Genomic DNA, 106,073 nt, shown 5'->3' with positions numbered 1-106,073 from the left:
CGCTTTTCTGTTTTCTGGTACAGAAAAGGAGCTGCTGCTCCAGTAGATTATTCATCTACTTTTGCAACACCCCCTTTCACTATGAATTTTATATTCAGGCATCAGCCGCGCCGCCGTCATCAGCCGCACTTACGCGTCCCTTTTTCGCCTCATACATGGCTTCATCCGCCTTGCGCAGCAGGACTGCTGCCTCTGTCCCATCCTCAGGATAGAGGGAGTATCCGGCTGAAAAACGCACCGGGATAAGGACATGGCTGTCCAGCTCCACCCGGCTTTCCTTCATGGACCCAAGCATCCGGTCCACACATCCAACCAGGCTTTCCCGGGAACTGCCTCCATAGAGGAACAGGGCAAACTCATCGCCGCTGAGCCTGGCCGCAATACCTTTATCCCAACTGCATGACTTTAATATATCTGCAATGGATGCCAGGTACCGGTCTCCGTTCTCATGTCCGTACCGGTCATTTACCTGCTTCAGGTTGTCCGCATCCGCCATGAGCATCATGGCGTGTTCCAGTCCGTGTGGATCAGCAAACAGCCCCTCAAGCTTACTGTAGAATGCACGCCTGCTGTATAATCCGGTGAGAAGGTCGACATCCCTCTCCTGTTTGATTTTCCTCTTCTCCAGGATATCGTTCGTCACATCCACAATCATTCCCAGCGTGCTATGTCCCCTCTCGAAGGCTTCAATCCTAATGAACCGTGTTTCCTTCCCCTGCAGTTCATAAACCCCGCCCTCCTGTTCCAGCGGATGCCTGCGGATCTGCTCCAGCTTCTCTTCAAACAGGATATAGTCGGAAAATAGCATTCCGGCCTCTTTTTCTCCCAGCATGAGGATTTCCGCCAGCCTGCTGGTAGCCATGACGCGCTTCATATCACGGTTATATTCATAAACACCCATGGGGATTTTTGTCATTTCCAGGATATGGGATATCTTATTGGTTGTATCGAGCAGGCTTTCCACCATCTGGTTAATCTGGCTGCTCAGCTGCTTAAATTCCGGCGTACTGTCCACCGCCACCCTTGTATCCAGATTTCCCTTGGTAATCCTGGCCAGTTTATCATGGATGGAGGAAATACCGTCCACAACATAACGGTCAATATAATTGGAGATAAAGGCTATCATGATAAGGGATATCCCGGTAAGATACAGGGCCACCAGGAATGTACTGCGGTTCACCTTCTGGTACAGGGCCGCTTCCGACATGGTAATCCCCAGTATGACCGACTGCCTCCGGGCAAAGACCCCGTAGCTTTCCTCCTGGTTCACCGTCATCCGCGCCACCTTATCCGTAATGCCCAGCTGCTCCGGCCGGATACCTATGTCCTGTATCTGCTTTCCCACCAGTGAGTCATCCGTTGACCCCAGTATAAGATGGCTCTCCGGGTCAATGGCATAGATGGTGGAATCCTTTTCCGATGTCACCAGGGAAAAAACATAGGATAACTCCGTTTTTTTCATGGATTCCAGCACGGTGGTGGGTTCCAGCCCCACCTGGACAATCCCCTTATGGTCCTCCCTCCAGACAGCCGCATACTGCATCAGCTTCCCCTCCGCCGTGTTAGGGGTAATATCCTGGCACATCTGAAGGCTGTAATCCAGCATGGGCAGGAAGAACTGCATCTGCTCACCCGAACTGAAATTCAGTCCAAAATACCTGGGTTCCGAACCAGCGTAAAGATTTCCCTCCGGGTCAAACAGATGGAATTCATCGACCTGGAGCAGTTTTGTTATCTTTGCGATTTCCTCCTGATTCCCCACAACCTCCGGACGGTCCTGGATGATATAGGCAATGGCCTTGGCCCGTATAAAACACCGTTCCTTCAGGTTTTCCTTTTCTTTTTCCGCCTCTCTCCCGTTCTGGTCAAGGATCTGCCCCACCTGCCAGAACTTGTCCTGGGCATCCCGGTACATATCATTCCTGGCATTCAGCGTCTGGACATAATAATTTATGAAAAGGGAGAACAGCATGGCAGTCAAGATTACAATACATAGACGTTTACGGATCATTTTCTTCATAGCCAGCTGTTCCCCCTTTGATTACTCTGTACTATAGAGTATCATATTTTAAGTGGGGGGACAAGAAAATTCTCAGGATTCCTTCATGTTCAAAAGCCCTTTCCCCGGATGGAAATCCCATTACCCGCAGAACTTATCCGCAGGCCAGTACAGTACTCAGGTCAGCCATATATGGGAAACATACGCAGCTTAGGTCAGAAAGGGGCAGCACCTCCTCCGGAAGCTGTATCCCAAGTTCCCGGATGATAAAATCCCTTCTTTTCTGAATCCGTTCCCAGCAGCCCGCAGACAGGGCAGCCACTTCCTTCCTGAGTCCTTCCCCTGCGACTATCAGGCCGTCCTCCACATGGGCGCTCATGAATGGGTCGTGGCACGTAACCGTATAGTCACACTGGAATGCCATACCGGATGCCACCTTAACCTGTCCTCCTCTGACAAAAGGCGAGTTGGTCCATTCATCCGTGTGGGTAAGATGGCCTGGATTCAGTGTACAGCCAAACTTCTCAAGACCTAACTCCCTGTCCGTCATCTCATATATATCCCCGCAGGATGTGCCTATCTTCATCATCTCATGCCAGGAAGCCACATTGTCAAAATAGGGGATTAGGAACCCATCTATATATCCGGACTTCTCCACCGGCAGGTCATTTCTGTCCCTTAGATACATTCCACATTTATGTACCAGGCTTCCCCTAAGCCCATAACCGACTCCGACCGGCATCCCGTACTCAAGCTGTTCCCACTCCGTGGGGCTGTTAAGTCCAAGGGCCACATTCCTTTCCCCAAAATTAATGTTGGGATGCATATTGGCCGGACTTCCATCAAACTGGCAGAAGGAGGAGGCCTCCAGTTCCCTCATCCCTGGCTTCAGATGCCTGAGGCAGTTCAGCACACCTCTGGAAATCCTGGTTCCTGCCGCTTCAAAAATCACGATTTCCTTTGCTGATACACAGTGCTTCAGGCCATACCTGCAGTCCGCCATCAGAAGTGTGGCATTTTCCAGGCTATCCCTTGGCACTACCTGACAAAGTGTCTCAATCATATAATGGGGCACATCGGTAATGAATCCCCCTACCGTATGGTTGGATGCATCGTACGCCTTAAAACCAATCACCCCAATCTTACCGCCATCATATACCACCCTTCTCTCCAATATTTCCTTCAGGCGCGGACTTCTGTCACTTGGCTGCCCCATAAGGCTGAAGGTCTGGAAGAACTCGACTTCAATATCCACGGCCACCTTTTTTACATATCCGATTCCTTCATTGCCCACTAATATGCTGGGACGCCCATGGCGCGGCAGGATCAGCAGGGTTTCTTCCCACCTGGCATCATACCCGGTAAAATAATCCACATTGGAAAAATGCTCCCTGTCCCCATATATCACGATTGTGTCATATCCCTCTGCCTGGGGCATTGCCCAGAGCCTGGCCATCCTGCCCTCATAATCTTCTTTTCCGAGAACGGGTATCTCATCCGGATTTACCGGTACCGGGTTGGTCCACAGCTCCGGCTCTACTTTTTTTTCAATTATATCATGTCTCATATTTATCTCCTGATTTTTCTTGATTTTAAATCATGGTATCCTGCCTGCCGGCAATTTTAAAAGCGCATCCCCGGTTTAACAGGTAAGGCCTCATATAACCTGCGATATCCGACATGGGAAGGACCTCTGGTCCTAATGCAATCCCCAATTCCCTCTCCATGTAGCGCCGCCTTCTCTCAAACCGTTTCCATGTTTCCGGGTAGTCTGCCTGTATTTTCTCCCTCAGGGCCTCATCCGCCAGTACAATGCCGTCCTCTGCGCCAGCTCCTCCATAGCCCGCTTTTCCGGGAATGATATCCATCTGAAGCATCATACCACTCCTAAACTGTATGTCTGACCCGGAATAGATAGGGGAGGACATCCATTCCTCGTCCGCGGTCAGATGACCGGGATTCAGGCTCCAGGCAAATTCATCTCTTGGAAGCACGGAATCAATCCGCTCATACATTTCCCCTCCGGTCATTCCGATTTTTATATTCCCATACCAGCATGCGGCTGCCCTGTAATACGGTTTAGCCATTACATCCACATAATCCTTTACCCCGTCCTCCATGTCCTCCTCTCCAGCCGCCACATAAGCCGCCCTGGATGACAGGCCGCCTCGAAGCCCCATGGTCAGGGAGAATTTATCCCCGACCCTTATCTTCTTATTTCTTGGAAATACCACTGCCCCTTGAAACCGTTCCCCGGTTGCACAGATTGTGGTGACACTGACGGGTTGGCCAAGGCTGCACATATATCCGGCCACCTCCATCTCGGTCATGCCGGGAGCCAGCCTGTCCATAGCCTGGTACACACAGTCTGACGCAAGGGCTGAGCCGAATTCATAATGCGCTGCCTCATTGGCATTCACCGTTGTCCTGGCCCCGTGTCCCGGGTGGATGAACAGATGGGAAGCCGCCTTTAAGGTTCCATGGCCTGCCGCTGTCTTAATCCCATCCACAATAAAACAGGGCACATCAAACAGCTGGCTGTTGTCCTCCAACTGGCTGGTAAACATTTTCCAACCAGCCAATCCCACGGCCATCCCTGCTTCTATGCCGGCATCCGCAAAAAGACCGGCCATGTCCTTATCATTCCCCATGGGCTGGTTAGGCAGGGAAAAATACGGCACATGGACCAGATCCGCCCTGATGGCACTGTGTGCGCACATCTTCCTGTTTTCATTGCCCAGCATCAGCACTGCCTGTCCATCCTGTTTCAGGACCAGGACCGCCTCCTCAAACCTTGGTTCAAATCCAGTCAGGTATGCGAAGTTCCCTCCATGCTCCCTGTCCCCATAAACCGCCAGTGCATCCAGCCCACCTTCTTTCATGCGGGAACATACCTTATGAAGCCGTTCGTTCCAGGTATCCGCTGTCAGGTCAACCGGAACCAGACCAACACTGGTTTCAGGCGGGGCCACTATCCCATATACTACTTCAAAATCCTTAGGATTCATCCGCATCTCCTTTATCCTGTCACTTCCGGCGTAATGTGCAGGGGATAGACAGGGGGTATGATTTTGTGGTATTCCATATTCTCAATTATCTGATGGGTGGCTCCCGGTGTCAGGGCCAGGATTGCCAGTTTTGCCAGCTTCCTAAGTTCTGCAAACAGATATCCCTGCTTCACCACAACCACCTGGTATTCATCCAGGTCAAGCCCGGCCCCCTCCGTAAAATGCCCCACCGAAATAAAGGAACCTGGACGGTCAATCATCACGAAGTCCATATGTTCTGTGGAAATGGTCACCGCATTTCCCACCGCATCGTGCTCACAACCCATATATCCAAACAGCCTGCCAATCTTTTTAATGGTACCTGTCACTTCCACGGCTTTTGTATTTTCATCATAATCATGTCCCACTGAAAGGGTGATCCTGTCCCCCTCCTTGTACTCCAGACACTTTGCCACCGCATTCTCATCCCATATGGAAGTCACCAGAACCTTCCTTCCATTATAATCCTTAAGTTTCAGGAATTCCCTGAGCAGGATGGTATGGTCCCCTACGGCGCCGCCTGTTGTATTATCACCGGAATCAGATATATATACAGGGCTTTCCGGATACTTGACGGAGAATTTCACGCCCTCATGGGGGTCCATCGGAACCTGTTCAAATTCAAACAGTTCCCTGTAGCTGTATACATAGTCTGCCAGTTCCCGGGCTATCTTTGCACATGCCTCGGTATAACGTTCCTCCGATGGGGTGACTATAATATTGGAGGCCATTGTTTCACAGTCGCACCACACCATGCCGATTCCAAGTGTTGCAACAGACACCTCTTCCATTTTTTCTATTTCCCACAGCTTATCATAAATCTCGCACAGGGGCCAGGTTGCCGCTGTGGCTTTCTCCGGATGGATGGCATAAGGCATCCTTACGTACTGGGGAACCGTCTTCTTGTGATGTTTAATGCAGTCCACCATATGCCGCGCCACGGTTTTCTCGGTCACATCCTGGTCCGTATGGGGAACCGTCCGATAGTTGCGGATTACATTAACCAGGGATGCCAGCTTGGGATGGTTGTTGGCATGGGCGTCCAGGGCCAGGCCGATAATCACGTCATCTCCCAGGAGACTGCGGATCCTCTTCACAAGGTCGTATTCGCCGGACCCCAGTCCCTCTACTTCCAGACTGCCATGCAGATGAAGCATGACCCCGTCCACATCCTTGTCCTGACCCAGAAGTTCTATGATCCTGGCTGAATAAAAGTCATATGCTTCCCTGGAGCAGATTCCGTTCGGCAGCGTATTCACATACACCAGAGGAACAATCTCGGCACCCTCCTCCTCAAATACCTGCGTGGCAAACATCCTGTCTATCACATTCTGCCCTTCTTCATATACAAAATCATCCTTATGTACCATTTGCGGATTAAAGGAATTGGCTTCATGATAGAACATACCCTCTGCAATCTTCATAATCATCTACCTCTTTTACATTATTTTTTTAATTTGAATTTAAATTTAGCTTTATTGGTATATAAATCCAGACATACTGCAAACAGAAGGATAATTCCCTTAATGACCATCTGCAGATAAGAAGAAATATTCATAAGGCTCATTACATTGTCTATGGCTGTCAGTATAAGTACGCCACAGATACATCCCACGATACTTCCTGCGCCGCCGCTCATGCTGACGCCGCCTATACAGGCCGCTGCCACCGCATCCAGTTCCAGAAGGTTTCCTCCTGTGGAAGCAGCGCCCCCAAGCCGGGCCGTCAGTACAATCCCCCCTATGCCATACATCAGACCCTCATATAAATATGATTTAAATACAATATCCTCTATATTGATGCCTGCCAGCCGGGAGGCCTCCTTATTGCCGCCGATAAGGAATATCTTCCTTCCGAAGGTGGTCTTTGTGGTTATGATATAGGACATGAATGCAATAAGCCCTGCGATGACCGCTGCCATGGGAATCCCTTTATATCCATAAAATACCCAGATGGCAACCGCTGCAACCATTGCACCAAGCAGCAGGTTCTCCGCCAGATGTCCTTTGGTGCCATACCATTTTCCCATCCTGCGGTAATTGCGAAGATTGATAAATGCAAATGCTGCAAAGATGACAACCACGACCATGACCGATATGACCGGGGGGATGAAGTTCTCACTGATTGCCGTAAACTGTTTCGGCATGGGTCCTATGGTAGCACAGTCGGTCAGGACATAACCCGTCCCACGGAATATCTGCTGTGCTGCCAGGGTTACGATAAAAGCAGGGAGGCCAATCCGGCCAATAAAGAAACCGTTGACAGCCCCCATCAGGATACCCACTGCAATGGTAACTGCAATAGCCGGAAATATGGACCAGCCGCATCTGACCACAAGGAGCGCACAGGTAACGCCGGACAGATACACACCCGCGCCGCCGCTTAAGTCAATGTTTGTCTCAATGAGCAGAAGCATCAGGCTTGAGGTAAGTATCATAAGTACAGAGGCCTGCTTTAACAGCATGGTCAGGTTACGCTGTGAGAAAAAAGCCTGGTTCGTCAGCCGGTTGAACAGGTAAAACATCAGCACCACTGCCACACAGGTCCCTGCCCGCTTTAATATATGTTTTTTTGTCTTATCCATCTTACTCCTCCTTGTTTCCTACCGTGGCCTCCCACAGTATCTGGTCCTTATCCGCCTTTTTACCGTCCGTTATATTGACCACCCTCCCATGTCGCATGGTCAGTATACGGTCCGATATCCCCATAACCTCCGACAGGTCGGAAGAAATAAACAAAATCGACTTTCCCTTCTTTGCAAGTTCATCCATGATATGATAAATCTGCGTCTTGGCCTCCACATCAATGCCCTGGGTTGCCTCATCCAGGATCAGGATCTCCGATTCCGCGGCAATCCATCTTCCCAGCACACATTTCTGTGCATTCCCTCCGCTCATGTTGCGGATTAATGTTTCTGATGAAGGCGTCTTTATGGAAAGCCTGTCAATGACATCACGGATCACATCCCTCTCCCTGTCCTTATTAAGGATTCCATAACAGGCCAGATGGTCCAGGGATGACATGGTGATATTACGTCCGACACTGGCTATATCCACCACTCCCTGCTTTTTCCTGTCCTCAGGCAGATAACCAATCTTGTACCGGTTGGCCTTTCCGGGCGATGTTATGTACACTGTTTTTCCTTTTATTTCCTGTTCACATGTGACTTCCCCATTAAATCCCCCGATAATGGCAAGCGCTGTCTCACTTCTGCCCGCCCCCACCAGACCATACAGGGAAAGGATCTCGCCCCTTCGCAGATCAAAGGACACATGGTCCACAATCTTCTTATCCGGTACCTTCTGGTCCATGATGGTCACATTCTTTACGGACAGGACCACCTCCCCCGGCGTCCTGTCATGGGCAGGGTAGACTTCATCCACCTTGCGCCCCACCATAAGGGAGACAATCCTCTTTTCATCCATATCCACATTCTCGGCCGTCCCCACGATATGGCCGTCCCTCATGACTGTTATGATATCGGATATCTCCTTAACCTCCTCCAGTCTGTGGGAAATATAGATACAGGCAATCCCCCTGTTTTTCAGTTCTTTAATTTTCCCAAAGAGGATTTTACATTCCTTGTCAGACAGCGTGGCCGTAGGCTCATCTAACAGAAGAACCTTCACGTCGTTGTACATTGCCCTTGCTATGACAAGAAGCTGCTTCTGCGCAATCCCGATTTCCTTTACCTTTGTCTGAGGTTCTAAATCCAGTCCAAAATCATCGATGATTTTCTGGGATTCCCCATACATTTTGTGATAATCAATAAAACCAGCATGTACCGGATATTTATTCATAAAGAGATTTTCCGCCACACTCAGTTCTTCCAGCATATTAAGGTCCTGCGGAATCATGACGATTCCTTTGTTCTGGGCATCCAGTATGGTCTTAAACTCACAATTTTCCCCGCCAAGTTCAATTGTGCCGGTAAATGTATGATAGGGATATACGCCCGCCAGCATTTTCATAAGAGTTGATTTTCCAGCTCCGTTGCCTCCCACGATGGAATGCACCTCGCCTCCGAACAGTTCCAGGTCAGCTTCCGATACTGCTTTCACACCTGGAAATTCTTTTGTCAGGCTATGTATCTTAAGTATTGGTTCCCGTTTTTCCATATCCCTTACGCTCCTTTTGTAGTAGCCGTTCAGCGGAATGGACTTCCCACCTGGAAGCCCATCCACCTATTAAACCGCGTTTTTACGCCTGCTGTCGTGTTCGCTAAATTGCATTTCAATGCCTGCTGTTATTACTCACTAAGCTGCGTTTTTACACCCGCTGTTACTACCCGATAAACCGCGTCTCAACGCCTGCCCTTACTGTCCGCTCTCAATCTGCTCCATTGTAATCCAACCCTCCGGCGCAATCTGTGTTGCCCATTCCTCAATATTGTCTTTTGTCACACCTACGATAGGAACGTATTTTTTCGGGACCTTGTAATCCCCATTATCAATCATCTCATCGTAATCCACTTCTTCACCCTTAACCAGTGCTATGGCTGCTTTTGCGGCCTCGGATGCACATACATCGATCTCGGTCCAGATATCCACCCCGATGTAGCCTTTATTGACTGCCTGCATGGCTGCCACCTCACAGTCCATGCCGGTAAGGTATACCTGTCCGGCCAGACCGGCTGATTCCAGTGCCGGCAGGATGCCGAGTGTCAGCACATCTGCCGTGCACACAATTGCCTGGATATCGTCGTTGTTGGCGGAAAGTGCATTTTCCGCATATTTAAGGGCCTTTTCTGCGCTGTATCCCTCACAGTACTGTTCCAGTACCACTTCCACATCCGGATAGGAAGCAAGGACCTCATCATATCCCTTCTTCATGCCCAGAACCACACTGGAGGTAGGTTCGCCGTGGATGATGGCAATCTTGCCTTTTCCGCCCATTGACTCCATGGCTGCCTTCATCTGGATGCGGCCGGCTTCCACGTTATCCCTGTCCAGATATGCATCCAGGGGTGCATTCTCAACAAAATTGTCATAGCAGACAACCGGGATTCCCTCTTCCTTTACCTTCTCCACGGTCGCGGACATATTGGAGGAAACAGCAATCAGTATCAGCGCATCAATCCCCTGGGTAATCAGGTTGTCCACCTGGTTTTCCTGCTTTGTCTGGTCATAATTGGCCCACTGTACCAATGCCTTGCCTCCGGCCGCCTCAATGGTCTCCACCATGAACTTCTCATCATAGTGCCATCTGGCACCATTTTCATTGGCAAAGGCAATTCCTATGGTAAACCCTTCATCCTTGCCGCTGGCCTCCTTGGCCGCCTCTGTGGCCTGGGCGGCTGCTTCTGTGGCCTGGGTATCACCAGCCGGTGAGGCGGCGGTTGTACCGGACGTTCCCCCCGTGGAACAGGCGGTAAGGGATACTACCATGGACATGGTTAATAATAAAGCAGTTAATTTCTTCATACTTTTTCCTCCTGGATTTTATATTCTTTATTTTATTTATTACTCCAATGGTGTAATAAATATGTTTGATTGAAAGCATATCTGTTTCTGTCAATCCGCAGATTCAGATATGCTGTTAAACATGTCAGGTTGTAAGCAACCTGTCTATATACTGTTCCTGGGCAACAAATGCAGCGCCCATAGCCTCATTATTCTTAAACTCCCTCTTTTTAATTATAATATCCAGATTAAAATCCTCATTAATCAGATCTAAAAACTTAATCCTTGCCATCTCATACAGTTCAGGGAAATCCACTACCATGTTGCCTCCTACCAGCAGATACTGGGGATTATAGGTATAAATCATATTGCAGAAAGCCATAGCCATATCCTTTGTCAGATCATCAATGATGGATGCTGTCCACTCCTCCCCCCCATGGTAGGCGTCCATCAGCTCCTTCAGCTCACCTATGGGGTGTCCCTGATTGCTGCATTCCCTTACCACGCCCTGTTCCGATATATAGGCGGACAAACATCCATGCTTGCCGCATGCGCAGAGCCTGCCGTTGAGGGAGAACATGGTATGCCCGATTTCTCCTGCCGCATTATTGATTCCGCGGATCATCTTCCCGCCATACATGACGGCCACGCCCACGCCGGATCCGATGGACAGGTATGTAACATCCGCATGGTTCATCTCCGTGGACTGGAAGGTAGCGCCCACCAAAGCCATCTTAATGTCATTATCAACGCATACCGGCATGCCGAATATCTCCTCTGCCTTCTGCCTGATGTCCAGGTTCTTCCATCCCAGCTGGGGCGAGAAACATGACACCCCATTTTTATAATCCACCAGTCCGCAGCAGGAAATCCCCATACATTTAACCAGCGACGGATTAATCCCTTCTCTTTTACAAAGCTGCCAGAACATGTGCTTTCCCTGGCTCATCAGCTTATCAATATCATAGTCCTCTGTCTCCAGACGTAATATATCTTCCGCTGCCACACAGCGTTCGCAGTCAATGAGACTGATTTTAAGATAATCACAGTCAATGGCAAATCCCAGGCTCAAAAATGCGTCCTTATTGATACAGATATTAATTCCATTTCTTCCAACACCTTTTGAGAAGGCTTCCTCCTGTTTAATCAGGTTAAGCTCCATCAGCGAGGTGATGATCCTTGTGATGGAAGTCGGACTCATCTGGAGCACCTTGGCAATGTCCGCCCTTGATATAGGATTGAACTTATTCGTTTGTATCACCCTGATAACAGCCTTACTATTATTGTACCTGAGTACATTTTGGTGTTGTGCTGCTAAATCCTTCATTTAATTTCTCCTGTGGTGTTATTAATAGTAGTATAATTAGTTGCGTTTTATTTGTCAACTACTTTTTGTGCTATTTGTATATTTTTTTAATTTTCTTTCTTTGTCATCATAAATAATGCACAGTTCAATCCCCCCTCTCTTAATATGATACAACTATTTCCAAATTTAGTCATTACATAATTCATTTTTATACAATGCTGCACTACTCCATCTGTCCGGCAATTATGCATCAGAGAGTCACACGCATCATATAACACAAAGAGGACGGCCAAAGCCGTCCTCCTTGAATCTAAACACTTACATCATCCCAATTACTTCATCAGTTTCTTAAACTCATCTGCAACAAACTGTACCTGCGTGCCCACAATGACCTGCACACTGGTCTTGCTGGGACGGATGACACCGGCGATACCGGCAGATTTAATCTTCTTCTCATCCACCTGGGTGTAATCCTTGATTTCCAGTCTCAGTCTGGTAATACAGTTATCAACACTCGTTACATTCTCTTTGCCGCCAAGACCTTCCATGATGATTTTTGCTGCCTGTGTATAGTCATTATTGGCAAGTTTTACAACTGTCTCATCAAGTTCATCATCATCCTCACGTCCCGGGGTCTTTAAGTTAAACTTCGTAATCATGACGCGGAATACCACATAGAATACGATGAACGCCGCGATTCCCAGCGGGATGATCATCCAGGTTTTCGCAGCAGCCGGAAGGGATGCTGAGAACAGGAGATCCGTTGCGCCTGCTGAGAAGGAGAAACCGGCGCGGAAACCAACCAGCACGGTGATGTAGGTGAAGATGCCGTACAGTACGGCATATACCAGATACAGTACAGGTGCAAGGAACATGAAACCGAATTCAAAAGGTTCTGTAACGCCGCAGATAAAGGCACAGAGGGCTGCGGAAGCAACAAGGCCGATAGCAACCTTCTTCTTATTGTCCTTTGCACAGTGGATCATGGCTAATGCGGCACCAGGAACACCAAACATCATACATGGGAAGAATCCTGACATATACATGCCCAGGCTCCAGCTTACGTTGGCGGATGTATCTCCGGCCCAGAAGTGGGACAGGTCGCCAAGGCCAATGGTGTCAAACCAGAATACGTTATTCAATGCATGGTGTAAGCCGAACGGAATCAGCAGACGGTTTAGGAACGCATAGATACCGGCGCCGATTGCTCCCATTTTGGCAATTGACTCACCTAAAGCAGTCAGACCGCCAAATACGATTGGCCATACAAACAACAGGATTGCAGCCGCAACAACGGAAAACAGGGCCGTGACAATTGCAACGCACCGCTTGCCTGAAAAGAATGCCAGCCAGTCAGGAAGCCTTGTGTTCTTGAACTTATTATAGCAGGTTGAACCGATTACACCGGCGATGATACCAATCAGGGCGTTCTGGATCTTAGCGAAAGCCATACCCTGGATGCTGTCCGGTGCAATACCTGCCAGCGTCTGCACAACGCCTGGTGAGAGCAGATGGGTAATCATCAGCCAGGATACCAGACCGGCCAGACCGGCTGTACCATCGTGGTCATCTGACATACCAACGCCAACGCCAACTGCAAACAGGAGTGCGATAATCGTGCCGTCAATCAAGGCAAGGGCTGCCTGTGTCAGGAAATAACCAATCATCGGGATTGCACCCGTGATATCGCCGCCCTGCATGACAGCCGGGCAGAGCCAATAACCAATACCAGACAGGATACCTGCAACCGGTAAAACGGCAACTGGCAGCATTAAAGATTTACCTAGTTTCTGTAGCCACTTCATCATAACATAAATCCCCTTTCTTAATTTGAGCATTCTTATGGTATTATTCCCATAGGAAAACTCTGATTTACTTGTTCATGATTACTTTATCTAAACCTGGACCCAGGCTTAAATCATTCTTACCACTGTCCCGGCCTTTATCCGGCCAGGACAGATTCCACTGCTTTCATGGCCTCTTCTTCATCCGGTCCGTCAATGCAGAAGACAACCTCATCCCCTGCCACCGTGTTCATGGCCATGATGCTCATCACGTCTTTTGCATCCGCTGTGTTCCCATTACAGGAAATCATCACATCGGATCGGACCTTGAGCATCTTCATCATCAGCAAGGCCGCCGGCCTTGCATGAAGTCCCATCTCATCCTTCAGGATAAAGCTGCGCTCTATCAACCCATCCCCACCTCTGATCATAATTTAATGATTGCTGTCTCCCCGGCCTTTACATCCATTCCGCTGATGCACTCAATCTTCGGGAACTGTGGTGTGTTGCACACAATGACAGGTGTAATCACATCATATCCGGCTGCTTTTATCTTATCCATGTCAAAGTCCAGAAGCAGGTCACCCTTTTTGACCTTATCCCCTGCCTGCACATGGGCTTCAAAATACTGTCCCTTTAACTGTACGGTATCCAGTCCGATATGGATTATCAGCTCCGCACCATTATCCGTCTGTATGCTGAGGGCATGCTTTGTGTCGAACACCATGGTAACCTGGCCGTCTGCCGGTGCGACAATCCTTCCCTCAGAAGGAATGATGGCCGTGCCCTTGCCAAGGATCTCCTGGCTGAATGTAGGGTCATTGACCTGGCTCATGGGAACGGCTTTGCCGCTCACCGGAGCTGCGATGACCTTCCCGTCCTTTTCTTCTCCCCCAAACAGTTTCTTTAATGAACCAAACATCCTTATTACTCCTTTCTCTGTCCCCCTGCCGGGGCCCCTTAACCATAATGCTTTTAATACTACTTTGTTCTGATACGCTTGATGTGCAGGGCTAGGTAAGCCACTTCCTCTTCCGTTACCTGATGCCCGTACTGCAGTTTAATCAGCGCCTGTACTTTCTGGCTGCAGGCATATTCTTCCGGATATAACCTGTCGATGACCTTTTGGAACTCCAGGTTATCCAGTTCCATATGCTCCCCTGTAAATACCCGCTGGGCCAGAAAACGCAGATGTGTGATGAACCGTTCGTAACTCAGGGACTGTTCATCCAGTTTTATATTAAAATACTCCTCTACCACCTCTGATACCTGCTGGATCAGGTTGGTGATTTTTATTGTATCCCCCATGGGCGCATCATATTCCGCGTTGACGATGTGGAGGGCAATGGAGGCGGCCTCATCCACAGGAAGCTTAATCCCCAGGTCCCTGTCAATCATGGCAATGGCATATTCTCCAATCAGGTATTCCGCATGGTAAAAGCTTCGTACCTCCCTGATTAACGGGTTGCTGAACATCATTCTCTGGTTAAAACGCTCCAGCGCAAAATTTATATGATCCGTAAGGGTGATATACACATTCGGGTTAATGGGACGGTTCAGCACTTCTTTTGCATAGCTGATGATCTCAGCGGATATCTGTACATGCTCCATCGGAAGGTTCACAAGCAGTTCCTTGAACTTATCCATGGTGTTCTGGCTGTCCAGGCGGAATACCTTCTCTATCTTCTCCTCATCAATGGTACTGCCTTCCCTGGCCTTGAAGCCAACGCCTCTTCCCATTACAATGACTTCCCTGCCTTCTTCATCGCAGGTGCTTACAACATTATTATTAATTATTTTCGATATTTTCATAATTGCTCCTGATAAAAACAAAAAAACCAACTTTGTTAAAGAGACATACGCCTTTTATGCGAATATCATCCAATCCCCTTAACAAACCTGGTTTTGCCTGCCGAACAGTAACAATCCTTATTAATTATTTAATTATACTTCCAAAGATTTACTTCACTAACTGAATAATAACAAATCTTAAGATAAAAGTCAATAATATTTTAGATATTTTTTATAATTATAATTTTCAGGACTTCACAAATATATAGATTATGCCTGTAACCACCAGATAAAACCAGGTTGCAGGGTTGGAAAACCAGGTTGTGAAAAAGGACAGCATCATGTACATGGCAATCTGTGCGTAAATCACATGGCCTGCCGGACATGTAAGCTTCTTCCTCCCCCGGACCAGGTAATAACAGGCAGCGCCCAGAAGCGCCCCGAAAAGCACCATCCCAATCATCCCAAAGTCATAATAGGCATCATAGAACAGGGTAACCGTGGTCAGCTCCTTCTTTGTCACAAACAGAGGGAAGTCCACCAGTGAGGGCACCAGGAATTTAAGCCCTGTAAATGCCCACAGCGGAAAGAGCATCCTAAGCCCCAATGTATGGGACGGAAGCTGCTCCACCAGACAATTGAAATTATCATAATTGTTGGCAATATACATATAAGGCTGGGTGATGAAAATAGGCATGTTGGCATTCTTCATCTCAAATATGCCGTTCAGGTATTCCACGCTGTGGCTGCGCATCACGGTAAGCAGCAGATAGGCCGGCACCATACAGGCAAACAGGATTCCCACATAAACAGGCTTAATGTTCCCTGCCATGGAAATATAGGTAAAGACCGCCATTCCCACTGCCAGTATTAACTGGAACCTGGATACGCACAGCACAGGGATGGCCAGGGCCAGCACATTAAAGCCCATTGCCAGCCAGAACCCGCCGGACCTTGTCACTCCCCTGCCCCGCCTCATGACCATAAGGCTGTAGACCACGGAAAGGCTGGGCACCAGCACACATGCAACCGTAAAATAATGGACACCGCTCACATGGAAATAAGAATACGCATGGGGCACACCATAGGAAAAAAGCGGTATGAACCCAAGCTTCCAGGCCTCAAAGGCAAATGCCAGCCAGGAAACCGCCACCAGCCCTGCCATGGCCTGCAAAATACGTCTGACCTGGTATGGTGATTCTGCCGATGCATAGAACCGGTACACGGATTCCATATCATCCTCGCTCCAGCCGTCAAAAAGCCTTGAAAGCACCTCAAACACACCCCAGAAGGCCACCACGGCCAGTCCCAGGCACAGCCAGGTCATATTGTCCCAATCCCCCTGCAGGCGGCTCAGCTTAAAACAGGATATCCCCTGACCGCCCACGAAAAAAAGGCAGAACAGCCCCCTCAGATGGATGATGTTCCCGCTGTCCGCATAATCCCTGTAATACAGCCACAGGGCGGCTATAATTAAAACCAGCCCAGACAGCATATAAAAATGCTGCCGGGCCAATATGAAACTGATAATATAACTAACAAGATAAACTGGCATTATACTGTTCCATTCTCCACAAATTCTTTCATATACTGTTCTGTTTCCGCTGCCGTTGCAAAACCCATGGCCTTGTCAGCAACCGCCTGAAGTTCCCTGGTGCTGTAGGACATGACCATCTTCCTGGCCTTTAGCATGGCAGACGCGCTCATGCTGAATTCATTCAGGCCGAATGCAAGAAGTAACGGGATCATCATCGGGTCGCTGGCAGCTTCGCCGCACATGCCCACCATGATGCCTGCTTCCCGTGCACAGGCAATGATGTGCCTGATGCTCCTTAACACGGCAGGATTAAAGGTGGAATACAGGTAGGACACCTTCTTATTGCCCCTGTCCACCGACATGGTATACTGTGTCAGGTCATTGGTACCGATGCTGAAGAAATCAGCCTCCTTTGCAAAAATATCCGCAATCAGGGATGCGGCGGCCGTCTCCACCATGATACCCACCTGGATATCCTTGTTATAGGCAATTCCCTTGCTGTCTAACTCTTTCTTAAGTTCCTCCACCAGTGCCTTTGCCTCACGGTATTCCTCAATACAGGTAACAAGTGGAACCATGATGCGGATGTTTCCAAAGGCGCTGGCGCGCAGCAGGGCGCGCAGCTGCGGCTTATAGACATCCTCCCTGCGGTCCAGGCAGAAACGGATTGCACGGTAGCCAAGGAACGGGTTCTCATCCTTCTCCAGGCCCATGTACGGGATTTCCTTGTCTCCGCCGATGTCCAGGGTACGGATGATGACCGGCTTGCCGTTCATGGCCGCCGCGACCTTCTTATATGCCTCAAACTGCTCTTCCTCCGTAGGCATGGCAGTCCTGTCCATAAACAGGAACTCCGTGCGGAACAGGCCGATTCCCTCCCCGTCATACTCAAGCACCTTATCCACATCCTCAGGCTTGCCGATATTGGCCACGATTTCAACCCTTACCCCGTCCTTTGTGACCGAAGCCTTGCCGATAAACTGCTCCAGTTCCTTCTTCTCTTCCTGGAACCGGACCTTCTTAGCCTCATAATCAGCCTTAACAGCTGCTTCCGGGTTCACATGTACTTCGCCGGTGCTGCCGTCCAGGACAACGTCATCCCCGTCCTTAACGCCTTCAATAAAACCGTTCACAGCCACCACGGCCGGAATCTCAAGGGCCCTTGCAAGGATTGCGCTGTGGCTTGTCCTGCCGCCCAGTTCCGTCACGATACCCGTTACATTGGCAGGATTGATTCCCGCTGTCATGGACGGTGTAAGGTCCTTTGCAACAAGGATGCTTCCCGCCGGAAGGGAGGAAATATCCACGGACTGGATGCCCATCAGCACACGCTGCATCCGCGTCTTGATATCACGCATGTCCGTGGCCCTCTGCTGCATCAGTTCATCTCCCATGGAGGCGAACATATCCGCATACATATTGCATACATTCTCAATGGCAAATTCACTGTTGACCCCATCATTTTTAATGGAATTCTCAATCTCCCCTGTCAGCATGGGGTCAGACAGCAGCATCATATGCCCCTGCATGATTTCCGCTTCTTTTTCCCCTACCCTGGTAGCCAGGTCCTCTGCCAGACGCTCCGTGTCCTTGATGGTCTGCTCCAGCGCTCCCTTAAAACGCTGTACTTCCGCCTCCCCATCACCCACTGCCTGTCTGGTGATTACCAGCTCTGCTTCTTCCACAATTACTGCTTTTCCAATCCCAATCCCTGCAGAAGCGCTAGTTCCCTTGTACATACTCTTGTACCTCCTTATTGCTTTCATTTATACTCACAACCTTTGGTTGCCGTCACTCTCCAGTTAACCCGCCATCCTGGCGGCCGTTACTCCCCTAAACCATCCTCCACAATCTTTACCATGGCGGCTAATGCTGCTTCCTCATCCGGTCCCTCGCAGACAAATGTAATTTCATCCCCAGACTTCACACAGGCGCCAAGAACACTGAGGACACTTTTGGCATTGGCCGTGGTGGTCCGTATCTTGAAGGATATCTTGGATTTATAGAGCAAGGCCTCCTTGCAGAGGATTCCTGCCGGCCTCAGATGAAGGCCGGACGGGTTCTTAATAACGGTTGTTGCACTTACCATGTTACCTCTCTCCTTTGCGCTGCACCTCTTTGTACAGTGCTGCTATATTCTGATGCATCCGTGGCCGGCTGCCCGGATAAACGGCAGCCAGGACCTAGAGCGTGTTTGAAAATTGCTTTCCGTCAGCTGTGCGTCACACTTTGTGGGAGATTTGGTCCCGATGAGGGAGGCGTAGCGGGCTACGTTGACCGAATTGGGACCAAATATGCCGCGAAGTGGGGCGTGCAGATGGCGGGAATGAATTTTCAAACACGCTCTAGAGCCTGCGGATGGAGGGAATGAATTCCCGGACACTATGCCCCGGTTGTTTCCTTCACAGGATCCCCGGATTCATCGGCCACGGAATGACTTTCGCCTTCTTCTGTTGTCTCATCTGCCGCAGACGGCCCTTTCTCAGTGACTGTTACCAGAACGCTGTTGCCGCTTACAAGCTCATAGGCATCGCCCAGCAGAAGCGTTACCGTCCCCATGTTATCCCCTGGTTCCATGCTGCTTACATCCAGCTCAGCCTGGATTGCTGCAGCTGTCAGCTGGTCCAGGTCTTCCTTCAGTCCCTTTACTACTATATTGAGTGATTTCCTGTCATATTCATAATCATACTGGCCGGATGCGCCAACCTGCTTAATCTGGCTCACAGGCATCTCATACGTCCTGCTCTCCAGGGCCTCCACCTTGATGACCACCTTAATCTCATTGGCAGCCGGGTCCGCCAGCTCAACCCCCTCCGGCAGGTACTTGTTCAGGTCAATGGTGACTTCCTTATCCCCTGTTGCACCGTCCATGTTCAGCTCAGACTTTGGGACCGTGACCGAATTCGCCCTGGCCAGGTCGGACTTGAGTCCTTTGACCTCCACGTAATTCCTGCTGCTCTCAATGCCCGTGAACCGGTAACCGTCTGCCACTGTCCCTTCTGTCTCAAAGGTCAGGTTCAGGTTCTTCTCCTTCAGTATGGGGAGGGTATAATCAATCTCAGAGCGGCTGAAGGTCACCCTGTCGCCAATCTGATCCGTAAGGTCATTGTTATTGGCGTCAAAGCACCTCACAGGCAATGTGCCTGACAGGTCGCTGTTGGCTCCCTCAACATTAATCACAATCCCCACGGAACTGATCCGTCCAACCACGGACACGGGTCCGCTTACATATATATACGTGGGTGAAACAGTGGCCACGCCGGGATTATATCCATCCTCGGGCACGCCTTCCGTCTTTGTCTCAAGATTAAAGGGCTTGCGCTGTAAATCCTCTGTCTCAATCCGGATGACGCTGGGCTTTGATACCACGGATTCCAGCTTGTTGCTGTTATTCTTCACTTCCAGTTTAACCGGCACCGCGCCTGTGGGTTCATACACATCCGCCAAATCAATATAGGCCCTGAAATCAGACGCCTTTATATTGGCGGAATCCGATGTGGTTACCTTATAGTACACGCTGACCGTGTCCCTGTCGCCTATGACTTCATATGTCTTTCCGCTGGATTCAAGGATACTCTCATTGAGTATTTCCAGGGGCACCTCCTGGCTGCGCGTAACTTTTGGATTCGCAATGTTCATCACCGCCAGCCATACAAAGAATGCCAGGAAGACGGAAAGTACTTTAAGCCCAAGGTTATTAGACAGCTTTTTTTCCATTCTTCAGCCTTCCCTTCCATATTTTAAAACGGTTTAAAGAAACAGATTCCTCCTTAACAGTGGAAAGGATCTTCTTTAAGCCTTCTGCGTCTGCAATTTTAGTCAGCATCCCTTCCTCTGCCACGGAAACCCTTCCTGTTTCCTCAGAAACCACGATTGTCACACTGTCCGTCACCTCGCTGACGCCTACTGCTGCCCTGTGACGGGTACCCAGGTCCTTGCTGATGGTCATGTTGTCGGACAGCGGCAGATAACAGGTCGCCGCGGTAATGCGGTTTCCACGTATGACAACCGCGCCGTCATGAAGCGGGGTGTTGTGTTCGAATATGTTAATCAGCAGCTGGCTGGTCACCAGGCCGTTAATCTCTATCCCCGTCCTCTCGATTTCCTTCAGGGAGGACCCTCTCTCGATTACCATCAGGGCCCCTGTCTTTACTTTGGCCATCTCAAAGGTGGCCCTGACAAGCTCGTTGATGGTCCTGTCACTGAACGCCTGGCTGTCCTTTCCGTCATCAAAGGAAAGGATGTTGGATATTATGTTGCGGCTTCCCAGCTGTTCCAGGGCTTTGCGCAGTTCAGGCTGGAATATTACCAGCAGGGCTGTCACTGCAATGGTCGTGGTATTTTCCAATATCCATAATATAACGGTCAGGTGGAACACAGCAGCAAATACCACAAACAACAGGATGACCAGCAGGCCCTTTAACAGGTTCCATGCCCTGGTGTTCTTAATCCATACAAGGATTTCATACACCAGGAAGGAGATGATAACCATCTCCAGAATATTCCCAAGTGATATCCTTGGCAGCAGAGTCAGCCATGATGACATCTGTCCTAACATTTCTGCCATGTCGTCACCTCCTTGCATTTAATCTTTTTCATTAATACACGTTTCTCTCCCTTGTGCTGCGTTTTCTGGAACTTATTTTCTGTACTTTTACATCCGGGGTACTCACGTTCATCTTGGGCACTGCCTTGACGTAATAATAATAATCGTCATCTTCAAACTGGACATATTCCGTCCTGGTATAATCCACTGTGATGATAAAGAAATTATATACCACCGCAATGAGGGTTGACAATAGTATGCCCAGAATCAGCTGGCCCACTGCCACGGATACGCCAAAAACAAAATCCCCCACAAAGATAACCAGCAGTTCTGCCACGGAACCGGCTACGATGGCAATGATCCATGAATAATCCATGGACAGCCTGCGTATCAGATACACGATGATGATGCCCACAGCACAGGTTGCAATCATGACCATCATGGTCTGGTTGAATATGACGGACTTAAGGATCTGGCTGTACTTCTGCACAATGTCCACAGAGCCTTCATTGGTGAGGACACCTGCGTTCTGCTTTACATACATCACAAGATAATACAGGAAAACCCCGCAACCCACCGGGATTACGGATGCAAGGCTGCCTCCCAGTCCCACCAAAAGAGGGATTGCGTAGGGAATCTTAAACAGGAATGCCAGGGGTGTAAGTACAATCAGGTAGCTGTCCCCGGGCTTGAAACCATAGTAAAGGATTGCAACGGTCAATATAAGCACCAGCGTAATCAGGGCCATCTCCAGCGACACCGCATAAACATGGGCCACAAGAAGGCAGGCTGCCAAGAATACGATGGCGCCGTAGGGCAAAAGGGAACTTACCAGGCATACCAGGATGATTACCAGCGGGTTCTTAAGCTTGTTCATATAGCCAATATTGGCGTTCAGGCTCAGGAACGTACACAGTGCAAACAGGAAACGGATGACCGGCTGTACGCCATAACTGTACTTATTATAAAATTGCTTTAATTGCTCTTTCCATAGCAGAAGACTTGTCATCTGGCCCTTCCTCCTCTGTTATCCCTCATTCTGTCAGTCCTGTCCTTATCGTAGCGCTTCAGCAGATGCTTAAGCTTGGAAGCGTACATGGTCTGGGAGCGGGACGCGTAATCATACCGCTTGGCATACACAATCCAGGTAATGAACAGGTAAACCACCAGGCCTGCCACATAGATGATCCCCCACTGCTTTGCAGAGTGAAGGATTTCGTCAATACTCATATCATTCAGCAGCTCGTCCAGTTTATAGAGAACCCACATCAGAAGCAGCAGACAATAACAGAAGGTATACCCAAAAAATGAGCGGAACATCTGTCCGCCTACATAATCCTTTTTAAAATAGCGGTTGATAGGGAATATCTTCTTGCCTTCATTCTTTTCAAATATGGCCAATTCCGTCATATATTTGACCTTTTCCTCGTTCAGCATAGGCACTCCTTAGGAATCTCATAACATATCAATTTAGTATACCACAAGTTTTTATGTTTTGCGACACCTTAAATTAATTTTTATGTTTTTGTAAGGAACTGGAAGAATTGTTTCCCTAAAAAGAACAGGTGCCGGGAATTCATTCCGGCGCCCGTCCTATTTTCCGCTTTCACCATTCAGGTATCTGGAAAGCAGCGATTCCAATGCATCCAGGTCAATGGGTTTTGAAAAATGTGCATTCATGCCGGCCCTTATGGCCGCCCTCACATCCTCCTCAAAGGCGTTGGCAGTCATTGCAATGATCGGCATACGGCATACATCCCTCCGTTCCAGGCCCCGGATTGCCCTGGCAGCCTGATATCCATCCATGACCGGCATCTGGATATCCATGAATATCAAATCATAATATCCTTCCTCCGACCTCATCACCTTATCCACGGCCTCTCCGCCATCCACGGCCTCCTCAACCATGATTCCCATCTCCCGGATCAGGGTCCCGGCAATCTCCCGGTTGATTTCATTGTCTTCTACCAGCAGGATCCGTTTCCCTTTATAATCCAGCCTCTTTTCCGTCCTTTTATCCTCTCCCGCGCTTCCGTCCAATCCCCTGAGCAGGTAACACATTTTAGAGCGGTAGAAGGGTTTGGAGATAAAGGCAGTAACCCCTGCCTCCCTGGCCTCACACTCTATCTCCGACCAGTCATAAGCGGTCAGGATGATGACCGGCACCGCCTCCCCCACGTTTTCCCTGATACGGCGCGCTGTTTCAACCCCGTCCATGCCAGGCATCTTCCAATCAATGATTATGAGTTCATATGGGTCTTTTGTGTCCTTTGCATCCGCCACATACCTTACACCTGTTTCGCCGTCCGTGACAAAGCAGGCCCTGAGTCCCATATCCCGAAGCAGTTCCACTGCATTGAGGCATGTCTGCCTGTCGTCATCCACAATCAGGCTGTTTATCCCAAGCCATGCCTCCGGCACCTGCTCCTTAGGCGCATCCTGCAGCTTAAGCGGAATGGATATGGTGAAGACGGAACCCTTGCCGGGACTGCTTTCCACATGTATATCCCCATTCATCAGGTCTATGATGTTTTTTGTTATGGCCATTCCAAGACCGGTACCGGCAACCCTCATGCCGGCATGGTCCCGGGCGCGCTCAAAGGGCTGGAAGATATGTTCCAGGAATGACGGTTCCATTCCCACCCCTGTGTCCGTGCAGCGGAACACATAGTTTGCATAACCCAGGACCGGGCTTTCCTCCTGCCATGCCTCAATCCTGACAAATCCTCCTGGCGGGGTATATTTTACCGCATTGCTCAGGATATTGATACATACCTGGCGCATCCGGAGGGGGTCCCCAACAACATTTTCATGCTTCATGGGTGAAAGACAGACATCCATGGCAAGCCGGCCTGCGTTTGCCTGCGAACGTATAAGCTCGGCCGCATCAGCAACCAGTTCAGGGAAATTAAAAGGTTCGTCCCTCATTGAGAGTTTTCCGTTCTCTATCTTTGACATATCCAGGACATCGTTAATCAGGCTTAAGAGATGTTTTCCTGAAAGATTAATCTTTTTCAGGCATTCCAGAACCCTGTCCCGGTCGTCAATGTGTGCGGCTGCTATTGCCGTCATCCCTATGATGGCATTCATAGGGGTACGTATATCATGGCTCATGTTGGAAAGGAAGCGGCTCTTTGCATTGCTTGCCGCCTTGGCGCTGTCCAGGGCGCTCTCAAGGGCCAGGCGCTGCTGTTCCTCTTCATGGCGCTGTTCGTCAATACGGCGTGAAATAAGGATGGCCAGCATATCATCTGAATAAGGATTATCCACATAGATGATCTGGGTGGATATCCAGTGATACTCCCCGTCCGCCAGCAGATGCTTTGATTCCAGGAATACCTCATTCTTATTATGTACCAGGCTTTCACGCAGGGATTCCAGTGAAAAACGGCTTGCGTATTCCTTCCGGTTATCCGGGTGCACGCCGGATGAAAAATCCTCATAAAGCCGGCTGTATGTTTGCTGGCTTCCCAGGTCCGTCATGAGACCCTGTCTGACATAGATGAAATTCAGGGTATCCCTGGTCAGGTTCAGGCGTATGATTACCGGATAGGCATTGGAGATGGCCCCCACCAATGTGATGCGTTCCTGGAGCTTGTCGCGTTCCGCTGCTTCCTCTTCCAGTTTCTCAGCTGTTATGTCATGAAAGGTTGCAATCAGCACAGGGGTTCCATTTTCATCCATCGTCTTCTCCAGAATACCTGCTCCCCAGAAAACTTCCCCGCTGTTTTTCAGCATGCGCTTTTCAAATCCGGCCTTGCCTCCTTCCCTTGATGCATAGTCAAGGAGCCGGTCCATATCCTCATGGTCATCCGGGAGTATGACTTCCCTGATGCTCCTTCCGGATATGGCCTCATTGGAGGTGCCTTCCGGATATCCAAGCAGTTCCATCCCTTCCCTGTTAAGCTGGATGAACCGGTTGGGTTCTTCCACAGTTATCAGGGCAATGCCTTCCGGCACAGCGTTATACAGATGTCCGATGTAGGCGGCCTGGTCCATGAGCCGCTTATTGGTCCTTCTCACATAGCGGATATAAAAGGCGGCCAGGACAGATATCCCCAATATGATGCTGGCCATCAGGGACAGGGCCCGCATGAGGATTTCATTGGTCTGCTCATTCACGGTATGCTGCGGGATGATTGATACCAGATACCAGTCAGACTGCAGCTTTAGCGGTATGAAGCAGAATACGGTCTTCTCCCCCTGGTATGTGAACACCGCCCAGCCATTTCCCGCGTTTTCCAGGGCCTGGCTGAACTCTTCCAGCTGTTCTGGCGCATTCTGCGGCACATCCAGCATATCAAAAAGGTTCCTCACGGTTTTATTGCTGCCCGGATGGGGGGAACGGATCAGTATATCCCCCTTTGTGTTCACAACATAAGAAAAGCCTGCATTATCATAAAAGGAAAGACTGAAGCTGTCCACAATGGTGTCCACTTCATACTCCTTAACCAGATAAGCCTTTGTGCCGTCAGCCAGGACAACCTGATTGTAGAGGTTGAACACATTCACCCCTGTCACGCTGCTTATATGCGGGTTGATGATGCCGCTTTCCCCCTGCTGTCCGAATATCTGTTTCCCAGCCTCTTCATCCCATCCCCCATGTCCGGGCAGGCAGGTGCCGTCGGGAAGGTAGAGGCTTACCCCATGGCGCGAGCGGGCGGAGTGCTCCAGTATTTCCCCAATCTCCTGCTTCTGCAGCAAAGAATATCCGCCCAGCTCCACTGCCGCGTCCTCCATATCCTCATACGCTTCCTGAAGCTGTATGCGCAGTGTGGTACAGCCCTGCTTCGTGCTTTCCATGATTGTATGGATGGACTGTTCCCAAAGCTGCGTGCTCACATCCTGCACGAAAAGGAAGGTAAGGAAACTAAGGGCCGCGCCAATCAGGACCGCTGCCAGGATGATTTTTGATTTAATGTTTACACCATTGCGGTCCGTCATGGTGTCCCTCCTTCTGTAATGCCCTGTTTGTCCATCCAGTCCATGACAGCTTCAAGCGGCTCCCCTGAAAGAAGCTTCCGGGAAACCTCCGCCGTCAGGTTCCATATTGGAAGTTCGAGAAATCCGTCCGTACCGATCACGGTCCTGCCTTCCTGGTAGCAGGATATCAAAGGTTCAATTTCCTTGACAGATGAAGGCGCCCCGTTTTTCAGCGGGCTTAAGGAAGACTGCTGGTCCGCGAATTTCTGAATATTCTCCGGCCTGGTAAAGTATTCCACAAACCGCGCCGCCGCCTCGGGATATTCACTGTCAGCATTGATGCTCAGACGCGTATCCGCATTAATGACCACAAGATTCCCCTCATCCAGGACCGGGTAAGGGACCACCTGGAACTTAAAATCCGGTTCCATGCCTTTTACCCGGCCGGCCGCCCATGCGCCGGTCAGCATGAAGGGGGACTCACCCCTGACAAATTCCTCCAGGTCATCTGAGGTTTTCATTGTTGTAAGGGATTTCCCTGCATCCACATAACCTCTGGTTATCAGTTCCTCTGCCAGGGAAAAGCCAGGCCCCAGATACCTGCTGATATGTTCCTGTCCTCTGTTCAGGCGTTCAAACACCTCCATCTGACGTTTTTCCTGGTATACGTCATAAAATCCCCTGCCGATTGCCAGTGTTTTTAAGGAAATGTCATTATTGGCAATGACCGGCGTCATGCCCTGTGAAAGAAAATATCCACATGTATCCTCCCACTCCCCAAGGTTTTCCGGTATCTTCTGCTTATGCTCCTTTAACAGGTCCATATTGCAGTAAAGGCCAAACACGGACACGGTTGTAGGCAGCCAGTATATCTTCCCGTCATCCCCCATCTGGCTGAGCATGATATCCGTATAATTAGAAAGCGTACTGACACCGGAAAGGTCCGCCAGCTGTCCCTTATCCCGCAGCTCCAGCACCGTGTCATGGTTCACCATGAAGATATCATCCCCTTTACCAGCCGCCATGCGCCTGCAGAGGGCGTCATAATATTCCGTTCCCTTCAGGCTCTCATAGGATACCCGTACGTCCGGGTTTTCCTTCATGAAACCGGTAATGATTTCCTCAATCACAATCACGTTTTCCGTCTCATATTTATTTCCAAAAAAAGTAATCATCACAGGCTCTTCCTGGGCCTTGCCGTAATTCACCACCCGGTTTCCGGAGCCGCAGCCCGATATCAGGGCCGCAGATAAGGCTACCGTTATGAAAAGTCCTGATTTTATGCCCTTTTTCATTGATATTCCCCTTTAATCTACTTCTCTTAAGACAAACATATATATTATACCACGTTACGGTCAAAGCAAAAAGGACATTTCTAAAATCCCTCTTAGAAATGTCCTCTTACTGCTAATCAGAAATAAATTCCCTGTTCAGGAATGAATCATCAAACAACCTCTTAGTACAGCTTTGCACCAGCCGGGATATGGTCGTCCACCACCAGAAGATGGAGCCCTTCTGCCCCGTCCTCCTCATGTACCGCAGATATCAGCATACCGCAGGAATCAATGCCCATCATCTTGCGCGGAGGCAGGTTTACAATGGCAATGGCCGTCTTCCCAATCAGCTCTTCCGGCTCATAATACTCATGGATCCCGCTTAAGATCGTGCGGTCCGTGCCTGAACCGTCATCTAAGGTAAACTGTAGAAGTTTCTTACTTTTCGGTACTGCGACACAGTCTTTGATTTTCACAGCACGGTAATCAGATTTTGCAAATGTTTCAAAATCAACCATTTCTTCAAACAATGGCTCAATCTTCACGTTAGAAAAATCAATTTCCACTTCTGCTTTTTCTTCAGCATCCACGGATTTCCCTACTGGCTTTTCAGCCTTCTTAGGCGCGTCAGAACCGCCCAGCGTCTTCATGGTCGGGAACAGCAGCACATCCCTGATTGCCGCTGAATCCGTCAGCAGCATGCACATACGGTCGATTCCAAACCCAATGCCGCCTGTGGGAGGCATACCCACTTCCAGGGCATTGATGAAGTCCTCATCCGTGTGGTTTGCTTCCTCATCCCCCTGGGCCAGCAGTTCCTCCTGGGCCTTGAAACGCTCCCTCTGGTCAATTGGGTCATTGAGTTCAGAATAGGCATTGGCCATCTCCCAGCCGTTCATGAAGAACTCGAAACGCTCCACATACTCCGGATCCTCCGGTTTCTTCTTGGTCAGCGGTGAGATTTCAATGGGATGGTCCATGACAAAGGTCGGCTGGACCAGATGCTCTTCCACAAACTCCTCAAAGAAAAGGTTCAGGATGTCGCCCTTCTTATGGCGCCCCTCAAACTCCACATGCTTTTCCCTGGCAGCTGCCCTGGCTTCTTCCAGGGTGTGGATCTGTGAGAAGTCCACGCCGGAATACTTCTTCACCGCATCCACCATGGTAATACGTTCAAATGGCCTGCCTAAATCCATCTGGATCCCGTTATAGGTAATGGTGGTGGTCCCCAACACCTCCTGTGCCACAAAACGGTACAGGTTCTCTGTCAGGTCCATCATGCCATGGTAATCCGTATATGCCTGGTACAGTTCCATCAGGGTGAACTCCGGGTTATGCCTGGTGTCCAGTCCCTCGTTGCGGAACACGCGTCCAATCTCATAAACCCTTTCAAGGCCGCCTACAATCAGCCTCTTTAAGTAAAGCTCCAGTGAAATACGAAGCTTTAAATCCTCATCCAGTGCATTGAAGTGGGTTTCAAAAGGTCTTGCTGCAGCTCCGCCCGCATTGGCAACCAGCATGGGGGTCTCCACTTCCATGAAACCTTCCCCGCCCAGATACTTACGGATGGCGGCAAGGATCCTGGAACGCTTGATGAAGGTATCCTTCACCTCCGCGTTCATGATCAAATCCACGTAACGCTGGCGGTAACGCATATCCGTGTCTGTCAGTCCATGGAACTTCTCAGGAAGCACCTGAAGGCTCTTGGAGAGAAGGGTCACCTCTGTGGCATGGATGGAAATCTCGCCTGTCTTGGTGGTGAACACAGTTCCCCTGATGCCAACCACATCGCCGATGTCCATTTTCTTAAAATCCTTATACGGCTCTTCCCCTACGCTGTCGCGGGCAACATAGACTTGGATATTGCCTTTTAAATCCTGGATATTGCAGAAAGAAGCCTTACCCATGACGCGCTTGAACATCATACGGCCTGCGATGGCTGCTTCCTTCCCTTCCCACTGCCCGTAATTGTCTTTCACATCCATGCTGTGGGCAGTCACATCATATTTTGTAATCTGGAAAGGGTCCTTTCCAGCTGCCTGAAGTTCTGCCAGCTTATCCCGCCTGGCCTTCAGCACATGATTCAAATCCTGTTCTGCCTGGTTAACCTTCTGCTGATCTCCCACGTTTCGCACTCCTCCTGCGTTCATCTATTCTATCAATCGGTTTCCTTATGAAACCCTCTGGATTTCCAGCACCTTGTACTGGATATCCCCGGCCTGTGTCTCCACTTCAACACAGTCACCCACAACCTTGCCGATCAGGGCGCGGCCTACCGGCGACTCATTGCTTATCTTATTCTGCAGGCTGTTGGCCTCGGTGGAACCTACGATATAGAATTCCATCTCTTCATCATATTCAACATCCAGAAGCTTGACCTTACATCCAATGTTAATCTTGTCAAGGTCAATCTCATCCTCCACAACAACCTCTGCGTTCTTAAGCAGCTTTTCCAGCTCCTCGATGCGCAGCTCGATGTCCCTCTGCTCATCCTTGGCAGCGTCATACTCCGCGTTCTCGGACAGGTCCCCCTGCTCCCTGGCTTCCTTGATTTTCTGTGCTACTTCTTTTCTTTTGACAACCTTCAGATTCTGCAGTTCATCCTCATACTGTTTGAGTCCGGCATATGTCAATATGTGTTTCTTATCCGCCATTTTACCTGCTTCCTTCCTTTTGATTCTTTGATTTATGTTTGTTTTCACTTAAGTATCTGTCTTACTACCTACACATTCAGTGTATTATATAAGAAAATATGGCTATTGTCAAGAATGGTTTCCATCTTTTCACCGTGGATCTGACGGCGGGATTGACGGTGCGGTCCGATTCAGAAGTCCTGCCAGTCCTTTCAGGGTTTCCACCTGGTTGATTTCGTTCCTGAGGGCAGCTGAATGGGGCATTCCCTTGGTGTACCAGGCCACATGCCCCCGCATCTCACGCATGGCGGTCTGTTCGCCCTTGTACTCCGCCAGCATATGCCCATGGCGGAGGATCATTGCCTGTATCTCTTCTATAGAAGGACCGGGAAGGATTTCCCCTGTGTCCAGGTAATGGCTGATCCGCCTGAAGATCCACGGATTCCCCTTGGCGCCCCTGGCCACCATGATTCCATCGCAGCCGGTCTCCTCCATCATCCGCCCGGCATCCTGGGGCGTGAAAATGTCCCCGTTCCCAATCACAGGAATCCTCACCGCCTCCTTCACCTGCCGGATGATATCCCAGTCAGCCTTTCCTGAATAGTACTGTTCCCTTGTCCTGCCATGGACAGCCACTGCCGCCACGCCGCTGGCCTCAGCCATTTTTGCAAACTCCACCGCATTGACGCAGGTGTCATTGAATCCCTTGCGGAACTTGACCGTAACCGGCTTCTTCACCGCCTTCACCATGGCTGAAAGGATTTTTCCAGCCAGTTCAGGATTTTTCATAAGGGCGGAGCCTTCTCCGTTATTCACGATCTTAGGCACTGGACACCCCATGTTCACATCAATGAAATCATATGGACCGTCCTCAATCCTGGCAGCAATCTGAGCCATGATATCCGGGTCCGAGCCAAAGAGCTGGATGGCTGCTGGGCGCTCCTGCGGGTGTATCTGCATCAGCTCCTTTGTGTTCCTGTTATTGTACAGGATGGCCTTTGCACTGACCATCTCCGTCACCACACATCCGGCCCCCTGTTCGCGGCAGAGCAGACGAAATGGCAGGTCCGTCACTCCTGCCATGGGTGCCAGTATCACATTATTGTCAAGAATGGTGTTTCCTATCCGCAGTTCCATCTATTCTTCACCGTCCAGGTCCAGGTCTTCCCCCAGGAAAAATGTCCTGTAGTACAGTTCCAGGGATTCAAGCATCTCCCTCTTTTCTTCCTGGTACTGCTTAATCTTAAGGACACTGCCAATCTCATCAAACAGGTAATCCTCCTCAGGAGCCGTGACCTTGAATTCCAGGGCTCCGCTGTCATCAAACTCCAGGGTCAGGATCCCCCCCACATCCTCAGTATAAAGAACGCACATGATGTGCAGCTCATCCTTAATGGACTGGGGCAGTGAACTGAACTCCTGGTTAAAATAATACTTCTGTTCATAGGAATTGGCTCCGCAGAGCACCTTTGTATCCATCATCTCATCTCTCCACAAAAGTCCGCTGCCCCGGAGGAGATAACCTACCGCAGGCGCGGACTTTCCATTCATTCTATATTCGGATGCGGCCAGGGCCTTACATTATTGATACACTGCCGCAGCGCCCCTTACCTTATGAGCAGCTTTGCAACCTCATACTGCTCTTCCGGAATATCCTTTTTCATGTTCAGGGCTTCCTGGATATCATAATCCACGAATTCGCCGTGCTTATAGGCCACCAGACGGTTGCTCTTGCCTTCAGCCAGAAGTTCTGCCGCCTTGGCACCCATGATGGAAGCGTAAACCCTGTCCTTACAGGTCGGCGTGCCGCCCCTCTGCATGTGTCCCAGGATGGTTGCCCTTGTCTCGATTCCGGTGGCTGCCTCAATACGCTTTGCCATGGAGCCGGAATGTCCGATTCCCTCGGCGTTAATGATGATATTGTGCTTCTTGCCCCGTCTGCGGTTATCGATGATCCGGTTGATCAGCGCCTGCTCATCCCCGTCATACCGCTCCGGGAGAAGGATATCCTCTGCCCCGTTGGCAATGCCGCACCACAGCGCAAGATAGCCCGCGTTCCTTCCCATTACCTCCACGATGCTGCAGCGCTCATGGGAGGTGGAGGTGTCACGGATCTTGTCAATGGCTTCCATGGCCGTGTTGACAGCTGTGTCAAAACCGATGGTATAATCCGTACATGCAATATCCAGGTCAATGGTTCCCGGAAGTCCGATTGTATTGATTCCAAGGGCGGAAAGCTTTCCCGCGCCCCGGAAGGAACCGTCGCCGCCAATGACCACCATTCCGTCGATTCCATGCTTGCGGCAGATTTCAGCGCCCTGCTGCTGGCCTTCCGGTGTGGTAAACTCCTTGCATCTGGCTGTGTAAAGTATGGTACCGCCCTTGTTGATGGTGTCCGATACGCTGGTGGACTCCATATCCACAATCTCTTCTTCCAGAAGTCCTGCGTAGCCACGCATGATTCCCTTCACCTTAAGTCCCTTGTTAATTGCTGCACGAACCACTGCGCGGATTGCCGCGTTCATTCCCGGCGCATCGCCGCCGCTTGTAAGTACTCCAATGGTCTTCACTGCCTTTGCCATAGCAATTTACCTCCTTGTATTAAGCGCCTGCGTCCGCCGCCTGCGCAATGTCACTCTTATTCATTCTCTCATTTTATGCCCAACGCTATTCTAATGCATTTTTCCCAGCTTTTCAAGACCTTTTTCTACCACTTTGACATTTTTTTCACCAAGTTCATGCTGCAGCCCTTGTAAAAGCTGGTCCGTGACATGTACATTCCAGGAGGGGGGGAGCATCTTTTTGGCCCGCTCCTTCTGGAGATAGATGACCACCCGGTCCTTCCCTTCGCTGGACTTCAGCAGGGAAAGCAGCTTCTGTTCCCTTTCCTGGTAGGCCTCCTTATCCGCAAACTGGACCCACAGCTCCTTGGGTGTGTCCTCAAAAGGCACCACCTGTTCGCACACCAGCTTCCCCACTGGGTCATCACCTATGGAAACCCGGCCGCGGATAAAGAGCTTGGCATCCTCGGTAAACAGTTCACGGTTGCCTTCATAGTCCTTGGGGAACACAATCACTTCCACCGAACCCATCAGGTCTTCCAGGGTAATGAACGCCATCAGCTGGTTGGTCCTGGTGGTCTTCACCGTCTTTCCGGCAACCATGCCCCCGATGACGACCCTGCTCCCGTCCTGGACACCTGCTTTTTCCGTTTCCTCATCCACCATGAAATCAGCAGATGTTGCGGTTATGTTCCTGCGCCAGGCCTCCTCATAGTCATCCAGGGGATGGCCGCTGATGTATACGCCCAGGATTTCTTTTTCAAAAGCAAGCAGTTCTTCTTTGGAGTATTCCCCCACATCTGGAAACGTAATCTGAAACTCGTTCCTGGCCTCCTCGCCGGCAATGTCAAACAGGCTCAGCTGGCCTTCAAACATGGATTTGCGCTCCCTGGCCTTCTCCTCCAGCATGGTGGGAGCCACCGCCATCTTCTGCCGCCTGGTTCCGGGCAGCGTGTCCAGGGCGCCGGATTTGATAAAGTTTTCCAGCGTCCTCTTGTTGACCTCCTTCATGGACATGCGGCCCACAAAGTCCTCCATGGAACGGAACGGCCCGCCCTTCCCGCGCTCTGCCAGTATCACATCCACAACCGGCTTGCCCACGCTCTTGATGGCGGAAAGCCCGTAGCGGATGGCCTCCCCTGACACGGAAAAACCGCTCTCCCCCTCATTGATATCCGGGGGCAGCACAGGAATCCCCATCATCCGGCGGCAGGTAAGGATATATTCAGAAAACTTGCCCACATTATCCATGACCGACGTCATAAGGGCAGCCATGAACTCACGGGGATAGTAATATTTAAGGTAGGCGGTCTGATAGGATACCACGGCGTACGCAGCTGCATGGGACTTGTTGAACGCATACTTTGCAAAGTCAATCATCTCATCGTAGATGTGGTTGGCCGTCTTCTCATCAATCCCGTTCTTCACGCAGCCCTTAACGCCCTCTTCCTCATTGCCGTACACGAAATTATGGCGTTCCTTTTCCATGACAGAGGTCTTCTTCTTACTCATGGCCCTGCGCACCAGGTCGCTGCGGCCCATGGTGTATCCGGCCAGGTCCCGCACGATCTGCATGACCTGCTCCTGGTATACGATACAGCCATAGGTGGGGCTCAGTATGTGTTCCAGCTGGGGGCACTCGTAGGTAATGGATTCCTTGTCATTCTTGCCTTTCAGGTACCTTGGTATGAAATCCATGGGACCCGGGCGGTACAGGGAGATACCTGCGATGATATCCTCCAGGTTCTCTGCCTTCAGCTCCTTCATGAAGCTTTTCATCCCCGCGCTTTCCAGCTGGAACACGCCTTCCGTCCTTCCGGTCCCAATGGACTCCAGCACCTGCTTATCGTCAAAATCAATATGGTCTATGTCAATGCTTATCCCATAATCCTTCTCAGCAAGCCGCACCGCGTTCTGGATGACGGTAAGGGTACGAAGGCCCAGGAAATCCATTTTCAGGAGTCCCAGTTCCTCTATGGTGGTCATGGTGAACTGGGTGGTGATGGTACCGTCGCTTGCCCTGGAAAGTGGTACGAATTCATCGATGGACCGGCTGCCGATCACCACGCCCGCGGCATGCATGGACGTATGCCTTGGCAGGCCTTCCAGACGCTTTGACATGTCAATCAGGTTACGCACCTGCTGGTCTTCATTATACGCCTTTTTTAAATCCGGATTCATCACCAATGCCTTATCAAGGGTCATTCCCAGGTCATTGGGTATCATCTTGGCAATGGTGTCGCACATGGAATAGGGCAGGCCCAGCACCCTTCCCACATCCCTGACCACGCCCTTGGCTGCCAGGGTACCGAAGGTTACGATCTGGACCACCTGGTCCTTGCCGTACTTGCGTACCACATAGTCTATGACCTCCTGGCGCCGCTCATAACAGAAATCGATATCAATATCAGGCATGGACACCCGCTCCGGGTTTAAGAAACGCTCAAACAAGAGGTTATAGCGGACCGGGTCGATATTGGTGATTCCCAGGGTATAGGATACCACGCTTCCGGCCGCGGAGCCGCGCCCCGGTCCCACCATGATGCCCTGGGAACGGGCATAATTGATGAAGTCCCAGACAATCAGGAAATAGTCCACATATCCCATGGTACGGATGGTATCCAGTTCATAATCCAGGCGGCTGCTTAAGGTGCCGTCATCCTCCGGGTATCTTGTCTTAAACCCCTCCCGGCAGAGATGGTTCAGATAGCTCCAGGAATCAAAGCCTTCCGGCACTTCGTATCTGGGAAGCTTGGTAACGCCGAATTCAATCTCCACATTGCAGCGTCCGGCTATCTTGTGGGTGTTCTCCAGGGCCTGGGGCGCATAGGGGAACAGGGCCTTCATCTCCTCCTCAGACTTGCAGTAATACTGCCCGCCCTCATAGCGCATGCGGTCCTCATCCTCCACCTTCTTGCCGGTCTGGATACACAGCAGGATATCATGGGCCTTCTCATCCTCCGCGAATGTATAGTGGATATCATTGGTTGCCACCAGTTCAAGCCCGGTCTCCCTGCTCATGCGCATCAGGCCCTGGTTGACCAGCTTCTGGTCAGGCAGCCCATGGTCCTGCAGCTCCAGGAAAAAGTTGTCCTTTCCAAATATGTCCACATAACGTCCGGCTGCCCGCACAGCCTCCTCATACATGCCCCTGGTAAGATACCTCTGTACCTCGCCGGCCAGGCAGGCGCTCAGGGCAATCACCCCCTGGTGGTACTTTGCAAGCACCTCATAATCCACCCTGGGTTTATAATAAAAGCCGTCCACAAATCCCTTGGACACAATCTTCATCAGATTCTCATACCCCTGGTTGTTCTCTGCCAGAAGCACCAGATGGTAGTACCTGTCCTCGCCGCTGACCGTCTCCCTGTCAAAGCGGGAGTTGGGCGCCACATAGACCTCGCAGCCAAGGATGGGCTTAATGCCTGCTTCCTTTGCAGCTTTATAAAAATCAATCACACCATACATCACACCGTGGTCCGTAACAGCCATGCTGTCCATCCCAAGCTCTTTGGCCCTGGCTGTCAGCTCTTTAATCTTGCAGGAGCCGTCTAACAGACTGTATTCTGTATGGACATGTAAGTGGGTAAATGCCATTGGTTCTCTTCTCCTTCCATATGAGTTATAGTTTAGCATAGATCCGGTCAAAAGAAAAGAACCAGGTTAAAGAGCTCCCGGTTCTTAAATCTATGATCATACTCTGTATAAGGCGGTTGTTATTCCTGGTTCTTCAGATACTTCTCAATCTCAGAAACTGCCTGTTCCTCATCATCACCTTCAGCCACCACTGTAATGGCTTCACCGGCAGTGAGGCACAGGGTCATCATTCCCATGATGCTCTTGGCATTCACGCGCTTCGCCTCAGCTTCCAGATAAATCTTGCTTTCGTACTGGCTTGCCACCTGTACAAGCATAGCTGCCGGCCTGGCTTCCAGCCCTGATGACAATTCAACTGTGATCAATTTCTTTACCATAATTATCCTCCTCATTCCTTTGAATGGTACGCAGCCATGTCCGCTGCCCAAGCAGCCCTGTCACGGCTTCCATTCCGGTGCCCATACTGAATTGTACTTAATGAAACAATACTAACTGTCCGGCAACTGCTGCCGCAGGTCATCCGCCATCTGGCCCAGTTTCCTCAGACGGTGGTTTACACCTGATTTGCCCACTGGCGGTTCTAAGGCCTCTCCAAGCTCCTTTAAGGTTGCTTCAGGCCGTTCCAGCCGTATGCGGGCCATGTCCTGAAGACTTTCCGGAAGCCCGTCAAGTCCTATGGTCTCCTGGATAAAACGGATATCCTCCATCTGTTTTACCGCCGCAGACACGGTCTTGTTGATATTGGCTGTTTCACAGTTCACCTGACGGTTCACATTGCCCCGCATCCCTCTGAGTATCCGGATGTTCTCCAGCTCCATAAGGGCCACGGGCGCCTCCATCACGTTAAGGATGTCCACAATCTGGTCCCCTTCTTTGATATAGACCACATAGTACTTTTTCCTCAATACTATCTTGGGTTCCATATCAAACGCGGCTATGATGCCTTTAAGCTGCTCAGCCTTTGCCATGGAAGGGCAGACAATCTCAAAATGGTAGAATTTCTCCGGGTCACTGATTGAACCCGCAGCGAGAAACGCCCCTCTGATAAAAGCCCTTCTGCAACAGGCATTCTGAACCACCACATTGCGTACCAGCGACAGATCCTCCCGGATCTCACCCTGGGCGTCAATGAGCTTGGCCGCCTGAAGTACCTTAAGTGCATCATCATGTTCCCTGACTGCTACAATATATGTCCGGTTCCGCGAAACATTCCCGCCTCTGCGAATTGAAACATCAGTACTTATATTAAATGTTTTTTTCAATAATGTAAAGTACTTTCTTGCAACTGCCACATTTTCTGTATGCATTTCAATGGAAAAATGGTCGGACGCCGATATTTTCACCCGGCCGCAAAGGCTTAATATGGCAGACATCTCCGCTATCCGGCAATGTCTTGCAGCGCTTGCCTGCCTGGAAAGTTCATCTTTTACTCTGGAAGAAAATGACATTTTTATGCTACTTCCTTTTATTATCTTTGTCAATATCCCTGTGTTCAATCTTAATGCCGTAGGTCTTGTGGCCGGACAGGTGCCCGTAAAGCGCATTGGCCATGGCAACCGAACGGTGCTTTCCCCCGGTGCACCCCACCGCAACAACCAGCTGGTTCTTGCCCTCACGGATGTAATTGGGGAGAAGGAAATCAATCAGGTCATACAGTTTATCCAGGAATGCCTGTCCGGTCCCGCCCTGCATCACAAAATCCCGGATGACCTGGTCTTCCCCGGTCAACGGGCGCAGGTCCTCCACATAATATGGATTGGGCAGGAAACGCACATCAAAGACCAGGTCCGCGTCCTCGGGAATCCCATATTTGAAGCCGAAGGAAAGGATGGTGATGAACATGTTATTGAAATCCTGGTCCTTAAGGAAAATCTTCTCCAGCTCCTGTCTCAGTTCCCTGGTAAGCAGCTGGCTTGTATCAATGATGAAATCGGCATCCTTCTTAAGGAATGCCAGCTTCAGGCGCTCCTTCTCAATCCCCTTGTCCAGACGGCCGGCCCCGGCAAGAGGATGGCTGCGCCGTGTTTCCTTATACCGCTTGATGAGGGTCCCGTCATTGGCATCCAGGAACAGGACCTGGTAATCCAGGCCCGTGTCCTTCCATCCCTTAAGGATGGCCTCCAGCTGGTTCAGTTCCTCGCCGCTTCTAATATCAATCCCAAGGGCTGCCTGCTTGATCTCACCGCCGACCGCCGCCAGCTGTGAGAATTTATCCACCAGTGAAATGGGGAGGTTATCCACACAGTAAAAGCCCAAATCCTCCAGCATCTTGAGCGCTATCGTCTTGCCTGCCCCGGACATTCCGGTTACAATCACAAGCTTCATCCATCCACCTCTGTCCTGTCTGATAATATGCCAGTACTGCGGCCTGTCAGAACCGGCCCCAGCGTTTCACTTCCATCTCCAGTTCCACACCGGAGGTTTCCATGACCTTTTTCCTGACATGGCCGCAAAGCGCCATCACGTCGGATGCTGTTGCACTGCCGCTGTTGATTACAAACCCACAGTGCTTTTCAGACACCTGGGCTCCCCCAACCTGATATCCCCGAAGGCCCGCGTCCTCAATCAGCTTGCCAGCAAAATACCCCTGGGGGCGTTTGAAGGTGCTGCCTGCGCTGGGATATTCCAGGGGCTGCTTCTCCCGGCGCCGGTCTGACAGCTCCTTCATCCTGGCTTCGATTGCAGCCCTGTCGCCGGGTTCCAGGCCAAATACGGCTTCCAGTACGATATACCCCTTGGATGGGATACAGCTGGTGCGGTACCCCAGATCCAGCCGGTCCGCATCCAGCACAAGGACTTCACCTTCCGGGGTCATGACCCTGGCTTCCCTGAGGATATCCTTCATCTCAAAACCATAGGCGCCTGCGTTCATGACCAGTGCGCCGCCTGCGCTGCCCGGGATCCCTGCGGCAAATTCCATGCCTGTCAGGGAATGCTTAAGGGCCAGATGGGCCGCCCGGCTTAACAGCTGGCCGCCTCCCACGCGAAGGAATCTGCCGCATGCCTCCATATGGCAGATTCCCTCCATGGCAATCACCGCTCCCTCGCAGCCGCTGTCACTGACCAGAAGGTTGCTGCCATTCCCAAGGATCCTCCAGGGCACATGGTACGTCCTTAACACACGCAGCACGGCCGCCAGTTCCTCCTCGCCGGAAGGACTTATAAAGACCTCTGCCGGTCCTCCAATCCGAAAGGACGTATGTCTGCTCATGGGTTCCATGAACCTGCATCCTGGCAGTTCTGATTCAAGGATATCTTTTAATGTGTGTTCCAAATTCAACTTGCAATCCTCACTCAATATTCATTTTCTTAATCATCGCTGGCTTTCCCAAGGTTGGCCTGCACTCTGTTGTACAGCTCCTGGGCAGCATTATAGCCCATCTTCTTCTGGCGGTAATTGACTGCGGCGGATTCCACGATGATGGCCAGGTTACGGCCGGGACGGATGGGTATGGTATGGCATACCACCTGGTTGCCCAGGAATTCCGTGTAGCTGTCTTCCAGTCCAAGCCTGTCGTATTCCTTATCCCTGCTCCAGTCCTCCAGCTTTATGACCATGTCGATGTTCTGGGTATCCTTCACGCTCTCCACGCCGTACAGGGTCTTGACATCAATGATGCCGATTCCCCGCAGCTCAATAAAGTGCTTGGTGATATCCGGCGCACTGCCCACCAGGGTGTCATCACTGACCTTGCGGATTTCCACCACATCATCGGTGATAAGACGGTGTCCCCTCTTAATCAGTTCAAGGGCAGCCTCACTTTTGCCAATCCCGCTCTCTCCCATGATCAGCACGCCTTCACCAAATACATCGATGAGCACTCCATGAATGCTTATGCAGGGGGCCAGCTTGACATTCAGCCAGCGGATTACTTCCGCCATAAGGGCAGACGTGGTCTTATCGGACACAAGGCAGGGCACGCCGTAATAATTACAGAACTCCAGCAGGTCCTCATCCGGTTCCTGGCTGCGGCTGAATACAAGGCAGGGAATCTGGCTGGATGTAAGTTTATCATACATCAGGCGCTTGCGCTCCTGGTCCATGGTATTAATATATGCCTGCTCAACGTATCCGATGATCTGAACCCGTTCCCTGTCAAAATGGTCGAAAAATCCGGTGAGCTGCAGGGCAGGACGGTTCACGTCCGGGTGTGTCAGCACAATCTTGTCCGTGTCAATATCCGGAGTGGTGTTGCGAAGCTTCATTTTCTCAATTAATTCCGATATGGTTACTCCATGCATGGTAATACCCCCTTAAGCTGCTTATGCTTCTATTTTAACTCTTATCATACTATCATACTTTAAACTTCTTGTCATGTGTTTTCTCCCAAGTCAGCTTCCAGAATCTGGAACCCAATCACCGGCTTTCCTGTGCGCTGCCGCCCATGTCATCCTGCGTCTTAACCTGCGGGCCATCCTGGACGCCCTCCGGCCTGTCTTCATGGAAAAACCCATAAACCGCAAGGGCCGCCCGCTTATTCATCTGGGGCGCCTGCTCCAGTTCCTCCACCGAAGCGGCCCGCACTGATTCGATATCCTTAAAGTGGCGCATCAATGCCTTCCTCCTGGCCGGTCCGATTCCCGGTATATCGTCCAGGATGGATTTCACCTGTCCTTTCCCCCTGAGGCTTCTGTGGTACTCGATGGCAAAACGGTGCGCCTCGTCCTGTATCCTTGTAATCAGGCGGAACCCCTCGCTGTGCCTGTCAATGGGCACTTCTATATTATTGTAATACAGCCCCCTGGTCCTGTGGCTGTCATCCTTGACCATGCCGCACACGGGAATGGAAAGTCCCAGCTTATCAAGGACCTCCAGGGCTATGTTCACCTGTCCCCTTCCGCCGTCCATCATGATCAGGTCAGGGAACCGTGTAAAGCTTCCAAGATTTAAATCCCCGCCCTTTTCCTCCAGCTCCCTTACCTCGCGCATGCCATGGGAAAAGCGTCTTGTGAGCACTTCCTCCATGGACGCATAGTCATTGGGACCCTGAACTGTTTTTATCTTGAATTTCCTGTAATCACTGCGCTTGGGCTTGCCGTCCTCGTACACCACCATGGAGCCAACGGACTCAATACCGCTGGTATTGGATATATCAAATGCCTCCATCCGCCGGATACCGCCGATACCGATCAGCTCCCCAATCTGGTTCATGGCCCCGATGGTGCGCAGCTCCTCCTTCTTAATCCGTTCCTTATCCTGGGACAGCACAAGGGCGGCGTTCCTGGCAGCCAGTTCCACCAGACGTTCCTTCTCCCCCTTTTTCGGCACAACGATGCGCACCTTCTGGCCCCGTTTCGCGCTCAGCCACTGGCTGATGACCTCCTCGTCCGCCAGTGGATGCTGAAGCCACAGTTCCCTGGGGATAAAGGGCGTCCCTGCATAAAACTGCTTCACGAAGCTGTCCAGGATTTCACCTTCGTTCTCCGCCATTGCAGCCGACACATGGAAATGGTCCCTGCCGATGAGCTTGCCTTCACGGATAAAGAACACCTGTACCACCGCGTCCTTCTCATCCCTTGCCATGGCCACGATGTCCCTGTCCTCCATACTGCTGCTGGTAATCTTCTGCTTCTGTGCAACCTGCTTCACACTGTTTAACAGTTCCCTGTACTCAATGGCCCGTTCAAAATCCAGGTTTTCCGAAGCATTCTCCATCTTTTCCTGCAGTGTCTTCAGAAGCGGGTCATATCTGCCATTGAGGAAATCCAGGGCCTGGCTGAAATTGGCCTGGTACTCCTGGGCCGTGATGTATCCTTGGCAGGGGGCGTCACACTGCTTGATATGATAGTTAAGGCAGGGCCTGTCCCTGCCGATATCCTTTGGAAGGCTTCTGCTGCAGGTCCGGATACGGTACAGCTTATGGATCAGGTCCAGCGTGTCCTTGACCGCGCCCGCACTTGTATAAGGCCCGAAGTATCTGCTCCTCCCGTCCTTTTTCATATCCCGAGCAAACAGCAGCCTTGGGAACTCCTCGCCCATGGTCGCTTTAATGTAAGGATAGCTTTTATCATCCTTTAACATGGTATTATAGCGGGGCCTGTGCTCCTTGATCAGGTTGCACTCCAGCACAAGGGCTTCCAGCTCCGAATCCGTAAGTATATACTCAAACCATGCGATATGGGAAACCATCTGTTCAATCTTGGCCGTCTTGTTGCGGCTGCTCTGAAAATATTGGCGCACCCTGTTCTTCAAACTGATGGCCTTGCCGATATAGATGATCTCATCCCTGTTGTTATGCATAAGATAAACTCCCGGGCTGGCCGGGAGTTTCTTCAGTTCTTCCTCTAAATCAAACAATGCTGTCATTCCTCCATGTCAATCTGTTCAAACCGCCAGCGCTGTTCCACATCCGGATACTTCCCATGGTCCACCTCGCCCATAAACATACTGAGGGGCCGCACATACGTCTTATAGTCCCCGTAAAGCGCCTGGTAGACCACCATCTTCTCGCCTGTCTCAGAATGTATGGCCACTGTCACTATCTGATACAGCTTATTTTTAAAGTGCCTGTAAAATTCACCAGGCTTTGGTATTCTGTCCATATCTGTCCCTGCCTCCTGTGCGGCAGTGCCCCTGCTCAAGGCACAGCCCCTATTCACGGCCCAGTCCCAGTCCCCGCCGGGGCCTCTGTCTCCGATGGCGGCGCAGCCTCTGTTTCCGGCGGCAATGCAGCCCTGGACTCAGCAATCTCCTGTTCCTCTGCAGCAGCCTCCTCCGGCGTCAGAAGACCGCCATAATGGTAAGATACCCCTGCATCCCACAATATCCACTCATCATATCCCGAATCATAGACAGCCTGGATCTGCTGGCGCACCTGCTCATCCCCATAATCAATATAATCCTTGAGATAAGAAGCTGTAAAATCCTGCAGCCACGGACGCACGACCGCCTGTCCCGCATCTTCCTTCCTGGAAGCCTTCAGCAATGTCGCGGAATCCTTCAAGGCATGCCTGATAGTATCATACGGCTGCGCGTCCGGATTTGCAATACCAAAATTACCCGGGCCGTAATGGGAAGGATAAATCATGGGACAGATATAGTCAAGATGCTCAGCCATATCCCCATATTCCTGGCCCACGGCCGCCGCATCCTCTTCGCTTCTCATGATGGTCCCAAACACATCCGCGGACACCAAAAGCCCTTCCTCTGCCAGTTCATCATATGCATAGCTGACGAATTCCGTAATGGCCTGGGTCTTGTCACGCCCCCCGGTATCAGCCTCATCAAACACCACGTCCTTCATGGTCTTATCCACGGCAAACCGGATATAATCGAACTGGATTTCCTTAAAGCCCATCTCCCCGGCCTTCTTAGACACCTCTACCAGATAATCCCATACTTCCTTCTTATATGGGTTTACCCAGGCCAGTCCCTTATTATCCCGGTAAATGCTGCCATCCGCCACATGCAGGCTCCACTCCGGCTTCTGCTCCGCCAGATACGGATCCCTGAATGCCACCACCCTGGCAATGGGATAAATCCCATGCTCCTCCAGCTTGCGGATCAGCCCCGGCAGATCCCCGATAAATGCCTGGCAGGCCCCAATCTCATTCACAGTAGGTGAATCCATATCAAACGTAATACGGCCCTGGTCATCCTTCACGTCGATAACCACCGCATTCAGTTCCGTCCGGTCAATCTCCTCAATGATTTTATCCATCATATCACCGGTTCCCGCCACATAAGCAGACACATAGATGCCCTTCACCTTCACCCGGTCCCTGGGGGGATACTTGGAAATAGTGATGGCCTCTGCAGGCTCCGCCGCCTCCTGAGCCTGCCCTGTCTCCGGTTCCGTCCGGCTTTCCTCTGCCATCGTCATCTCCTCAGACGGCTCATACCGGGTACATCCGGTTAAAATCAATGCAATGATACCTGCTGCTATCCACCTTTTCATACGTAACCTCTGTCTTCCTCATTCTTATGCTATCTATCCTCAAAAGGCAAATGCCTGTAAGTCCGGTGAATCCGGTAATTTCTTCCATTCGTTCCCACTATAATAGCATAATCCTGTGGATTTGTACATAAAATATGACATTTTTGTTACGATTTCATTAATTTCTCCCACTTTCTGTAAAATACTAAATAGTTCCCCAGGTTCTGGTAGCATAAAAGACGGGGTGGATTCTGCCGTCAAAACCAGAAACATCCCCGTCTTTTATATTGTCAGGCCTTAGAAGCTATCCCTGCAAAGCCCAGGGTCCCGGCCCCGCCGTCCGTCCTGGCCCGCTTCGCAGACGCGGCCCCGCGCAGTCCGCCATCACGCTTCCTGCAGATGTTTCCTAAGCGCCTTCCTGACAGCGCCCTTCCCCGCAATCAGTTCAGCAAAGATATCCTCAGTATATCCGCCCAGCCCTGCTTCATACAGATCCACGCCAAATATGGCGGCGTTGCTCAAAATCGGCTGGAGAACGGCATGGACATCGCAGGGTTCCCCTACTTTGACGCCCTTCAGTTTTTCTGCCAGCTCCCCGTACATCGGGTCAGGGCTGACTGTAAATGAATTGCCTTCATCATCCACGCCCAGAAGATAACGGCACCATCCAGCCTGCACCATGGGAATGAACTTAAGGGACCTGACATCCAGTTCCGGTCTTGCAAGATACTCCTTAATGGTTTCCCCGAAGCGGATGGACAGCTTCTGGGATGTATCGCATGCAATCCTCTGCGGCGTATCCGGCATGAATGGATTGGGGACACGGATTTTAAGCACCTCGTCAATGAATTTCCTGGGTGACAGGATGCCCGGATCGGTCACTACCGGCAGACCTTCCTTATAGCCAATCAGCTCCACCAGTTTAACCAGGTCCCCGTCCTTCATCTCTTCGCTGATCTTCGTGTATCCCAACAGGCATCCATACACTGCCAGCGTTGTGTGAAGGGGGTTCAGGCAGGTGCAGACCTTCATGCGCTCCACTTTCTCCACCGTATCCCTGGTCGTGAACATGACGCCTGCCTGTTCCAGGGCCGGGCGTCCATTGGGGAACGCGTCCTCAATCACCAGGTACTCCGCCTCTTCCGCGTTGACAAAGGGCGCCACGTAAGTATTCCTGCTTGTGACAATGCTTTCTGTGTCGGTAAAACCTGCAGCTTCCAGCATTTCCTTAACACTGTCATCCGGGCGTGGGGTGATTTTATCTATCATGCTCCATGGGAAGGACACACGGGCAGGATCCTCAATGTACTCCAGGAATCCCCGGGCCGCCTTTCCGTTTTCCGTCCAGGCTTTTGCATAGGCATCCACTGCCGCAAACAGCTTATCGCCGTTGTGTGAGCAGTTATCCATGCTTACCAGGGCCAGAGGCGCTGCACCATGGGTATATCTCCAGTGGCACAGGGATACCAGTTTTCCGATATAGCTGTCCGCCATATCCGGGCCAGCCTCAAAATCCCCAGCTACATCCTGACGGTAAGAGCCATCGGGGGATGTGATGCCGTATCCCTTTTCCGTGATGGTGAAGCTGGCCATCTGAAGGGTGCTGCTTGCGAAAATATCCTTCAGGCGGTTCCAGTCAGCCTCATCCTGACGGTCCACGGCCAGCGACTCCGCAAGGCTGCCGATTACTGTTTTCTCAATGGTCCCGTTGGCTTTCAGGGTTACAAGCAGGCTTAAATCATCCTGGGGTCTGTATGCCTTCTTAATGATTTCATAATCATAGCCCTCTGCCACGATGATCCCGGTTTTCTCCACGCCCTCATCTAAAAGCTTCTGCTGAAGCGCCGCCGGAAATGCGCGGAAGATATTGCCCGCACCGAAATGTACCCACCGGGGGCATTCCTTCGTGGCTTCCTTCATGGCATCCCTGTCAAATCCAGGCAGCCTGATTCCTGCCTTTTCCCACTGCTCCCTGTCCTTCAGTTCACTGTCTAATAAATGCATAGCCTTTCCCTCCTGAATGAATGATACTGACCAATATTGTTATTTGCGCGTTCCTGAAACTCATGGTTTTATCTTATCACCCTGAAAAGGAATAAGCCATGTCCCTTTTTGCCGACTATATTGCAAAACTTGCGGTACCATTCCCGCCAGGAAATATAGGGTGGGACCCAGGAGCATACCATGGAAGGAGGTAACAAAAAAAGACCTGGCCGCCCGGTCTTTTCCTGTTATATTGCCTTGCCTTACTTTTACTGAATCATCGAAGTTGATACATTGGTATTTTCTTTCTGGTTAAACATACCGTCCGAACTGGCTGCTGTGGCATTAACCATAATCAGCAGCGCTGCAAGCAGGACCCATGCAAAACTGCCCAGTACCTTCCTGATCTTCATCTTACTCCGCCTCCTGGATTCGATTCATAAGCATATACTTCACCTTTTTGCTGCTTAGTCTAAGTCCGTTATCTTATTATACAAACTTTTTCAAAAAAAGCAAGTCCTATTCCTCTTACACTGTCTTACTTTTTCCTTAAAACACTGGAAAATACATATATTTTTTTAATATAAAGGGGAATAGGAATCAATCCTTCGTTCTTTAAATAGATGTTTGACCTGCAAGATCAGGCCATGGCCTGAAAACGCTGTTTTTATCCCCTCAAGGAAATATCCCTGTGAAAATTTTCACCATTTTGAACGGTAAATTCTGCGTTGTTTCAATACGGGAGCCTGGTTTTAAGTTAAACTTTAAATACTTATATCACAAGAAAAGAGGAAACACCGTGATTACATACGAACCTTTTTGGAACACCCTAAAACAGTCTGAGGAATCTACCTATACTCTGATTTATAATCATAACCTGTCAAGTTCCACCATTGACCGCCTGCGCAAGAATAAACCTCTGAGCACCACCACCATCAATGACCTCTGCCGGATACTGAACTGTGATATTGATGACATCATCACCTACAGACGTTCCGAAACAGATCAGGCGCTGTAATCCCGCGCCCACTTCAGTATTCCATGGGGAATCACGTCCAAAACAGCCCATTGACGGGAAAAAGGCGGGCTGCCTTGTTTGGGATGCTACCCGTCAGACAACTCCGCCTTTTAATCTGTATACTATCCTATCTGCTTCTCCCTGCTATCTCCACAGCCAGTTTTGCCACCGAATCCACTGCAGACACCGCGTCATCTTCCCACAGCGCAAACAGCGTCCCATTGTACCCCCATGTGGCAAGCACACCGGGTATATCGGAATTTTCTATTGTAACCTCCACCGTGATGATAATTTCAGTCCCATCCTCCGACTTGGCTGTCCATGTCCCTTTCCTGCTGTCATCAAACATATAGTAGAATACGGACGGATCCCCGTCCTCTTCCCTGGATGCGCGTAGTATGGCGTCTGAATCCGTTATCCCGTCATGGAACATGACCTGCTCCACAGTTCCTTCCTCCGTACTGTAGACCGGGTCCATGCACCAGTTTTCATTTTGCGGAAGTCCTATTATTATCCCGTCCTCTTTCCCTGCCTCAGATTCCTCTAAATCCTCATGGGATTCTGCCGTTCCATCCGTCCCATCCGTTCCATCCGTTCCATCCTCCCCGTCATCAGCCGCCGCGCCGTGATACCCATCCGTACTTTCTGCTTCTGTCCGGGCAGATGTCACGGCCGTACTGTCCTTTGCCGCACCGCTGCCTGGTCCGCAGGCCGTAACCAGCATGGCAGCTGACAGTGCCACCGGCAGCACCGCCGGCGCCAGGGCTGACCTTATCCAAGATTTCATCCGTTCTCCTCCTTCCGTATGATGCACCGCAGCCATATGTTTTTTGTAAATGCAGTCCATACAGTACCAGTTTAATGCCTGTACTTTCCGGTGTCAAATAAAAGCGGATGACCGATTGAATTCTTTCAGGGGTGTCTGTCATTCATATCTTCCGATATATTCTACTGATATATAAAACCCGACAGGTCATATAGTACCGCCGTCCCTGTACATTCCCCCTCCAGCCGAATCTTGCCCTCAAGGCCGTATACCCTGGTGGTAAAGACTTCCCTGCCTTGATTTACAAATATCTCCAGCGAAGACGTATCAGAGAATATCTGCAGTTCCCGCAGTTCCTCAAGACGGACACAACGTTTTGTCCTGCCGGAGCCTGCATTTCCCATATCCAGGGTCAGAAGGCCGTCCTCATACGTCAGGGTAACCCCCTGGCGGAGTGTCAGGCGCATGTGTCCGCAGGATTCAAAACGGAAGCAGCCCTCGAACACAATCCCATCCTCCCCGGCCGCATTCAACTGTCCCAGGGCAAATGTCCTCTCATTGCAGCGCATCTGCTGCAGTTCCCGGACCGGCTCCTGGACAAGGCGTCCTTCTTTCCAATGCAGGACACGCGGAATGGTCAATGCATGCTGCCATCCGGCCTGCGTGGTCGGGTTTGTATAATCCGCATCCGGGATTCCCATCCAGCCAATGAGTATACGTCTGCCGCTTTCATCCAAAAAGCTTTGGGGCGCATAGAAATCGAATCCCCGGTCAACCATGGCAGCGGCATCCAGAGGGATATTCCGGCATATATCATCATCCAGGCCCATGACCGTGCACTGATGTACATTCCAGTAATCCACGCCGCTGGGTTCAACCCCCTGGGGACAGCAGATGAGGCACAACTGGCCGTCCAGCTCGAACAGGTCCGGGCACTCCCACATATATCCAAATGTTTCCTTGGTGGTAATCCGGCCATGATATTTCCAGGACCTTAAATCCGGGGACTCATATAACAGCACCAGACCCTTACCATGTGCATCCCTGGCTCCCAGCGCCATATAATACATCCGTCCCCTCTTAAATATCTTCGGGTCCCGTATATGGCAGCTCATATCCCCGGGATAATCCTCATTGCCCAGCAATAATTTCTTTTCAGTGAACCGGAAGCCGTCCCTGCTGTCAAAGCTGATTGTATTGCTTTCCCTGCCATCCATAATATAGTCATAATCATCCCGGTCAAACCGTTTCACATTGCCTGTATAGAAATAGTGGATGGTACCGTCCTCCACAAAAGCGGAGCCTGAATACACGCCATGGGCGTCCAAATCCGTATCCGGGAACAGGACAGGTTCCTCGTTGGTATAACGGACAAAATCCGTTGTGGTATAATGCCCCCACAGTTTAATCCCGCCCGTAGGCTCAAAGGGCGTATATTGATAATAGATATGGTACAGCCCGTCCATCTGGCACAGGCCGTTGGGGTCATTAAGCCAGCCCGTTTCCGGCATCAGATGGAATCTCAGCCGTCTTGGGTCGGACGCCACCCGTTCCCTGTATTCCTGATTCTCCTGATACCATTTCTCATAATCTTTCCTGAATACCTTACGATACTTTTCCACCTGCGTCCTCCTGATGTCTTATTTTATCTGCGCACCGCCATTGCCCTGGTCCCTGCATCCGCCCCGGCCAAAGGATATACCTCTGTCTTCAGTCCCCCGCCCTCCGGCAGGATCATCATGGTCTGGGGATTCAGGCCATTTTCTTTTATCAGCTTTAAATCAGCCAGAATCAGCTTATCCCCGCGCTTTACTTTATCTCCCTGGGCCACATATGCCTCAAATCCGGCTCCGTCCAGCTGCACGGTATTGATACCGATATGGATCAGCACCTCAACTCCCGTATCGGATGTAAGCCCCACCGCGTGTTTTGTGGGGAACAGAAGGCTTATGGTCCCATCGCAGGGCGCATGAACCATTCCGTCCTCAGGATTCAGTGCGATTCCATCGCCCAATGCCCTGGAAGCAAATACCTCATCCATGGACTGGTCCACGGGAAGGATTTCGCCCTTCATGGGAGAATACAGGATAGTGGTGGTTTCTGCATCTCCCGTATGTTCCGCACCTCCCGCGCTTTCCACATCTTCCGCTGTTTCTATGCCCTCTGCTCTTTTTACTTCTGCCTTCACCGCTGTTTCTGCCTTCACTGCTTTTTGTCCCTCTGGTTTCTCCAGCCCGAACCTCTTCCAGAACACAATGGTCAGTATAAAGGACACGCCCATGGAAAGCAGGATGCCGATTGCAAAGTTCAGGTAATGGTCAGGTTTCATGGAAATGAATCCCGGAAGCCCCGCTGCCCCCAATGCCTGGGCCAGGGTCCTGGTTCCCGCCAGGTATGCGCTTCCCACCGCGGAACCTGTCATGGCTGCGTAGAATGGATATTTTAATTTAAGTGTGACGCCAAACATGGCTGGTTCGGTAATCCCAAGAAGCGCGGATATACCGGAAGCGGAACAGATGGATTTAATCTTGTCGTTCTTTGTCATCAGAAGCACGGCCAGGACAGCTGCTCCCTGGGCCACATTATTCATGCTTGCAGTGGAAAAGATGAAGCTGCCTCCTGTATGGGCGCTGTCAGCCAGGAGCTGTGTCTCAATTGCAATGAAGCTGTGATGCATACCGGTCATGGTAATAGGCGCATACGCAAAACCGAACAGCGCGCCCCCCACCGGCCCAAGGGTATTATAAAGCCATGTAATGCCTGCCGCCAGAAGGTTTCCCGCCTCCCTTAAAACAGGGCCTACAAATATGAAGGTGAGGAAGGATGTCACAAGGATGGACAGCAGGGGCGTGGTCAGGTTATCCAGCCAGGACGGCGTGATCCTGCGAAGCCTCTTCTCAATATTGGCAAGGATCCATGACACGGCCAGTACCGGAAGCACGGTTCCCTGATAACCAATGGCTGCAATCTGGAATCCGAAAATATTCCACATTGGCGGGTCTGCAATACCGATCTGATATGCATTCAGCAAATCCGGATGGACCATTATCATGCCCATGGCCGCGCCCAGGAACGGATTGCCCCCGAATTTCTTCGTGGCGCTGAATCCAATGAGCACGGGCAGGAATGTAAACGGCGCATTGGCAAAGGTATTCACGGCCGTTGCCAGGCCCTGCCACTGGGGAAACAGTTCAATGACGGCCTGCCCATTAAACAGGGGCGAGGTAAGCAGGTTATTAAGTCCCATCAGCAGACCGCCTGCAACAATGGCCGGGATGATTGGCACGAAAATGTCGCTGAGCATCTTAATGAACCGCTGGATCGGGTTGCCTTTTTCCTCCCCGGCCTCCTTATCCTCCGGTCCCTCCTCCATATTACCCAGCTGCTTCTGTACTTCGGCGCAGACCAGGTTCACGGTACCTGAGCCAAAGATGATCTGGAACTGGGACTGTGTTAAAAATACCCCCTTCACCCCTTCCAGGTCACTGATTGCCTCCTCATCGCGCAGTTCGTTGTCCTTCAGCTGAAAGCGCAGCCTTGTCGCACAATGGGCCACTGATTTAATATTGCTTTTTCCACCAACATACTTGATTACCAGACTTGCGGTTTTTGCATAATCCATAACCTTACCTCTTTCTTCTCCTGTTTTTTGGCATCGGTTCCATAACTAAATATTAATACTTTTACCCATTTATGTCAATACTTTATGGCACCGGTTCCTCTTTTTGAACGTAAAAAAATACTGCGATTTTTTATGCATTTTTCACAAAAACACAAGAAAACCGCAGCCACTATTCTTATTTTCCTATTTTCTTACACTCTTTCCCTCAATCATCCGGTAACCCACAATCTGTTTTTTCGGCACCGGTTCCTCCCTTATCATCTTAAGCAGGGTCTCTGCCCCCAGATACCCCAGACCATAGGAATCGAATTTAAGGGTTGTCAGTTCCGGTTTCAGGAGGGTGCTTTCATCATAACCGCCAAAGCCCGCCACTGACACGTCCTCCGGGATCCTAAGCCCATGCCCTTCCAATACCCGGTACGCCCCAAAGGCCAGACGGTCCGTGGCACATATGAGGGCATCCAGCGGTCCCTGGTCCAGCAGCTCCCTGGCCATGCCGATCCCGCTTTCATAGCTGTAATCCCCGGACACCTCCCTGATGCAGTCCACGCCGCATTCCCTCAGCCCGTCAACCACTCCTCTTTTCCTGGCAATACCCACCGCCTCGTCGGATTCATCCACCCCCATGTACCCGACCCTGTCAGGATGACTCCTGCCAATGCAGGCCCCCATGGCCTTTCCCGCCCCGTAATCATCATATACGACGCATATCCCTTCGTCATAATCCTGGGCAAGCACCACCACGGGAACCGGACTGTTCCTGATGAGTTCCCTGTGTTCATCCGTGATATTGATGGCGCTCAGCAGGATTCCGTCCACCTTCAAGGTAATCAGCCTCTGTATATTCTTAAGTTCCAAATCAATGCTGTGGTCCGAATCCTTGATAATGGCCTCATACCCCTGCTCCCGCAGATAGCGCCCGATACTGGTGACCACCCGGCTGGTAATCTTGGAATTCAGGGTAGGGAGGACCACTCCGACCACGTTGCTCTCCCTTGCCTTCAGCCTTGCAAATGCATTGGGCTGGTAGTTATACTCCCTGGTAATCTCCTGAATCCTCTGCTTTGTGGATTCCTTAACGCTTCCCCCGTTAAAATACCTGGACACCGTGCTCTTGGTAACGCCCGCCATGGCGGCAATATCATCCATCGTAATGTTTCTGGGCATATACACATCCTTCTTCCTGATATCATATAGGGAACCGGGCAGATATGGCCGCATTTGCCCGGTTCCTGCTTTTGTTCTAGTATAGCAGAAATCCTTCTGTATGTCCCGCCTTTTTTGCCGGTCATGACGTGCTGCCGGACCGCCCTATCTTATCTCACTGCCAAAGGGCATCAGCGCCAGCTTTGCCAGTTTGAACTGCTGCAGCCCGAAGGGGATGCCCACGACCGTCATGCAGAGCAGTGCGCCGATGATGGCTGATTCAATGGCAAGGGGCAGGCCCGAGACAACAAGCCAGATGATATTCAGCAGCAGGGAACCCGCGCCGCCGCCATACACAACCTCTTTCCCAAAGGGAAAAAAGCTCAGGCTTGCAAATTTGAAGCACTGCAGACCCACCGGAATCCCGATGATCGTGATACACCACAGACAGCCTGTCAGGAGCCAGCTAAGCCCGCTGATGCAGCCTCCGAATATAAACCATAAAACATTCCCAAGACAACCCATTACACAGTCCCTCCTTCTTCCGGCGGCAATTCCGCCCTTAATTCATACAGACGGCTGCGGATACGCATCACACGCTGCTTTGCCTCCTCCACCTGTGCCTCTGCATCCTTAATCCTGGTCTGTACCATCCAGTCGGCTATGATGCCGTCAAAAAAGTAGTCCGCAAATGTGAGGAAATCCCCCACATCCAGCTTGAACTCGCCCGGAAGCTCCACATCCAGAAGTTCCCGTTTCAGCCTCCTCAGGTGTGACTTGGCTGTTTCCATGGCATGGCTTGCATCATCCATCCTGGAATGCTTCATGAAGGTACCCAACATACCGCCGCCAAGCAGATCCCATACGCCCCATCCGGCTGCTTTGGACAGATATCCCGCTGCCTCCTCCAGGCTCTGCAGCGCCCTGTCCGCCGCCGTGACAGCCTCTGCAATTTCTTTCCTCATGTCCTTTTTCTCCATAACAATCTCCTTTCTGTCATCTGACACTCATATGGTTAAAGCATGTGCGCGGCAGATGAATGGGGACCGGCTGCGATATTTAAAAAGACTTCTATCGTGGTCGGCAATCTGCCACAATAAAAGTCTTGCACATTTCATTTTATACGGGTGCTTGTTAAAAAGCACCAAGAAGACGATTTAAAATCCACCGATGGTGGTTCGCTACTCCCTTTTATTGGAATGTATTATATCACCGCCCTGATTCCATGTCAAATAAGAATTGCTAAAGATTATATTAAGATTTCTTTCGTTTCAGCTGATATAAAGCACGGGCACATCTCCCAGTATCCGTTTAATCCCAGACCGCAGGAAAGTCTCGGCTTCCTCCCTGGAATCCGCCCTGTAACAGTACCTTCCCCTCCCCCGTCCCGTCATCTGCTCCTTGTCATAAAGGTCCGGCGCAGCCGGAAATGCCTCACTGTTGATTGCCCGGTGGACATAGGAATAGGTCATCAGGATGACCTCCAGGAACATCTGTCCCTTCATCTTCCGGCTAAGTCCGGCTTCCAGTTCCTCCAAAAGGCCGGTATACATCTCCCTCCACCCTTCCATCAGGATGACCGGGGCAATAAGAAGCCCGCATGGATAACCGGCATCACACATCTGATTGACTGCCTGGATCCTCTGTTTCAGGCTGGAGGTCCCCAGCTCAATCCTGCTGATGATGGCCTGGGGATTGACGCTCATGCGGAAAATCACCTTCCCCCTGTGTTCCAGGTCCAGTAACGGCCCCACCATATGGAACTTGGTTGGAAATGTAAGCTTTCCCTCTCCCTCTGCCGCAAATCTTGGTATGGTATAAAGCAGGTTATCCGTAATTGTATTCTCCAGCACCAGGTCGCTGTTGCTCCCAATCTCGAATGTCAGCGGATTCCCGCCCTCCCTGCCCTTCTTTATGATACGGTCCAGCATCTGCTCCCTGTTCACAAAAAGCCGCAGATATGCACACTTATTATAATTACAGACCAGGTAGCAATACAGGCACATGGCCGTACAGCCTGAAGACGTATAGGGAACCAGGTAATCAGAAACCTTATGGTTCTCCACATATTTATGCGTTTTCCGAACACCTATGATTAGGTTCCGTTTCATATGCCCAAATTCCGAGTTGGGCTTTTCCTGCATTTCCTTGATGGAATTGTGGCTCTCAATGGGAATCCATGTAATGTCCCTAAAATCTTCCCTGAGCTTCTCTCCCAGGGGATAGGACATGATTCCCGGTTCATAATATACCGCGTCGAATTTCATGCTCCTGCCTTTCACCGTATGGATGGTTTTAGATTAGTCTGTACGGTTTTCAGTGGAATCATGCCAAACTTTTATGGTTTTTTCAAAAGGGATATGGGAATATATAAAAGACTGTCCGGCTGAAGTAAATGGATTCATTAAGATTGTATATCAATGATTGTTAAGATTCATTTTTAGATAATAAAAAATGGAGCATACGGGATTCGAACCCGTGACCTCCACACTGCCAGTGTGGCGCGCTCCCAGCTGCGCTAATGCCCCGACCAGAAAAATATATCATAAATATTCCCAAAAATCAAGTATTTTTTTAATCTCTTTAAAAATCTTTACAGCTTTTTACAGTTTCCCCTGCGCCCTCTCACACAGTTCCATGATATATCCGCGCCTTGCAACCACATCCAGCCATGCTTCCGGTATGCCGCGGGCGCCATAATATATCCCGGCCAGGCCTCCGGCCACGGCCCCCACCGTATCCGTATCATCCCCTAAATTCACTGCCTTTAATACACACTGTTCATATGTATCTGTATTCAGCAGACACCATAAAGCCGCCTCCAGCGTATGGACCACATACCCGCTGCTGGATATATCTTTTTCCGGCAGCTTCATGAATCCATCCAACCGCCTTAACCGGTCATAACTGCTGATTTCAGACTCCTCTATACTGTCTAATAGCGCAAGTGTCATGCTGGTATCATCCGACCATGTACCAGCATGACACTTGCGCTATGGGTCCCATATCCCCTAATGGAGATGACCGAATCATCTGCAATCTCCGCCCTGGATTTAAACTCTGCCGGCACTCCTAACGCATCACCTGCCGCCAGGACAATCACGCCGTCATAAATCTGTTTCAAAGTCCCGCCTCCTGCACCGAATTTAAAACTTCTTTAAGCCTTCCCGCCTCCTCCGCGGACAAGGTGATCCCTTTTCCCATCTTCTCATGGTCCGGCGCCCAATCGCGGATATCGTACTTGGGAGCCGCGCCATTCCAGCTGATAAGGTTCACTTCCTTGCGCCATCCTTTGGCGTTCTCAGACAATACGCCTAATTCTTCTTTTATATCAAATTTAATATCGCTCATTCCCTATCTCCTCCCAAAATCTTAAATCATCAACAACAAAAACTTCAAGAAACTTTCACATTATCTTCAATACCTTTTCACTCCAATCAGTTATATTATTATCAGAGGGGACTTCCGGTCCCCGCCGCCGCCGCATAAACCACACCTGAATGAAAGGAGCATTCCATGGATAAAAAAAGAGTTTCCATACCCGTCTTATTATTTGCCGTAATCTGCACAGCCCTATGTACCGTAATAGCATCACGATGGTATTTCATGAACCAGCATGGGGATAGGTACAAAACCCAGCTGGCAGGAACGGTTGTCTCCAATGATGGCAGCCAATTGACCATAAAAGGCCAGGTAACCAATCCCAAAGGGCGGAATGGTACGTATGCAGTTAAATATCATTCCGGTTTGACCGTGTATGATGCAGCCAGAAATGAAATAGCGTTTTCTGATTTACAGCCAGGCAGCCCCATATCCGTTTACTATCAATGGAACATTCCTAAATATGTATCGCCACGCACGGAATTTAATGAGTTATTAGCCCTGGAAGAAAGCCAGGAAATACCGGGCGTATTGGCCATTGCCCTTCTTGAGGATGGCGAATCGGGTAAATCACTTGACTTTTTCGAGCCGGGTCTTACCACGCCCTGATTGGAAGCTTACCGCTTTTCACTTTGTCAGGTCATAGCTTTCCCCTATCATCCGCTTGACGTCCTTATCCGGCACGGTCCCATCCATTACCACGGTATTCCAATGCTTTTTATTCAGATGATAGCCGGGACGCACGCCTTCGTATGTCTTGCGCCAGAATTCAATCCATTCCGGGGAGCATTTCAGATTAATGCATACTTCCTGGTTCCTGGCGTATATCCAGGCAAAGACCTTTTTATTGTTCCGGTGGCGTATGACTGCCCACTCATGGTCGCGGAAGGGATAGTCCTCGTAGACATCCTTGTAGGTCAGGCAGTATTTAATTAAATCCTGTTTTGTCTTCATGTAATTCCGTCCTTCCCTTTTCTTTACATGGTTTTATCATTATACCAGATTTTTACCCATAAAGCCATCCAACTCCATAAGAAAGGCATGCCGGCCCCTGATTTTAATACCGGGCGGCATGCCTTTGCTTTCCTGTCAGTACCAGCGGACCATGGGCAGTTCATTGTTCACGCCCTTGCTCACCAGGATCTGGTGCAGGTCAATCACCCCGTTGTGGAAGGTGGCTGCGCAGGAACACAGATACAGATCCCACATGCGGACAAATTCCCCGTCAAACATTTCCCTGACCTCATCCTCATGTTCCTTAAAGTTCTTCTCCCAGCAGAGCAATGTCCTGTTGTAATGGTTCCTCAGGTTTTCCACGTCCAGCACATGGAAATCATGGTCCGCCATCAGGGATATGATTTCCCTTAAGCTGGGGATGACGCCTCCGGGAAAAATATATTTTTTTATCCATGGGTCCCCTGCATGCTCCTTCTGGCTGCTGATATAATGCAAAAGGAAGACTCCGCGCGGTTTCAGCACCTTATCCATGCAATCCATGAACCTGCCGTAATTCTCCCTGCCCACATGCTCCAGCATGCCCACGCTGACAATACGGTCAAACTTCATGCCGGATTCCGGCAGGTCCCTGTAATCCATCAGTTTTACACTGACAAGCTCCTTTAGCCCTTCCTCTTCTATCCTCTTTGTAAACCCCTCGTACTGCTCACGGCTCAGGGTGATTCCGGTCCCCCTTACCCCATATTCCTTTGCGGCCCTGATTAACAGGAAGCCCCAGCCGCAGCCCACATCCAGAAGGTCCATCCCTTTCTCCAGGGCCAGCTTCTTTAATATATAATCCGTCTTATTGACCTGGGCCTCGTAAAGGGTGTCTCTATCCGTCTTAAAGTAACCGCAGGAATAATTCATGGTTTCATCCAGCCACAGGCGGTAGAAATCATTTCCAATATCATAATGGGAGGAAACCTCCATCTGCTGGTTCTTCCTGGAATTGGAAGGATGAAGCAGCTTTTTCAGCCGGGTCTGGTTAACGGAAAACCGGTCCATCTGTCCAAGGAAGTGGTCCAGGGCCTCGTACAGATTCCCCTCCACGTCCAGCCTTCCCTTCATGTACGCTTCCCCAAGGGCCAGGGAAGTACTGTCTGTCAGTTCCTTTACAGGAATGCTTTCCTTGATATTCACTGCAAAGATTGGATTGCCATGCCCAATCCGGTCCTCATGTCCCTCCCACCTTACCAGAAAGGGATAATCCGTAAAGCGGTTCAAAAAATGCACCATTGCTTTTTCTTCTAACATACTGGTATCACACATCCTCTCCGCCAGCCCATTTTCCTGCCTTTTTGCAGCCTGGTCCGGCATATGTCTTCTTCCAGTATTATCCCCTTTTGGAAACAGTTTATACAGGAATGCCCCTGGCGGGCATCTCTGCACACCAGGGGCATCTTTAAAACAATTCACTATTCAGGATTAGTCATTACCGTATAAAGTAACCAGCTTCTCTAAGTAAGCGTAACGCTCCTTAGCCTCAGCCTCGTTACGTGCGAACAGCTCAGCTGCCCTCTCAGGATTCTTCATGGCCAGGGACATGTAACGTACCTCACCCTTTAAGAAGTCCTGATAGGTCTCCAGCTTAGGAGCCTTGGAATCCAGGGAGAACTTCTTCTCAGCAGCAGGATTGTAACGGAAGTTATTCCAGTAACCGCACTCTACAGCCAGCTTCTCCTCTGTCTGGGCCTTGTCCATGCCCTTCTTGATACCATGGTTGATACATGGAGCGTAAGCAATGATCAGGGATGGTCCCGGATAAGCCTCTGCCTCGGCAATTGCCTTAACAGTCTGGGCCATATCAGCACCCATACAGATCTGTGCCACGTATACGTAACCATAGCTCATTGCGATACTTGCAAGGTCTTTCTTCTTAACGTCCTTACCACCGGCAGCGAACTGTGCAACAGCACCTGTCTTGGTAGCCTTGGAAGACTGACCGCCTGTGTTGGAGTAAACCTCGGTATCATATACCATGATGTTGATATCCTTGCCGGATGCCAGAACGTGGTCCACGCCGCCGAAGCCGATATCGTAAGCCCATCCGTCACCGCCGAATACCCACTGGGACTTCTTAGCCAGGAAATCTTTATTCTTAACAATGTCCCTGCAGATGTCGCAGTCAACGCCATCCAGGGCAGCAACCAGCTTATCGGTAGCAGTCCCGTTCAGTGCGCCGACGCCGAATGTATCAAGCCATTCCTTGCAGGCTGCCTTCATCTCTTCCGTAGCCTTCTCATTGGCCATGACGCTCTCAACCTTGGCCTTTAAGCCGTCCCTGATAGCGTTCTGTGCCAGCAGCATACCATAACCGAACTCAGCGTTATCCTCGAACAGGGAGTTGTCCCATGCAGGTCCCTGGCCCTTGGCATTCACGGTGTATGGTGTGGATGGTGAGGAGTTGCCCCAGATGGATGAGCATCCGGTTGCGTTGGCAATGTACATCCTGTCACCAAACAGCTGTGTGATCAGTTTTGCATAAGGTGTCTCACCGCATCCTGCGCAGGCGCCTGAGAATTCAAGCAGAGGCTGCTTGAACTGGCTGCCCTTAACAGTGGTTTCCTTAAACTTGGCAAGAACCTCTTCCTTAACCGGCAGTGCCTGACCGAAGTCAAAGATAGCCTGCTCGCCAAGGTTAGCCTCAAGGCCTTCCATAACAAGGGCCTTGTTGCCCTTCATGCCTGGGCATACATTTGCACAGGAACCGCATCCGGTACAATCCAGGGCGGAAACAGTGATGGCAAACTTGTAGCCTGGCATACCTGTCATATCTTTTACCTTCATGTCTGCAGGTGCCTTGGCAGCCTCGTCAGCAGTCATTGCAACCGGACGGATTACAGCATGAGGACATACATATGCACAGAAGTTACACTGGATACAGTTGTCAGGATTCCATACAGGAACCTTAACAGCAATACCGCGCTTCTCGTATGCGGATGAACCGGATGGCGTGGAACCATCAACGTAATCAGAGAAAGCAGATACTGGCAGGGAGTTACCTTCCTGAGCGCTTACCTTGGTCTGGATATTGTTAACAAAGTCAACTACATCCTTTCTTCCCTCGGTTACAACAGCGTAGTCAAGGCCTTCGTCCTCACAGTTCTTCCAGCTGTCCGGAACCTCTACCTTGTGCATGCCCTTAGCGCCTGCATCGATGGCAGCCCAGTTCTTCATGACAACGTCCTCGCCCTTACGTCCGTAGGTTGCCTTTGCAGCAGCCTTCATCAGCTCGTTGGCCTTCTCAGCAGGAATGATACCGGTCAGCTCAAAGAATGCGGACTGAAGGATGGTATTGATACGTGTCGGGCCCATGCCGGTCTCGATACCAATCTTAACACCGTCGATGGTGTAGAAGTTGATGTTGTGGTCAGCAATGTACTTCTTAACCTGGCCTGGCAGATGCTTCTCAAGTCCTTCCATATCCCATGGGCAGTTCAGAAGGAATGTGCCGCCGTCAACCAGCTCCTGAACCATGTTGTACTTACGTACATATGCAGGATTGTGGCAGGCAACGAAGTTAGCTGTACGGATCAGGTAAGTTGACTTAATCGGGCTGTGTCCGAAACGCAGGTGGGACATGGTAACGCCGCCTGACTTCTTGGAGTCATAGTCAAAGTATGCCTGTGCATACATGTCTGTGTTGTCACCAATGATCTTGATGGAGTTCTTGTTGGCACCAACCGTACCGTCAGCGCCCAGACCCCAGAACTTACAGTTGGTTGTTCCCTCCGGTGTGGTAACGAGAGGAGCACCGACTTCCAGGGACAGGTTGGTAACATCATCCACGATACCTACGGTAAACGGGGACTTTGTCGTGTTCTCATATACAGCAACAATCTGTGCCGGTGTCGTATCCTTGGAACCAAGGCCGTAACGTCCGGTCAATACCTTAACCTGGTCAAACTTGCTTCCCTTCAGGGCTGCAACAACATCCAGGTACAGAGGCTCACCAACGGAACCTGGCTCTTTGGTCCTGTCTAATACGGAGATAACCTTAACGGTATCAGGAATCGCATCGATTAAAGCCTGTGCGTTGAATGGCCTGTACAGACGTACCTTGACAACGCCAACCTTCTGGCCCTGTTTTACCATGTAATCCAGGGTCTCCTCGATTGTATCGTTAACAGAACCCATTGCAACGATTACGTGCTCAGCATCCGGAGCGCCGTAGTAGTTGAACAGCTTATAGTCGGTACCGATCTTGGCATTAACCTTGTCCATGTACTCCTGTACGATTGCAGGAAGTGCATCGTAATATGGGTTGCATGCCTCCCTTGCCTGGAAGAAGATGTCAGGGTTCTGGGCAGATCCCCTCTCGCAGGGATGGTTTGGATTCAGTGCATTCTTACGGAATGCATCAACAGCGTCCATGTCAACCATTTCCTTCAGGTCATCGTAATCCCAGGTCTCAATCTTCTGGATCTCATGGGAGGTACGGAAACCGTCAAAGAAGTTGATGAACGGAACCTTGCCCTTGATGGATGCCATATGTGCAACAACAGTCAGGTCCATGACTTCCTGGACGCTGGACTCACACAGCATGGCGCATCCTGTCTGACGGCATGCGTAAACATCGGAGTGGTCACCGAAAATAGATAATGCGTGGCTTGCAAGTGCACGTGCAGATACGTTGAACACACCTGGCAGCTGCTCACCGGCAATTTTGTAAAGGTTTGGAATCATCAGTAACAGACCCTGTGACGCTGTGTAGGTGGTAGTCAGCGCACCTGCTGCCAGAGAACCGTGAACAGCACCTGCTGCACCTGCCTCAGACTGCATCTCTGTAATCTGCACTTCACGACCGAAGATATTGGTTCTTCCGTCTGTTGCCCACTCATCCGTGGCTTCAGCCATAGGTGAAGATGGGGTAATCGGATAGATAGCCGCTACATCAGTAAATGCATATGAAGCATGTGCTGCTGCATGGTTACCATCCATGGTTTTCATTTTTCTTGCCATTTTGATTTCCTCCTACAAATAGTGAATATGTATATGTAATGGTATACATGTGAGTCCGCCTCCGGGGCATGAAGCCCTATGCAGACTGACCTGTCTACTATTATAGCAATTATTTAACAAATTGCAAATGCTTAATCGCAATTACTCCAAAAAATACAATGTAATTCATTAAAAAAATATAAACTCTCACAATAAAAGAGGGGCTGCTTTTCACAGTCCCTCCTGATATGGCCATCATCAATTTTCTGATTGTCATCCCATCAATTCTGGTTCAGCGGCGCAATCACAGGATTGCCTCCTCCCGGTCCGTCCGAAGCACCTGGGTCAGTTCCCGGCCCCGGAGCCTGGGTTCCCGGTGCCGAAGGCGCTGTGGGCGCCGTTGTGGCGCTTGGCACGGTAGGTGTGATGCCAGGTCCGCTTTCCTGGGTGGAACCCTCCGGTGACGATATGGTCGGGTCACTGCCCGGAACATAGCCCTCCGGCATCCCGTCCACGGTCGGGATTGGTGTTTCATCCGGAACCGTGGTCTCCTCCGGCGCCAGGACAACGCCTGATGTGTTGCGCAGGATTACAGGCGCATGGCCCTTGTAGGTGGTTTTGTGGTCCAGTTCCCTGGATACTTCCACGCCGTCCTTATAGATGACCTTGTAGGTCTCCCACCTGCTGCCCTTGGTACCCGCACTCTTTGGTACCTCCACTCCCGGCTGGAGTGTCTGGTCTTCCTGATAGGTCGGTGCAGGCGGGTCCAGTTCTTCCACCTTCTTGGATTCCAGGTCCAGCTTCATCCCTTCCTCCATGATTGGGATTCCGTAAATGGAAACCGTCATCTTCTGGTCCGCGTAGCTGGCCTTGATGCCGATGGATGTGCTGGAGGTATTTTTAAAGCGGAAATCCGGCTGTTCCCAGCTCACGGTCGCATCCTGTCCCGGTGTGATATAGTTCGGCTCAAAGGTGTGGGAACGCCTGAAGGAAATGCTCTCCTCCCCCAGTCCTGACCGGTATACCGCATTATAGAGGGTGGTGGATACCTGGCATACGCCGCCTCCGATTTCCTGGACCACTTCCCCGTTATTGTAAGCAGCCGCACCCTTATAGCCTTTTGCCTCTGTCCTCTGTCCCACTGCCTGGTTAAAGGAGAATTCCTCCCCCGGGTGGACCACGGTGCCGTTTAAGGCCTCGGATGCCAGCCGGATGTTGGTATTACGGTCCTTGTTGGCAGTTGTCTTGGTGGTAAAGGTGCTGATGGTCTTATACTTTTCCTTGGCAGCGGAAGCCGTGATATCAGGAGCGGTCTCGCTTCCCGTTGCCTTAATCTGCGCGTCAAAGTTTTTATCCTTCAGGGCCTTGACGATATCCCCGGCAAGCTTATCCTGGTCAATGGCAAAGCCATTCTCCTCACCCTTGAATACAAATTCTCCCTTTTCCTTATCATAAGAATCGATGGATCCGTTCTTTGCCTTCTTATCCCATCTGGAAGCGCACGCAGCAGCCTCTTTTGCAGCGGCCTCTTCCATCCCATCCATGTTGAGGGTATAGCTTTCTTCCGGATCCCCGCTGTAGATATCGTCTAACAGCGCGTCTACTTTTTCAGCCACAAGGTCGGTCACCGGATAGGAATCATCCCCGTATGTAACCGTCATGCCCCAGGAATACTCCTTCAAAATAGCGTTCCTGGCCTGGTTTTTGGACATACCGGTTATGGTTATCCCATCCACCTTAACCTCTTTCACCATCTCTGGTTCCGAGGTTTCCGTGACCTGCGTCTCATCCGGTTCCCCAAGGCTGCCCTTTGCCTTAATCACAAGGGCAATGCATGTGATAAGCACCAGGAGGATGATTCCGATGACTGCTATCTTCTTATAATCAGGCCCCTTCTTCCTTCTGTGGGTACTGTTACGCCTGGCAGTATGGGCCGCGTTCATCCTTCCGGCCTGTCCTGAATGGTAGGAGGATGAACCCCGGGAACCTCCGCCCCCGGAACTGCTGCGCCCGGAACTTCTGTTGGAATAGTTTCCATTGCCTCTATTATTGGTAACCTTGCCGCGGCTTCTGCCTGCAGAAGGGTTTCTACGTTCACGGTTATTCTCTAATTGATTCATTTTCTTCACCCATCATTTCATCTAGCATATTATTCACAGATTGTAGTATAACATACTTTATGTAAAATGGAACCGTCTTTTTTGTTTTTTTCCAGCCAATTTTACTTATTATGAAATTCATGTTACTATATATAAAGTAAGTATTAGGAAGTTATTAAAAATTGGTTACATCTGGAGGTTTTACCATGGATTACGTGGATTTACATGTTCACTCAAACGCGTCTGACGGCACCTGTACCCCGGCCGAAGTGGTGGGGCTTGCCGCGCAGGCAGACTTACGGGCCATTGCACTGACGGACCACGATACGACGGCCGGGATTCCCGAAGCCCTTCTGGCCGGGGCTGCCTGCGGTGTGGAAGTCATCCCGGGCATCGAGGTATCCAGTTCCTATAAGGGCCATGAGATCCATATCCTGGGACTTTTCGTCACGGCCGGCAACCCTGCCCTGGAAGCTGTCTTAAAGCAGTTCCGGCTGCGCAGGGACCAGAGGAATGAGGAAATGTTCCGGCGCTTTGCCGATGACGGCATCACCTTTACACCGGAAGAACTTAACGGCGGCAATCCGGATACCGTCATAACAAGGGCCCACGTTGCAAGGGCACTTCTCTCCAAAGGAATGGGCCCCACCCTGGACCAGATATTCAGAAAATATCTTCAGTACGACGGCCCATACTGCCCGCCAAAGACATATGTGGCGCCGGATGAAGTACTGGATACCCTCTTATCCAGTGGCGCCTTCCCTGCCCTGGCCCACCCCTTCCAGTATAAGCTGGGTGACAAGGGGACCATGGAACTGGTCGGATACCTGACATCCCTTGGCATGAAAGGGCTGGAGGTCTACCACTCCTCCAACAACCGTCTGGAAAGCATGAAGCTTCAGGAAATGGCGGCTGCCTGCCACCTGCTTCCCACTGGCGGTTCCGACTTCCATGGCAGCAATAAACCGGATATTTCCATTGGCCGCGGCCGCGGAGGACTGAGAGTATCCTCCCTGCTGTTAGAAGATATAAAAAAAGCATTGTAATCCCTTATTTTTTATTGAAAATTGTAATTGTTTTGGGGTCTGAATTTTGATATAATCATATATGTTAAAAGATTAACCAGACTTTTCCAGATTTGGAAAAGGACTACTAACAGGAGGAATTGCCGTGAAGATTCAGAACATTACTGATGTAGAAAAGTTTTTTGAAGTAGTAGACCAGTGCAAGGGAACGGTTGAGCTGGTATCACCGGAAGGCGACCGCATTAACCTGAAATCCAAGTTGGCCCAGTATCTGTCAATGGCTACCATCTTCTCCAATGGATATATCAAAGAATTAGACCTGATTGCGCACGAGAAGGAAGACATCGAACGTTTAATTAAATACATGTACCAGGGAGAATAAGTGATATAAGAAACAGGAAACCAGCCCGTGACTGACAGTCAGTCATGGGCTGGTTTTTTGTTTCTTATGGCATCCCTGCCTTTCATGTCTTTCCTGATATCCCCACTATTTGACGGACTGGTCTTCCGGCCCTGCTCCGGCCTCCCCGGCAGACGCCTGGGTCACAGGCCCTGCTTTTACAGCCTTGCCCTTTGACCGTCTTGTCCGGGCCGCCTTATCCCCGCCGGTCCTGCTTCTGCTTCCCGGCTTCGGCCTGTTAAGCCGTCCGTTCACCTCATCCCTTAAAAGGGCATAAAGCACGGAGCAGAGAGGGATGAATATGAGCATGCCGACGATTCCCATCATGCTGCCGCCCAGCGTCACCGCCACCAGCACCCAGATGGAGGGAAGCCCCACGGAATTACCTACCACATAGGGGTAAATCAGGTTCCCCTCAATCTGTTGGAGCACAAAGAAGATGATGGTAAAAATAAGCGCATCCATGGGCTCCACCATCAGCATCAGGAACACGCCCACCCCCAGCCCGATGAACGCACCGAATATGGGAATCAGGGCCGTAAACGCAATCAGCACCCCGATTAACAGGGCATAGGGAAGACGTCCCAGGGTAAGTACCACAAAGAACATGGTTCCAAGGATGACCGCCTCCACACACTGGCCTGTAAGGAAATTTGAGAATGTCCGCTCAGTAAGGGATGCAATCTCCACAATGCGCCCTGTCACGGACTCAGGAAGGAAGGCCGACAGCAGTTTCCTCATCTGCCGTCCCAAGGTCTCCTTCTGAAGCAGGATATAGATGGCAAAGATGAAACCAATCAGGAACGAGGATACACCGCTGACAATGGATACCGCTGCCGAGAATGTATTGTTAAGCATGGTGCCTGCCCCTGTTTTCAGGAATCCCATCATGTCCTGGAACACCTGCTGCCAGTCCACCTCTACATGGTTGACGTAATCCAGTATCTGCGGAAAACTGGCAAAGAGCTGTTCCATCTCATCCTTCAGCCCTGCAAAAAACAGGGGGACGCTGGACTGAAGGGTCAGGAATGTCTTAAGCAGCTGCGGTGTGACCACAAAGGTAACAAGGAACAGGATGCCGGATACCAGCAGGATTGTGACAACCAGGCTGACCGGCCGCCTTAACCTGCTGTTTTCCCGGAACATGACCAGGTGGCGTTCAATGTTGCGCATGGGTACGTTTAAGATAAATGCAATGGCCGCGCCCAGAATAAAGGGCCACGCCATGTGGAACAGCGCTGCCGCCACCTCCAAAAGCCGTCTGTAATTAATCCCTGCAACCACCACAATGACCGTAAACAGGATCAGTCCCCTGAGTTTTTTAATTGTCTCCTGATTTAATTCCATAATACCATCCTTTATGATTTTGTCTCTTCCTGAAACACATCCGCAATTGACTGTCTGGATGCCCGGAAGGTTCCCTGGGCCATCAGGCTGCTGCCTCCGCCCCTTCCATGAAGTTTCCCATTCATGTCCTTACTGAGGGTCCGCATATCCATGGAGCTGCTTCCCAGGGCATACTGATACTCCCCTTCTGTCCCATTGCCTGAACACACCATTACCACACTGCCCTTTTTCTGCTCATAAAGCAGGGTGGACAACCGGCGTATCTGCACCATGTTAAGCCCCTCCTCAAAAATGGCCAGGGGACTGCTGCTTTCCGGATACTGTCCTGCCCTCAGCTCCAACAGCTGACCGTACAGGCGGCCGATCTCAATCTCCCTGTCCTGGCAGTCATTTTTCAGTTTTTCAACCGCCTCAGGCACCAGATGCAGTTTGGCGGACAGCAGGTTGGACAGCCGTATCCCATCCTTCAGCCGCTCCCTGTAATCCAGAAGCGCCCTGCGGCCGCACAGCATGGATATGCGGACCCCGCCTTTATAGCGGATCATGCCTCTTATCTTAATGATACCCACTTCTCCGGTATTTTCTACATGTGTCCCGCAGCAGGCGCAGACATCCCCGCCGGGAATCTCTATGATCCTTACCTGTCCGCTCAGTTCCTTCTTGCTCCTGTAATCAATGGATGGAAGTTCCTCTTTGGAGGGATAAAGCGTATGTACCGGCACATTGTCATAAACCACCTGGTTGGCCGCATCCTCCAGTCCGTCCAGTTCTTCCGCTGTCATGATGCCGTTAAAATCCACGGTCACCTCCCCGGCACCCATGTGGAATCCCACATTATCATATCCGTAACGCCTATGCACCAGGCCGGACAGGATATGCTCCCCTGTGTGCTGCTGCATATTGTCATAGCGTTTCTGCCAGTCAATGACCCCCTCTGCCAATGTTCCCGGCTCAAGGGGGGATGCCAGCTCATGGAGGATTTCCTCCCCCTGTTCATGGACAGATAGTACCGGCACCTGGTTCAGTGTCCCTGTATCAGAGGGCTGTCCTCCTCCCTCAGGATAAAACCCGGTCTGGTTGAGTACGGCCAGCCAGGTTCCCTTACCGCTTGCTTCACAGCGCTCCACCGTACACATGAAAGATTTCACATAGGGAGTCTGGTAATATAATCTGCTCTTGTCCATTTCCTTCAACGCCTCATTTCTTCAATGCTTCCATGATTATACTATAGATTGACAGGATGTACCATTTAAAATTTTATAAAAATATTTTCAAAACCAGGAAACATGAGCAAGCAGGGGGTCATATGATAAAGTGTAATTAAACTTTATATGGAGGAACTAACATGAGTGATGTAGCAGCAACAAACTGCGGTTGTGACTGTGGATGTGGATGTGGAACAGGAGGCAGCGGGTGCAATATCATCTGGCTTATCCTGATTCTGTGCTGCTGTGGCGGAGGCGGCGGATGCTTCGACCACAATAACTGCGGCGGCGGTTGTGGATGCGGATGCGGAGGCGGAAGCGGATGTGACTTTATCTGGATCATCCTGCTTCTGTGCTGCTGTGGCGGCGGTGGCGGCTTCTGCTGCTAATGCCTGTCTCTGAGAATCCTTCACCAAAGATTTAAAAACGGGGAGTGGTTTTGCCACTCCCTGTTTTTTATTCATTTAACAGGGTCCGTGCCTGGGGATGGGCTGCCTGACGCGGCGCTTCCACGGTTTTTCCCACCATACCCCTTCCTTCCCTGCCTTCTCCTGACACACTCATCATCTATTTCATACACTGCATTCCCTTCAATTACTAAACGGTTATACATGGATTTCACTCTCCTTCCATATTAATAATATATGCAGTGTCCAGGCTTTGGCGCATTCATGCTTAAATATATGGAATTGTTTGCCAATCATCTGCATAAGCTTAAAGCAAAGAAAGAAAAAGGCCGGTGGAAAGATATGAACCCATCTGATGACTATAAACTTACTGATCTGGATTATCTCATAGGGGACCACCACCTGCAGATGATAAAAGCCGCCCTCCCGTACCTGGGGGTGTCTGCGCAGAAGACCATATCCCTCTTTGTCAAAGCACAGGAGCTGAGAAAGACCGTGGAACTTTTTGAGACAGAAGAAGTGGCTTCCATGGGCATATGTTCCCTGGAAAGTTCCGAGCGGACCGGTTCTGTCCGGGACCTGCTGCAGGCTGTCCGTCCCTACGGCAACCCCATGGAGCAGGATATGATTGACATGGCCCAGACACTGATGGAAGGCCAGACCCCCATGGAACAGCTTCGCAGGTTCCTTACCCCGGAACAGCAGTCCCGTTTCGAAACCATGGAAATGATAATGACCGCCATGCAGGCCATGTCCTGACAACTTATTCATTCAGAAAGGATACATATTTATGGATACTAACTGGAAACAGGATCCCAGACTAAAGGCCATGAGCAAAGAAAAGCTGGATCTGCTGACAGAATTTGCCGAGCGCATTGAACACACAAACAAAAACAACCTGATGGAGGCATTCATGTCCATCAATATGGAAGCCAGACAAAAAGGAATCCAGTTCAATGATAAGGAGACCGCCCTCCTGGTCACTATCTTAAGCTCCAGCATGCCGCCTGCGGAAAAGAAAAAACTGGATATGCTGAAAATGATGTCAAAAAAACTGGCAGGGCCGCGCTGACACAGCGCCCCCTGCCTTCCAAAGCATGTTCCGGACTAAAACCATCCCCAGACCAAAACTATCTCCGGACCAAAACTATCCCCGGACCAAAACTATCTGAGACTTTCCAGATTTCCTGCAATCACGATCCTTGTCTGCCCGGTTGCCGACTGCACCAGTTCCTTTGCCCTGGCCTCCGGCAGACGGATACAGCCTGCGGATCCATTGTCCGCTGACGCAGTAAAGCAGTGGAGGAAAATAGCCGATCCCTTCCCAGGCACACAGTCCTGGTTATAATCCAGGGCAAGGGCATAGTCATAATACGGCGATGCCGCCGCCAGGTTCTCCGCTGAATTCCATGTCCTGGGGGTTGTGGACGTATTGACCAGCTTATTGTAATAAGCGCTGGCGGAATCATCCACCCAGTAATCCCCTTTCACAATCTTATGATATGGCAGGACACTGCCCGGATCATCCTTCAGGCCAAATGCCATGGTGAATCCATAGGTGCCCGCAGGAGTCCTGCCATCCCCTTCCGCTTTTTCAGAGGTAATTCCTCCCCTTCCCACGATGGAAGCTTCCTTCCACACCAGGTTCCAGGTATCATCCCCCTTTTTATAATAGTAGGTATCCGCGTTGCAGCCGCCTGTCCCGACCACCACGATCAGCTGGTCCGCGCCCTCGGCCCCTGTCAGGTTGTGGGGCTGTATCACGCCGTCCACCACCGCAGGCCCTGGTGTAATCCCTGGTTCAAGGGCAGCGCCCATGCCGGATACACCCGGTCCCTTCTCTTCTGCCTGCAGGCGGTATCCCGCCGTACCGCGCAGACCTGCCTTCGCCGTACCCAGGCCCGGCTGTGCCGCCCATCCGGTCACTGCCAGGGCCGCCATGATACCTGCCGCCAGGGCCGTCGCTGCCATCCATCCATGTTGTCTCATATGTAGTCACCTCTGCCTTATTTTACTTCCATCATTATAACCCGCACCCGCCCGTATGGGTATTTCTTTTTTCTTACAATTATCAGAAAAAGCGCACAGCCTGCAGGACTGATGCGCTTTTCCCCTGATATGGAGCTTATTTACAAACAATGTTGATAATCTTGCCGGGAACGTAAATCTCTTTTACAATGCTGCCGGACATCTTATCCCTGACAGCTTCCCTGCCCGCTGCCAGGGCATCTTCCTTGGAAATGTCGGCAGCCACATTGATGATGGCACGTGTCTTTCCGTTTACCTGCACAGCCACTTCAATCTCATCATCCTTCATGGCTTCCTCATCGCACTCCGGCCACTGGGAATGGAACACGCTGTCCGTGCCGCCCAGCTGCTGCCACAGTTCCTCGCCGATATGGGGTGCGAATGGTGCCAGGAGGGTAACGAAGGTCCTTAAGGTCTCTTTATCAATGCCGCCCTCTTTCTTAGCCAGGTCAATCAGCTTATTGTTATATTCCATGAAACCGGAAATAACCGTATTCAGGCTGAACTGGTTAAAGCGGTACTCGATATCGTATACCAGTTTGTGGCGCAGCTTGATCATTTCCTTAGATGCCTGGATGTCCTTGTCCTTGTTATCCATCACAAGGTTCCAGAAACGGTTAAGGAACCTGGAAACGCCTTCAATGCCGCGGTCATCCCACTCCGCATCCAGTTCCGGCGGTCCCACGAACAGCTCGTAGAGGCGGAGTGAATCGCATCCGTAATCCCTTACCAGATCGTCCGGGGATACCACATTACCCTTGGACTTACTCATCTTGATACCGTTCTTACCGGTAATCATGCCCTGGTTGAACAGTTTCTTGAAAGGCTCATCAAAATCAATTGCCCCGATGTCGCACAGGAACTTTGTATAGAAACGTGAATATAAAAGGTGGAGCACCGCATGCTCTACGCCGCCGATATACATATCAACCGGAAGATACTTGTCCGCCTTTTCCCTGGAAACCAGTTCCTCGCTGTTGTGGCTGTCCACGTAGCGCAGGAAATACCAGGAGGAACCCGCCCACTGGGGCATGGTGTTAGTCTCGCGCTTCGCGGGAGCGCCGCAGGCAGGACATGTGGTATTGACCCACTCGTCAATTCCGGCCAGAGGTGACTCACCGGTTCCGGTGGGCTGGTAACTCTCCACATCAGGAAGCCTTAAGGGAAGCTCTTCCTCCGGGACCGGGACACAGCCGCACTTGGGGCAATGGATGATCGGTATCGGCTCTCCCCAATATCTCTGGCGGGAGAATACCCAGTCACGGAGCTTGTAATTGACCATCTTATGGCCAAAGCCCTTCTCCTCAATCATGTGGGGCGCTTCCTTCTTAAGCACGGAAGATTCCATGCCGTTCCAGTCCCCGGAATTAATCATGATACCGCTTGCCTCAGTATAGGCCTCGGTCATGTCCTCAATCTCAACGCCGTCCTTTGCAATGACCTGTACAATGGGAAGGCCGAACTTCTTAGCAAACTCAAAGTCCCTGTCATCATGGGCAGGCACGCACATGATGGCGCCCGTGCCGTAATCAGCCAGCACATAGTCAGACAGCCAGATAGGCGTCTTCTGCCCGTTTAACGGGTTGATGGCGTAACTGCCCGTGAATACGCCTGTCTTTTCCTTTGCCTGCATACGGTCAACATTGGAACGCATGGAGGAATCAAAGATATACTTCTCAACCTCTTCCCTTGTATCGTCCGTGGCCAGGCTCTTAGCCAGCTCATGCTCAGGCGCAAGCACCATGAAGGTGGCGCCGTAAAGGGTGTCAGGCCTAGTGGTGTACACGGTGATTTTCTCATCGCGTCCATCAACCGGGAAATCCACCTCAGCGCCATAGGACTTGCCAATCCAGTCTGTCTGCATTTTCTTAACCTTCTCAGGCCAGTCCAGCTTATCCAGGTCATTTAACAGGCGCTCGGCATAGGCTGTGATCTTCAACATCCACTGGCGCAGGTTCTTCTTGGTCACAGTGGTGCCGCAGCGCTCGCAGCAGCCGTTTACCACTTCCTCATTGGCCAGTCCTGTCTTACAGGAAGGACACCAGTTAATGGGGAACTCCTTCTCATATGCCAGGCCCTTTTTGAACATCTGGACGAAAATCCACTGGGTCCATTTGTAGAATTCCGGATCCGTGGTATTCACTTCCATGTCCCAGTCATAGATGGCTGCAATCTGCTTGATCTGCTTCTTTATATTGGAAATGTTGGCCTCCGTGGACTTGGCAGGATGGACGCCCATCTTGATTGCATAGTTCTCAGCAGGCAGGCCGAAGGCATCCCATCCCATTGGATGGATGACATATTTGCCCTTTAACAGCTGGTATCTGCTCCATACATCGGAGATGACATACCCCCTCCAGTGGCCCACATGCAGGCCGCTGCCTGAAGGATATGGGAACATATCCAGACAATAATACTTTTCTTTTTTGCCATCATTGACATTGATGGGCTTCTCTTCCCAGTTCTCCCGCCACTTTTTCTCTATGGCGCTGTGATTGTACTGTGTTGCCATGATTTCATTCCTCCATTGGTTATTCAAGGTTCCTATGAAATAAAAAAGCCCTGCGCCTCTACTGCTAGAGACGTGGGGCTTAAATCCTCACGCGGTACCACTCTGGTTCATGCTCATGCATGCACTTATTCCTCTTATAACGGTAAGGTCTCCGGCCTGCCCTACTGACCCTGACCCCCGTGTGTCCGGCAGTCTTATGTTGGGGCAAGCTACTCCAGGGCCAGTTCAATAACCTTTTGTCACCCGCTCGCACCATCCGCCGGCTCTCTGTATCCATCCAGTTACCTACTACTCCCTATCAGCGTATTTACACTGATTCTTAATTTAGCATATTTCCGAAACAGTGTCAACCATTACCGGTGAAAAAACTGCCTGGACGTCATCCCGGACCATGCCGCCTTATAGGCTGTCTTGGCATGCCTGGCTTCCCTGGAACGCCGGATTGGCCTGGCTGCCCTGGCCCATTTGGCCGGAGTCTCATATCTGGACGGCTGGGCCGGGCCTCCAATCCGGGCTTCCTCCGTAAAAAAAACGCAAAGTCCGTCCAAATCCCTGACCCATCCCTTTTCAAACCAGCCATACTGGGTTCCGTCAAACCCATACACTGCGTCCCCGTGTATGTAGGCCGCGGGACTGCCGTCAAACAGATAGATGTGTTCCCCGTCCCTGTCAATATAGGCTGCCGGCACGCCTGTTCTTTCATATAATGTCATGTACCCGTTCTCCCTGTATCTATTTTCCGGTTCCATCCCTTCCAGATATCATATATCCATAAAGGGAATGGGTATATTATACTACTTCACCGTATCTGGTTCAATCCTTGTCTTACAGGGAATGAAGAAATTTATCAATTTTCCTGCTTCAACAGACGGAAAATAATACGGCTTGGAAAGAAGCATAAAGCGGGGTCAATGTTTCATAATAACCAACCTGTCCGTCCTTATACCCATGCTTATAGTTCCATATAAAATAATCCATGTTGGTTACAGTACCAAAGTAATCTCCCATGACCAGAAACAGGAATACGCACCTGCAGTCCCCATTCAGGGTATTGTCTCTTAATCAGGATACTGTCCCCTGTCAGCAGTGCCACAAATACGATATAATGTTCACGTTCCATTGCATGGTCAGCCGTGATATAAAAATCATTTTCAATTCTTTCTACATTTAACTTCTCATTCCCATCGGCTTTCTGCGGCTGTAATGCTTTCATTTTTTTACCGCAGCAGGATATGTCGGTTTCCGTCATTGCAGTAACCATATTTCCGCAATTAGGACACATATAAAAGTGCATTTTCTTCATGTTACCTCCCAGTATCTCGTTAGCGTCCAATTCGCCGGATAGCAGTTTTTCCAAATCAACATTAAGGATTTTTGATAATTCGGGCAGCAGTGATAATTCCGGACAGCCTAGTCCCCTTTCCCACTTACTGACCGCCTTATCACTTATGTTCATCTGATTGGCTAATTGTAACTGTGTCATACGGTTTTCTTTTCTTAGCTGGTAAATTAATTTTCCAATTTTCACATTATCCATTTTTCTCTCTCCTTGTCCATAATTATAAAACTAAAAAACTCATTTACAATAAACGCTCCGTTGAGTTCAAACCATCTTCTGTCCATGGAAGGCGGACGGTAAGATGTAATATATGCTTTTTGCCGTCATCATCATTCTTAGTTTTGTATTTTTGAGATGTCCGTATTGCAGAGGAAATCTTAACATAACTCTAACACTGCCTCCTATTGCATTTCCGTTTGTCCCTATGTTAAGCTTTAATTGACGTATGCCCTTGATACATAAGTTGTACCAGGCATATCGGACAAAATAACGGACGACAGGAGGTAACTTATTGAATCAGAAGTTAAAAGAAAAAATCACAGAATCCTTATCATCTGTGCTGCCCGTTACCTGTATCGTATTGATTCTTGGGATTACGATTGCACCTATTCCGCTGGATCCGCTGATGCTGTTCCTGGCTGGCGCGGCCTTCCTGATCATAGGTATGGGATTTTTCACCCTTGGTGTGGATATGGCCATGATGCCCATCGGTGAAAAGGTAGGGGCGCAGCTGGCACGGGCAAAGCGCCTTCCAATCATCATCACGGCATGTATCATCATCGGCGCAGTGGTGACGGTAGCGGAACCGGACCTTCAGGTCCTTGCAGGACAGACACCCGCCGTACCTGACATGGTTCTTATACTGGCAGTAGCTGCAGGCGTCGGGTTTTTCCTGGCCCTTGCGTTCCTTCGCTCCCTCTTCGGCTGGAGCCTTTCCCATATCCTTATGGTCTGCTACATCATCCTGTTTATCATGGCTTTTTACATTCCAGGTGACTTCCTCGCAGTGGCATTTGATTCCGGCGGCGTTACCACCGGTCCCATCACGGTCCCCTTCATCATGGCCCTTGGAATGGGGCTTTCTTCCATTGGCCAAGGCAAAAACCAGGACAGTGACAGCTTCGGGCTGGTGGCCCTGTGTTCCATCGGCCCTATCCTCTCCGTGATGATACTTGGACTTGTGTACCAATCCTCTTCCGGTACATATGAACCCATGTCCATTCCCTCCATCAGTAACTCCCAGGACCTGTGGCTGGCATTCCAGCACGAACTGCCGGAGTATGCCCTGGAGGTATTTACGGCCCTTTTCCCCATTCTTGCATTCTATATCCTGTTTCAGATTTTCTTTTTGAAAATGCGCCGCAGGCAGGTGGTGAAAATCCTGGTGGGCATGCTGTACTCCTACATCGGCCTGACCCTGTTCCTCACAGGCGTCAACGTAGGCTTCATGCCCGCGGGAAGCTATCTTGGTAAGCAGCTGGCCTCCCTTCCTTACCGGTGGATCCTTGTTCCCGTGGCAATGCTGATCGGCTACTTCATTGTAAAAGCCGAGCCAGCCGTCCAGGTGCTTAACAAGCAGGTGGCTGACATGACCGGAGGCACCATATCAGAGGCAGCCATGATGAAAGGTCTTTCCGTGGGCATGGCCCTGTCCCTGGGATTTTCACTGTTCAGGGTACTTACCGGCCTTCCCCTTTTAAGCCTGCTCCTTCCAGGTTACGCGATTGCCCTGGGACTGTCCTTCATTGTCCCTCCGGTCTTCACCTCCATTGCCTTCGACTCAGGCGGTGTTGCCTCCGGCCCCATGACGGCCACATTCCTTTTGCCCTTTGCCATGGGGGCATGCGAGGCGCTGGGCGGTGACATTTTAAAAGACGCCTTCGGTATTGTGGCCATGGTAGCCATGACCCCTCTTATCATCATACAGCTTATCGGCCTGTCCTATGAGTTTAAGACGCGGAGGGAAAAGAGCAGCGCACAGCTGTCCTTTATTGATATGGGCAGTGAATTTATTGAACTAGAGAAGGAGGACCCCTATGAATCCTAACCATATAAAATGGATGGCCGCCATCGTAGACCGCGGCAAAGGCAACCGGGCCGCTGCCATTTTCCAGGAACATGACCATTCAATCCTCTTGATTGCCAGGGGCCACGGAACAGCCAGCTCCGCCATCATGGACTGTCTTGGTCTGGATGAACCGGAAAAAGACCTGGTCCTGGGTATTGCATCCGCCCCGGACTCCCATCATCTGATGGACGCCCTGAAAAATGAATTGGAATTCCATAAACCAGGCCACGGGATTGCATTTTCCATTCCGCTTTCAGGAATCAGCATTGCGGCTTTGGGCCGCCTGAAGAATCGGGATGCGCGCCAGCATCCCCACCACACTGCCAGTTCCAAGGAGGATACCCCTATGTCAGATCATAAAAACTACGAATTGATAGCAACTGTCATCCATACCGACCTGTCCATCCCTGTGATGGAAGCTGCCCGGAAGGCAGGATGCCACGGCGGCACCCTTGTGAAGGCGCGTGAAATCGGCTCCGATGAGGAAAAGAAGATTTTCGGCCTGACCCTTTCCCAAGAAAAAGCCATCCTCCTGATCCTCACCCCATCCATGCAGAAGCAGCCTATCCTAAGGGCTATCTGCGAAACCGTGCTGCGGGAAACCGGCGAACATGCGGTTGCATTCTCCCTTCCAGTGGATGAGGTAGAAGGAATCAGCGGATAAAATCATAAGGCCTCTTCCAGGTCGGAAAAAATCCAGAGTGTTTCTTTTGGGCTGCCGGAATAAGTGCTGAAATTCAAAACCCTCAGCTTTAACCGGCACCCGTCCTTTTTCTCATATATGAGTTCAGGTATGTCTTCTCCATCCAGCAATTGTTCCAGGTACGTGTAATCACAAAACTGTTTGAAATCAGGGATGTACCCGGTTTTCACCATGCGGCCGGCATAAAGCATAAGGGCCTTGCTGAACCGTCCGTTGGACTCTTCCAGCATTTCCTTAAAATAAGTTGGAATGAAAATCTGGCGCAGCGTATCTGTTTCCAGATTGACAAAATATACTCCCTTAAATGCAGGCGCCAGGACCCGCATGAACCGCTCGGCATCCCTTTTTTCAGCTATGATCCGCTCCACCTTCCTGTCTAATATCCTTTGCTGGCGTTCTCCCCCTTTTGAGGAATAATATTCTTCTTTGTTTTTCTGCATATCTGCTTCAGCTGTCTGGATGATTTCATTGATATCCAGATTGGATTCCCTCCAATCCAGACCTACGGAAAGTGAGTATTCTGCCTCCCCGGCCTCCCTGCATACATCCTTTGTCCTTCGGACCATTTCATGATATGTAATGTTTTTACAAAGCACCACAAACTCATCCCCGCCGATCCTGAAAACCTCATCCGGCCTAAAATGCCGCAGCAGGATACCGGCAACCGTTTTCAGCATGGTATCACCTGCCTCATGTCCCAGATGGTTGTTCAGTTCATGAAGTCCGTTAACATCCACGTAAATGCAGGTCAGGGATGCGGCCTCCGTGTCAACCAAAGCCTGCACTGCCTTTGTATAGCTGTTCCTGTTCTGAAGTCCGGTGAGTGCATCCAAAAGGGCTTCCTTACTTAAAATCTTATTGGCCGCCTCAATCTGCCGGTACTGCCTGTTGATGGTCATCTCATCCATTTTGGCCTGAATCCTGGAATTGTACAGGCTTGTATTAATCACAATTGCCGCCAGGGACAGGAACAGGCTGTTCATAAGATTGTTATAACCGTGATTCAGTCCTGCCGGATCAGGGAAATATGGCAGCAGCAGATTCAGCAGCAGGAAATTCACAAGGAACAGCAGGGCTGTCTTCCACGGCTTCATCATGGACATTATGGCCATGATTAATATCACATAATTATAAACCGTCAGCCCGTTCCCACCCAGCTGGTCATTAAGGGTAACGGCAAGTCCCCAGAAACTGAAGAATACCATGTACCCATGCTCTATCCTGAAATAACAGCGGTGGCTGTCCTTTTCCCTGCCGGCCCACGCCTGCCCGGCCATCACACAGGCGGTTGCCAGGATGAGCACCAGATACAGCAGGAAATAGGCGGTCCGCCGGGGTTTCACAAATGGTCCGCCGGGCCGCAGGGATATGGAGATAAGCATGATCAGCTCATATATTATTATGAAAAGATGGAAATAAAAATTCCTGCCCGCCACACTGACGTGAAGAGAGGCAATGATTTCATCAAAATCCCGGGTTCCGGAACCCATGCCCAGAACCCCCTTTAATCGGCTCCACATTAATATCATACTCCTTCAGTCATCGATTACAGGAACCATATATGGATTTCCTGCCATTAAAGTATATCATACCTTATATTCCTGTTTCTGGGAACCTGTTTCCACATTCATCCTCTTCCATTTTTCAGGAAATACATTATAATTATTAATATCAAATGAAAGCAGGTGCAATTGAATGTACATAGGAGATTTACACATCCATTCCCATTATTCCAGAGCCACCAGCAAGGACCTGACACCGGAATATCTGGATCTGTGGGCCAGGAAAAAGGGGATTGACATAGTTGGGACAGGAGATTTTACACATCCCGCCTGGAGGGCCGAACTGGCAGAAAAGCTGGAACCGGCCGAGCCGGGACTCTACATCCTGAAGAGGGAACGGATCATCCGTCATTCTTCCGCCCCAGGAAGCCGCCAGCCACGATTTGTAATCAGCGGGGAAATCAGCTCCATCTATAAGAAAAATGATAAGGTAAGGAAGGTCCACAGCCTGATTCTTCTCCCCAGCCTGGAAGCTGCCGAGATACTTTCCAAACGCCTGGAAGCCATCGGCAACATCCATTCTGACGGGCGTCCCATCCTCGGACTTGACTGTCATGACCTATTGGCCATTACATTGGACGCCTGCCCGGAAGCAATCTATGTGCCTGCCCATATATGGACGCCTCATTTCTCCCTGTTCGGGGCGTTTTCCGGCTTTGACACCATAGAGGAATGCTATGGGGAACTGACTCCCCAGATACATGCGCTGGAAACAGGGCTTTCATCCGACCCCTCCATGAACCGGCGCCTGTCGGCCCTGGATTCCTTTCACCTGATTTCCAATTCTGACGCACACTCGCCGGCCAAGCTTGGAAGGGAGGCCAACCTCTTTGACATCCCCATGTCCTATGACGGGCTTTACGGGGCCATCCAGAGAGGCGAAGGACTGGCGGGAACCATCGAATTCTTCCCCGAGGAGGGCAAGTATCACTTTGACGGCCACCGCAAATGCCATCTCTGCCTGAGTCCGTCCCAGGCCAGGCAATACAACGGCATCTGCCCTGTATGCGGCAAAAAGCTGACAACAGGCGTGCTCCACCGCATTGAGCAGCTGGCAGACCGCCGGGAAGATTTCATCCTTCCGGGCGGACGTCCGTACGAAAACCTTGTCCCGCTGCCAGAGGTAATCGCCGCATGCATGGGCTCCTCTTCTGCCAGCGTCAAGGTAACGCGCCAATATGAGCACATGCTGGAAGAACTGGGCAGCGAATTCCATATTCTCCGAAGCGCCAATCTCGACGACATCAGCCGGATCGGCGGACAGCTTACCGCCCAGGGAATCCGCCACCTGCGGGAAGGCAAGGTGGACTGGCGCCCAGGATACGATGGGGAATACGGCACCATGAAACTGTTTGCAGCATCAGAACTGGACAGTGTGGAAGGCCAGCTGTCATTCCTGCTGGATGACAATGAAATTGAAAGCTTCACCAGCCAGGCCAATCCGGACGGAAACGCTGCTTCTGCTGGCCAGGCCGTCCCGGACGGGCACGCTGCTTCTACTGAATATACGGTTCCAGGCGGGCACACCGCTTCTGCCGGACATACGGTTCCAGACGGGCACACCGCTTCTGCCGGACATACGGTTCCGGGCGGGCACACCGCTTCTGCCGGACATACGGTTCCAAGCGGGCACACCGCTTCTGCCGGACATACGGTTCCGGGCGGACACGCTGCCTCCTGCAAACAGACCCTTCCTGCCTCACAAACCGGCGCAGATGTCCTTGACGGCCTGAACCCGAACCAGCGGCAGGCCGTAGGGTCCATAAGCCCTGTAACAGCAGTCATCGCCGGACCCGGCACCGGAAAAACCAAGACACTGGTATCCAGGTTGTCCTATCTGATAGGTGAGCGCGGTGTCAAACCCGCTGAAATCACGGCAGTCACATTCACCAATAAGGCAGCAGAGGAACTCCGGCAGCGTATCCGCCGCCAGCTGCCCGGCAAGCGCAGCTTAAACCAGATGCAGGTAGGAACCTTCCATTCCCTGTGCTACCGCATGCTGCAAAACCAGGGGACGGGCCTGTCCCTGGCAGATGAAGGACAGCAGCAGGAATGTGCTGCGCAGGTAACCGGACAGTTCAACCTTCCTGTTTCCCCCAGTCAGTTCCTATCCCTGATATCCCTGAAAAAATCCGGTACAGGAACCATACCGGCCCCGGCCGGGCCTTCGGATGAAGACGGGAAAAGAACCCCAGCCCTGACGGAAGAAGCATTTTCCAGATACAATGAACTTCTTGCCTCCAGGAACCTGATGGATTTTGACGACCTTCTTCTAAAGGTATTGGAACTTTTAGGATCAGAACAAAAGCTGGAACTGCGCAGACAGCACTTCTTCTACCTGCTGGTAGACGAGTTCCAGGACATCAGCCCGGTACAATACCGTTTAATCAAGGCATGGAACAAAGGCGGAAAAGAATTATTCCTCATCGGTGACCCGGACCAGTCCATCTATGGTTTCCGCGGTTCCCAGAGCAACTGCTTCGACCAGCTGTGCAGTGATTATAGCCAAGCCTGCGTACTGCGTCTGAAGCCCAACTACCGCTCCACCCCCGAGATTCTTTCAGCCGCCCTTCCGCTCATATCCCACAACCCTGGAGAGCCGAGGGAACTGACCCCCATGCTGGGCCACGGCGCGCCAGTCCGCGTTGCAACAGCTGAAAGCAGTCTCTCAGAAGCCATTTTCATTGCCAAGGAAATCGGGCACATGGTCGGCGGCATTGACATGCTGGATGCGCATGCCAACACATCAGCAATGACTGATACGCCAAGAAGCTTCAGCGATATAGCCATCCTATACCGCACCAACCATCAGGCCCGTCTTCTGGAGCAATGCTTAAGAAAAGAAGGAATCCCCTATGTGGTAGCCGGCCGCGAGGATTATCTGGAAGAGCCATCCGTACAGGGCACCATCTGCTTTTTCCACGGAATCGCATCCTCCTTACCGGACAGCGAAGAAATCTGGTCCCACACAACCAGCCTCTGCCGCAAACTGCTGGGTCCCTGTCATGACTACGAAGCCCTGAAAGCACAATTCACCAAAAGACTGAAGCGTGAGAAGCCATGGAAGCTGCTGGAAGACTGGATGAAAATCCTGAACCTGACAGACAACAGATCCATGGATACCTTTCTGTGCATGTCTTATTTTCACAAGACCATGGAAGACATGCTCACCACCCTGACCTTCGGCCAGGGCAATGACGTAACCAGAAGCGGCCAGGACTCCTGTCCCTCCAGCGCAGTAACCCTCATGACCTTCCACGCATCCAAAGGCCTCGAGTTCCCCACCGTATTCCTGTACGGTCTGAAACAGGGCCTGATGCCCCTAAAATCAGGCAACGGCCCTGTAAACCTGGAAGAAGAACGCCGTCTCCTATATGTAGCCATGACACGCGCCAAAGAGGAACTGATCATCACCACCTCCGAGTCCCCCTCTTCCTTCCTAAGCGAGATACCCCCCAACGCCTTCCGCCCGGAACAGGCACGCACCCCAGCCAGCGGAATCAAACAGTTAAGCCTGTTCGATTTCATGGATTAACACCCCCATCCATCATCTTATCCATATATCCTTAACCATATGCCCTTAATCACATCTTCTCAATATATGAAAAAGCAGCAGCCGGAAGCCCCAGCAACCTCTTCATACCTCAGCTTCGGAGCCAGGGGCGGGAGTCAGGCGGGCTTGCGGTTCCTTGTGGAGGGTGTATGGTCTGCTTGCTCAAAAAGGCAGCAAAAACAGGGTCGAGTGAGGGCCACCAAGCCCGAACGCAGAGCGCCTACGGAAGAAAAATCATCAAGATTTCTTCTGTAGTTGGCGCGGTGCCCTGATTTTGCTGTCTTTTTGAGTTAGCAGACCATATGCCCGGAACCAGGAACCGCAAGCCCGCCTGACTCCCGCCTCTGGTTCCGGGAACACCAAAAAGCAGAGGTCGCGTAACTCCGCCGCTCCCCCTGCTTTTTCAAAATCCCTACCTATCTTCCATGGCCACATAATCCATATTATCGCCCACATACTTAGTCGCAGGACGCATGATACGGCCATCATACAGCTTATTCTCTATATTATGGGCAACCCAGCCCACTACGCGGCTGCATACAAAGAGCGGCGTATACAAATCCCTTGGGATCCGCAGCATCCCATATGCAAAGCCGCTGTAGAAGTCCACGTTGGTGGGAAGGGCCTTGCCCTTTATCTCCTCCATGACTTCCTTGGCAATGCGCTCGAACCGCATATAATAATCCAGCTCCTTCATATGGTTCTGCTCCTTGGCAACCTCCATGCAGCAGGCCCTTAAGACCTCGGCACGGGGGTCGGATACCGTGTAAACCGCATGCCCGAAACCATATACCAGGCCAGACCTGTCGTAGAGGTCGCCTGACATGAGCTTCCTGACGGCCTGACGGATCCTTGAATCATCTGCGTCATAGCCGCCTGTTTCCTCCAGGACCGCATCCATCATTTCAGCCACCTTGATATTGGCGCCGCCATGGCGCGGTCCCTTCAGGGAACCGATACCGCCGCACACGGTAGAATAGATATCCGTTCCGGTAGAGGCAATCACAACATTGGTGAAGGTGGAGTTGTTGCCGCCGCCGTGGTCCGCATGAAGCATGAGTATGGTATCGAGGAGGCTTGCTTCCTTTGATGTGAACTTCTGGTCCTTTCTCAGCAGGCTGAGGAAATTCTCAGCAATGGAGTATTCCGGATTGGCATAGTGGATGAACAGGCTCTCCCTGTCATAATAATGCACCTTGCTCTGGTATGCATAGCATGCAATGGAGGGCAGCTTTGCCAGCAGGTTCACGCCCTTTACCAGGGTCTGGTATACATCTGTATTATCCGGATCGTCATCATAGTTATAGAGGGTCAGGACCGCGTCCATCAGCTTGTTCATCAGGTTCTTGCCGGGAAGGCGCAGCAGGTTCATTTCCACGAATTCATCCGGGATTGTATAACAGCGTCTTACCACGTTACAGAATTTCTCCAGTTCCGCCTTCTTGGGAAGGTATCCGAACAACAGCAGGAAACATACTTCTTCATATCCAAAATGGCTGCCCTTCTTACCGTTAACCAGGTCCAGCACATCGATTCCGCGGTAAAGCAGGCGGCCGGGAATAGCCTTAATCCCTTCCTCCGTCTCCTCATAGCCGACCACGTCCGCCACCCTGGTAAGGCCAACACGGACACCGGTTCCGTCCTCATTGCGGAGACCCTTTTTTACATTGTATTCCTTATACCACTTATTGGGGATATCTGTATAATTCTGGGACTTCCCATAAAACTGTGCAAGATAGCTTTCCTTAACCATTGTCATTACTCCTCTCTAAGACCGGTACTGGAACACAGTACCACCTACGCCTGCCAAACCAATCCTCTATCAGTGTCTGCCCCGGTTATAATTAATCAGGCAGCCTGCCTTTACAATCTCACGTTCCTCCGCGGTCATATCCGTAATATATAAATCCAGTGTCTTTACCGGAACTTCCTTTTCCCCGTCCCCAAGGACATATGCCTTGATGTTCTTTAAATCCCCGTCAAGGGCAGCACGGACGCCGGGAACATAGATGTAATCCCCTACTTCAAACTCAGGATCTGCCTCCATCTGGAAGGGGACCATTCCCCAGTTCATCACATTGGAGCGGTAGCGCTTGGTTGCGAATTCCTTACATATATTGGCAAGGCCTCCGATAACCCGCTGGCAGCTGGCAGCCTGCTCCCTTGCAGAGCCGTCCCCCGGCTTCACTGCATAAATCATGCTGCCAATCTCCGTATCCTTTACCGTCACCTGTTCATTGCCCTCAATCTGGTTGATGGCCTTAAATATATTCTTAAGCCTTGGCTCCAGCTCCAGTTCCCTGTCAGCGCCTTCCTGAACCCTTGCTTTCTCTAACTTATCCACTTCCTTTGTGCGTCCCACATACTCAGGGTCCCTTCTGGAAAGGGTAAACTCTGCCAGTCCCAGCGGATTGGAGCGGTAGGAGGAAGTCTCGCCGGATGGAATCAGTTCATCGGTGGTGGTCACCGGGTCCATGATCTTGGAACATACCTTTAGAAGGATATTGTCTGCCAGGGGACTCATCTCCGGCCAGTCCTTAATGTTCGGACCGTAGATAAGGTCCTTATCCGTATTCCCGCTTCCATACCCCATATACACACGGTTCTTATAGGAAATGTCGTCAAACCCATATTCAGGCACATTGCCCCAGCAGTCCATCTCCCAGGCAGAGGTAAGCCTGCCTCCGTTGGCCGCGGTGGCGGCAATGGAACGTGCATCCATAAGCGCCACTGCCGCCATCTGTCCGTTCCCAGGCTTGGAGCCTTCCCGGTTTGGGAAGTTCCTGGTGGTATGGCGGATGCTGAGTCCATTGTTGCAGGGGGTATCCCCGGCGCCAAAGCATGGGCCGCAGAACGCCGTACGGATGATGGCTCCTGCATCCATCAGGTCAGACACAGCCCCCTTCTTCACAAGGTCTGCGAATACAGGCTGTGAGGACGGGTATACTGCCAGTGAAAATTCATCGCAGCCGCAGTTCCTGTCCTTCAGCGCATGGGCTGCTTCTATTACATTGCTGTAGGTTCCGCCTGCACAGCCTGCAATCACTGCCTGCTGTACCATCAGTCCGCCGTCTATCACTTTGTCAAGAAGGGTAAATTCCGCCTTGCCGCCTGATATCCTGGCGGCTTCCTTCTCAACGCCTGCAAGGATATCCTGCATGTTGGCCTTCAGCTCATCAATCTCATATGTATTGCTTGGATGGAAGGGAAGGGCAATCATGGGCTTTACCGTGGACAGGTCCACATAAACACAGCCGTCGTAATATGCCACATCAGCCGGGGATAACTCCTTATAGTCCTCTGCCCGGTTGTGTTTTGCAAGATAATCCCTGGTATCCTCATCCGTCTTCCAGATGGAGCTTAAACAGGTGGTCTCCGTGGTCATCACATCAACGCCGTTGCGGTAATCCGTGGGCATGGAGGCAACGCCCGGTCCCACAAACTCCATTACCTTATTCTTCACATAGCCATTCTTAAACACGGCTCCTATGATGGCCAGGGCAATATCCTGAGGTCCTGTGCCCGGACGCGGCGCCCCGTCAAGATACACGGCAACCACGCCTGGATAGGCCACGTCGTATGTATCCCGAAGCAGCTGCTTTACCAGCTCACCGCCGCCCTCGCCCACTGCCATGGTTCCCAGCGCGCCGTAGCGAGTGTGGCTGTCAGAGCCAAGGATCATCTTCCCGCAGCCCGCCATCATTTCCCTCATATACTGATGGATGACCGCAATATGGGGAGGCACGTAAATCCCGCCATACTTCTTGGCAGCGGAAAGCCCGAACATGTGGTCATCCTCATTGATGGTGCCGCCCACTGCGCAGAGCGTGTTATGGCAATTGGTCAGTACGTAAGGAATGGGAAACTGCTCCATACCGGATGCCTTGGCCGTCTGCACGATGCCCACAAAGGTGATGTCGTGGCTGGCCATGCTGTCAAAACGGAGCTTCAGATGTTCCATATTATCAGATGTGTTGTGTGCCTCAAGAATGGAATATGCGATGGTTCCCTTCCTGGCAGCTTCCTTATCCGCCGCCCTGCCGGTCAGGGCCTTCACTTTCCCGCTTTCTGCTTCCGGAACAATCTCCGTCCCATTTACCAGGTAAATACCGTTTTCATATAATGATACCATTTCCTTTACCTCCGGTCTTATATATTTTACAAAAAAGGGCCGCACTGTTCATGGCGCATGCCCCTTTGCCTTCATTGTTTAATACTATAAAGCAAAATTTTCGATTTGTCCAGCTTTTTTACTGTAGTTTCCACAGCTTTTATATTGTGGTTCATTTTATTTTTCACATGCCACTCACTGTCACCCATTACAGCTTTATCACTGCAAAGCGGCGGTATAGCCTACCAGTTCATGACAAAAAGACTGATGCACACAAGAAAATAAAGAATCATGCCCACATTTAAAACCACTGTCTTGAAACGTGTGCCTTTTTTAATGGGCCATGTCCCAGGTTCAAGGTGAATCTGTCTGCGGTACAGGATCAACAGCACAATACCTCCTACAAGACAGGCCACCATGAACACAAAATACCCTACCATGAGAAAGCCTGATACGGCGGCTATGACAGCGCTAAGGTCCACTGACAGCATCCGTTCCATTCCCTGAACGAACCAGGAGCCGTCAAAGGCCCCGCTGGCGCCTTTGGTCAGTTCAACTGCAATGGCGCCGCCCAAAAGATTAAAAATCATGTGGAACGCAATGGTATAGCCCACCTTTCCCGTCTTGGCATATACATAGGCCCACAGGACGCCGATTCCAAAAGCATAGAAGAACTGGGAGAAATTACCATGGGCCATCCCGAACATAAGGCCCGACATAAGGATGGCCGGTCCTTCCCCATACCCCAGAAGCCGGTCCATGAGCAGTTTCCTGAAAAACAGTTCCTCCACAACCGGGGCCATGAGCACGGTGAACAGCACCGTCATCCACACTCCGGAATTCATCAGCAGTTCGTTCAGCTGGCTGTCATCCACGCCGGAAGGCTTGAACCATTCCACAAACTGCCCCAGCAGGTTCCCTGCCAGCCCGATTCCCACTGAAATCACAAGGCAGGCCGCAAACTTGCCGATTCCCCAGGGCTGCCTCTGCGCATGACCGCATTTGGGAATCAGCTGGATCAGGGCCACGGACACGGGAAATGCCACAAAGTACATGGGTATGGCGGACAGTAGGATGAGTCCCGCCCCGCTGAATAAATCCATGATCCCGCCTAACAGGTAGTTAATGAAACCCGCAAATGCAATCACCGCAATCTGGGCCAGGAATGTCACTATCATAAAAGCGGCAGCCACCAGACCCACATGGGAAAACTGCCTTCTCTGCCTCCTTCCCAGCGCCTTTGCCTCTTCCTCCAATTGCCTTGCCATGTAGTCCTCTTCCTGCATCATATGTTATGTTCTTTTCTCCCTGTGTGAATTTGGTATATTTCTGTTGCAATTGCAACAGAAAAGTATTATGATATTCATTATCATACCATAAATAATAGCAGGGTAAAAGAGATGACAGAATATTTTCAGAAAAACTTATTTAAAGATATATCCATGGAAGAATATAAAAGCCTGCTCACCTGCCTGGACGGCAGGACCAGACAGTTCCGGGCCGGCGATATAATATGTGATTACGACAAGGGCTTTGACGATATCGGTATCATCGGCAAAGGCAGCGCCTCCGTGGTCCGTTATGAATTCAATGGAGCCAGGACCATCCTGGAGCGGCTTGGACCCCAGGACATCTTTGGCCACCTGCTGTCCTGTGACGGAAATGAACACGCGGGAATCAGCGTTATCAGCGACAGCGCCTGCGATGTGCTTTTCATACACTATGCAACCATCAGTTCCCCCTGCACCAAGGCGTGCCGGCACCACCACCAGCTGACCCAGAATCTTCTGGACATGATATCCGAGCGCGCCCTTAACCTGAGCCGCAGGGTGGAGGTCTTATCCCAGCGCACCATCCGCGAAAAGCTCATATGTTATTTCCTCCAGCTGGCCGGGCAGGCAAAAAGTTCCTCCTTCTGCCTTCCCTTTACCATGGTGGACCTGGCCGATTATCTTTCCATTGACAGGAGCGCCATGACCCGGGAACTGGGCCGCATGAAGAAGGAACATCTGATTGAGATGGATAAGCGCAGCGTACGCCTACTCCTTTAGACGCTTAAGCCTTCTTTCAAAAACATCAGGGGTCTCGGGGCGCCCAAAATAAAAGCCCTGGATATGTTCCATACCAAGTTCTCTCACTGCCTGGTACTCATCTCCTGACTCCACCCCTTCCAGGCACACCTGCTTGCCCACGTCATGGCACAGTTCCGTGATGGAACGTATGAAAGTGGCGTTAAACAGATCTGACGTAATGCCCTTGACGAACCCGCGGTCAATCTTTACAATGTCCACCGGAATGGTCTTAAGGGAGAACAGGGAAGAATACCCAACGCCAAAATCATCCATGGCTACCCGTATACCGGTTGCCTTCATATCATTCAGCATCTTCAGCGTCTCCCCGTCCGCTGTTGCCAGATAGGTTTCCGTCAGTTCCATGACGACATGGGACGGCAAAAGATCCAGTTCCTTAAGCGTATCTTCCATATACGGTATGATATCATCCTCTGCCAGCTGTACATAGGAAAGATTGATACTCATCTGAAAATCAGGCATATACCTGCACCACTCCCTGCACTGCGCGGCTGCATGGCAGAAAATCCACCGTCCCAGATTTATGATCATCCCGCTCTGTTCCAGAAGCGGAATGAATTCTCCCGGTGAGATATCCCCATACTTACTGCAATGCCACCTGGCCAGCGCTTCCGCGCCCTGAAGGCTTCCTGTCCGTGTGTCCACCTGGGGCTGATAGTGGATGGAAAAACCAGCGAACCCCCTGTCTATGCTCTCACGCAGAAGTTCAACCAGTTCCAGCCGCCGTTCCCTCCGGTCAAGGATATCCTTGGAAAACACGGTCATACGGTTTTTACCCATCAGCTTGGAATGCTCCAGGGAATAGTTGGCACATTTTAAAAGTTCCAGGTAATTATCCCCGTCCTTCGGATAAGTGGTATAGCCTGCGGAAATGGTACAGTAGTACTTCCTTCCACTGTATTCCTGCTGTTTGTGGAATACCTGCTGGATTTTGGCAAAAATATCCCAGCCCTCCTCTTCACCGCAGCCCAGGCACAGGACCCCGAACTCATCCCCGTCCAGCCGGTAAAGCTTGGCATTGGCAGGAAGCATGGATGACACCTTCTGGGCCGTGATGCGAAGCACCTCATCCCCAAAGGACCTGTCATAAAGGTCGTTGATGTTCTTAAAGGAATCCAGGTCCAGAATCATGATTCCAATGGTATCCACCTCCGTGTGGTCCACCAGGTACTTCTTTATATCACCTTCGAACTCATATTTATTATAAAGCCCGGTCATATGGTCAATCCGGTTCCGTTTTCCAAGATTGGTAATCATGCCTGCAAACAGTCCCGGGGTCCCATCCTGGTTTTTCACCATCTTCCCCCTGCATCGAAGCCATATCCACTCGCCCTTTACATTCCTGGCCCTGTATTCAATGTTGTGGTAATCCTCCCTGCCATCCGCTATGTTCTGGTTGCTTTCCAGGAAATACGCCTCATCATGGGGATGGATTAACCCGCCCCAGAAAGCGGCTGCATTCTTCACAACCTGGCCGGGCAGGCCGAACTCATCAACCATGGCCTGGGGATAATGGAACACCCCTGTGCCCATATCACCCACAAAAATATAATCCTCCGTGCTGGCAGTAAGGGCCTGGTAAAATGTCTCGTTGTCATAATCAAAGAGACTGCCTGTCCCGCATTCCTTTCCTTCCTTTAACGCCTCCTTGGCGCGGCTGATGTGATAATCCCTTTTCTGTATGTACATCTGCTCATCCGCCCTGGCGATTATCTCATCAATGGAACTGTTTTCCCCCGGATATATCTCCGTAAGGCCATAGCTGAACGGAACCCCGTAGTCCACGTCCAGGCGTTCCCTGTCCTGTCTGGCCCGCAGGAGGATACGCTTCATGCTTTCCTCCACCTCTGCCTTGCTCCGTCCATAGAAAAGCATCACAAACTCATCCCCGCTGAGGCGGAACATGAAGTCCAGCCTGCCAAGGCCTTCTTTGGTAATGGATGCAACATAACGCAAAAGCGCATCCCCTGCGCTGTGCCCATACTGGTCATTCACACGCTTCAGTTCATTTATATCATACAGGACAAGGGTAAGGATCTGGTTTTCCCGTTCCGCCTGTTCAATGGTCTGTACCAGACGCTCGTTGCCGCCTCTCCGGTTAAGCATCTGGGTCAGTTCGTCCATACGCGCAGAATAAAACATCTTATCATATTCAGTCACATCCACGGAATTCTGTATATGATAAATCCTTCCGTTCCACCGGAGCAGGCTGTCATAGTTCTGATAACTGCGCCCGGTCAGTGCATTATTCTCACGCCAGGAGCTTTCATTGCCCTCCTCCCCCTTTTTCAGAAGGTCTATGTGGCAGAATTCGCACCGCCGTTCCATCCCCTTCTCCAGGACCTTCCAGCAGCACTTCCCCTCCGGGTCCTCAAGTCCAAAGGCCTTTTTCATCGTTTGATTCATATACAGGATCTCATCTGTCTCCGTATCTGATATATAGATATTGGAGTGCATCTGGTCCAGTATCATGGCCAGAAACGTATCCTTAAACAGTTTTATCTGCTCCTCAGTCATAAAAGTACCCTCTCTACCACGTAATGAAGTCTACTTTATATTGTAAACTCTTCCCAGTTCATACTCAAGGGGAATTTCACAAAAAAACACCTCTTTCCAGTAAATCTGCCTGAAAGAGGTGTTTTGCCCTGTCTTAACCTTACAAATCCATATTACTCTTCAACTTCAGAGAACATATCCTTCCCAACGCCGCAGAGCGGACATACCCAATCATCCGGAATATCCTCAAATGCTGTTCCAGGCGCAATACCGCCGTCCGGATCGCCAACCTCAGGATCATATATCCATCCACATGGATCACATACATATTTCTTCATTATTATTTCCTCCTGTATTTAAAATTTATTTTAATTTGTATTTCCCTTTGATGTGATTAATATATCATATTCATTCCTGTTTTTCTGTGACATTTGCAACACATATTGAAATATTTTATATTTTATCACAATACCTTTATTATATGCAGCTCCAGCCCGGCCCATGCAGGCGGATGTCATTCCGTACTTATATTTTCATGTTGCCCTGTCTGCCATTCCATGCTGCTGTTCCGCATAAACCGGAAAAAACACTGCCCGCAAAATCTGCGGGCAGCATGCTTTCATCACAACATACCATTCCATCTATGGACCGTACAGGTATACGGCTGCTGCTTATTCCCCATCCTTTGCCGCAGCCCTGGCCTCAACCTCACGCTTCTGCACATCTCCAGGCGCCTGCTCGTAACGGCTGAACTCATAGGAGAACACGCCGATACCGCCGGTCATGGAACGCAGGTCCGTATTGTATCCGAAAAGCTCTGACATAGGAATATCAGCCTCAATGACCTGCTTGCCATTGTGGTTGGAATTCATTCCAAGCACACGGCCTCTCCTGCGGTTCAGGTCGCCCATGACATCTCCTGTGAACTTATCCGGAACCGTAACCTTAAGGGAGGCAATGGGCTCTAAGAGCACAGGGCCAGCGTCCATGAAGCCCTGCTTGAACGCCAGGATGGTCGCCATCTTAAACGCCATCTCAGAAGAATCAACAGGATGGTAGGAACCATCCAACAGGGTTGCCTTCAGGCCAACCACCGGATATCCTGCCAGCGGTCCTTTTAAGACGCATTCCTGCAGTCCCTTTTCAACAGCCGGGAAGTAGTTCTTCGGCACGGAACCGCCAAATACCTTTTCCTCGAATACATAGGGTGTCTCTAAGTCGCCAGACGGCTCAAATTCCATGATGACATCGCCGTACTGTCCGTGTCCGCCGGACTGCTTCTTATGTTTACCCTGTACCTTAACCTTCTTGCGCAGGGTTTCACGGAATGCAAATTTAGGTTTGGTCAAAGTAATGTCAACCTTATAACGGCTCTGAAGCTTGCTTACCACCACATCCAGCTGCTGGTCGCCAATACCATACAGCAGCGCCTGACGGTTCTCCGCATCATTGACCACCTTAAGGGTCTGGTCTTCTTCCATCATACGTGACAGCGCTGTGGATACCTTATCATCCTCGCCCTTGTTCACTGCCTTATATGCCATATATGTGTACGGAGTGGAAATCTCTGGCTTATGGTAGACAATCGGCGCCGTGCGGACAGCCATGGTATCCCCGGTCTGGGTCACGGTAAGCTTTGCAACCGCGCCGATATCACCGGCCCTTAACTCCTGGACCTCAATCTGGTCCTTGCCGCGCAGGATATATAACTTGCCGATTTTCTCTTCCGTGTCTTTATTCACGTTATAGACAACCGTATCGCCTTTTAACGTACCGGTACAGATCTTCATCAGGGAGTATTTGCCGATGAACGGGTCAACAATGGTCTTGAACACCCTTGCGGACAGGGATACGTCATCATTGTACTTGGCGGTAAAACGTTCGCCTGTGGATACGTCAACACCGATACACTCAAAATGGTCAGGTGACGGGAAATACTTGTCAATGGACTGAAGAAGCACCTTAAAGCCCTGGCAATTGATACCGGAACCCATCATGACCGGCACGATCTCGCCTTCAATCACGTGCTCGCGGAGTGCGGTGGAAATCTCCTCCTGTGTAAACTCCTCTCCCAGGAAATAGCGTTCCATATATTCTTCATTGGTCTCGGCAACAGCCTCAATCAGGGCGTCCCTGGCAATGGTCAGGTTCTTCTCTACATACTCAGGAATCTCACACTCAACATAATCGCTTAATTCCGTGAAACGGCGTCCTGCCATCTTAACCACATTGACGAAACCTACAAATTTTTCATTCTCACGGATTGGCAGCTGGAAGGGTGCAATCTTACGTCCGAAACGTGTCTCCAGCTTTACTACCAGTTCACGGTAACTGGCATGGTCATCATCCATATTGGTCACGAAAATCAGCCTGGGAAGCTTGTACTTTTCACACATCTCCCATGCCTTTTCTGTTCCAGGTTCAATACCTGCCTTACAGTTCACAACTATGATGGCTGCATCAGCAACACTGATGGCCTCCTCTACTTCTCCTACAAAATCAAAAAATCCCGGCGTATCCAGAAGGTTAATCTTAATTGGCCCGCTCTCCCCTTCATATTCCAAAGGAATCAGCGTGGTGGAAATTGAAAACTGTCTCTTGACTTCCTCTTTGTCATAATCGCTGATGGTGTTGCCGTCAGGCACCTTGCCCATACGCTTTGTAACACCAGTCACCAGCGCCAATGCTTCCGCAACTGTCGTCTTACCGGCGCCTCCATGTCCAAGTAATACAACGTTGCGGATTTGTTCAGTACCATATACGTTCATAAATTTCCCTCCTGTATATAAAATTTAAGCCATGCGTATATTTTACTAAATTTTTCTGATTTTTTCAAGCTTTTTATGTCATTTGCACAACATTATTGCAATTTTTTATGGCACAGCCCGGAAAAACGGCCTAAAGTGTATTGGACAAGCAGGACCGGCGTCAGATTGGACGCCCGGTCCTGCCTTCATGGCCGCTTATGCCCACGGTGCGGCCCTTAATATATTCCAGCATCCGTCCTTCGGGTATTTATTTATCCGTATACTCCTTAAACAGCTTGACAAAGGTCCCGCTCAGCAGCAGGATTGCAATCATGTTCGGAATCACGATAAACCCAACCGCCATATCGGCCAGTGACCAGATGGCCTCGATGGGCATGGTCACCGCAATGATGGGGGGAATGAAAAAGAACCACTGAAGGACCTTCACGTTCTTCTCCCCAAACAGATACTCCACACTGGTCCTGTACTCCACAAAGAACCCCAGGTAACTGGAATAGGTAAAAAGCACAATTGCAATGCACAGGATATAGGTACCCCATCTGCCCCAGACCGTCCTGAATGCAGCCAGTGTAAGGACTGCCCCTGTATCGCCGCTGTTCCACACGCCGCTGGATAGGATGGCCAGTGCAGTCAGTGTACAGATGATGATTGTATCAATAAATACCTCCATGACCCCGTACATCCCCTGATGGGCCGGATGGTCTGTCTGGGCCGTTGCATGGACCGTTGCGGCGGTTCCTTCACCGGCCTCATTGGAGAAGATACCTCTTGACGCACCGCGTCCCATGGCAAGGGTTATGGTAGATCCTGCAAACCCGCCGGCTGCCGGCATGGGCGCGAACGCATACTTGAAAATCATGCCAAAGGCTTCCGGTACCCTTCCGATATTGGCAATGACCACCACCAGTGCGCCTATGATATATATGACGCACATGGGAGGAACCACCTTGCCGCAGAAGTCACCAATCTTTTCCACACCGCCGCGCACTATGATGAAAACGCTCAGGGCAACCAGAATGATGCCGCTGACAACCAGCGGGATGCCAAATGTATCCTGGGCAGATGTGGCAAGGGTGTTGGTCTGCACAAAGCAGGCATCCGTGACCACCAGTATAAAAAGCGCCACCGCATAAAAGCCGCCGAAAAACCGTCCGGCTCCCCCGCCCAGCCCTTCTTTAATATAGTGCATGGGACCGCCGTAATATTCCCCGTTCTCCCCCTTTTTCCGGTAAGCCACGGAAAGGGTCACTTCTGCCATCTTGGTCATCATACCGACCAGGGCAATCACCCACATCCAGAACACGGCTCCAGGCCCGCCGATGGCAATGGCCGCTGCCACGCCTGCAATGTTGCCGCTGCCGATGGTTCCTGCCAGCACCGTGGACAGTGCCTGATATGGCTTTAGCTGTCCTTCTCCCTTTTCACTTTCATTGTCCTTCTTAAAAACTTCCCCCAAGGTCTTTTTCCATACCGTTCCAAAACCGGTAATCTGGAAAAAGCCCGTACGCACGGACAGATATAAGCCCACGCCCACCATCAGGATCATCAGCGGGGTTCCCCATAAAAATTCAGTGATGTTTACCAGTGCATCAAACATACCAATACCTCCACTTTGTTTTGACTGCGGTCAGTATCCAACTGCCGGCCGCTCCCTACAGGAACTGTATTGCCGCACATTCCCCCTGGTGCTTCTCCGTGCGGCAGTTGCCGATATGGCAGTTCATACAATCATCTGCAAACCACCCCCCGATATTCACGTTTCTCTTTAAGCCCACTATAGCACCGTTAATGTACCAAGTCAATGAGCCTGTCCTTCCCACTGCATGTGCCTGACTGCATGTGCGCCTATTCCATTTATCCTTATTCCATGCGCTCCCGTCCCCATATGCGCATTCACTAATATACATAAAAGCGTTGAAGTTTAAAGTGATAAAGTATTGACATTTACAAGCAGATGGCGTACACTAGAGCGTGACTGAAACGTGCCTTTGGCAGCTGCAATATGTATGTAAGCCGCATTTGACACGCAGGACATAATAAGGAGTACATATCATGATTATCATAATGAAACCAAATGCTTCAGACGAAGCAGTCCAGAAAGTAACACATATCATTGAATCCAAGGGCCTGCAGGTCCACCTTTCCAAGGGGTCCCAGGTCACAATCGTGGGCGTGGTGGGCGATAAGACCAGGCTCCAGGGCAGCAACATCGAAATCAGCGAAGGTGTTGACAAGGTAGTGGCCGTAACCGAGTCCTACAAACTGGTCAACAAGAAATTCCACCCGGAGGATTCCATTATCCCGGTCGGCAACACCCATATCGGCCCTGGAACCATGACCGTCATGGCAGGCCCATGCGCCATCGAATCCAAGGACCAGCTTTTGGAGACCGCCTTCGCGGTTAAGAAAGCCGGCGCCACCTTCATCCGCGGCGGCGCCTACAAGCCCCGCACCTCACCCTACTCCTTCCAGGGTCTGGAAGAAGAAGGGCTTAAGTATATGAAGGAGGCCAGGGAGGCCACCGGTCTTAATGTGATCTGTGAGGTGACCAGCCTCCATGCCATAGAAGCTGCGTCCAGATATGTGGATATGCTGCAGATCGGCGCAAGGAACATGCAGAACTTTGAGCTTTTAAAAGAGGCAGGCAAATCCGGTCTTCCGGTATTGTTAAAGCGTGGGTTAAGCGCCACCATTGACGAGTGGCTCAATGCTGCCGAATATATCATCTCCGAAGGGAATCCCAATATCGTGCTCTGTGAGCGCGGCATCCGCACCTATGAAACATCCACCAGGAATACCCTGGATATCAGCGCGGTTCCCGTCATCCGCCAGAAGAGCCATCTCCCCATCATCGTGGACCCAAGCCACGCCACCGGTGTAAGGGCTTATGTGGAGCCCCTGGCCAAGGCGGCCATTGCGGTGGGTGCGGACGGACTGATGATTGAAGTACACCCCTGCCCGGCCAAGGCGCTGTCCGACGGGCCACAGTCCCTGACCTTCCCTGCCTTTGAACAGCTGATGCAGGACTTAAAGCCATACGCAGACCTGGCCGACCGTACATTTGAAGCAAGATGACTGCCGCGCGTGTAAAATGTTTTTCCAGCACTCCCTCAATCAGAGAGTGCTTTTCTTTACAGGAGGATTAACCATGGAAAAAATAAGGATGACAGACTCCACCCTGGGCTTCATCGGTCTGGGACTCATCGGCGGCTCCATTGCCAGGGGCATCAAACGTGCCCGGCCGGACATAAAAATCATGGCATACATGCGTTCCAGGAACAGGCTGGAACAGGCAAAAAAAGACGGCGTTGTGGACGTGATACTGGATGGGATTGATGAAAATCTAAGGGAGTGCGACCTGATTTTCCTCTGTACGCCCGTGGAATATAACGCCGCCTACCTCTCTTCCATCCGCCCGTATCTCAAGCCCGGCGCATTGATTACGGACGTTGGAAGCACCAAGTGCGGCATTCACGAAGAAATCATCCGCCAGGGACTTGAGGACTGCTTCGTGGGCGGCCATCCCATGGCCGGTTCGGAAAAAACAGGCTATGAAAACTCCACGGACCATCTCCTGGAAAATGCCTATTACATCGTCACGCCTCCCGAAGGCAGCGCACCCTCTTCTGCCCCGGAACCCGGCGCCAATGCCAGGCGGATCATCGCAGTGGCACAGACCATTGGAGCAATCCCCCTTGTGCTTAACTACCGGGAACATGACAAGGTGGTTGCTGCCATCAGCCATCTCCCGCACCTTGTGGCATCCAGCCTTGTGAATCTGGTAAAAGACAATGATACGGCCCAGGGCACCATGAAGCAGGTGGCTGCCGGCGGTTTCAAGGATATCACCAGGATTGCTTCCTCCTCCCCTGAGATGTGGGAGCAGATCTGCATGACCAATGTGGGTCCGATTGCAGATATACTGGAAAAATACATCGCCTCATTGAACCAGATACTGGCCCAGGTCAGGGGGCACTGCGGGGACTCCATCTACCAGTTGTTTGAGACATCCCGGGACTACCGCAATTCCATCACGGACAGGGCCAAGGGGTCCGTGGAACCGTCCTATGAATTTACCGTGGATGTTGCCGATGAGATCGGAGCCATTTCCACCATATCGGTCATCCTGGCAGCCAAAGGCATCAGCATTAAAAATATCGGCATCAACAATAACCGGGAACGCGGGGAGGGCGCCCTTAAGATTGCATTTTATGACGAGTCCTCCATGGAAGCTGCCTGGAAACGCCTGGACCAGTACAAATACGAAATGTTCAGCATGTAATCATTGAAAGGACAGGATAATCATTATGGAATTCAGAAAATCACATGGACTTCACGGAGAAATCACGGTTCCGGGGGATAAATCCATCTCCCACCGGGCCGTCATGTTCGGCTCCATTGCAAAAGGCGCCACGGAAATCCACAACTTCCTTCAGGGGGCAGATTGTCTCTCCACCATTGCCTGTTTCCAAAAAATGGGTATTGACATTGAGAATAACCATGACCGCGTCATTGTCAGGGGCAATGGGCTGCGCGGCCTTAGGCGGCCCCAGGACGTGCTGGACTGCGGCAACAGCGGCACCACCACCCGCCTCATATCCGGGATTCTCTGTGCCCAGGAATTTGATGTGACACTGACAGGGGACGAATCCATCCGGAAACGTCCCATGAAGCGCATCATGGAACCGCTCTCCCTTATGGGGGCTGACATCACAAGCATGAACGGCAACGGATGTGCGCCCCTGCTCATCAAGGGACGTCCCTTAAAAGGCATCCATTATACCTCAAAGGTTGCGTCCGCCCAGGTCAAATCAGCCATCCTCCTGGCCGGATTATACGCCGGTTCCCCCACCAGCGTGACAGAGCCTTATGTCTCCAGGAACCATTCGGAAATCATGCTGGACCTGTTCGGCGCAGACATTAAGGCTTCCGGGACCACGTGCACCATCCAGCCGGCCAGGGAGCTTCACGGCGCCCAGGTCATGGTTCCCGGGGACATCTCCTCTGCCGCCTATTTCATCGCCGCAGGACTTATGGTTCCCGGCTCACAGCTGCTTATCCGGAATGTGGGCATCAATCCCACCAGGGACGGGATCATCCGCGTATGCCAGGATATGGGCGCTGACCTTGAGCTGCTGAATGTGACGTCAGGCGCCGGAGAGCCGACTGCCGATATCCTGGTCCGCAGCAGCAGCCTCCGCGGAACGGAAATCAAAGGAGCCATCATCCCTACCCTTATTGACGAACTCCCCATGATTGCCGCCATGGCCTGTATGGCTGAGGGTGATACCGTCATACGGGATGCCGCTGAATTAAAGGTCAAGGAATCCAACCGTATTGCCGTGATGGTTGAAAACCTTAAGGCCATGGGCGCCCATGTGGCCGAAACAGAGGACGGCATGATCATACACGGCAAAAAGCCGCTCCACGGCGCCTCCATTGACAGCAGGAAGGACCACCGCATCGCCATGACCTTTGCCGTCACCGCCCTCTGCGCTGACGGTGTCACAGACATAAAGGACGCTGACTGCGTGAATATCTCCTATCCCGGGTTCTACCATGACCTGGAACAATTAATGAAGTAATCATATAAAAACCACAAAAAAAGCTGCGGCCCTCCATGCCCCTTTACAGGGAGCACGAAAAACGGACCGCAGCTTTTTATTTGCATTAGCTTTTCATTTACCTTAGCTTTTTATTTTCCTTAGCTTTTCATTTACCTTAGCTTAGCTTCTACCCCAATGCCACGTCTAAAATCATCATGACCACAAATCCGGCGGCAAATCCAATGGTTGCCACATTGGAATGGTCCCCCTGGGCCGACTCCGGAATCAGCTCCTCCACCACCACATAAATCATGGCTCCTGCCGCAAAGGACAGGAAATACGGCAATGCCGGTCCCAGTACTTCCGAAAGGGCCAGCATGAGGAATGCGCCCAACGGCTCCACTATGCCGGACAGCATGCCGTACACAAAAGCCTTGGGCTTTCCCACGGCCTCCTTAAGCGGCAGGGAAATGATAGCCCCTTCAGGAAAATTCTGTATGGCAATACCCACGGATAATGCCAGGGCGCCTGCCATGGTGATGGTACTGTTCTGGGACATAAGCCCTGCAAAGGCAACCCCCACCGCCATTCCTTCCGGAATATTGTGAAGGGTCACCGCCAGCACCAGCATGGTGCTTTTCTTCCAGCTGCCCTTGGGGCCTTCCGGTTCATCCGAATCCATATGGAGATGGGGAATCACCTCATCCAGGACCAGCAGAAAGCCGATTCCTAACAAAAATCCTATGGATGCTGGTACAAATGCCAGCTTCCCCATGTCCTGGCTCATATTCATGGACGGAATCAGTAGGGACCACACGGATGCAGCCACCATGACCCCGGATGCAAAGCCCAGGAATGCTTTCTGGACCCTGGGCCGTAAGGCATTTTTCAGGAAAAAGACACAGGCCGCTCCGGCTGTGGTCCCTATGAAAGGAATCATGATTCCTGCAAAAATATTCATGTTCATACCTCTGTCCTAATGCTTGGCACTGCGCTGTCCCTACAGGAAACCGCGCAGCTTCAGATAGTCCTTAATCAGCTGGATCATCTGGTCATAGTCAATACGGCTGGCATTGATGGGCAGGTCGTAATTCTCCATATCCATCCATTCCCTGCCTGTAAAGTAGCGGTGGTACTCCGTCCGCTCCTTGTCAATCCGTTTCATGCGGCGCAGCGCTTCCGCCTCATCCACCTTATCCACATCCATGACCCTGCGGATCCTTGTAACCGTGTCCGCATATACAAAGATGCGTATCAGGTTATCCATCTGATCCTGCAGCACATAGTTGCCGCACCGCCCGACAATGATGCAGGGTTCCGATGCAGCCAGGCCGCGGATGACGGATGACTGGAAACGGAACAGGTTTTCCGGGGATGTGATATTATGCCCATCCCTCTCCGGCTCTGTCAGCTCCGGCTTCATGCCGGTCACAATGCGGTACAGCAGGTTATTGCCCGCCTTCTCGTCTGCCAGCCGGAAATACTGCTCCCCGATGGCGCTTGTCTCCGATGTCATCTTAAGTATCTCTTCATCATAAAAATGTATGCCCAGTTCCTCTGCCAGCCGCTTGCCTGTCAGCCGTCCGCCGCTTCCGTACTGGCGCTCAATGGTTATTACAAAATGTTTGTCACTCATCATCATGCCCCCTTATCCTATTATATCAATATGGCACATTTTCATGGCATTTAACGCGTTCTCATGACTTTGCGGGGTTACCCCTGCGCAGCAGGATGCATCCACCTGGATGGGTGTGTCCGGTATCACTGCCTTAATCAGCATGGCATTGGAGATTACGCAGATGTCCGTACAAAGGCCTACTAACTCCACACTTTCATACCGTCCAAGGGCCGCATAATCAGCCAGTTCACGGCTGCCAAAGGTAGCCTTCTCAAACCGTTTTCCCTCAAACTCCTTAAGCCCTTCAACCAGTTCCCAGCCCGGAGTCCCCTTGACACAATGGATGACCGGAAGCTTCTTACCTTCCATTGTATCCATGTAATCCTCAGAATGCGTATCCAGTGTAAACACGACTTCCTGGCCCGCTTTTCCGTAAGCCTTAATCTTGTCAATCACATGAGGGACAATGGCCTGGGCTTCCTTACTCCCCAGGGATCCGTCCACAAAATCCTTTTGCATATCCACTACTACAAGTAAACGGCTCATGTAACTATCCTCCTTGTTATTAGCACCGGCGCTTCCCAGTGCCAATGCCTCTCAGGTTCCGGCAGCATCCTTGCGGACATTGCCTTTCCTGTCATTTACAGTCTATCACATTTTGACAATCAATTAAAGATATTTTCACAAAATTTAAAAACCCTATTGACAAATTGAATCCGTTGTATTAAGATACGGGTTAATAAATCAAACCGTAGAGAAAGAGGAGTAAGCTTCCAAAGCATTAACACAGAGAGCCGCAGGTGGTGGGATTGCGGTATAAGGCTGGCAGCTGAATGGACTTTTGAGGGCGGTCCTGAAAGATAGTTCCGTAGGGACCGACGGATTCCGCAACCGTTATTCATGCGGCACATATGTTGGTATGTGTAAAGTGGACTTTTCAGTCAATTTGAGTGGCACCGCGGATTTTTATTCGTCTCAATTATGGTATAACCGTAATTGGGACGTTTTTTTGTCCCCTTGCCGGACCTGTTTAAGATGTACGGCCATAAACCAGCCATGGGTCAGATTGACGGCCGGGACCTGCAGGCAGCGCGCAGCCTGTAACCCGGACAGCAATGGTCCTTTCCCAACGCAGTTCATTACTTACCATAGAAAACAGATCATGGAATCAAAACAATCATTCAGGAGGATTTTAATTATGAAAAAAACAATCGCAATGCTTTTAGCCGCAGCCGTAAGCGCATCCCTGTTAGCAGGATGCGGTTCATCTTCACAGGACCAGACCACCGCACAGGTATCTTCCGAGGCAGCCGCCAAGGATACCACAGGAAACCAGGAGACTTCCGCCGGAACGGCTTCTGATACGGAGACGGCAGGGAGCCAGGCAGACGGGGAGGGTTCCTATACCATCGGCATTGGACAGTTTGCGGAACACGGTTCCCTTGACAACTGCCGCGAGGGCTTCCTGGAAGGCCTTGCCGAGGCCGGAATCGAGGAAGGCAAGAACCTGACCGTCCTCTATGAGAACTCCCAGGCCGACGGCGGGACCGCCAGCCAGATCGCCACCAACTTCGCAGGCAGGGACGTGGACCTGATGTGCGGTATCGCAACCCCCATGGCCCAGGCAGAATACGGTGTTGCCAAGAAATCCGGCACCCCGGTCATCTTTACGGCCGTCACAGACCCGGTTGCAGCCGAACTGGCTGATGCCAGCGGGACCCCGGTAGGCGAGATTACGGGAACCAGCGACAAACTGCCGGTTGAGCAGCAGTTAAAGATGATCCGTGAAATCCTTCCGGACGCAAAGCGCATCGGCATCATGTACACCACCAGCGAGGTAAACTCTGAATCAGCCATTGCGGAATACAAGGAGCTTGCGCCTGACTACGGGTTTGAGATTGTAGACACCGGAATCTCCTCCTCCGCCGACATTTCCCTGGCAGCAGATACCTTAATCAGCAAAGTGGACTGCATCACCAACCTGACTGACAACACCGTGGTCGCCTCCCTTCCTGTCATCCTGGATAAGGCGGAAGCGAAAAAAATCCCGGTATTCGGAAGTGAAATCGAACAGGTCAAAATCGGCTGTCTGGCAGCCATGGGCCTGGACTATATCGAACTTGGAAAACAGACCGGCCATATGGCTGCACAGGTATTAAAGGGCGAGAAGAAAGCCAGCGAAATGAATTACGAAACCATCAAGGAAGCTGCTTTCTACGGCAACACCAAGGTGGCTGAAAATCTTGGGATTACACTGCCGGAAAGCCTTACTGCCGATGCGGCGGGGATTTTTACTGAGATTGCACAGTAAGAAGGGTTCATACTGATTTGGGAGGAACATCATGACAACGATTATTTTCGGTATCTTTGAAGAAGGCCTGGTTTATGCCATCATGGCCCTTGGCGTATATATCACCTATAAGATTCTGGATTTTCCAGATCTTTCCGTGGACGGGACATTTCCCCTGGGCGCTGCCCTTACCGCCGTCGGCATTTCCAACGGCCTGCCCCTCATCGGGACCATCCATCCGGTCCTGGCCCTCATCCTCTCCTTTGGTGCAGGTGCCCTGGCCGGATGCGTCACTGGCCTGATCCATGTAAAGCTCAAGGTACGCGACCTGCTGTCAGGAATCATTGTCATGACCGCCCTTTACTCCATCAACCTGAGGATTGCAGGAAAGTCCAACCTTCCCATCTTCAGCAAGGACACGATTTTCAGCAATCCATTCCTCACGGAAACCGTCCCCAATGCGCTTTCCCCTTATGTGGTGACCATTATCCTGTTTGTGATCGTGCTGGTCTGCAAGCTGCTTCTGGATGCCTATCTTAAGACGCGTTCCGGCTACCTGCTGCGAGCAGTGGGTGATAACGACGTACTTGTCACTTCCCTGGCCAAGGACAAGGGAATGGTGAAAATCGTGGGCCTTGCCATTGCCAACGGCTTCGCGGCCCTGGCAGGCAGTGTGTACTGCCAGCAGAAAGGATTTTTCGATATCTCCATCGGCACCGGGACCATTGTCATCGGGCTGGCCAATGTAATCATTGGGACCCAGCTGTTTAAACGCTTTGGTTTTGTCAAATCCACCACTGCAGTCATCATCGGTTCCATCATATACAAGGCCTGTGTATCCCTGGCCCTGCTGCTGAACGATATCCCTGTCAATCTTGGTTTCCTCCGTTTTACCATATCCGTCACTGCCTCGGATTTAAAGCTGATTACAGCCATCCTGTTCCTCATCATCCTGGTCTTAAGCTCCTCCAGGGGAAAGAAGGTAAAGAGCCATGCTTGAACTGAAACACATCAATAAATACTACAATGCCGGCACAATCAATGAAATGTGCCTGTTTGAGGATTTCTGCCTTACCATCAAGGACCATCAGTTTGTCTCCGTGGTGGGCAGCAACGGTTCCGGCAAGACTTCCATGCTCAATATCATCTGCGGCAGCATCCCCTTGGACGAGGGCCATATCATCATCGGTAATGAGGACATCACCAGGATGCCGGAATACAAGCGGCAGCGCCGTATCGGGCGGGTATATCAGAACCCGGCCATGGGCACCTGCCCATCCATGACAATCCTGGAAAATATGTCCCTGGCCGATAACAAAGGCAGGTCATTCAACCTCCGCCCGGGCACCAACCGGCAGCGTGTGGAATACTACCGCGAATCCCTCCGCTCCCTTGGCCTTGGCCTGGAGGATAAAATGGATGTAAAGGTTGGGGTGCTCTCCGGCGGCCAGCGCCAGGCCATGGCGCTCCTCATGTCCACCATGACCCCCATCGAGTTCCTTATCCTGGACGAACACACGGCTGCCCTGGACCCCAAGACAGCGGAAACCATCATGGAACTGACGGATAAGATTGTCAAGGAAAAGGAACTGACCACCATCATGGTCACCCACAACCTGCGCTACGCCGTGGAATACGGCGACCGCCTGCTCATGATGCACCAGGGACGCGCCATCATAGACAAGGAAGGCAGGGAAAAACAGGAGATGCAGATTGATGATATCCTGGAGCGTTTTAATGAGATAAGTATTGAGTGCGGAAATTAAGGCTGATGGTAACAGACTGATGGTAACATACTGATGGTAACAGCCTGATAGTATCAGGTTAACTGGAATGGGCTGTTTATAACAGCCGGGCCGGAATATGCATACGCAATGAAAACGGGCGTTGTCCTGAAGGGTACCAGATGGATTCCCTCAGGGCAACGCCCGTTTTTCTTCATTCTCTTATTACTCAGCAAACACCATGATTTTCACTGCCGAGTTCTCATCATCTGCCCAGACCACGCACTTCCTGCCCTGGGTTAAATCGTCAAGGGTAACGATATTCCTTGTAAGGTATGGGAATATGTTGCAGTCGTCTGCAAGTGTGTACTCTGTTCCGTCAACGGCTGTAAGCACTGATTTGGATGTGGATGCGTCTGTTATCATGGACTTGACTTCCACATAATCCGGAACCTTTGCATCAGCCGGTATGTTGGCGAATATCACGGTTGCGTTGGTCATTGGCGGAAGGCTCATGGTCATGGCCGGCCCTATGTAGGCGTAGATGGTATCGCCGTCCTTGATGTCCTCCAGCTTGATAGGAAGGCCGCTGACCGCATCCAGTATGTAAGTCTCATCCGCAACGTTAAGGATGATCTCACCGCTGCTGCTTACGCCTGACTGATTGTCAATGGAAAGCCTGCCGTCCTCTGTCCTGGTCACTGGTCCGAATATACGGATGGCCTGGGGCGCTTCGGGCTCGCTCTCTTCCATGCTCTCAATGGCTCCTGTCACTGACTCCACAACGGTGTCTGCCACCGTTGTCTCTTCCTTTGTGGCTTCTTTACTCTCCTGTGTTGCCGTGGTGGTGCCTGCGTTTGCATTGGAAGCACACCCTCCTACGCCAAGTACCACTGCTGCACAGATTCCTGCTGCATATAATCGATATTTTCTCAATATTATCTTCTCCTTTTCATAAGTAATGCCCTGATTTAGGGCGTGTTTGAAAATTGCTTTCCGTCAGCTGTGCGTTCCACTTTGTGGGAGATTTGGTCCCGATGAGGGAGGCG

The 106,073-nt window shown here is 51.0% G+C and carries 88 protein-coding genes, 1 tRNA gene, 2 pseudogenes and 2 other annotated features; of the genes and pseudogenes, 19 read left to right on the top strand and 72 right to left on the bottom strand.

The window, feature by feature from the left end; translation table 11 throughout:
- Positions 1–94: 94 nt before the first annotated feature.
- The 16 genes and pseudogenes from LK536_RS51690 to LK536_RS51615 form a co-directional block, all read right to left on the bottom strand.
- Entirely contained in the window at positions 95–2,020 is a 1,926-nt protein-coding gene (locus LK536_RS51690) for a sensor domain-containing diguanylate cyclase (RefSeq protein ID WP_227796760.1), read from the bottom strand.
- A 133-nt stretch (positions 2,021–2,153) separates the two neighbouring features.
- Positions 2,154–3,566, bottom strand: coding sequence for a hypothetical protein (locus tag LK536_RS51685; RefSeq protein WP_120055725.1), 1,413 nt, complete (start codon positions 3,564–3,566; stop codon positions 2,154–2,156).
- 25 nt (positions 3,567–3,591) lie between these two features.
- Positions 3,592–5,007 carry a M24 family metallopeptidase gene (locus LK536_RS51680; protein WP_227796761.1) on the bottom strand — a complete coding sequence of 472 codons (1,416 nt, stop codon included), beginning with the start codon at positions 5,005–5,007 and terminating at the stop codon, positions 3,592–3,594.
- An 11-nt stretch (positions 5,008–5,018) separates the two neighbouring features.
- On the bottom strand, positions 5,019–6,470 hold the full coding sequence (locus LK536_RS51675; RefSeq protein WP_227796762.1) for a M81 family metallopeptidase: 1,452 nt from the start codon (positions 6,468–6,470) through the stop codon (positions 5,019–5,021).
- 20 nt (positions 6,471–6,490) lie between these two features.
- The gene (locus tag LK536_RS51670; protein ID WP_025487077.1) at positions 6,491–7,630 is read right to left on the bottom strand and encodes a sugar ABC transporter permease; all 1,140 of its coding nucleotides are present in this window, start codon (positions 7,628–7,630) and stop codon (positions 6,491–6,493) included.
- A gap of 1 nt (position 7,631) precedes the next feature.
- Positions 7,632–9,164, bottom strand: coding sequence for a sugar ABC transporter ATP-binding protein (locus LK536_RS51665; RefSeq protein ID WP_227796763.1), 1,533 nt, complete (start codon positions 9,162–9,164; stop codon positions 7,632–7,634).
- Between the two features lie 198 nt (positions 9,165–9,362).
- Positions 9,363–10,469 carry a substrate-binding domain-containing protein gene (locus LK536_RS51660; RefSeq protein WP_120055719.1) on the bottom strand — a complete coding sequence of 369 codons (1,107 nt, stop codon included), beginning with the start codon at positions 10,467–10,469 and terminating at the stop codon, positions 9,363–9,365.
- A 124-nt stretch (positions 10,470–10,593) separates the two neighbouring features.
- Positions 10,594–11,709, bottom strand: a complete 1,116-nt coding sequence (locus LK536_RS51655; RefSeq protein ID WP_506092214.1) for an ROK family protein — start codon at positions 11,707–11,709, stop codon at positions 10,594–10,596.
- Between the two features lie 377 nt (positions 11,710–12,086).
- On the bottom strand, positions 12,087–13,562 hold the full coding sequence (locus LK536_RS51650) for a PTS transporter subunit EIIC (protein ID WP_331472258.1): 1,476 nt from the start codon (positions 13,560–13,562) through the stop codon (positions 12,087–12,089).
- A 134-nt stretch (positions 13,563–13,696) separates the two neighbouring features.
- Positions 13,697–13,969, bottom strand: a complete 273-nt coding sequence (locus LK536_RS51645) for an HPr family phosphocarrier protein (protein WP_506092213.1) — start codon at positions 13,967–13,969, stop codon at positions 13,697–13,699.
- The gene (locus LK536_RS51640; protein WP_008716539.1) at positions 13,966–14,460 is read right to left on the bottom strand and encodes a PTS sugar transporter subunit IIA; all 495 of its coding nucleotides are present in this window, start codon (positions 14,458–14,460) and stop codon (positions 13,966–13,968) included. Before LK536_RS51640 ends, LK536_RS51645 begins: the two co-directional genes overlap by 4 nt.
- A gap of 59 nt (positions 14,461–14,519) precedes the next feature.
- Complete coding sequence (licT, locus tag LK536_RS51635; RefSeq protein WP_008716541.1) at positions 14,520–15,350, bottom strand: BglG family transcription antiterminator LicT; 831 nt, start codon at positions 15,348–15,350, stop codon at positions 14,520–14,522.
- Positions 15,351–15,576: 226 nt separating this feature from the next.
- Positions 15,577–16,824 carry an O-antigen polymerase gene (locus tag LK536_RS51630; protein ID WP_331472259.1) on the bottom strand — a complete coding sequence of 416 codons (1,248 nt, stop codon included), beginning with the start codon at positions 16,822–16,824 and terminating at the stop codon, positions 15,577–15,579.
- Between the two features lie 59 nt (positions 16,825–16,883).
- Positions 16,884–18,605 (bottom strand): phosphoenolpyruvate--protein phosphotransferase, encoded by a 1,722-nt coding sequence (gene ptsP, locus LK536_RS51625; RefSeq protein WP_227796766.1) that lies wholly within the window; start codon positions 18,603–18,605, stop codon positions 16,884–16,886.
- 86 nt (positions 18,606–18,691) lie between these two features.
- A complete protein-coding gene (locus tag LK536_RS51620; protein WP_008716550.1) occupies positions 18,692–18,955 on the bottom strand; it encodes an HPr family phosphocarrier protein in 264 nt (87 codons plus the stop codon).
- A gap of 42 nt (positions 18,956–18,997) precedes the next feature.
- A pseudogene (locus LK536_RS51615) lies at positions 18,998–19,144 on the bottom strand (DUF6783 domain-containing protein); the annotation flags it as partial.
- On the opposite strand from LK536_RS51615, the gene LK536_RS51610 reads away from it, so the two are divergent.
- A complete protein-coding gene (locus LK536_RS51610; protein ID WP_329602454.1) occupies positions 19,082–19,237 on the top strand; it encodes a DUF6783 domain-containing protein in 156 nt (51 codons plus the stop codon). The pseudogene LK536_RS51615 and the gene LK536_RS51610 sit on opposite strands and share 63 nt — an antisense overlap.
- A gap of 11 nt (positions 19,238–19,248) precedes the next feature.
- Here LK536_RS51610 and LK536_RS51605 read toward each other — a convergent pair whose 3' ends face one another.
- The 22 genes from LK536_RS51605 to LK536_RS51500 form a co-directional block, all read right to left on the bottom strand.
- Positions 19,249–20,583 carry a CdaR family protein gene (locus LK536_RS51605; protein ID WP_008716552.1) on the bottom strand — a complete coding sequence of 445 codons (1,335 nt, stop codon included), beginning with the start codon at positions 20,581–20,583 and terminating at the stop codon, positions 19,249–19,251.
- A complete protein-coding gene (cdaA, locus tag LK536_RS51600) occupies positions 20,564–21,433 on the bottom strand; it encodes a diadenylate cyclase CdaA (protein ID WP_008716553.1) in 870 nt (289 codons plus the stop codon). The genes LK536_RS51605 and cdaA overlap by 20 nt, the downstream gene beginning before the upstream one ends.
- A gap of 31 nt (positions 21,434–21,464) precedes the next feature.
- Positions 21,465–22,421: a hypothetical protein gene (locus tag LK536_RS51595; RefSeq protein WP_008716555.1), complete on the bottom strand. Its 957-nt coding sequence runs from the start codon at positions 22,419–22,421 to the stop codon at positions 21,465–21,467.
- Positions 22,418–22,849 (bottom strand): hypothetical protein, encoded by a 432-nt coding sequence (locus LK536_RS51590; protein WP_025487070.1) that lies wholly within the window; start codon positions 22,847–22,849, stop codon positions 22,418–22,420. Before LK536_RS51590 ends, LK536_RS51595 begins: the two co-directional genes overlap by 4 nt.
- A 156-nt stretch (positions 22,850–23,005) precedes the next feature.
- Positions 23,006–26,356, bottom strand: a complete 3,351-nt coding sequence (locus tag LK536_RS51585; protein WP_227796767.1) for a response regulator — start codon at positions 26,354–26,356, stop codon at positions 23,006–23,008.
- The gene (locus LK536_RS51580; protein ID WP_227796768.1) at positions 26,353–27,630 is read right to left on the bottom strand and encodes an ABC transporter substrate-binding protein; all 1,278 of its coding nucleotides are present in this window, start codon (positions 27,628–27,630) and stop codon (positions 26,353–26,355) included. The genes LK536_RS51585 and LK536_RS51580 overlap by 4 nt, the downstream gene beginning before the upstream one ends.
- A gap of 161 nt (positions 27,631–27,791) precedes the next feature.
- Positions 27,792–29,759, bottom strand: coding sequence for a lysine--tRNA ligase (gene lysS / locus LK536_RS51575; protein WP_235712243.1), 1,968 nt, complete (start codon positions 29,757–29,759; stop codon positions 27,792–27,794).
- A gap of 21 nt (positions 29,760–29,780) precedes the next feature.
- Positions 29,781–30,263, bottom strand: coding sequence for a transcription elongation factor GreA (greA, locus tag LK536_RS51570; protein WP_008716565.1), 483 nt, complete (start codon positions 30,261–30,263; stop codon positions 29,781–29,783).
- Positions 30,264–30,392: 129 nt separating this feature from the next.
- On the bottom strand, positions 30,393–31,379 hold the full coding sequence (gene dusB, locus LK536_RS51565; protein WP_227796770.1) for a tRNA dihydrouridine synthase DusB: 987 nt from the start codon (positions 31,377–31,379) through the stop codon (positions 30,393–30,395).
- Positions 31,380–31,793, bottom strand: a complete 414-nt coding sequence (locus tag LK536_RS51560) for a DUF6145 family protein (RefSeq protein ID WP_506092212.1) — start codon at positions 31,791–31,793, stop codon at positions 31,380–31,382.
- 56 nt (positions 31,794–31,849) lie between these two features.
- Positions 31,850–32,824, bottom strand: coding sequence for a 6-phosphofructokinase (gene pfkA, locus LK536_RS51555; RefSeq protein WP_008716569.1), 975 nt, complete (start codon positions 32,822–32,824; stop codon positions 31,850–31,852).
- A 90-nt stretch (positions 32,825–32,914) separates the two neighbouring features.
- The gene (locus LK536_RS51550) at positions 32,915–36,400 is read right to left on the bottom strand and encodes a DNA polymerase III subunit alpha (RefSeq protein WP_025487068.1); all 3,486 of its coding nucleotides are present in this window, start codon (positions 36,398–36,400) and stop codon (positions 32,915–32,917) included.
- A gap of 119 nt (positions 36,401–36,519) precedes the next feature.
- Entirely contained in the window at positions 36,520–36,777 is a 258-nt protein-coding gene (locus LK536_RS51545) for an HPr family phosphocarrier protein (protein WP_008716573.1), read from the bottom strand.
- 111 nt (positions 36,778–36,888) lie between these two features.
- Positions 36,889–37,848, bottom strand: coding sequence for a DNA-binding protein WhiA (whiA, locus tag LK536_RS51540; protein WP_008716578.1), 960 nt, complete (start codon positions 37,846–37,848; stop codon positions 36,889–36,891).
- Positions 37,849–37,855: 7 nt separating this feature from the next.
- Complete coding sequence (gene rapZ, locus LK536_RS51535) at positions 37,856–38,725, bottom strand: RNase adapter RapZ (RefSeq protein WP_008716580.1); 870 nt, start codon at positions 38,723–38,725, stop codon at positions 37,856–37,858.
- Positions 38,726–38,771: 46 nt separating this feature from the next.
- Positions 38,772–39,680 carry a UDP-N-acetylmuramate dehydrogenase gene (murB, locus tag LK536_RS51530; protein WP_227796771.1) on the bottom strand — a complete coding sequence of 303 codons (909 nt, stop codon included), beginning with the start codon at positions 39,678–39,680 and terminating at the stop codon, positions 38,772–38,774.
- Positions 39,681–39,709: 29 nt separating this feature from the next.
- Complete coding sequence (gene hprK / locus LK536_RS51525) at positions 39,710–40,642, bottom strand: HPr(Ser) kinase/phosphatase (protein ID WP_008716585.1); 933 nt, start codon at positions 40,640–40,642, stop codon at positions 39,710–39,712.
- A gap of 115 nt (positions 40,643–40,757) precedes the next feature.
- Complete coding sequence (gene uvrC / locus LK536_RS51520) at positions 40,758–42,698, bottom strand: excinuclease ABC subunit UvrC (RefSeq protein ID WP_227796772.1); 1,941 nt, start codon at positions 42,696–42,698, stop codon at positions 40,758–40,760.
- Positions 42,699–42,703: 5 nt separating this feature from the next.
- On the bottom strand, positions 42,704–42,943 hold the full coding sequence (locus LK536_RS51515) for a DUF1653 domain-containing protein (RefSeq protein ID WP_025487066.1): 240 nt from the start codon (positions 42,941–42,943) through the stop codon (positions 42,704–42,706).
- 53 nt (positions 42,944–42,996) lie between these two features.
- Positions 42,997–44,298, bottom strand: a complete 1,302-nt coding sequence (locus LK536_RS51510) for a putative glycoside hydrolase (protein ID WP_025487065.1) — start codon at positions 44,296–44,298, stop codon at positions 42,997–42,999.
- 363 nt (positions 44,299–44,661) lie between these two features.
- The gene (locus LK536_RS51505; protein WP_025487063.1) at positions 44,662–46,281 is read right to left on the bottom strand and encodes a mannitol dehydrogenase family protein; all 1,620 of its coding nucleotides are present in this window, start codon (positions 46,279–46,281) and stop codon (positions 44,662–44,664) included.
- A gap of 248 nt (positions 46,282–46,529) precedes the next feature.
- On the bottom strand, positions 46,530–46,673 hold the full coding sequence (locus LK536_RS51500) for a hypothetical protein (protein WP_168164703.1): 144 nt from the start codon (positions 46,671–46,673) through the stop codon (positions 46,530–46,532).
- A 386-nt stretch (positions 46,674–47,059) separates the two neighbouring features.
- Here LK536_RS51500 and LK536_RS51495 point away from each other — a divergent pair, with 386 nt between their 5' ends.
- Complete coding sequence (locus LK536_RS51495) at positions 47,060–47,278, top strand: helix-turn-helix domain-containing protein (RefSeq protein ID WP_025487062.1); 219 nt, start codon at positions 47,060–47,062, stop codon at positions 47,276–47,278.
- A gap of 127 nt (positions 47,279–47,405) precedes the next feature.
- Here LK536_RS51495 and LK536_RS51490 read toward each other — a convergent pair whose 3' ends face one another.
- From LK536_RS51490 to LK536_RS51440, 11 genes are all read right to left on the bottom strand, one after another.
- Positions 47,406–48,065, bottom strand: coding sequence for a hypothetical protein (locus tag LK536_RS51490; RefSeq protein WP_227796773.1), 660 nt, complete (start codon positions 48,063–48,065; stop codon positions 47,406–47,408).
- A gap of 161 nt (positions 48,066–48,226) precedes the next feature.
- Positions 48,227–49,666 (bottom strand): glycoside hydrolase family 32 protein, encoded by a 1,440-nt coding sequence (locus tag LK536_RS51485; protein ID WP_227796774.1) that lies wholly within the window; start codon positions 49,664–49,666, stop codon positions 48,227–48,229.
- A gap of 23 nt (positions 49,667–49,689) precedes the next feature.
- Positions 49,690–51,666 carry a sucrose-specific PTS transporter subunit IIBC gene (locus LK536_RS51480; protein ID WP_227796775.1) on the bottom strand — a complete coding sequence of 659 codons (1,977 nt, stop codon included), beginning with the start codon at positions 51,664–51,666 and terminating at the stop codon, positions 49,690–49,692.
- A 183-nt stretch (positions 51,667–51,849) separates the two neighbouring features.
- Positions 51,850–52,833, bottom strand: coding sequence for a LacI family DNA-binding transcriptional regulator (locus LK536_RS51475; RefSeq protein WP_227796776.1), 984 nt, complete (start codon positions 52,831–52,833; stop codon positions 51,850–51,852).
- 144 nt (positions 52,834–52,977) lie between these two features.
- Positions 52,978–53,337 carry a YccF domain-containing protein gene (locus tag LK536_RS51470; protein WP_008716602.1) on the bottom strand — a complete coding sequence of 120 codons (360 nt, stop codon included), beginning with the start codon at positions 53,335–53,337 and terminating at the stop codon, positions 52,978–52,980.
- Positions 53,337–53,792 (bottom strand): hypothetical protein, encoded by a 456-nt coding sequence (locus tag LK536_RS51465; RefSeq protein WP_025487058.1) that lies wholly within the window; start codon positions 53,790–53,792, stop codon positions 53,337–53,339. The genes LK536_RS51470 and LK536_RS51465 overlap by 1 nt, the downstream gene beginning before the upstream one ends.
- Positions 53,793–54,083: 291 nt before the next feature.
- Positions 54,084–55,079, bottom strand: a complete 996-nt coding sequence (locus tag LK536_RS51460) for an SPL family radical SAM protein (protein ID WP_227796777.1) — start codon at positions 55,077–55,079, stop codon at positions 54,084–54,086.
- A gap of 188 nt (positions 55,080–55,267) precedes the next feature.
- A tRNA-Ala gene (locus LK536_RS51455) sits at positions 55,268–55,340 on the bottom strand.
- Positions 55,341–55,415: 75 nt separating this feature from the next.
- Positions 55,416–55,766: an ADP-ribosylglycohydrolase family protein gene (locus LK536_RS51450; protein ID WP_329602264.1), complete on the bottom strand. Its 351-nt coding sequence runs from the start codon at positions 55,764–55,766 to the stop codon at positions 55,416–55,418.
- Positions 55,763–55,936, bottom strand: coding sequence for a hypothetical protein (locus LK536_RS51445; protein WP_329602265.1), 174 nt, complete (start codon positions 55,934–55,936; stop codon positions 55,763–55,765). The genes LK536_RS51450 and LK536_RS51445 overlap by 4 nt, the downstream gene beginning before the upstream one ends.
- Positions 55,933–56,163, bottom strand: coding sequence for a YdbC family protein (locus LK536_RS51440; RefSeq protein ID WP_227796778.1), 231 nt, complete (start codon positions 56,161–56,163; stop codon positions 55,933–55,935). Before LK536_RS51440 ends, LK536_RS51445 begins: the two co-directional genes overlap by 4 nt.
- 165 nt (positions 56,164–56,328) lie before the next feature.
- Between LK536_RS51440 and LK536_RS51435 the strand changes: the two genes are divergently transcribed.
- Positions 56,329–56,802 (top strand): hypothetical protein, encoded by a 474-nt coding sequence (locus LK536_RS51435; protein WP_227796779.1) that lies wholly within the window; start codon positions 56,329–56,331, stop codon positions 56,800–56,802.
- A gap of 18 nt (positions 56,803–56,820) precedes the next feature.
- Here the strand turns inward: LK536_RS51435 and LK536_RS51430 are convergent, their stop codons facing one another.
- From LK536_RS51430 to LK536_RS51415, 4 genes are all read right to left on the bottom strand, one after another.
- Positions 56,821–57,147: an MmcQ/YjbR family DNA-binding protein gene (locus LK536_RS51430; RefSeq protein WP_227796780.1), complete on the bottom strand. Its 327-nt coding sequence runs from the start codon at positions 57,145–57,147 to the stop codon at positions 56,821–56,823.
- A gap of 135 nt (positions 57,148–57,282) precedes the next feature.
- Positions 57,283–58,446 carry a class I SAM-dependent methyltransferase gene (locus LK536_RS51425; protein WP_474913353.1) on the bottom strand — a complete coding sequence of 388 codons (1,164 nt, stop codon included), beginning with the start codon at positions 58,444–58,446 and terminating at the stop codon, positions 57,283–57,285.
- Between the two features lie 171 nt (positions 58,447–58,617).
- On the bottom strand, positions 58,618–62,154 hold the full coding sequence (gene nifJ / locus LK536_RS51420; protein WP_008716618.1) for a pyruvate:ferredoxin (flavodoxin) oxidoreductase: 3,537 nt from the start codon (positions 62,152–62,154) through the stop codon (positions 58,618–58,620).
- A gap of 260 nt (positions 62,155–62,414) precedes the next feature.
- A complete protein-coding gene (locus tag LK536_RS51415; protein ID WP_227796781.1) occupies positions 62,415–64,253 on the bottom strand; it encodes a VanW family protein in 1,839 nt (612 codons plus the stop codon).
- Positions 64,254–64,438: 185 nt separating this feature from the next.
- Between LK536_RS51415 and LK536_RS51410 the strand changes: the two genes are divergently transcribed.
- Positions 64,439–65,278 (top strand): PHP domain-containing protein, encoded by an 840-nt coding sequence (locus tag LK536_RS51410; RefSeq protein ID WP_227796782.1) that lies wholly within the window; start codon positions 64,439–64,441, stop codon positions 65,276–65,278.
- A 124-nt stretch (positions 65,279–65,402) separates the two neighbouring features.
- Positions 65,403–65,639, top strand: a complete 237-nt coding sequence (locus tag LK536_RS51405; protein ID WP_007858574.1) for a hypothetical protein — start codon at positions 65,403–65,405, stop codon at positions 65,637–65,639.
- A gap of 105 nt (positions 65,640–65,744) precedes the next feature.
- Here the strand turns inward: LK536_RS51405 and LK536_RS51400 are convergent, their stop codons facing one another.
- Positions 65,745–67,004, bottom strand: coding sequence for an AI-2E family transporter (locus LK536_RS51400; RefSeq protein ID WP_227796783.1), 1,260 nt, complete (start codon positions 67,002–67,004; stop codon positions 65,745–65,747).
- Between the two features lie 11 nt (positions 67,005–67,015).
- Positions 67,016–68,188, bottom strand: a complete 1,173-nt coding sequence (locus LK536_RS51395) for an alanyl-tRNA editing protein (RefSeq protein WP_227796784.1) — start codon at positions 68,186–68,188, stop codon at positions 67,016–67,018.
- 161 nt (positions 68,189–68,349) lie between these two features.
- Between LK536_RS51395 and LK536_RS51390 the strand changes: the two genes are divergently transcribed.
- From LK536_RS51390 to LK536_RS51380, 3 genes are all read left to right on the top strand, one after another.
- Positions 68,350–68,598: a hypothetical protein gene (locus tag LK536_RS51390; protein ID WP_025487051.1), complete on the top strand. Its 249-nt coding sequence runs from the start codon at positions 68,350–68,352 to the stop codon at positions 68,596–68,598.
- Between the two features lie 282 nt (positions 68,599–68,880).
- Complete coding sequence (locus tag LK536_RS51385; protein ID WP_506092211.1) at positions 68,881–69,375, top strand: hypothetical protein; 495 nt, start codon at positions 68,881–68,883, stop codon at positions 69,373–69,375.
- A 31-nt stretch (positions 69,376–69,406) separates the two neighbouring features.
- Entirely contained in the window at positions 69,407–69,688 is a 282-nt protein-coding gene (locus LK536_RS51380) for a hypothetical protein (protein ID WP_227796785.1), read from the top strand.
- Between the two features lie 92 nt (positions 69,689–69,780).
- On the opposite strand, the gene LK536_RS51375 is transcribed toward LK536_RS51380, so the two are convergent.
- The 4 genes from LK536_RS51375 to LK536_RS51360 all read right to left on the bottom strand — a co-directional run bounded on the left by LK536_RS51375 (position 69,781) and on the right by LK536_RS51360 (position 74,693).
- Positions 69,781–70,605: a L,D-transpeptidase family protein gene (locus LK536_RS51375; RefSeq protein WP_227796786.1), complete on the bottom strand. Its 825-nt coding sequence runs from the start codon at positions 70,603–70,605 to the stop codon at positions 69,781–69,783.
- Positions 70,606–70,741: 136 nt separating this feature from the next.
- Positions 70,742–73,156 carry a leucine--tRNA ligase gene (gene leuS / locus LK536_RS51370; RefSeq protein WP_227796787.1) on the bottom strand — a complete coding sequence of 805 codons (2,415 nt, stop codon included), beginning with the start codon at positions 73,154–73,156 and terminating at the stop codon, positions 70,742–70,744.
- A 63-nt stretch (positions 73,157–73,219) separates the two neighbouring features.
- Positions 73,220–73,467: a binding site (T-box leader), on the bottom strand.
- A gap of 42 nt (positions 73,468–73,509) precedes the next feature.
- Positions 73,510–73,869, bottom strand: a complete 360-nt coding sequence (locus tag LK536_RS51365) for a 4-fold beta flower protein (protein ID WP_120058120.1) — start codon at positions 73,867–73,869, stop codon at positions 73,510–73,512.
- Positions 73,870–74,108: 239 nt separating this feature from the next.
- Positions 74,109–74,693, bottom strand: a complete 585-nt coding sequence (locus tag LK536_RS51360; protein WP_227796788.1) for a helix-turn-helix domain-containing protein — start codon at positions 74,691–74,693, stop codon at positions 74,109–74,111.
- 313 nt (positions 74,694–75,006) lie between these two features.
- Here LK536_RS51360 and LK536_RS51355 point away from each other — a divergent pair, with 313 nt between their 5' ends.
- The gene (locus LK536_RS51355; RefSeq protein ID WP_227796789.1) at positions 75,007–76,542 is read left to right on the top strand and encodes a DUF1538 domain-containing protein; all 1,536 of its coding nucleotides are present in this window, start codon (positions 75,007–75,009) and stop codon (positions 76,540–76,542) included.
- The gene (locus LK536_RS51350; RefSeq protein WP_227796790.1) at positions 76,532–77,227 is read left to right on the top strand and encodes a hypothetical protein; all 696 of its coding nucleotides are present in this window, start codon (positions 76,532–76,534) and stop codon (positions 77,225–77,227) included. The genes LK536_RS51355 and LK536_RS51350 overlap by 11 nt, the downstream gene beginning before the upstream one ends.
- Positions 77,228–77,229: 2 nt before the next feature.
- On the opposite strand, the gene LK536_RS51345 is transcribed toward LK536_RS51350, so the two are convergent.
- The gene (locus tag LK536_RS51345; protein ID WP_227796791.1) at positions 77,230–78,786 is read right to left on the bottom strand and encodes a sensor domain-containing diguanylate cyclase; all 1,557 of its coding nucleotides are present in this window, start codon (positions 78,784–78,786) and stop codon (positions 77,230–77,232) included.
- A 175-nt stretch (positions 78,787–78,961) separates the two neighbouring features.
- Here LK536_RS51345 and LK536_RS51340 point away from each other — a divergent pair, with 175 nt between their 5' ends.
- Positions 78,962–82,363 (top strand): UvrD-helicase domain-containing protein, encoded by a 3,402-nt coding sequence (locus LK536_RS51340; protein ID WP_227796792.1) that lies wholly within the window; start codon positions 78,962–78,964, stop codon positions 82,361–82,363.
- A gap of 430 nt (positions 82,364–82,793) precedes the next feature.
- On the opposite strand, the gene LK536_RS51335 is transcribed toward LK536_RS51340, so the two are convergent.
- The 3 genes from LK536_RS51335 to LK536_RS51325 form a co-directional block, all read right to left on the bottom strand.
- Positions 82,794–84,134 carry a citrate synthase gene (locus LK536_RS51335; RefSeq protein WP_025487043.1) on the bottom strand — a complete coding sequence of 447 codons (1,341 nt, stop codon included), beginning with the start codon at positions 84,132–84,134 and terminating at the stop codon, positions 82,794–82,796.
- A 69-nt stretch (positions 84,135–84,203) separates the two neighbouring features.
- Positions 84,204–86,513, bottom strand: a complete 2,310-nt coding sequence (locus LK536_RS51330) for a hydratase (RefSeq protein ID WP_227796793.1) — start codon at positions 86,511–86,513, stop codon at positions 84,204–84,206.
- A 221-nt stretch (positions 86,514–86,734) separates the two neighbouring features.
- A complete protein-coding gene (locus LK536_RS51325; protein WP_227796794.1) occupies positions 86,735–87,760 on the bottom strand; it encodes a CPBP family intramembrane glutamic endopeptidase in 1,026 nt (341 codons plus the stop codon).
- Positions 87,761–87,934: 174 nt separating this feature from the next.
- On the opposite strand from LK536_RS51325, the gene LK536_RS51320 reads away from it, so the two are divergent.
- Positions 87,935–88,543, top strand: a complete 609-nt coding sequence (locus LK536_RS51320; protein ID WP_227808092.1) for a Crp/Fnr family transcriptional regulator — start codon at positions 87,935–87,937, stop codon at positions 88,541–88,543.
- Here the strand turns inward: LK536_RS51320 and LK536_RS51315 are convergent.
- The 4 genes from LK536_RS51315 to LK536_RS51300 all read right to left on the bottom strand — a co-directional run bounded on the left by LK536_RS51315 (position 88,532) and on the right by LK536_RS51300 (position 95,443).
- A complete protein-coding gene (locus LK536_RS51315; protein ID WP_227796795.1) occupies positions 88,532–91,099 on the bottom strand; it encodes a diguanylate cyclase domain-containing protein in 2,568 nt (855 codons plus the stop codon). The two genes, LK536_RS51320 and LK536_RS51315, sit on opposite strands and share 12 nt — an antisense overlap.
- Before the next feature lie 152 nt (positions 91,100–91,251).
- Entirely contained in the window at positions 91,252–91,416 is a 165-nt protein-coding gene (gene rd / locus LK536_RS51310; protein WP_008716663.1) for a rubredoxin, read from the bottom strand.
- A 333-nt stretch (positions 91,417–91,749) separates the two neighbouring features.
- Positions 91,750–93,846 carry an elongation factor G gene (locus LK536_RS51305; RefSeq protein ID WP_120058094.1) on the bottom strand — a complete coding sequence of 699 codons (2,097 nt, stop codon included), beginning with the start codon at positions 93,844–93,846 and terminating at the stop codon, positions 91,750–91,752.
- Positions 93,847–94,093: 247 nt separating this feature from the next.
- On the bottom strand, positions 94,094–95,443 hold the full coding sequence (locus tag LK536_RS51300) for an alanine/glycine:cation symporter family protein (RefSeq protein ID WP_227796796.1): 1,350 nt from the start codon (positions 95,441–95,443) through the stop codon (positions 94,094–94,096).
- A 455-nt stretch (positions 95,444–95,898) separates the two neighbouring features.
- On the opposite strand from LK536_RS51300, the gene aroF reads away from it, so the two are divergent.
- The 3 genes from aroF to aroA all read left to right on the top strand — a co-directional run bounded on the left by aroF (position 95,899) and on the right by aroA (position 99,431).
- The gene (aroF, locus tag LK536_RS51295) at positions 95,899–96,921 is read left to right on the top strand and encodes a 3-deoxy-7-phosphoheptulonate synthase (protein ID WP_227796797.1); all 1,023 of its coding nucleotides are present in this window, start codon (positions 95,899–95,901) and stop codon (positions 96,919–96,921) included.
- Positions 96,922–96,994: 73 nt separating this feature from the next.
- Complete coding sequence (locus tag LK536_RS51290) at positions 96,995–98,128, top strand: prephenate dehydrogenase (RefSeq protein WP_227796798.1); 1,134 nt, start codon at positions 96,995–96,997, stop codon at positions 98,126–98,128.
- A gap of 25 nt (positions 98,129–98,153) precedes the next feature.
- Positions 98,154–99,431, top strand: coding sequence for a 3-phosphoshikimate 1-carboxyvinyltransferase (gene aroA / locus LK536_RS51285; protein WP_227796799.1), 1,278 nt, complete (start codon positions 98,154–98,156; stop codon positions 99,429–99,431).
- A 148-nt stretch (positions 99,432–99,579) separates the two neighbouring features.
- Here aroA and LK536_RS51280 read toward each other — a convergent pair whose 3' ends face one another.
- From LK536_RS51280 to LK536_RS51270, 3 genes are read right to left on the bottom strand one after another with little or no spacing between them, the layout of a single operon-like run.
- Positions 99,580–100,353, bottom strand: a complete 774-nt coding sequence (locus LK536_RS51280) for a ZIP family metal transporter (protein WP_008716683.1) — start codon at positions 100,351–100,353, stop codon at positions 99,580–99,582.
- Positions 100,354–100,392: 39 nt separating this feature from the next.
- Positions 100,393–101,028, bottom strand: coding sequence for a cytidylate kinase-like family protein (locus LK536_RS51275; RefSeq protein ID WP_008716685.1), 636 nt, complete (start codon positions 101,026–101,028; stop codon positions 100,393–100,395).
- A gap of 12 nt (positions 101,029–101,040) precedes the next feature.
- On the bottom strand, positions 101,041–101,556 hold the full coding sequence (locus LK536_RS51270) for a cysteine hydrolase family protein (protein ID WP_025487035.1): 516 nt from the start codon (positions 101,554–101,556) through the stop codon (positions 101,041–101,043).
- A 197-nt stretch (positions 101,557–101,753) separates the two neighbouring features.
- Positions 101,754–101,991 (top strand) — a binding site (T-box leader).
- 217 nt (positions 101,992–102,208) lie between these two features.
- Between LK536_RS51270 and LK536_RS51265 the strand changes: the two genes are divergently transcribed.
- Genes LK536_RS51265 through LK536_RS51255 form a run of 3 tightly spaced genes read left to right on the top strand, consistent with a single transcriptional unit; the run spans position 102,209 to position 105,066 of the window.
- Complete coding sequence (locus LK536_RS51265; RefSeq protein ID WP_120058088.1) at positions 102,209–103,321, top strand: ABC transporter substrate-binding protein; 1,113 nt, start codon at positions 102,209–102,211, stop codon at positions 103,319–103,321.
- A gap of 31 nt (positions 103,322–103,352) precedes the next feature.
- Positions 103,353–104,300: an ABC transporter permease gene (locus tag LK536_RS51260; RefSeq protein ID WP_227796800.1), complete on the top strand. Its 948-nt coding sequence runs from the start codon at positions 103,353–103,355 to the stop codon at positions 104,298–104,300.
- A complete protein-coding gene (locus LK536_RS51255) occupies positions 104,293–105,066 on the top strand; it encodes an ABC transporter ATP-binding protein (protein WP_120058086.1) in 774 nt (257 codons plus the stop codon). The genes LK536_RS51260 and LK536_RS51255 overlap by 8 nt, the downstream gene beginning before the upstream one ends.
- Positions 105,067–105,249: 183 nt before the next feature.
- On the opposite strand, the gene LK536_RS51250 is transcribed toward LK536_RS51255, so the two are convergent.
- Complete coding sequence (locus tag LK536_RS51250) at positions 105,250–105,960, bottom strand: hypothetical protein (RefSeq protein WP_227796801.1); 711 nt, start codon at positions 105,958–105,960, stop codon at positions 105,250–105,252.
- Between the two features lie 16 nt (positions 105,961–105,976).
- Positions 105,977–106,036: pseudogene (locus LK536_RS51245) on the bottom strand (hypothetical protein); the annotation flags it as partial.
- Between LK536_RS51245 and LK536_RS51240 the strand changes: the two are divergent.
- The coding region (locus LK536_RS51240) for a DUF6783 domain-containing protein (protein ID WP_506092215.1) at positions 106,013–106,073 on the top strand (61 nt) is incomplete at its 3' end. The pseudogene LK536_RS51245 and the gene LK536_RS51240 sit on opposite strands and share 24 nt — an antisense overlap.

It is taken from the genome of Clostridium pacaense (assembly GCF_020709765.2).
GTDB classification, from domain to species: Bacteria; Bacillota; Clostridia; order Lachnospirales; family Lachnospiraceae; genus Enterocloster; species Enterocloster hominis.
Note: the sequence above shows the minus strand (reverse complement) of the source record. Positions and strands in the feature narration are given on the sequence as shown.

What these genes read in the sequence shown, in the direction of transcription:
- LK536_RS51690 (WP_227796760.1), bottom strand. Translation starts at nt 2,020, where the DNA reads ATGAAGAAAATGATCCGTAAACGTCTATGTATTGTAATCTTGACTGCC.
- LK536_RS51685 (WP_120055725.1), bottom strand. Translation starts at nt 3,566, where the DNA reads ATGAGACATGATATAATTGAAAAAAAAGTAGAGCCGGAGCTGTGGACC.
- LK536_RS51680 (WP_227796761.1), bottom strand. Translation starts at nt 5,007, where the DNA reads ATGAATCCTAAGGATTTTGAAGTAGTATATGGGATAGTGGCCCCGCCT.
- LK536_RS51675 (WP_227796762.1), bottom strand. Translation starts at nt 6,470, where the DNA reads ATGAAGATTGCAGAGGGTATGTTCTATCATGAAGCCAATTCCTTTAAT.
- LK536_RS51670 (WP_025487077.1), bottom strand. Translation starts at nt 7,630, where the DNA reads ATGGATAAGACAAAAAAACATATATTAAAGCGGGCAGGGACCTGTGTG.
- LK536_RS51665 (WP_227796763.1), bottom strand. Translation starts at nt 9,164, where the DNA reads ATGGAAAAACGGGAACCAATACTTAAGATACATAGCCTGACAAAAGAA.
- LK536_RS51660 (WP_120055719.1), bottom strand. Translation starts at nt 10,469, where the DNA reads ATGAAGAAATTAACTGCTTTATTATTAACCATGTCCATGGTAGTATCC.
- LK536_RS51650 (WP_331472258.1), bottom strand. Translation starts at nt 13,562, where the DNA reads ATGATGAAGTGGCTACAGAAACTAGGTAAATCTTTAATGCTGCCAGTT.
- LK536_RS51645 (WP_506092213.1), bottom strand. Translation starts at nt 13,969, where the DNA reads ATGATCAGAGGTGGGGATGGGTTGATAGAGCGCAGCTTTATCCTGAAG.
- LK536_RS51640 (WP_008716539.1), bottom strand. Translation starts at nt 14,460, where the DNA reads ATGTTTGGTTCATTAAAGAAACTGTTTGGGGGAGAAGAAAAGGACGGG.
- licT (WP_008716541.1), bottom strand. Translation starts at nt 15,350, where the DNA reads ATGAAAATATCGAAAATAATTAATAATAATGTTGTAAGCACCTGCGAT.
- LK536_RS51630 (WP_331472259.1), bottom strand. Translation starts at nt 16,824, where the DNA reads ATGCTGTCTGGGCTGGTTTTAATTATAGCCGCCCTGTGGCTGTATTAC.
- ptsP (WP_227796766.1), bottom strand. Translation starts at nt 18,605, where the DNA reads ATGTACAAGGGAACTAGCGCTTCTGCAGGGATTGGGATTGGAAAAGCA.
- LK536_RS51620 (WP_008716550.1), bottom strand. Translation starts at nt 18,955, where the DNA reads ATGGTAAGTGCAACAACCGTTATTAAGAACCCGTCCGGCCTTCATCTG.
- LK536_RS51605 (WP_008716552.1), bottom strand. Translation starts at nt 20,583, where the DNA reads ATGGAAAAAAAGCTGTCTAATAACCTTGGGCTTAAAGTACTTTCCGTC.
- cdaA (WP_008716553.1), bottom strand. Translation starts at nt 21,433, where the DNA reads ATGGCAGAAATGTTAGGACAGATGTCATCATGGCTGACTCTGCTGCCA.
- LK536_RS51595 (WP_008716555.1), bottom strand. Translation starts at nt 22,421, where the DNA reads ATGACAAGTCTTCTGCTATGGAAAGAGCAATTAAAGCAATTTTATAAT.
- LK536_RS51590 (WP_025487070.1), bottom strand. Translation starts at nt 22,849, where the DNA reads ATGCTGAACGAGGAAAAGGTCAAATATATGACGGAATTGGCCATATTT.
- LK536_RS51585 (WP_227796767.1), bottom strand. Translation starts at nt 26,356, where the DNA reads ATGACGGACCGCAATGGTGTAAACATTAAATCAAAAATCATCCTGGCA.
- LK536_RS51580 (WP_227796768.1), bottom strand. Translation starts at nt 27,630, where the DNA reads ATGAAAAAGGGCATAAAATCAGGACTTTTCATAACGGTAGCCTTATCT.
- lysS (WP_235712243.1), bottom strand. Translation starts at nt 29,759, where the DNA reads ATGAACGCAGGAGGAGTGCGAAACGTGGGAGATCAGCAGAAGGTTAAC.
- greA (WP_008716565.1), bottom strand. Translation starts at nt 30,263, where the DNA reads ATGGCGGATAAGAAACACATATTGACATATGCCGGACTCAAACAGTAT.
- dusB (WP_227796770.1), bottom strand. Translation starts at nt 31,379, where the DNA reads ATGGAACTGCGGATAGGAAACACCATTCTTGACAATAATGTGATACTG.
- LK536_RS51560 (WP_506092212.1), bottom strand. Translation starts at nt 31,793, where the DNA reads ATGAATGGAAAGTCCGCGCCTGCGGTAGGTTATCTCCTCCGGGGCAGC.
- pfkA (WP_008716569.1), bottom strand. Translation starts at nt 32,824, where the DNA reads ATGGCAAAGGCAGTGAAGACCATTGGAGTACTTACAAGCGGCGGCGAT.
- LK536_RS51550 (WP_025487068.1), bottom strand. Translation starts at nt 36,400, where the DNA reads ATGGCATTTACCCACTTACATGTCCATACAGAATACAGTCTGTTAGAC.
- LK536_RS51545 (WP_008716573.1), bottom strand. Translation starts at nt 36,777, where the DNA reads ATGGTAAAGAAATTGATCACAGTTGAATTGTCATCAGGGCTGGAAGCC.
- whiA (WP_008716578.1), bottom strand. Translation starts at nt 37,848, where the DNA reads ATGTCATTTTCTTCCAGAGTAAAAGATGAACTTTCCAGGCAGGCAAGC.
- rapZ (WP_008716580.1), bottom strand. Translation starts at nt 38,725, where the DNA reads ATGAAGCTTGTGATTGTAACCGGAATGTCCGGGGCAGGCAAGACGATA.
- hprK (WP_008716585.1), bottom strand. Translation starts at nt 40,642, where the DNA reads ATGCATGGAGTAACCATATCGGAATTAATTGAGAAAATGAAGCTTCGC.
- LK536_RS51515 (WP_025487066.1), bottom strand. Translation starts at nt 42,943, where the DNA reads ATGGACAGAATACCAAAGCCTGGTGAATTTTACAGGCACTTTAAAAAT.
- LK536_RS51510 (WP_025487065.1), bottom strand. Translation starts at nt 44,298, where the DNA reads ATGAAAAGGTGGATAGCAGCAGGTATCATTGCATTGATTTTAACCGGA.
- LK536_RS51505 (WP_025487063.1), bottom strand. Translation starts at nt 46,281, where the DNA reads ATGCATTTATTAGACAGTGAACTGAAGGACAGGGAGCAGTGGGAAAAG.
- LK536_RS51500 (WP_168164703.1), bottom strand. Translation starts at nt 46,673, where the DNA reads ATGAAGATCAGGAAGGTACTGGGCAGTTTTGCATGGGTCCTGCTTGCA.
- LK536_RS51490 (WP_227796773.1), bottom strand. Translation starts at nt 48,065, where the DNA reads ATGAAATCTTGGATAAGGTCAGCCCTGGCGCCGGCGGTGCTGCCGGTG.
- LK536_RS51480 (WP_227796775.1), bottom strand. Translation starts at nt 51,666, where the DNA reads ATGGATTATGCAAAAACCGCAAGTCTGGTAATCAAGTATGTTGGTGGA.
- LK536_RS51475 (WP_227796776.1), bottom strand. Translation starts at nt 52,833, where the DNA reads ATGCCCAGAAACATTACGATGGATGATATTGCCGCCATGGCGGGCGTT.
- LK536_RS51470 (WP_008716602.1), bottom strand. Translation starts at nt 53,337, where the DNA reads ATGGGTTGTCTTGGGAATGTTTTATGGTTTATATTCGGAGGCTGCATC.
- LK536_RS51465 (WP_025487058.1), bottom strand. Translation starts at nt 53,792, where the DNA reads ATGGAGAAAAAGGACATGAGGAAAGAAATTGCAGAGGCTGTCACGGCG.
- LK536_RS51460 (WP_227796777.1), bottom strand. Translation starts at nt 55,079, where the DNA reads ATGAAATTCGACGCGGTATATTATGAACCGGGAATCATGTCCTATCCC.
- LK536_RS51450 (WP_329602264.1), bottom strand. Translation starts at nt 55,766, where the DNA reads ATGACACTTGCGCTATTAGACAGTATAGAGGAGTCTGAAATCAGCAGT.
- LK536_RS51440 (WP_227796778.1), bottom strand. Translation starts at nt 56,163, where the DNA reads ATGAGCGATATTAAATTTGATATAAAAGAAGAATTAGGCGTATTGTCT.
- LK536_RS51435 (WP_227796779.1), top strand. Translation starts at nt 56,329, where the DNA reads ATGGATAAAAAAAGAGTTTCCATACCCGTCTTATTATTTGCCGTAATC.
- LK536_RS51430 (WP_227796780.1), bottom strand. Translation starts at nt 57,147, where the DNA reads ATGAAGACAAAACAGGATTTAATTAAATACTGCCTGACCTACAAGGAT.
- LK536_RS51425 (WP_474913353.1), bottom strand. Translation starts at nt 58,446, where the DNA reads ATGTTAGAAGAAAAAGCAATGGTGCATTTTTTGAACCGCTTTACGGAT.
- nifJ (WP_008716618.1), bottom strand. Translation starts at nt 62,154, where the DNA reads ATGGCAAGAAAAATGAAAACCATGGATGGTAACCATGCAGCAGCACAT.
- LK536_RS51415 (WP_227796781.1), bottom strand. Translation starts at nt 64,253, where the DNA reads ATGAATCAATTAGAGAATAACCGTGAACGTAGAAACCCTTCTGCAGGC.
- LK536_RS51410 (WP_227796782.1), top strand. Translation starts at nt 64,439, where the DNA reads ATGGATTACGTGGATTTACATGTTCACTCAAACGCGTCTGACGGCACC.
- LK536_RS51400 (WP_227796783.1), bottom strand. Translation starts at nt 67,004, where the DNA reads ATGGAATTAAATCAGGAGACAATTAAAAAACTCAGGGGACTGATCCTG.
- LK536_RS51395 (WP_227796784.1), bottom strand. Translation starts at nt 68,188, where the DNA reads ATGGACAAGAGCAGATTATATTACCAGACTCCCTATGTGAAATCTTTC.
- LK536_RS51390 (WP_025487051.1), top strand. Translation starts at nt 68,350, where the DNA reads ATGAGTGATGTAGCAGCAACAAACTGCGGTTGTGACTGTGGATGTGGA.
- LK536_RS51385 (WP_506092211.1), top strand. Translation starts at nt 68,881, where the DNA reads ATGCTTAAATATATGGAATTGTTTGCCAATCATCTGCATAAGCTTAAA.
- LK536_RS51380 (WP_227796785.1), top strand. Translation starts at nt 69,407, where the DNA reads ATGGATACTAACTGGAAACAGGATCCCAGACTAAAGGCCATGAGCAAA.
- LK536_RS51375 (WP_227796786.1), bottom strand. Translation starts at nt 70,605, where the DNA reads ATGAGACAACATGGATGGATGGCAGCGACGGCCCTGGCGGCAGGTATC.
- leuS (WP_227796787.1), bottom strand. Translation starts at nt 73,156, where the DNA reads ATGGCAACACAGTACAATCACAGCGCCATAGAGAAAAAGTGGCGGGAG.
- LK536_RS51365 (WP_120058120.1), bottom strand. Translation starts at nt 73,869, where the DNA reads ATGACATTATATGAAAGAACAGGCGTGCCGGCAGCCTATATTGACAGG.
- LK536_RS51360 (WP_227796788.1), bottom strand. Translation starts at nt 74,693, where the DNA reads ATGGATAATGTGAAAATTGGAAAATTAATTTACCAGCTAAGAAAAGAA.
- LK536_RS51350 (WP_227796790.1), top strand. Translation starts at nt 76,532, where the DNA reads ATGAATCCTAACCATATAAAATGGATGGCCGCCATCGTAGACCGCGGC.
- LK536_RS51345 (WP_227796791.1), bottom strand. Translation starts at nt 78,786, where the DNA reads ATGTGGAGCCGATTAAAGGGGGTTCTGGGCATGGGTTCCGGAACCCGG.
- LK536_RS51340 (WP_227796792.1), top strand. Translation starts at nt 78,962, where the DNA reads ATGTACATAGGAGATTTACACATCCATTCCCATTATTCCAGAGCCACC.
- LK536_RS51335 (WP_025487043.1), bottom strand. Translation starts at nt 84,134, where the DNA reads ATGGTTAAGGAAAGCTATCTTGCACAGTTTTATGGGAAGTCCCAGAAT.
- LK536_RS51330 (WP_227796793.1), bottom strand. Translation starts at nt 86,513, where the DNA reads ATGGTATCATTATATGAAAACGGTATTTACCTGGTAAATGGGACGGAG.
- LK536_RS51325 (WP_227796794.1), bottom strand. Translation starts at nt 87,760, where the DNA reads ATGGCAAGGCAATTGGAGGAAGAGGCAAAGGCGCTGGGAAGGAGGCAG.
- LK536_RS51320 (WP_227808092.1), top strand. Translation starts at nt 87,935, where the DNA reads ATGGAAGAATATAAAAGCCTGCTCACCTGCCTGGACGGCAGGACCAGA.
- LK536_RS51315 (WP_227796795.1), bottom strand. Translation starts at nt 91,099, where the DNA reads ATGACTGAGGAGCAGATAAAACTGTTTAAGGATACGTTTCTGGCCATG.
- rd (WP_008716663.1), bottom strand. Translation starts at nt 91,416, where the DNA reads ATGAAGAAATATGTATGTGATCCATGTGGATGGATATATGATCCTGAG.
- LK536_RS51305 (WP_120058094.1), bottom strand. Translation starts at nt 93,846, where the DNA reads ATGAACGTATATGGTACTGAACAAATCCGCAACGTTGTATTACTTGGA.
- LK536_RS51300 (WP_227796796.1), bottom strand. Translation starts at nt 95,443, where the DNA reads ATGTTTGATGCACTGGTAAACATCACTGAATTTTTATGGGGAACCCCG.
- aroF (WP_227796797.1), top strand. Translation starts at nt 95,899, where the DNA reads ATGATTATCATAATGAAACCAAATGCTTCAGACGAAGCAGTCCAGAAA.
- LK536_RS51290 (WP_227796798.1), top strand. Translation starts at nt 96,995, where the DNA reads ATGGAAAAAATAAGGATGACAGACTCCACCCTGGGCTTCATCGGTCTG.
- aroA (WP_227796799.1), top strand. Translation starts at nt 98,154, where the DNA reads ATGGAATTCAGAAAATCACATGGACTTCACGGAGAAATCACGGTTCCG.
- LK536_RS51280 (WP_008716683.1), bottom strand. Translation starts at nt 100,353, where the DNA reads ATGAATATTTTTGCAGGAATCATGATTCCTTTCATAGGGACCACAGCC.
- LK536_RS51275 (WP_008716685.1), bottom strand. Translation starts at nt 101,028, where the DNA reads ATGAGTGACAAACATTTTGTAATAACCATTGAGCGCCAGTACGGAAGC.
- LK536_RS51270 (WP_025487035.1), bottom strand. Translation starts at nt 101,556, where the DNA reads ATGAGCCGTTTACTTGTAGTAGTGGATATGCAAAAGGATTTTGTGGAC.
- LK536_RS51265 (WP_120058088.1), top strand. Translation starts at nt 102,209, where the DNA reads ATGAAAAAAACAATCGCAATGCTTTTAGCCGCAGCCGTAAGCGCATCC.
- LK536_RS51260 (WP_227796800.1), top strand. Translation starts at nt 103,353, where the DNA reads ATGACAACGATTATTTTCGGTATCTTTGAAGAAGGCCTGGTTTATGCC.
- LK536_RS51255 (WP_120058086.1), top strand. Translation starts at nt 104,293, where the DNA reads ATGCTTGAACTGAAACACATCAATAAATACTACAATGCCGGCACAATC.